At 63.0% G+C, this 112,715-nt stretch carries 108 protein-coding genes, 1 other RNA gene and 1 pseudogene (2 of these 110 cut by a window edge); 33 read left to right on the top strand and 77 right to left on the bottom strand.

The window, feature by feature from the left end; translation table 11 throughout:
• On the bottom strand, positions 1–2,291 hold the 5' portion of the coding sequence (locus AC1DX4_RS20155; protein ID WP_477221955.1) for a GcvT family protein. It extends 121 nt beyond the left edge of the window; 2,291 of the gene's 2,412 nt are visible here — the first part of the coding sequence; the start codon lies at positions 2,289–2,291; the stop codon falls past the left edge of the window.
• 297 nt (positions 2,292–2,588) lie between these two features.
• Here AC1DX4_RS20155 and AC1DX4_RS20150 point away from each other — a divergent pair, with 297 nt between their 5' ends.
• Positions 2,589–4,052, top strand: coding sequence for an esterase-like activity of phytase family protein (locus AC1DX4_RS20150; RefSeq protein ID WP_477221954.1), 1,464 nt, complete (start codon positions 2,589–2,591; stop codon positions 4,050–4,052).
• Between the two features lie 55 nt (positions 4,053–4,107).
• Here the strand turns inward: AC1DX4_RS20150 and AC1DX4_RS20145 are convergent, their stop codons facing one another.
• Entirely contained in the window at positions 4,108–4,899 is a 792-nt protein-coding gene (locus tag AC1DX4_RS20145; RefSeq protein WP_477221953.1) for a L,D-transpeptidase, read from the bottom strand.
• Positions 4,900–5,091: 192 nt separating this feature from the next.
• Here AC1DX4_RS20145 and AC1DX4_RS20140 point away from each other — a divergent pair, with 192 nt between their 5' ends.
• The gene (locus AC1DX4_RS20140) at positions 5,092–6,564 is read left to right on the top strand and encodes an MATE family efflux transporter (RefSeq protein ID WP_477221952.1); all 1,473 of its coding nucleotides are present in this window, start codon (positions 5,092–5,094) and stop codon (positions 6,562–6,564) included.
• Between the two features lie 126 nt (positions 6,565–6,690).
• Complete coding sequence (locus AC1DX4_RS20135; RefSeq protein ID WP_477221951.1) at positions 6,691–7,266, top strand: TMEM175 family protein; 576 nt, start codon at positions 6,691–6,693, stop codon at positions 7,264–7,266.
• A 12-nt stretch (positions 7,267–7,278) separates the two neighbouring features.
• Here the strand turns inward: AC1DX4_RS20135 and AC1DX4_RS20130 are convergent, their stop codons facing one another.
• Positions 7,279–7,560, bottom strand: coding sequence for a hypothetical protein (locus AC1DX4_RS20130; protein WP_477221950.1), 282 nt, complete (start codon positions 7,558–7,560; stop codon positions 7,279–7,281).
• Positions 7,561–7,696: 136 nt separating this feature from the next.
• Between AC1DX4_RS20130 and AC1DX4_RS20125 the strand changes: the two genes are divergently transcribed.
• On the top strand, positions 7,697–8,563 hold the full coding sequence (locus tag AC1DX4_RS20125) for an SDR family NAD(P)-dependent oxidoreductase (RefSeq protein WP_477221949.1): 867 nt from the start codon (positions 7,697–7,699) through the stop codon (positions 8,561–8,563).
• Between the two features lie 11 nt (positions 8,564–8,574).
• Here the strand turns inward: AC1DX4_RS20125 and AC1DX4_RS20120 are convergent, their stop codons facing one another.
• The 3 genes from AC1DX4_RS20120 to AC1DX4_RS20110 all read right to left on the bottom strand — a co-directional run bounded on the left by AC1DX4_RS20120 (position 8,575) and on the right by AC1DX4_RS20110 (position 10,566).
• Positions 8,575–9,000, bottom strand: a complete 426-nt coding sequence (locus AC1DX4_RS20120) for a low affinity iron permease family protein (protein WP_477221948.1) — start codon at positions 8,998–9,000, stop codon at positions 8,575–8,577.
• Positions 9,001–9,317: 317 nt separating this feature from the next.
• A complete protein-coding gene (locus AC1DX4_RS20115; protein ID WP_477221947.1) occupies positions 9,318–9,959 on the bottom strand; it encodes a transferase hexapeptide repeat family protein in 642 nt (213 codons plus the stop codon).
• 88 nt (positions 9,960–10,047) lie between these two features.
• The gene (locus AC1DX4_RS20110; protein WP_477221946.1) at positions 10,048–10,566 is read right to left on the bottom strand and encodes a CreA family protein; all 519 of its coding nucleotides are present in this window, start codon (positions 10,564–10,566) and stop codon (positions 10,048–10,050) included.
• A gap of 188 nt (positions 10,567–10,754) precedes the next feature.
• Between AC1DX4_RS20110 and AC1DX4_RS20105 the strand changes: the two genes are divergently transcribed.
• Positions 10,755–11,333 carry an SCO family protein gene (locus AC1DX4_RS20105; protein WP_477221945.1) on the top strand — a complete coding sequence of 193 codons (579 nt, stop codon included), beginning with the start codon at positions 10,755–10,757 and terminating at the stop codon, positions 11,331–11,333.
• 10 nt (positions 11,334–11,343) lie between these two features.
• Entirely contained in the window at positions 11,344–12,216 is an 873-nt protein-coding gene (locus AC1DX4_RS20100) for a 50S ribosomal protein L11 methyltransferase (protein ID WP_477221944.1), read from the top strand.
• Between the two features lie 36 nt (positions 12,217–12,252).
• Here AC1DX4_RS20100 and AC1DX4_RS20095 read toward each other — a convergent pair whose 3' ends face one another.
• The gene (locus AC1DX4_RS20095) at positions 12,253–15,288 is read right to left on the bottom strand and encodes an autotransporter outer membrane beta-barrel domain-containing protein (RefSeq protein ID WP_477221943.1); all 3,036 of its coding nucleotides are present in this window, start codon (positions 15,286–15,288) and stop codon (positions 12,253–12,255) included.
• A gap of 646 nt (positions 15,289–15,934) precedes the next feature.
• On the opposite strand from AC1DX4_RS20095, the gene AC1DX4_RS20090 reads away from it, so the two are divergent.
• The gene (locus tag AC1DX4_RS20090) at positions 15,935–17,779 is read left to right on the top strand and encodes an aminopeptidase P family protein (RefSeq protein ID WP_477221942.1); all 1,845 of its coding nucleotides are present in this window, start codon (positions 15,935–15,937) and stop codon (positions 17,777–17,779) included.
• Positions 17,780–17,949: 170 nt separating this feature from the next.
• On the opposite strand, the gene AC1DX4_RS20085 is transcribed toward AC1DX4_RS20090, so the two are convergent.
• The 24 genes and pseudogenes from AC1DX4_RS20085 to mraZ all read right to left on the bottom strand — a co-directional run bounded on the left by AC1DX4_RS20085 (position 17,950) and on the right by mraZ (position 46,870).
• Positions 17,950–18,246 (bottom strand): AzlD family protein, encoded by a 297-nt coding sequence (locus tag AC1DX4_RS20085; RefSeq protein ID WP_477221941.1) that lies wholly within the window; start codon positions 18,244–18,246, stop codon positions 17,950–17,952.
• Positions 18,243–18,971: an AzlC family ABC transporter permease gene (locus AC1DX4_RS20080; RefSeq protein ID WP_477221940.1), complete on the bottom strand. Its 729-nt coding sequence runs from the start codon at positions 18,969–18,971 to the stop codon at positions 18,243–18,245. The genes AC1DX4_RS20085 and AC1DX4_RS20080 overlap by 4 nt, the downstream gene beginning before the upstream one ends.
• Positions 18,972–19,138: 167 nt before the next feature.
• Positions 19,139–19,828 (bottom strand): DUF2461 domain-containing protein, encoded by a 690-nt coding sequence (locus tag AC1DX4_RS20075; protein ID WP_477221939.1) that lies wholly within the window; start codon positions 19,826–19,828, stop codon positions 19,139–19,141.
• Positions 19,825–22,029, bottom strand: coding sequence for an NAD-dependent DNA ligase LigA (gene ligA / locus AC1DX4_RS20070; RefSeq protein ID WP_477221938.1), 2,205 nt, complete (start codon positions 22,027–22,029; stop codon positions 19,825–19,827). Before ligA ends, AC1DX4_RS20075 begins: the two co-directional genes overlap by 4 nt.
• 254 nt (positions 22,030–22,283) lie before the next feature.
• Positions 22,284–23,573, bottom strand: a complete 1,290-nt coding sequence (locus tag AC1DX4_RS20065; protein ID WP_477221937.1) for a serine hydrolase domain-containing protein — start codon at positions 23,571–23,573, stop codon at positions 22,284–22,286.
• Between the two features lie 119 nt (positions 23,574–23,692).
• On the bottom strand, positions 23,693–25,366 hold the full coding sequence (recN, locus tag AC1DX4_RS20060) for a DNA repair protein RecN (protein ID WP_477221936.1): 1,674 nt from the start codon (positions 25,364–25,366) through the stop codon (positions 23,693–23,695).
• A gap of 275 nt (positions 25,367–25,641) precedes the next feature.
• The gene (locus AC1DX4_RS20055; protein ID WP_477221935.1) at positions 25,642–26,514 is read right to left on the bottom strand and encodes an outer membrane protein assembly factor BamD; all 873 of its coding nucleotides are present in this window, start codon (positions 26,512–26,514) and stop codon (positions 25,642–25,644) included.
• A gap of 263 nt (positions 26,515–26,777) precedes the next feature.
• Positions 26,778–27,717 (bottom strand): annotated as a pseudogene (gene lpxC / locus AC1DX4_RS20050) (UDP-3-O-acyl-N-acetylglucosamine deacetylase).
• Between the two features lie 280 nt (positions 27,718–27,997).
• The gene (gene ftsZ, locus AC1DX4_RS20045; RefSeq protein WP_477221934.1) at positions 27,998–29,686 is read right to left on the bottom strand and encodes a cell division protein FtsZ; all 1,689 of its coding nucleotides are present in this window, start codon (positions 29,684–29,686) and stop codon (positions 27,998–28,000) included.
• 66 nt (positions 29,687–29,752) lie between these two features.
• Entirely contained in the window at positions 29,753–31,060 is a 1,308-nt protein-coding gene (gene ftsA / locus AC1DX4_RS20040; protein ID WP_477221933.1) for a cell division protein FtsA, read from the bottom strand.
• Entirely contained in the window at positions 31,057–31,998 is a 942-nt protein-coding gene (locus tag AC1DX4_RS20035) for a cell division protein FtsQ/DivIB (protein WP_477221932.1), read from the bottom strand. Before AC1DX4_RS20035 ends, ftsA begins: the two co-directional genes overlap by 4 nt.
• Positions 31,986–32,912 (bottom strand): D-alanine--D-alanine ligase, encoded by a 927-nt coding sequence (locus tag AC1DX4_RS20030; protein WP_477221931.1) that lies wholly within the window; start codon positions 32,910–32,912, stop codon positions 31,986–31,988. The genes AC1DX4_RS20035 and AC1DX4_RS20030 overlap by 13 nt, the downstream gene beginning before the upstream one ends.
• Positions 32,913–33,202: 290 nt before the next feature.
• A complete protein-coding gene (gene murB, locus AC1DX4_RS20025; RefSeq protein ID WP_477221930.1) occupies positions 33,203–34,168 on the bottom strand; it encodes a UDP-N-acetylmuramate dehydrogenase in 966 nt (321 codons plus the stop codon).
• On the bottom strand, positions 34,165–35,565 hold the full coding sequence (murC, locus tag AC1DX4_RS20020) for a UDP-N-acetylmuramate--L-alanine ligase (protein WP_477221929.1): 1,401 nt from the start codon (positions 35,563–35,565) through the stop codon (positions 34,165–34,167). The genes murB and murC overlap by 4 nt, the downstream gene beginning before the upstream one ends.
• A complete protein-coding gene (gene murG / locus AC1DX4_RS20015; RefSeq protein ID WP_477221928.1) occupies positions 35,562–36,689 on the bottom strand; it encodes an undecaprenyldiphospho-muramoylpentapeptide beta-N-acetylglucosaminyltransferase in 1,128 nt (375 codons plus the stop codon). The genes murC and murG overlap by 4 nt, the downstream gene beginning before the upstream one ends.
• 1 nt (position 36,690) lies before the next feature.
• On the bottom strand, positions 36,691–37,842 hold the full coding sequence (gene ftsW, locus AC1DX4_RS20010) for a putative lipid II flippase FtsW (protein ID WP_477221927.1): 1,152 nt from the start codon (positions 37,840–37,842) through the stop codon (positions 36,691–36,693).
• Positions 37,842–39,242 (bottom strand): UDP-N-acetylmuramoyl-L-alanine--D-glutamate ligase, encoded by a 1,401-nt coding sequence (gene murD, locus AC1DX4_RS20005; RefSeq protein ID WP_477221926.1) that lies wholly within the window; start codon positions 39,240–39,242, stop codon positions 37,842–37,844. The genes ftsW and murD overlap by 1 nt, the downstream gene beginning before the upstream one ends.
• A gap of 9 nt (positions 39,243–39,251) precedes the next feature.
• Entirely contained in the window at positions 39,252–40,334 is a 1,083-nt protein-coding gene (mraY, locus tag AC1DX4_RS20000) for a phospho-N-acetylmuramoyl-pentapeptide-transferase (RefSeq protein WP_027029717.1), read from the bottom strand.
• 19 nt (positions 40,335–40,353) lie between these two features.
• Positions 40,354–41,787 carry a UDP-N-acetylmuramoylalanyl-D-glutamyl-2,6-diaminopimelate--D-alanyl-D-alanine ligase gene (locus tag AC1DX4_RS19995; protein ID WP_477221925.1) on the bottom strand — a complete coding sequence of 478 codons (1,434 nt, stop codon included), beginning with the start codon at positions 41,785–41,787 and terminating at the stop codon, positions 40,354–40,356.
• On the bottom strand, positions 41,784–43,238 hold the full coding sequence (locus AC1DX4_RS19990; RefSeq protein WP_477221924.1) for a UDP-N-acetylmuramoyl-L-alanyl-D-glutamate--2,6-diaminopimelate ligase: 1,455 nt from the start codon (positions 43,236–43,238) through the stop codon (positions 41,784–41,786). Before AC1DX4_RS19990 ends, AC1DX4_RS19995 begins: the two co-directional genes overlap by 4 nt.
• A 54-nt stretch (positions 43,239–43,292) precedes the next feature.
• Positions 43,293–45,002 carry a peptidoglycan D,D-transpeptidase FtsI family protein gene (locus AC1DX4_RS19985; RefSeq protein WP_477221923.1) on the bottom strand — a complete coding sequence of 570 codons (1,710 nt, stop codon included), beginning with the start codon at positions 45,000–45,002 and terminating at the stop codon, positions 43,293–43,295.
• The gene (ftsL, locus tag AC1DX4_RS19980; RefSeq protein WP_095202153.1) at positions 44,999–45,394 is read right to left on the bottom strand and encodes a cell division protein FtsL; all 396 of its coding nucleotides are present in this window, start codon (positions 45,392–45,394) and stop codon (positions 44,999–45,001) included. Before ftsL ends, AC1DX4_RS19985 begins: the two co-directional genes overlap by 4 nt.
• 4 nt (positions 45,395–45,398) lie before the next feature.
• Entirely contained in the window at positions 45,399–46,415 is a 1,017-nt protein-coding gene (gene rsmH / locus AC1DX4_RS19975) for a 16S rRNA (cytosine(1402)-N(4))-methyltransferase RsmH (RefSeq protein ID WP_477221922.1), read from the bottom strand.
• Positions 46,412–46,870: a division/cell wall cluster transcriptional repressor MraZ gene (gene mraZ, locus AC1DX4_RS19970; RefSeq protein WP_027044751.1), complete on the bottom strand. Its 459-nt coding sequence runs from the start codon at positions 46,868–46,870 to the stop codon at positions 46,412–46,414. Before mraZ ends, rsmH begins: the two co-directional genes overlap by 4 nt.
• Before the next feature lie 406 nt (positions 46,871–47,276).
• On the opposite strand from mraZ, the gene AC1DX4_RS19965 reads away from it, so the two are divergent.
• Positions 47,277–48,392 (top strand): cystathionine gamma-lyase, encoded by a 1,116-nt coding sequence (locus AC1DX4_RS19965; RefSeq protein WP_477221921.1) that lies wholly within the window; start codon positions 47,277–47,279, stop codon positions 48,390–48,392.
• A 9-nt stretch (positions 48,393–48,401) separates the two neighbouring features.
• On the opposite strand, the gene AC1DX4_RS19960 is transcribed toward AC1DX4_RS19965, so the two are convergent.
• The 7 genes from AC1DX4_RS19960 to AC1DX4_RS19930 form a co-directional block, all read right to left on the bottom strand.
• Positions 48,402–48,695 carry a type II toxin-antitoxin system RelE/ParE family toxin gene (locus AC1DX4_RS19960; RefSeq protein ID WP_477221920.1) on the bottom strand — a complete coding sequence of 98 codons (294 nt, stop codon included), beginning with the start codon at positions 48,693–48,695 and terminating at the stop codon, positions 48,402–48,404.
• Positions 48,692–48,976 (bottom strand): type II toxin-antitoxin system ParD family antitoxin, encoded by a 285-nt coding sequence (locus AC1DX4_RS19955; protein ID WP_477221919.1) that lies wholly within the window; start codon positions 48,974–48,976, stop codon positions 48,692–48,694. Before AC1DX4_RS19955 ends, AC1DX4_RS19960 begins: the two co-directional genes overlap by 4 nt.
• A gap of 165 nt (positions 48,977–49,141) precedes the next feature.
• An RNA gene (gene rnpB / locus AC1DX4_RS19950) (RNase P RNA component class A) lies at positions 49,142–49,541 on the bottom strand.
• 77 nt (positions 49,542–49,618) lie between these two features.
• The gene (locus AC1DX4_RS19945; RefSeq protein WP_477221918.1) at positions 49,619–50,317 is read right to left on the bottom strand and encodes a lytic transglycosylase domain-containing protein; all 699 of its coding nucleotides are present in this window, start codon (positions 50,315–50,317) and stop codon (positions 49,619–49,621) included.
• A gap of 211 nt (positions 50,318–50,528) precedes the next feature.
• Entirely contained in the window at positions 50,529–51,284 is a 756-nt protein-coding gene (locus AC1DX4_RS19940) for a peptidoglycan recognition protein family protein (protein WP_477221917.1), read from the bottom strand.
• Positions 51,281–52,000, bottom strand: a complete 720-nt coding sequence (locus AC1DX4_RS19935) for a TerB family tellurite resistance protein (protein ID WP_475450090.1) — start codon at positions 51,998–52,000, stop codon at positions 51,281–51,283. The genes AC1DX4_RS19940 and AC1DX4_RS19935 overlap by 4 nt, the downstream gene beginning before the upstream one ends.
• Before the next feature lie 183 nt (positions 52,001–52,183).
• Complete coding sequence (locus tag AC1DX4_RS19930) at positions 52,184–52,390, bottom strand: hypothetical protein (protein ID WP_027044745.1); 207 nt, start codon at positions 52,388–52,390, stop codon at positions 52,184–52,186.
• 180 nt (positions 52,391–52,570) lie between these two features.
• Here AC1DX4_RS19930 and AC1DX4_RS19925 point away from each other — a divergent pair, with 180 nt between their 5' ends.
• A complete protein-coding gene (locus AC1DX4_RS19925; protein WP_477222109.1) occupies positions 52,571–56,221 on the top strand; it encodes a hydantoinase B/oxoprolinase family protein in 3,651 nt (1,216 codons plus the stop codon).
• Between the two features lie 44 nt (positions 56,222–56,265).
• Here the strand turns inward: AC1DX4_RS19925 and AC1DX4_RS19920 are convergent, their stop codons facing one another.
• Complete coding sequence (locus AC1DX4_RS19920; RefSeq protein ID WP_477221916.1) at positions 56,266–57,417, bottom strand: phosphorylase family protein; 1,152 nt, start codon at positions 57,415–57,417, stop codon at positions 56,266–56,268.
• 230 nt (positions 57,418–57,647) lie between these two features.
• Here AC1DX4_RS19920 and AC1DX4_RS19915 point away from each other — a divergent pair, with 230 nt between their 5' ends.
• From AC1DX4_RS19915 to AC1DX4_RS19905, 3 genes are all read left to right on the top strand, one after another.
• Complete coding sequence (locus AC1DX4_RS19915) at positions 57,648–58,481, top strand: C1 family peptidase (protein WP_477221915.1); 834 nt, start codon at positions 57,648–57,650, stop codon at positions 58,479–58,481.
• 142 nt (positions 58,482–58,623) lie between these two features.
• A complete protein-coding gene (locus AC1DX4_RS19910; protein WP_477221914.1) occupies positions 58,624–59,922 on the top strand; it encodes a BtaA family protein in 1,299 nt (432 codons plus the stop codon).
• Positions 59,919–60,593 (top strand): class I SAM-dependent methyltransferase, encoded by a 675-nt coding sequence (locus AC1DX4_RS19905; protein ID WP_477221913.1) that lies wholly within the window; start codon positions 59,919–59,921, stop codon positions 60,591–60,593. The genes AC1DX4_RS19910 and AC1DX4_RS19905 overlap by 4 nt, the downstream gene beginning before the upstream one ends.
• Here AC1DX4_RS19905 and AC1DX4_RS19900 read toward each other — a convergent pair.
• Positions 60,580–60,900 carry a hypothetical protein gene (locus AC1DX4_RS19900; RefSeq protein WP_477221912.1) on the bottom strand — a complete coding sequence of 107 codons (321 nt, stop codon included), beginning with the start codon at positions 60,898–60,900 and terminating at the stop codon, positions 60,580–60,582. The two genes, AC1DX4_RS19905 and AC1DX4_RS19900, sit on opposite strands and share 14 nt — an antisense overlap.
• A 21-nt stretch (positions 60,901–60,921) precedes the next feature.
• Complete coding sequence (locus tag AC1DX4_RS19895; RefSeq protein WP_477221911.1) at positions 60,922–62,301, bottom strand: serine hydrolase domain-containing protein; 1,380 nt, start codon at positions 62,299–62,301, stop codon at positions 60,922–60,924.
• Positions 62,302–62,580: 279 nt separating this feature from the next.
• Between AC1DX4_RS19895 and AC1DX4_RS19890 the strand changes: the two genes are divergently transcribed.
• Entirely contained in the window at positions 62,581–63,381 is an 801-nt protein-coding gene (locus tag AC1DX4_RS19890; protein ID WP_477221910.1) for a glycoside hydrolase family 25 protein, read from the top strand.
• 121 nt (positions 63,382–63,502) lie between these two features.
• Positions 63,503–64,681, top strand: a complete 1,179-nt coding sequence (locus tag AC1DX4_RS19885; RefSeq protein WP_477221909.1) for a lytic murein transglycosylase — start codon at positions 63,503–63,505, stop codon at positions 64,679–64,681.
• A 72-nt stretch (positions 64,682–64,753) separates the two neighbouring features.
• Here AC1DX4_RS19885 and AC1DX4_RS19880 read toward each other — a convergent pair whose 3' ends face one another.
• Positions 64,754–65,974, bottom strand: coding sequence for an alanine racemase (locus AC1DX4_RS19880; RefSeq protein WP_477221908.1), 1,221 nt, complete (start codon positions 65,972–65,974; stop codon positions 64,754–64,756).
• A 224-nt stretch (positions 65,975–66,198) separates the two neighbouring features.
• Here AC1DX4_RS19880 and AC1DX4_RS19875 point away from each other — a divergent pair, with 224 nt between their 5' ends.
• Positions 66,199–67,116: a DMT family transporter gene (locus AC1DX4_RS19875; protein ID WP_477221907.1), complete on the top strand. Its 918-nt coding sequence runs from the start codon at positions 66,199–66,201 to the stop codon at positions 67,114–67,116.
• Between the two features lie 444 nt (positions 67,117–67,560).
• On the opposite strand, the gene metF is transcribed toward AC1DX4_RS19875, so the two are convergent.
• The gene (gene metF / locus AC1DX4_RS19870) at positions 67,561–68,478 is read right to left on the bottom strand and encodes a methylenetetrahydrofolate reductase [NAD(P)H] (RefSeq protein WP_477221906.1); all 918 of its coding nucleotides are present in this window, start codon (positions 68,476–68,478) and stop codon (positions 67,561–67,563) included.
• On the bottom strand, positions 68,478–69,494 hold the full coding sequence (locus tag AC1DX4_RS19865) for an ArsR/SmtB family transcription factor (RefSeq protein WP_172227319.1): 1,017 nt from the start codon (positions 69,492–69,494) through the stop codon (positions 68,478–68,480). The genes metF and AC1DX4_RS19865 overlap by 1 nt, the downstream gene beginning before the upstream one ends.
• 194 nt (positions 69,495–69,688) lie before the next feature.
• Between AC1DX4_RS19865 and tsaA the strand changes: the two genes are divergently transcribed.
• Positions 69,689–70,213, top strand: a complete 525-nt coding sequence (gene tsaA, locus AC1DX4_RS19860) for a tRNA (N6-threonylcarbamoyladenosine(37)-N6)-methyltransferase TrmO (RefSeq protein WP_477221905.1) — start codon at positions 69,689–69,691, stop codon at positions 70,211–70,213.
• A complete protein-coding gene (locus AC1DX4_RS19855) occupies positions 70,210–70,524 on the top strand; it encodes a DUF2293 domain-containing protein (RefSeq protein ID WP_477221904.1) in 315 nt (104 codons plus the stop codon). Before tsaA ends, AC1DX4_RS19855 begins: the two co-directional genes overlap by 4 nt.
• A 5-nt stretch (positions 70,525–70,529) precedes the next feature.
• Here the strand turns inward: AC1DX4_RS19855 and AC1DX4_RS19850 are convergent, their stop codons facing one another.
• Positions 70,530–71,039, bottom strand: a complete 510-nt coding sequence (locus AC1DX4_RS19850) for a hypothetical protein (RefSeq protein ID WP_477221903.1) — start codon at positions 71,037–71,039, stop codon at positions 70,530–70,532.
• 158 nt (positions 71,040–71,197) lie between these two features.
• Here AC1DX4_RS19850 and AC1DX4_RS19845 point away from each other — a divergent pair, with 158 nt between their 5' ends.
• On the top strand, positions 71,198–72,160 hold the full coding sequence (locus AC1DX4_RS19845) for a D-amino acid aminotransferase (protein ID WP_477221902.1): 963 nt from the start codon (positions 71,198–71,200) through the stop codon (positions 72,158–72,160).
• A 132-nt stretch (positions 72,161–72,292) separates the two neighbouring features.
• The gene (locus tag AC1DX4_RS19840; RefSeq protein ID WP_477221901.1) at positions 72,293–73,132 is read left to right on the top strand and encodes an SDR family oxidoreductase; all 840 of its coding nucleotides are present in this window, start codon (positions 72,293–72,295) and stop codon (positions 73,130–73,132) included.
• A gap of 75 nt (positions 73,133–73,207) precedes the next feature.
• Here AC1DX4_RS19840 and AC1DX4_RS19835 read toward each other — a convergent pair whose 3' ends face one another.
• Complete coding sequence (locus AC1DX4_RS19835; RefSeq protein WP_477221900.1) at positions 73,208–73,825, bottom strand: MOSC domain-containing protein; 618 nt, start codon at positions 73,823–73,825, stop codon at positions 73,208–73,210.
• A gap of 17 nt (positions 73,826–73,842) precedes the next feature.
• Entirely contained in the window at positions 73,843–74,400 is a 558-nt protein-coding gene (locus AC1DX4_RS19830; RefSeq protein ID WP_477221899.1) for a TetR/AcrR family transcriptional regulator, read from the bottom strand.
• Positions 74,401–74,597: 197 nt separating this feature from the next.
• Between AC1DX4_RS19830 and AC1DX4_RS19825 the strand changes: the two genes are divergently transcribed.
• From AC1DX4_RS19825 to AC1DX4_RS19815, 3 genes are all read left to right on the top strand, one after another.
• Complete coding sequence (locus AC1DX4_RS19825; protein WP_477221898.1) at positions 74,598–75,014, top strand: tautomerase family protein; 417 nt, start codon at positions 74,598–74,600, stop codon at positions 75,012–75,014.
• A 19-nt stretch (positions 75,015–75,033) separates the two neighbouring features.
• Positions 75,034–75,432, top strand: a complete 399-nt coding sequence (locus AC1DX4_RS19820) for a VOC family protein (RefSeq protein ID WP_477221897.1) — start codon at positions 75,034–75,036, stop codon at positions 75,430–75,432.
• A gap of 110 nt (positions 75,433–75,542) precedes the next feature.
• On the top strand, positions 75,543–76,109 hold the full coding sequence (locus AC1DX4_RS19815; RefSeq protein WP_477221896.1) for a methyltransferase family protein: 567 nt from the start codon (positions 75,543–75,545) through the stop codon (positions 76,107–76,109).
• A gap of 25 nt (positions 76,110–76,134) precedes the next feature.
• Here the strand turns inward: AC1DX4_RS19815 and AC1DX4_RS19810 are convergent, their stop codons facing one another.
• The 5 genes from AC1DX4_RS19810 to ettA form a co-directional block, all read right to left on the bottom strand.
• A complete protein-coding gene (locus AC1DX4_RS19810) occupies positions 76,135–76,551 on the bottom strand; it encodes a GFA family protein (protein WP_477221895.1) in 417 nt (138 codons plus the stop codon).
• A 174-nt stretch (positions 76,552–76,725) separates the two neighbouring features.
• A complete protein-coding gene (locus tag AC1DX4_RS19805; RefSeq protein WP_477221894.1) occupies positions 76,726–77,847 on the bottom strand; it encodes a beta-ketoacyl-ACP synthase III in 1,122 nt (373 codons plus the stop codon).
• Positions 77,848–77,976: 129 nt separating this feature from the next.
• Positions 77,977–78,312, bottom strand: coding sequence for a hypothetical protein (locus tag AC1DX4_RS19800; protein WP_027045940.1), 336 nt, complete (start codon positions 78,310–78,312; stop codon positions 77,977–77,979).
• Between the two features lie 255 nt (positions 78,313–78,567).
• Positions 78,568–79,338: a trans-aconitate 2-methyltransferase gene (tam, locus tag AC1DX4_RS19795; protein ID WP_477221893.1), complete on the bottom strand. Its 771-nt coding sequence runs from the start codon at positions 79,336–79,338 to the stop codon at positions 78,568–78,570.
• Between the two features lie 48 nt (positions 79,339–79,386).
• Positions 79,387–81,036 carry an energy-dependent translational throttle protein EttA gene (gene ettA, locus AC1DX4_RS19790; protein WP_477221892.1) on the bottom strand — a complete coding sequence of 550 codons (1,650 nt, stop codon included), beginning with the start codon at positions 81,034–81,036 and terminating at the stop codon, positions 79,387–79,389.
• A gap of 255 nt (positions 81,037–81,291) precedes the next feature.
• On the opposite strand from ettA, the gene AC1DX4_RS19785 reads away from it, so the two are divergent.
• Positions 81,292–82,578: a GGDEF domain-containing protein gene (locus tag AC1DX4_RS19785; protein WP_477222108.1), complete on the top strand. Its 1,287-nt coding sequence runs from the start codon at positions 81,292–81,294 to the stop codon at positions 82,576–82,578.
• A gap of 62 nt (positions 82,579–82,640) precedes the next feature.
• Here AC1DX4_RS19785 and AC1DX4_RS19780 read toward each other — a convergent pair whose 3' ends face one another.
• Both AC1DX4_RS19780 and AC1DX4_RS19775 read right to left on the bottom strand, forming a co-directional pair.
• Positions 82,641–83,252 (bottom strand): hypothetical protein, encoded by a 612-nt coding sequence (locus tag AC1DX4_RS19780; protein WP_477221891.1) that lies wholly within the window; start codon positions 83,250–83,252, stop codon positions 82,641–82,643.
• A gap of 82 nt (positions 83,253–83,334) precedes the next feature.
• The gene (locus AC1DX4_RS19775; RefSeq protein WP_477221890.1) at positions 83,335–84,342 is read right to left on the bottom strand and encodes a ribonuclease T2 family protein; all 1,008 of its coding nucleotides are present in this window, start codon (positions 84,340–84,342) and stop codon (positions 83,335–83,337) included.
• A gap of 186 nt (positions 84,343–84,528) precedes the next feature.
• Here AC1DX4_RS19775 and AC1DX4_RS19770 point away from each other — a divergent pair, with 186 nt between their 5' ends.
• The 3 genes from AC1DX4_RS19770 (at position 84,529) to AC1DX4_RS19760 (ending at position 88,384) form a co-directional block, all read left to right on the top strand.
• Complete coding sequence (locus AC1DX4_RS19770) at positions 84,529–85,458, top strand: alpha/beta fold hydrolase (RefSeq protein WP_477221889.1); 930 nt, start codon at positions 84,529–84,531, stop codon at positions 85,456–85,458.
• 104 nt (positions 85,459–85,562) lie between these two features.
• Positions 85,563–86,738, top strand: coding sequence for a CaiB/BaiF CoA transferase family protein (locus tag AC1DX4_RS19765; RefSeq protein ID WP_477221888.1), 1,176 nt, complete (start codon positions 85,563–85,565; stop codon positions 86,736–86,738).
• Positions 86,735–88,384, top strand: a complete 1,650-nt coding sequence (locus tag AC1DX4_RS19760) for a thiamine pyrophosphate-binding protein (protein WP_477221887.1) — start codon at positions 86,735–86,737, stop codon at positions 88,382–88,384. Before AC1DX4_RS19765 ends, AC1DX4_RS19760 begins: the two co-directional genes overlap by 4 nt.
• A 49-nt stretch (positions 88,385–88,433) precedes the next feature.
• On the opposite strand, the gene AC1DX4_RS19755 is transcribed toward AC1DX4_RS19760, so the two are convergent.
• Both AC1DX4_RS19755 and AC1DX4_RS19750 read right to left on the bottom strand, forming a co-directional pair.
• Positions 88,434–88,877: a CHRD domain-containing protein gene (locus AC1DX4_RS19755; RefSeq protein WP_477221886.1), complete on the bottom strand. Its 444-nt coding sequence runs from the start codon at positions 88,875–88,877 to the stop codon at positions 88,434–88,436.
• 152 nt (positions 88,878–89,029) lie between these two features.
• Positions 89,030–90,313 carry a cystathionine gamma-synthase family protein gene (locus tag AC1DX4_RS19750; protein WP_477221885.1) on the bottom strand — a complete coding sequence of 428 codons (1,284 nt, stop codon included), beginning with the start codon at positions 90,311–90,313 and terminating at the stop codon, positions 89,030–89,032.
• Positions 90,314–90,434: 121 nt separating this feature from the next.
• On the opposite strand from AC1DX4_RS19750, the gene AC1DX4_RS19745 reads away from it, so the two are divergent.
• Positions 90,435–90,893, top strand: coding sequence for an Lrp/AsnC family transcriptional regulator (locus tag AC1DX4_RS19745; RefSeq protein ID WP_477221884.1), 459 nt, complete (start codon positions 90,435–90,437; stop codon positions 90,891–90,893).
• Between the two features lie 45 nt (positions 90,894–90,938).
• Here AC1DX4_RS19745 and AC1DX4_RS19740 read toward each other — a convergent pair whose 3' ends face one another.
• Genes AC1DX4_RS19740 through AC1DX4_RS19720 form a run of 5 tightly spaced genes read right to left on the bottom strand, consistent with a single transcriptional unit; the run spans position 90,939 to position 95,297 of the window.
• Positions 90,939–91,910 carry an ABC transporter substrate-binding protein gene (locus AC1DX4_RS19740; protein ID WP_477221883.1) on the bottom strand — a complete coding sequence of 324 codons (972 nt, stop codon included), beginning with the start codon at positions 91,908–91,910 and terminating at the stop codon, positions 90,939–90,941.
• Between the two features lie 40 nt (positions 91,911–91,950).
• The gene (locus tag AC1DX4_RS19735) at positions 91,951–93,105 is read right to left on the bottom strand and encodes an ABC transporter permease (RefSeq protein ID WP_477221882.1); all 1,155 of its coding nucleotides are present in this window, start codon (positions 93,103–93,105) and stop codon (positions 91,951–91,953) included.
• Positions 93,102–93,980 (bottom strand): ABC transporter permease, encoded by an 879-nt coding sequence (locus AC1DX4_RS19730; RefSeq protein ID WP_477221881.1) that lies wholly within the window; start codon positions 93,978–93,980, stop codon positions 93,102–93,104. The genes AC1DX4_RS19735 and AC1DX4_RS19730 overlap by 4 nt, the downstream gene beginning before the upstream one ends.
• Positions 93,980–94,516, bottom strand: a complete 537-nt coding sequence (locus AC1DX4_RS19725; protein ID WP_477221880.1) for an endonuclease domain-containing protein — start codon at positions 94,514–94,516, stop codon at positions 93,980–93,982. The genes AC1DX4_RS19730 and AC1DX4_RS19725 overlap by 1 nt, the downstream gene beginning before the upstream one ends.
• A complete protein-coding gene (locus tag AC1DX4_RS19720) occupies positions 94,506–95,297 on the bottom strand; it encodes an ABC transporter ATP-binding protein (protein WP_477221879.1) in 792 nt (263 codons plus the stop codon). The genes AC1DX4_RS19725 and AC1DX4_RS19720 overlap by 11 nt, the downstream gene beginning before the upstream one ends.
• Before the next feature lie 127 nt (positions 95,298–95,424).
• Between AC1DX4_RS19720 and AC1DX4_RS19715 the strand changes: the two genes are divergently transcribed.
• Positions 95,425–95,829: a cupin domain-containing protein gene (locus AC1DX4_RS19715; protein WP_015317160.1), complete on the top strand. Its 405-nt coding sequence runs from the start codon at positions 95,425–95,427 to the stop codon at positions 95,827–95,829.
• 17 nt (positions 95,830–95,846) lie between these two features.
• On the opposite strand, the gene AC1DX4_RS19710 is transcribed toward AC1DX4_RS19715, so the two are convergent.
• The 6 genes from AC1DX4_RS19710 to aptA all read right to left on the bottom strand — a co-directional run bounded on the left by AC1DX4_RS19710 (position 95,847) and on the right by aptA (position 101,178).
• Positions 95,847–96,224, bottom strand: a complete 378-nt coding sequence (locus AC1DX4_RS19710; protein WP_477221878.1) for a hypothetical protein — start codon at positions 96,222–96,224, stop codon at positions 95,847–95,849.
• Positions 96,225–96,247: 23 nt separating this feature from the next.
• Positions 96,248–96,619, bottom strand: a complete 372-nt coding sequence (locus AC1DX4_RS19705) for a hypothetical protein (protein ID WP_477221877.1) — start codon at positions 96,617–96,619, stop codon at positions 96,248–96,250.
• A 2-nt stretch (positions 96,620–96,621) separates the two neighbouring features.
• Positions 96,622–98,073 carry a dihydropyrimidinase gene (gene hydA, locus AC1DX4_RS19700; protein WP_477221876.1) on the bottom strand — a complete coding sequence of 484 codons (1,452 nt, stop codon included), beginning with the start codon at positions 98,071–98,073 and terminating at the stop codon, positions 96,622–96,624.
• Positions 98,074–98,131: 58 nt separating this feature from the next.
• Positions 98,132–98,524 (bottom strand): hypothetical protein, encoded by a 393-nt coding sequence (locus tag AC1DX4_RS19695; RefSeq protein WP_477221875.1) that lies wholly within the window; start codon positions 98,522–98,524, stop codon positions 98,132–98,134.
• Between the two features lie 3 nt (positions 98,525–98,527).
• The gene (locus tag AC1DX4_RS19690; RefSeq protein WP_477221874.1) at positions 98,528–99,778 is read right to left on the bottom strand and encodes a Zn-dependent hydrolase; all 1,251 of its coding nucleotides are present in this window, start codon (positions 99,776–99,778) and stop codon (positions 98,528–98,530) included.
• Between the two features lie 71 nt (positions 99,779–99,849).
• Positions 99,850–101,178, bottom strand: coding sequence for an omega-aminotransferase AptA (gene aptA, locus AC1DX4_RS19685; protein WP_477221873.1), 1,329 nt, complete (start codon positions 101,176–101,178; stop codon positions 99,850–99,852).
• A gap of 224 nt (positions 101,179–101,402) precedes the next feature.
• Here aptA and AC1DX4_RS19680 point away from each other — a divergent pair, with 224 nt between their 5' ends.
• On the top strand, positions 101,403–102,041 hold the full coding sequence (locus AC1DX4_RS19680; RefSeq protein WP_477221872.1) for a TetR family transcriptional regulator C-terminal domain-containing protein: 639 nt from the start codon (positions 101,403–101,405) through the stop codon (positions 102,039–102,041).
• Positions 102,042–102,056: 15 nt separating this feature from the next.
• Here AC1DX4_RS19680 and AC1DX4_RS19675 read toward each other — a convergent pair whose 3' ends face one another.
• Complete coding sequence (locus AC1DX4_RS19675; protein ID WP_477221871.1) at positions 102,057–102,929, bottom strand: helix-turn-helix transcriptional regulator; 873 nt, start codon at positions 102,927–102,929, stop codon at positions 102,057–102,059.
• 104 nt (positions 102,930–103,033) lie between these two features.
• On the opposite strand from AC1DX4_RS19675, the gene AC1DX4_RS19670 reads away from it, so the two are divergent.
• Entirely contained in the window at positions 103,034–103,873 is an 840-nt protein-coding gene (locus AC1DX4_RS19670; protein WP_477221870.1) for an SDR family oxidoreductase, read from the top strand.
• The gene (locus AC1DX4_RS19665) at positions 103,870–104,592 is read left to right on the top strand and encodes an SDR family oxidoreductase (protein WP_477221869.1); all 723 of its coding nucleotides are present in this window, start codon (positions 103,870–103,872) and stop codon (positions 104,590–104,592) included. The genes AC1DX4_RS19670 and AC1DX4_RS19665 overlap by 4 nt, the downstream gene beginning before the upstream one ends.
• A 9-nt stretch (positions 104,593–104,601) precedes the next feature.
• Here AC1DX4_RS19665 and AC1DX4_RS19660 read toward each other — a convergent pair whose 3' ends face one another.
• From AC1DX4_RS19660 to AC1DX4_RS19630, 7 genes are all read right to left on the bottom strand, one after another.
• Positions 104,602–104,979, bottom strand: a complete 378-nt coding sequence (locus tag AC1DX4_RS19660) for a DoxX family protein (protein ID WP_477221868.1) — start codon at positions 104,977–104,979, stop codon at positions 104,602–104,604.
• Positions 104,980–105,044: 65 nt separating this feature from the next.
• Positions 105,045–105,503 (bottom strand): carboxymuconolactone decarboxylase family protein, encoded by a 459-nt coding sequence (locus AC1DX4_RS19655; RefSeq protein WP_477221867.1) that lies wholly within the window; start codon positions 105,501–105,503, stop codon positions 105,045–105,047.
• 11 nt (positions 105,504–105,514) lie between these two features.
• Positions 105,515–106,045, bottom strand: coding sequence for an RrF2 family transcriptional regulator (locus AC1DX4_RS19650; protein ID WP_477221866.1), 531 nt, complete (start codon positions 106,043–106,045; stop codon positions 105,515–105,517).
• 338 nt (positions 106,046–106,383) lie between these two features.
• Positions 106,384–107,697 (bottom strand): NAD-dependent dihydropyrimidine dehydrogenase subunit PreA, encoded by a 1,314-nt coding sequence (preA, locus tag AC1DX4_RS19645; RefSeq protein WP_477221865.1) that lies wholly within the window; start codon positions 107,695–107,697, stop codon positions 106,384–106,386.
• 58 nt (positions 107,698–107,755) lie between these two features.
• The gene (locus tag AC1DX4_RS19640; RefSeq protein WP_477221864.1) at positions 107,756–108,109 is read right to left on the bottom strand and encodes a hypothetical protein; all 354 of its coding nucleotides are present in this window, start codon (positions 108,107–108,109) and stop codon (positions 107,756–107,758) included.
• Positions 108,106–109,455 carry an NAD(P)-dependent oxidoreductase gene (locus AC1DX4_RS19635; RefSeq protein WP_477221863.1) on the bottom strand — a complete coding sequence of 450 codons (1,350 nt, stop codon included), beginning with the start codon at positions 109,453–109,455 and terminating at the stop codon, positions 108,106–108,108. Before AC1DX4_RS19635 ends, AC1DX4_RS19640 begins: the two co-directional genes overlap by 4 nt.
• A gap of 121 nt (positions 109,456–109,576) precedes the next feature.
• The gene (locus tag AC1DX4_RS19630) at positions 109,577–110,314 is read right to left on the bottom strand and encodes a gamma-glutamylcyclotransferase (RefSeq protein WP_477221862.1); all 738 of its coding nucleotides are present in this window, start codon (positions 110,312–110,314) and stop codon (positions 109,577–109,579) included.
• Between the two features lie 166 nt (positions 110,315–110,480).
• Between AC1DX4_RS19630 and AC1DX4_RS19625 the strand changes: the two genes are divergently transcribed.
• Positions 110,481–111,257: a VOC family protein gene (locus tag AC1DX4_RS19625; protein WP_477221861.1), complete on the top strand. Its 777-nt coding sequence runs from the start codon at positions 110,481–110,483 to the stop codon at positions 111,255–111,257.
• Between the two features lie 71 nt (positions 111,258–111,328).
• On the opposite strand, the gene AC1DX4_RS19620 is transcribed toward AC1DX4_RS19625, so the two are convergent.
• Positions 111,329–111,817 (bottom strand): hypothetical protein, encoded by a 489-nt coding sequence (locus tag AC1DX4_RS19620; protein WP_477221860.1) that lies wholly within the window; start codon positions 111,815–111,817, stop codon positions 111,329–111,331.
• A 201-nt stretch (positions 111,818–112,018) separates the two neighbouring features.
• Here AC1DX4_RS19620 and AC1DX4_RS19615 point away from each other — a divergent pair, with 201 nt between their 5' ends.
• The gene (locus AC1DX4_RS19615; RefSeq protein WP_477221859.1) at positions 112,019–112,408 is read left to right on the top strand and encodes a DoxX family protein; all 390 of its coding nucleotides are present in this window, start codon (positions 112,019–112,021) and stop codon (positions 112,406–112,408) included.
• A 22-nt stretch (positions 112,409–112,430) separates the two neighbouring features.
• Here the strand turns inward: AC1DX4_RS19615 and AC1DX4_RS19610 are convergent, their stop codons facing one another.
• Positions 112,431–112,715: the 3' end of a GcvT family protein gene (locus tag AC1DX4_RS19610; protein ID WP_477221858.1), read on the bottom strand. Its footprint extends 2,142 nt past the window's final position; only the last 285 of its 2,427 coding nucleotides appear in the window; the start codon falls outside the window, past its right edge; it ends in the stop codon at positions 112,431–112,433.

The following is a 112,715-nucleotide window of genomic DNA, read 5'->3' as shown; positions in this document are numbered from 1 at the left end:
ACCAACGCCAGCGCGACGCTCTTGCCGATCGTGTAGCCAAATCCGCCCGAAGTGACGAAGCCGACGCGCCGGCCGTCGTGCCAGACCGGCTCGAAGCCGCTGGCGTCGGCGTCATGCGCATCGATCTCCAGCGTCACCATCCGTTGCGACGTGCCGGCATTGCGCTCCTTCAGCGCCGCATCGCGGCCGATGAAATCGCCCTTGTCGAAGGCAATGAAGCGGTCGAGGCCGGTCTGGCGAGGCGTGTAGCCCTGCGTGAATTCGCGCGACCAGATGCCGAAGCTTTTCTCCAGCCTGAGCGCATTGAGCGCGTAGTAGCCAATCTCGGCCAGGCCGAGATCCTCGCCGGCGGCAAGCAATGTGTCGCGCAGTGTGGCATGCATGGTCGCGTGGCAGTTGATCTCAAAGCCGAGCTCGCCAGCGATAGACAGGCGGGCAACCCGCGCCTGAACCATGCCGATATCGAACGCGCCGCAGGCCATGAATGGCAGTGCCGGACCGGAGACGTCCTGATGCGTGGTCCGCTCGAGGATTTTCCGCGCGTTCGGCCCGGTCAGCAGGAAGCCGCTCATTGCATCGGAGAGATCGGCGACAGCAACACCTTCCGCCGCGTGGCTCTCGAACCAGCGCATGTGGAATTCCCTGAGATAGTAGGAGCCCATCAGCCAATAGTCACTGCTGCCCCAGTTGATCACGGTGAGGTCGCCCTTCAGCCGCCCGTCCGGCCCGAGCATCGGTGCCAGCCCCGCCTTTCCGGCCTTCGGCAGCTTGCAGGCAAGCAGTCGGTCTAGCCACGCCTCGGCGCCCGGTCCCGACACCGCATAGCGCGCATAGGCCGAGATATCGACGAGACCGGCGGCACGCCGGACCTGCAACGCCTCGTCGCCGACGATATCGAAGGCGTTGGAACGCTTGAGCGTGGTGTTCTCGCGAAAACCCATCGGCGCGAAATAGGCCGGGATTTCCAGCCCCCACGATGCCGTCCATTCGCAGCCCGCAGCACTCATGCCGTCATAGGCGCCAGGGCGTTTCAAAGGCCGGCCCGCAGGCAGCCGCTCATTGGGAAAGGTCATGACGAAGCGGCGCGAATAGAACTGGCGCGTTGTCTGCTTGAGGTATTCGCGGTTGGCGGCGAAGGCGCCGTAGCGGGCAATGTCCATGCCAAAGATGTCGGCCTGCGGCTCGCCGTAGATCATCCATTCAGCCAATGATTTTCCAACGCCCCCGCCCTGGCTGAAGCCGGCCATGACGCCACAGGCGACCCAGTAGTTTTTCAGGCCGCGCACCGGTCCGACGATCGGGTTGCCGTCGGGGGTAAAGGTGAAGGCTCCGTTGACCCATTTGCGGATGCCGGCCGTCGCCAGGCACGGAAAGCGCTCATGCGCCTTGGCGAGTTCCGGACTGATGCGGTCGATGTCTTCCGGGATCAGCTCGATGCCGTAGTCCCACGGCGCGCCATCCATGTTCCAGTGCTTCGGGTTCTGCTCGTAGACGCCGAGCAGCACGCCCTTGCGCTCTTGCCGCAGGTAGGAAAAACCGTCGAGGTCGACGGCGATGCCTATTTCCCGGTCGAGTGCCGCGATTTCCGGAATGTCCTCGGTGATGAAATAATGGTGCTCCATCGGCGTCACCGGCAGGTCGACACCGGCCATGCGGCCGAGCTGCTTTGCCCACAAGCCGCCGGCATTGACGACATGCTCGGCAACGATGGTGCCCTGCTCGGTGACGACGTCCCAATGGCCGTCCGCGCGCGCCTTCAGCTCGACCACCCGATTGCGCAGGATGATGTCGGCCCCGCGTTTCTTCGCGGCGCCCGCATAGGCATGTGTCGTGCCGTAGGGGTCGAGATGGCCTTCGTTGGAATCGTGCAGGCCGCCCAGCACACCGGCGACGTCGACGATCGGGCAGATCTGTTTGATCTCTTCCGGAGTCACCAGCCTGGCGGTCTCGATGCCGACCGACTGGAACACCGCCCACGCCGATTTCAGCCACTCCCAGCGCTGGGGATCGCTGGCGATGTTGACGCCGCCGGTCATGTGCAGGCCGATGTCTTGGCCGGATTCGGCCTCGATCTCGCGGTAGAGATTGATGGTGTAATCCTGCAGCGCCGCGACGTTGGGATCGGCGTTGAGCGCATGGAAACCCGCTGCCGCATGCCAGGTCGAACCGGCTGTCAGTTCGGCGCGCTCGATCAGCGCCACGTCAGACCAGCCGAACCGCGTCAGGTGGTAGAGCACCGAGGCGCCGACCACCCCACCCCCGATAACCACTGCGCGATAATGCGGCTTCAAGGCTTCCCTCCCGGTCTGTCCTAGGCGGGCACCATATACGCACTGGACATAAGTGTCTAGTGCTGTGCTTGGACACCCGAACGCATGTGCGAGGTACCATCAATTCCTTCGCTCGAGCGTGTGTTGTTATCGGCCGGTGAACAAGCCGGCAGGCGGGCATCCCGCACTGTCACGCAAGCATCATGTTCGCGCCTTAGACCGCTTTTTGGAGGGCGGCGCGCGGCATCATCGATGTGCCGCCTCTTTCAGATTTTCGATCTTCGGCCGCTCCGGCACATCCGTCTCAAGAGGATATCCATGAAACATCCGTACCGAACCGCCTCGCTCGGCGTCGCGCTGGCCTTGTTCACCGCCTTCACTCCCGCGCTTGCCGACAGCACCGCGACCGTCCTCGTCAACAAGGGTCTAGTCGGCGTCGGCCGCATCCCGGCCGCCCAGCGCGACAAGTTCGGCGAGACCTTCGGCTCGGGTTCCGGCATGGCGATCGACACATCAAGCTGGACGCATGATGCGGGCACCTACAAAGGGTCGCTCTGGCTGCTGCCGGATCGCGGCTACAATGTCGCCGGCACCACCGATTACCGGCCACGCCTCAACACCATCGGCATCGAGTTCACCCCGGCGGCACCAGGCACCGCCGGCCAGGAACAGACTGCAGTCAAGGCGACGCTTGCCGACACCATGCTTTTGACCGACGACAAGGGCGCTGATGCCACCGGCCTCGATCCGCTGTCGGATGTGCGTGGCGCCGCCGGCGACATGCCGATGCTGCCCGCCGCCACCAATGGCAAGCTCGCCCTCGACAACGAGGCGATCGTGCGGCTGCCCGACGGCTCGATGTTCATCTCCGACGAATATGGCCCCAACATCTACCGATTCTCCGCAGAGGGCCGCCTGCTGTCGGCGACCCAGCCGCCGGCAGCCCTGGTGCCGACGCGCAAGGGCGCGCCAAACTTCTCCTCGGACAATCCCGGTCCAGGTGCTGCCGAACCCGATCCGAAGGATCCCGAGACCGGCCGCCAGAACAACCAGGGTCTCGAAGGCATGGCGATGACGCCGGACGGCAAGTTCCTGATCGCCGTGTTGCAGTCGGCGACCAGGCAGGATGGCGGCGATTCCGCTTCGACCCGGCAGAACACGCGGGCGCTGGTCTATGACACCTCCGACCTCGCCCATCTCAAGCTGGCGCATGAATATGTCGTGCCGCTGCCGGTGTTCAAGGACGCCAAGGGCAAGACCAAGATCGCCGCGCAAAGCGAGATCGTGGCGCTGTCGGACACATCCTTCCTGATGCTGGCGCGCGACAGCGGCAACGGCCAGGGCCTGAAGGGCGACACCTCGCTGCTGCGCCAGATCTTCGTCGTCGACTTTTCAGCCGCGACCGACATTGCCGGCGGCGCCTTCGATGCCGCCGACAAGCCGGTCGCTCCCAAGGGCGTGCTCGATCCGTCGGTGACGCCGGCCAAGCTGACGCCGTTCATCGACATCAACGACAATGCGCAGCTTAATCGCTTCGGCCTGCACAATGGCGCGCCGAACGACCACAACAACCTGTCCGAGAAATGGGAAGCAATGTCGCTGGCCAGCGTGCTCGATCCGAAGCTGCCCGACGACTACTTCCTGTTCGTCGCCAATGACAACGACTTCCTGGCCCAGGACGGCTTCCAGGTCGGCGCGCCCTACAAGGCCGATGACGGCGCCAATGTCGACACCATGTTCCTGGTCTATCAGGTCACGCTGCCGGGTCTGGCCAAGAAGTAACCACCCCTATCCAGGCGGGCGCGCTTGACGCGTCCGCCTTCACGGCTCGTGCAGACTACTTCAAGAGCTCCGCGTCCTTCGGTACGCCCGCATCGATCGGTTCGGCCGTCCTGCTCGACACGGCCATGATCTTGCCGGCAGCCGACAAATTGGGACGCACGAAGACCTGGGCGGGGCCGTTGACGCGGCTGTAGAGGTCGATGATGTCCTGGTTCATGAAACGCACACAGCCCGACGATGCGTTCTTGCCGATGGAATCCCACTCCGGCGTGCCGTGCAGCCGGTACATCGTGTCCTTGCCGTCGCGGAAGAGATAGAGCGCGCGGGCGCCGAGCGGGCTCTGCGGACCGGGCGGCATGCCATCCCTGTATTTCGCCAGTTCCGGCCGGCGCTTGATCATTTCCGGCGGCGGCGTCCACACCGGCCATTTCTTCCTCGCCTGGATCACGGCGCTGCCGGTCCAGCCGAAACCGGCCTTCCCTAAGCTGACGCCGTAACGGATGGCCTTGCCGCCGTCGCGCACCAGATAGAGGAAATGCTCGGAGACATCGACGACGATCGTGCCTGGTTTTTCTCCGGTCGGGTCGGCCACGATCTGGCGTACGAACTTCGGATCGAGCTTGGCCACCGGGATGGCCGGCAGTTGAAAGCCCTCATCGGTGCGCGCGGTATACATTGTTGCGGTATCGCCGAGCGCAGGCTCGGGCGCCGCCGCTGCGACTGGCGGCGGCGTCACCACCTCCGTCGTGGTGCATCCTGAAACAGCCACGGCGGCCGCGCCCAAGGCGGACGCACCAAGAAACGCACGCCGGCTCAGGCGCTCGGAAAACAGCGGACTATCGGACATGAACCCCCCGGCTATTCATAAGATCTGGTAAGCAATGCGGGCCCCACGCCCCCGGGGGATCAATAGCCCATTCCGGGAGCTTTGAGAACATGATTAGATCGAGACACGCCTGCGGAATTTTCCGACGCCGCATCGACCTGTCTCGTTGAATCGGCAATCATCACGGACCGGACTCGAGACAGGCCTTCAGCCATGACCGAAAAAATGCCCACGCGCCGGCGCACCGGCGACCTGACCAGCGGCCCGATCCCGCGCACGCTGCTGCTGTTTGCCTTGCCGGTGCTGGGCTCCAACGTGCTGCAGTCGCTCAACGGGTCGATCAATGCCGTCTGGGTCGGCCGCTTTCTCGGCGAATCGGCGCTGACCGCGACCTCCAACGCCAACCTCGTGCTGTTCCTGATCCTGGGCACGGTGTTCGGCATCGGCATGGCGGCGACCATCCTGGTGGCGCAGTCGGTCGGCGCCCGCGACCTGCCCGAGGCGCGCCGCATCGTCGGCACCAGCGCCACCTTCTTCTTCCTCGTCTCCATTGTCTTCGCCGTCTGCGGCTGGATCTGGGTCGACGCCATCCTCAACACGCTCGGCACACCGGCGGACGCCTTGCCGCTGGCGCGTTCCTATCTGCGCATCATCTTCGTCGCCGTGCCGATGATGAACCTTCTGTCCTTCGTCATGACCGTGCTGCGCGGTGCCGGCGATTCGCGCACGCCCTTCTTCTTCATGGCGTTGGCTGTCGTCCTTGATATCGTGCTCAACCCACTGCTGATCCGCGGCATCGGGCCCTTCCCGGAACTCGGTATTGCCGGCTCCGCCACGTCGACGCTGATCGGCCAGACGGTGAGCGTCATCGCCATTCTTGTCGTGCTCTATGCACGCAAGCATCCGCTGCGGCTGGCGGGCGCCAATCTCGCTCTGCTGCGCCCCGATCCGGCTTTGCTGCGCATAATCGTCTTCAAGGGCGTGCCGATGGGCCTGCAGATGATCGTCATCTCGGCGGCGGCATTGACGGTGATGGGCATCGTCAATTCCTACGGTTCGCAGGTCGCCGCCGCCTACGGCATCGCCGCACAGCTATGGACCTACATCCAGATGCCGGCCCTGGCCATCGGAGCCGCGGTCTCCTCGATGGCGGCGCAGAATGTCGGTGCCGGCCGCTGGGACCGGATCGGCCGCATCGCCGCCTCCGGCGTCGGCTTCAACCTCGTCCTGACGGGTGCCCTGGTCGCCTTGCTGTGGCTCTTCGACCGCTCGATCCTCAGCCTGTTCCTGAGCAGCGACAGCGCCGCGATCGATATCGCCGCCCACATCAACTCTGCGGCGTCCTGGTCGTTCATCCTGTTCGGCATTACCATCGTGCTGTTCGCCACCGTGCGCGCCACCGGTGCGGTGATGCCGCCGCTGATCATCCTGGTGATTTCGGTGCTCTTCGTGCGCACCGGCTTTGCCTATTTCATGCGTGGCGTGATCGGCGAGGAAGCGCTGTGGTGGAGTTTCCCGGCCGGCTCGATCACTTCGCTGGTGCTGGCCGCGGCCTATTACCGCTTCGGCGGCTGGCGCACTTTGCACATGATCGAAAACAGGCCGGCCGCCGGCGAACCGCCGGATACCGGGCTTGGCGTGCCGCGTGGGCGCGCCAACATGGCGCCCGAGACGCCGAACGGCTGAACGATTTGGCACACCTCCGCGAGTCCCCTGGACAAGGTGCGGGCCATCCGCCGTTCGGCCAGCCACATGGCGGGTAGCCGCACGTCCAACCATCGCGTAGATTTTACCAGACAATCGGGGGATTCTATGGGCAAAGGCAGGGTCGAGGCATTCACCGATGGCGTGGTCGCCATCATCATCACCATCATGGTGCTTGAGCTGAAAGTCCCCCATGGCGAGGATTTCTCGGCCCTGGTGCCGCAATTGCCGATCTTCTTCTGTTACGTGCTTTCGTTCATCAATGTCGGCATCTACTGGAACAATCTGCACAACATGTTCCATGCCGTGCAGCGCGTCGACGGCCGCGTGCTGTGGGCAAACCTGCATCTGTTGTTCTGGCTGTCCTTGATACCGGTGACGACCGCCTTCATGGGCGAGAACCATTTCGCCACGGTTCCGGTTGCGGTCTACGGTTTCGATCTGGTGCTGTGCGCCATCGCCTATACGCTTCTGGCCGCCGCGCTGCATCGCCTGCATGGACAAGACACTGCCTTCGCCAAGGCAATCGGCAGCGACCGCAAGGGACGGATTTCGCTCACTGTCTACATACTGGCCATTGCGTTGACCTTCCTCAACCGGTGGATCGGTGTGGGGCTCTATGTTGCCGTGGCCCTGGTGTGGCTTGTGCCGGATACGCGTTTTTCGCGCGTTCTCGAAAAATAGTTGTAAAAACAGCTATTTACGCATCGCCTTCAGCATTTCCGCCACCGACGCGGCAAGGTCGGCGTAGAGCTCTTCCAACCGTTCGGCTGCCTTGATGATCGAGAAATCATGGCCGAATTTCTCCAGCGCCATGCGCAGTTTCTCGACGAACTCGGCCTGTTTTTCCAGCGCGGCGAACAGTGTCTTGACCTGGGCTTCGCTGATATCGGGGTTGGCCAGCATCTGCGGCACCTCGCGCCCCATCTGGTCGCCGGTGGCGGTCTGCTCCTTCAGAATTGCAACCCAGTCCGTCAATCGAAGATCTCCATTCTGCGGGGCAACATGCGCAGCCTCGACCGGACTGGTCAACCCGAACAGGTGCTGACGGAGGCTTGCACAACCCCGTTCCGGCGCTAAGTTCGGCGCCATCGAGAAAAGGATCCCGTTGCTCATGATCACAGACGCCGAAATCCAGACCGCCCTGCCCGCGCTTGGCAAAGGTAACACCGCCGTCATCACCGGCGCCGCCAGCGGCATCGGTCTGGCAGCCGCCAAGCGGTTTGCGCTCATGGGCATGAAGATCGTGCTCGCCGACATTGGCGGCACCCGCCTTGACGATGCCTCCCGCGCCATCTCGGCCATTGCCGGCGACGACGCCGTGCTTGCCGTTGTATCGGATGTGTCGAAGGCCGACGAGGTCGACCGTCTCGCCGACCGGGCATTCGGCGCCTTCGGCGAGGTCTCGCTGCTGATGAACAATGCCGGTGTCGGCGACAATCCGGGAAAACCCTGGGAAAACCGCGATGCCTGGAAACGGCTGCTCGATATTAATTTCTGGGGTGTCGTGCATGGCGTCGAGGCCTTCGCGCCGCGCATGCTGGCGTCGGCCAGGCCGGGCCTGATCATCAACACCGGTTCCAAGCAAGGCATCACCACGCCGCCCGGCAACCTCGCCTACAATGTCTCCAAGGCCGGCGTGAAGACATTCACCGAGGGCCTGGCGCATGCACTGCGCAACGAGCCCGGCGCCCGCCTGTCGGCGCATCTGCTGATCCCCGGCTTCACCTATACCGGCCTCACCGAAGGTGCGACGGAAAGGCCCGCCGGCGCCTGGACCGGCGAGCAGGTCGTTGATTTCATGCTGGAATCCCTGGTCGGGGGCGACTTCTACATCCTGTGCCCGGACAATGATGTGACACGGCCGCTGGACGAGAAGCGCATGGCCTGGGCGATCGGCGACGTCATCGAAAACCGCCCTGCTTTGTCGCGCTGGCATCCGGACCACAAGGATGCTTTCGCGGCCTTCATCAAGGGCTGATCTGCAAGCCCTCAAGCCGCGCGCTTTTTCGGAGCCCGTTTTTGCGTCACTGCCTTCTTTGCGGCCATGGTGGCGATCTTCTCGTCATGCCGCTTCGCTGCCCGCTCGCACTTGTTACGGATCTCCTCGACCTCGGATTCCGTCAGGTGCTCGATGCCGATGAAATGGTTGTGGCCCTCGCTGACCCGGATCAACTCATCGAGCTTGGCCTGGATTGCCGCGCCGTCGCGGTTCTGGGTGTTCTGGATCAGGAACACCATCAGGAATGTGATGATGGTCGTGCCGGTGTTGATCACCAATTGCCAGGTGTCGGAGAAACCGAAAAACGGCCCGCTCACCGCCCAGACGACGACGATCAAGCAGCAGGCGGCAAAAGTCAGCGGCAGGCCGGTTATGTGGGCGACCCAGTTGGCGATCCTGGTGAAAAGCTTTTCCATCTGTCGAAATCCCTGAATGGCTGGCGATGAGAAACATCCGGCAACCGTTCCAGGTTCCCGCCGGCAACAAATACACCAGGCGCAATTGAATACACGCAAAGCGAGCATGCAGGGGAAAACACACCTTATCGGTTCAATGTCATAGTAACCATGCAGGCAAGAGAGCCTGTTCCATCCGCTTCACGGCGGTTTACCTCCAGCCCCTTCCGCTGCGCCACCCCCGCATGGCGGAAGGGGTTTCAGTCCGGAGTGCGCGAAGCAGGGTTCCCCGAAAGCGCCGATCGGTCCAAGACGGTACACTTTTTCCTGGAATTGCCCTAAACGGCGTCGTTTTCCCAACGATCGAGGAAGGCCTCGATCGGCATGGACTGGATGTCGGGAACCGCCCTGGCGAGTTTCTCGACCGGCCAGTCCCACCAGGCGAGCGCTTCGATCCGCGCCGCTATGTTAGGGACAAAGCGCGGCCTGAGCGGCTTCGCCGGCACGCCGGCGACGATCGAGTAGGACGGCACGTCCTGCGTCACCACAGCGTTGGCGCCGATGACGGCGCCATTGCCGATGGTGATGCCAGGCATGATCACCGCGCCGTGGCCGACCCAGACGTCATGACCAATGGTCACGGCTTTCGCCTGCCGCCGCTCGCGGAACGCGGCATCGACACCCAGCCAGCGGAAATACTCGTTCGGCCGATAGCTGACCTTGTGCTGGGTCAACCTTTCGATCGGATGTTCCAGCGCATTGATGCGGCTGTTGGCGGCGACCGAGCAGAATTTGCCGATGCTTGTGTAGATGGCTTCCGAATGGCGTTCGAAATAGGAGAAATCGCCGACGCTCACCTCGCGCAGCACCACCCGCTCGCCGATCGAAGCGTAGCGGCCGAGCTTACACGCCTTCAACTCCGCGGTCGGATGGATGCGCGGCTCGGGATCTTTCAGGACAAGGTTTTCGGAACGGTCCATGCGGCGGCTTTACTTCAGGGCAATTGCTCCTGCAAGGCAGGGAGCAATTGTCCGTGGGGCCAATCAGCACAAAAGACGCCATACCCGCTTATTTCGGCTTGCCATTGCTCCACACCACGTTCTGGCCGTAGAGCGGCACCGTGGTGACCGACATCTTGGCCGAGCCGTTCTGCACCTGGCGCGAATGCGAGAGATAGATCAACGTCTCGTTGGCCTTGTCGTAGATGCGGTTCACCACCTGCTTCTTCCAGATCAGGCTGATGCCTTGCTTGAAAACCTCTTCGCCGCCCTCGCTCATGTCGATGTCGCCGATGGTAATCGGCCCAGTCTGACGGCACGAGATCGAGGAATCGGAGGGATCCTCGAACCAGTTGCCCTTGTGCAGGCGGTCGATGATGCCGCGATCGAAATAGGAAACGTGGCAGGTCACGCCCTCCACCTTCGGGTCCTTGATCGACTCGACGATGATGTCATTGCCGAGCCAGTCGACGCCGACCTTGCCGACTTCCTCGGCGACGGCACCACCGGCGGCCAGCACAACGCAAGCGGCCACGGCGCCGCCGATCAGTTTGCGCCTAATCCGTTGGCGTACAATCAATTCGAGCAAAGGACCCTCCTGCGGTTCGAGTTGCCGGTCTCAGGTGGGACGCGTTGTGCGGCTTTGCAAGCACAAGCGTCAACACCACCGCGGTTGCGGCAACGCGGCACTTTGCCTGCGCAGGGTCGAACCGCTAAGACTGTCGCACCGGCGCGGCATTGAGCCGGCGCGATGATTTCTGCAGACGGACTTTTCTGATGATGCGTTCTATCCTGGTCGGCATTCTCGTCCTGATGGCGGCCGGCATCGGCTGGCTAACCTTCGACTGGTATCGCGGCCATTATGGCGGCGAGCCGTTCGGCGCCCCCTTCACTTTGGTCGACCAGAAAGGCGCACCGATCACCGAAGCCGCCTTCCGTGGACAGCCCAGCGTCGTCTTCTTCGGCTTTACCCATTGCCCGGAAGTCTGCCCGACCACGCTGTTCGAACTCTCCGGCTGGCTGAAGACGCTCGGCGACGAAGGCAAGCCCCTGCATCCCTATTTCGTCTCGGTCGACCCGGAGCGTGACACGCCGGCGGTGATGAACGCCTATGTCAGCAACTTCTCCGACCGCATCACCGGCATTACGGGCGACCCGGACAAGGTCCATGCCATGGCCAAATCGTTCGGCATCTACTGGAAGAAGGTCGACACCGGCGACGGCGACTACACGATGGATCACACGGCCTCGGTGCTGCTGCTCAACGCCAAGGGCGACTTTGCCGGCACGATCGCCTACGGCGAAAGCGCCAGCACCGCGGTCGAAAAGCTGAAGCGCCTCGCGGCCAAGGGTTGATACAGACTCCATGACCCAGACGCGGCTTTTTTTCACCACCGGCAAGATTGAGGCTGAACGCGTCTTCGCGGCGCTCGAAATGGCCTTCGAGGATGAAGGCCTGCCGATCGCCGTGATCGAGGTCGACGAGGACCAGGATATCCACGAAGTCTCGCTTTATACCGACGGCAACGTCGATGCGGTCGAGGCGCGGATGAAGGACGTTCTCGCCGGCCTCGCTCTATCGAAGCCGATCGGGCGCGAGGCACTGCCCGACATCGACTGGGTCGTGCATTCGCTGGAAGGCCTGAAGCCGGTGCGCGCCGGCCGTTTCTTCGTCCATGGCGGGCATGATCGCACGAAGCGCCACAGCGGCGAACTCGCCATCGAGATCGAAGCGGGCCTCGCCTTCGGCACCGGCCATCACGGCACCACCGCCGGCTGCCTGGAAATGCTGGAGAAAGTTGTGCGGCGCGAGCACCCGCGCAATGCGCTCGACCTCGGCACCGGCAGCGCCGTGCTGGCGATTGCCGTCGCCAAGCTCGCGCATATTCCGGTGCTGGCCACCGACATCGACCCGGTGGCGGTGAAGGTCGCAGCCGCCAATGCACGGCTCAACCACGTCAAGGGGTTGATCGAAACAGTGACCGCGCCGGGCTTCCACCACCCGATCTTCGGCAAGCGCGGCCCCTTCGATCTCATCGTCGCCAATATCTTGGCGCGGCCGCTGATGCGGTTGGCGCCGCAAATGGCCGCGCATATCGCGCTTGGCGGCTCGATCGTGCTGTCAGGCATCCTCGAGCGTCAGCGCGACGCCGTCATCTCGGCCTATGTCGGCCAGAATTTCCGCCATGTGCGCACGCTGCATCGCGAGGGCTGGGTGACGATCCACCTCAAGCATTAGGCCGGCGGCAGTTGCCGGCCCTTAACGGTCCCAGCCTCAGAACTTGATGCCCAGATTGGCCTTGAACCCATTGTCGAAGGCATCCGCCCCGAACTGTCCGGCATAGGACAGGCCAAGCGTGGCGTTGTGCGCCAATTGCACGTCGAAGCCGGCTTCGACCAGCATCGCATCCCTGGTGATCGGCACACCGGCAATGGTGAAGCTGTCACCACCCGCGAAGGCGACGGTCGATAGTGGCGTCACACCGCCGAAGGCATGGCGCCAGCCGAGCATGCCGCGCGCGGTCGCCGCAACGCCGCCGATGGTGACATCGGTCGACGCCCTGACGCCGAGCGTGGTGAAGGTCGCATCGGTGGTTGAACTGCTGCTGCTCAGCGCCGCGGCGCCACCACTCTCCGCAAAACCATCGGTGTGCAGATTGACATAAGCGAGATTGGCGAAGGGCTCGAAGGCAAACGGCCCGGCGTCGGTCTTGTAGGCCAGTTCGCCGAAGGCCTGCGCGGTCGCGGCGTCATAGTCGGCCGACAGGCTGTCGGTGAAGCCCTGGAATGCGACGGAGCGCGACGTCGAGATCCGGTGCCAAGTGTAGGCTGCACCGGTGCGGAAGGCGATGGCGCCCCAGTTGGTGCCGCCATAGAGGCCGAGATGGTAATTGTTGCTGTCGCCGGAAGAGTTCCTGTCGTCGGCATCGAAGCTGGTGCGGCTGTAGCCGCCGACCGCGCCGATGCGCCAGTCGCCGGCCAGGCCGTCAGCGCCGACGAGCAGGCCGCCTGTCGAACGATCGAATCGGGCCGCATTGCCGTCGCTGTCGGTACTGCCCCAGGAGCCAAAACCCTGCGACCAGATGGCGAAGCGGTCGGTGTCGGCGGCAACGGGCTGAACGCCGTCTTCGCCATAGGCCATGACCGGCAGCGAGGCTGTCTTGCCGCTGTCGCCGAAGGCGGCGCGCAGGCGCGCCGTCACCGCGTCTTGCAGGAAGTGGCTGTCCTGCACCAGCATGCCCTTGGCCGAGGCATGGATTTCCCCGGAAAGCTGGTCGAAGGCGGCCTGTGCCGCCGCGTCGCTCGGCAAGGCAAGCACCGCGCTGACCAAGGCGCTGCTGGCCGCGCTGTCCAGCCCGTCACCCGTAGCGATCTGGTTCGGCGTCACGCCGGCCGAGCCGAAAGTCTGCGTTTGGGTGACGTCGACATAGGCCTGCGTCGCGATGGTGTGGGTGCTCAGACGGACGAAAGCGGAGACCTGCGGATCGCCCACGAGGGTAAAGGTTCCACTGATGCTGGCGGCTTGAAGCACTATGTAGTGGGAGCCCGCCACCAGGCCGTCCAGCCCGATATTGGTCACGCTCAAACCGGCGCCTGGGGCTATGGTTGCCGTGCCTACGGCAATAATCCGATCGGTAGCGCCGGCGGCATTCAGTTCCACCGCATAGGTCGAGCCGGATGCGAAACTGGCGTCGCCATAGACCGCCAGCGTGCCGATGCCATTCTTGCCGGGCGCAACCGTGCCGGAAACAGCGATCGAGCCAACCGAACCGCCGCCGGCGAGCGTGGCGCCGCTGTCGACTGTAACGGCCGAACCGATCAGAGAACCGGAGACCAGCAAGGTTCCGGCCTTCACCTCGGACCCGCCCGACAACGCGTTCGTGCCCGACAACTCGAAAGTTCCCGTCCCGTCCTTGATCAGCCCGTTGGTGCCTGTGATGATGCCCGAAAATACCGTTGAGCCGTTGTTGCCTCCGGTCGTCAGCTTGCCTGTCCCGGCATTGACCGCTCCGGCGCCGGCCAGCGAACCGATCGCCTGGTCGGAATTGTTGAGATCGAGCGTTGCACCGCTTTCGATCGTATAGGCGCTGTTGGCGCTGAAAATGTTGGCGGCGAACAGGCCCGCCTTGAGCGTGCCCTGGGCGACATCGGTGGCCGTGGCATAGTTGTTGTTGCCAGCGAAACCGTCCACCGTCAGCGTTCCGGCCCCCGTCTTGGTAAACGTCCCGCTCGGCGTGCTGTCGTCTCCCATGCTGGCGGTCGTGGTGACGTCGAAGCCATTTGTGTCGATGGTGCCGCCGGCGGCACCGAACAGGATCGAAACATTGGGGAGGGTGAGGTTTGCACCCGCCTGCAGCGTGCCACCGTCGAGCGTGATCGGACCCACACCCAACGCATGATCGGCCGTGACCCGGATCGTTCCCGCCTCGATCCGAGCGCCGGAGCTGAAACTGTTGTTGTTGGTGAGCACGAGCGTGCCGGCGCCGGTCTTGACGATCGCGGATGGATCGCTGAGGTCCGAAATCTGACCGGCATAGGTTCCGGTCGCCCCCGATCCGACGTTGATCGTCTGGCTGAGATCGATGGTCAGGTCGTTGTTGATCGTGACGCCATCCTGGATATCGATCACCGTTCCACTGAAGGCGGAAAGCAGGCCGGTTCCCAGCGCGTTGTTGTTGCCGAGGCTGAGCGTGCCGCCATAGAGGTTGGTGCCGCCGGTGTAGGTGTTTGCGCCATTCAAGGTCAGCAAGCCGTCACCGCTCTTGGTGAGGCTTGCGCCCGAGATCACTCCATCCGCCGTAAAATGAGCACCGGCATCGACCGTGACGACAGTGTCGGAGACCAAATTGAAACTGGCACTGGCGTCCAGATCGGGAATGAAATTGTTCGTCTGCACGTTGATCGCGGCCTGCCCGGAGGCCTGGAAATTCAAAACGCCGCTTGAAAACCGGTAACCGCCGGAGGTGCTCGTGGCATTCAAGTTCAGCGTGCCGACCGTATAGGGTCCGCCAGTCAGGAAAACGGTATAGCCGAGCCCCTGGTCCGGCGCATCATGGTTGAAGTTCGCGACCGCATCGACGCCGTTGGGAACTGTTGCGGGAGTCCAGTTCGCAGCCGTACCCCAATCGCCACTGTTGTGAGCGAAATCCTCGGCCGAGGCGACACCGGAGATGATCGGCGTTACAGCGGTCGCAATCAGCCCGGCAATCAGCAGAGCCGGGAGCGACGTGGACGACAGAAGCAAGCGCGCAGGCCGCTCGTTCACCTCGCCCTCGCCTTTGACACGCACTGTAGAAACGGAATGTCTCATGAAAATCCCCCGACCAGCCATCCCTTGGCTGAATCGACCCTTGAAGCCCATGGCGACGCTACGAAAACCGCCGCCGAGAGACAAGCGAATGTAGGCCGTAAAAATTACCGGAACCAAGCAACACAGAGCCTAGACAAGAAATCAGAGCAAATCCGTTGCGAATTTGCATCAATCAATAGTTGGCCGCACCAGATGTCTGACTGCGAACAAGCACCGTTTTTGCCCACTGACTGGCTCAGCGTATAGTCCTCTTTGTCCAACACCGATCCTGCAAGCGGCGCACTGCCAGCATCATGGCTTCAACAGCGTGCCGGAATTGGTTCCCCCGCACCAACCCTGACCGGAAGGCCCCACCCCTTGCGGTCAAACAAGAAAACCCGAACCAGATAACTTGCCGTGCGAAGTGACGCACGCTCAAAAAGCAGCCTTTGCTGACTTTTTCTGGTTGCAATTCCCGGGTGCTGGCGGCAGCGCGGCAATGCCGCGTCGTGTCGGGGATGAACAACGACAACCCAGCCTTCGTGCTGCTGGACCAGCCCCATTTGGTTGTCAGCCAGGCGGCGCTATAGCAGTTTGCGCCGGCCGGAAATCGATTCCGATTTCCGGGCCTATAGGCTACGGTCAGGCCAGCATCAGGAGGCCCATCATGTTCCAGACCTTCGATTCCGCGGGCGACCCTTCCGTCGGCAAGCCGCGCGTGGCGCTGCTGCGTCAGTGGCTGGCCGCAAATGGCCTCGACGGTTTCATCGTTCCGCGTGCGGACGAGCATCAAGGCGAATATGTCGCCGATCGTTCGGCACGGCTGAAATGGCTGACCGGCTTCAGCGGCTCGGCCGGTGTCGCCATCGTTTTGCGCGACCGCGCCTTCGTCTTTGTCGACGGACGCTACACACTGCAGGTGCGCAACGAGGTCGATCTCGACATCTTTTCGATCGAAAGCCTGGTCGACAACCCGCCCGCCGTCTGGCTCAAGGACAATATCGGCAAGGGCGCGCGGCTGGGCTTCGATCCATGGCTGCACACAATCGGCGAGGTCAAGGCGTTGCAGGCCTCGGCCGACAAGACCGGCGCCGTTCTGGTGCCCCTCGACAGGAACCCGATCGACATCATCTGGAAGGATCAGCCCGCCGCGCCGGTGGCCCCGGTCGAACTGCACCCGATCGGCTTTGCCGGCGAGCTCGCCAAGGACAAGCTGGCGCGGCTGGCGACGGCGATCGGCAAGGACGGCGCCACCCATGCGGTGCTGACCGACCCCTCCTCCATCGCCTGGGCCTTCAACATCCGTGGCGGTGACGTGCCGCACACGCCGCTGGCGCTCGGCTTCGCCATCCTCGCCGCCGACGGATCGCACCAGCTGTTCATGGACAAGCGCAAATTCCCGCGCCAGGTCGCGGCCTATCTCACCCAGCTCGCCGATCTGCATGAGCCCGGCGAATTCGAAGCGGCGATCGCAGCGTTTGCCAAGGGCGGCGCGAAGATCGCGCTCGACCCGGTGCTGGCGGCCGACCGGCTGCGCATGCTGGTCGAGGACAATGGCGGCACCGTGGTTGCCGGCCCCGACCCGGCTCGCATCCCGCGCGCCACCAAGAACCAGGCCGAGATCAACGGCTCGCGCGCCGCGCATCGCCGCGACGGTGCGGCGGTGGCGAAGCTTCTGTGCTGGCTGGAGCGGCAAAAGCCCGGCTCGCTCGACGAGATCGCGGTCGTCACCAGGCTAGAGGAGAGCCGCCGGCAGACCGGCGAGGAAACGCAGATGCCGCTGCGCGACGTCTCCTTCGACACCATTTCCGGCGCCGGTCCGAACGGCGCCATCATGCATTACCGCGTGTCGCGCGCCACCAGCCGCAAATTGCAGGCCGGCGAGCTGTTCCTGCTCGATTCCGGCGCGCAGTATCAGGATGGCACCACCGACATCACCCGCACCGTGCCGATCGGCCAGCCGACCGAAGAAATGCGCGAACGCTTCACGCTGGTGCTGAAAGGCATGATCGGCATTTCCAGGCTGCGCTTTCCTGCCGGCACGCGCGGCTCCGAGATCGACGCCGTCGCCCGCATGGCGCTGTGGAAGCATGGCTGCGACTTCGCCCATGGCACCGGCCATGGCGTCGGCTCGTATCTCGCCGTGCATGAGGGCCCGCAGCGCATTGCCCGCACCGGCACCGAAAAGCTGCTCGAAGGCATGATGCTGTCCAACGAGCCCGGCTACTACAAGGAAGGTTCTTACGGCATCCGCATCGAGAACCTGATCCTGGTGACGCCGGCCGAACAGATCGAGGGCGGCGACATCGCCATGCACGGTTTCGAGACGCTGACGCTGGCGCCGATCGACGTCAGGCTGGTGCGGTCAGACCTGCTGACGCGCGAGGAGCTGCATTGGCTCGACGGCTACCATGCCTGGGTGCTGGCCGAGATCGGACCGATGCTCGACGGCGAAACGCTGGCCTGGCTGGAGAAGGCGACAGCGCCTTTGCCGCACGACGCCAAGATTTGAGGTGAGCTTCTTTCTCCCCGTTTACGGGGGTGAGGCGTGGTCCGCGCAACGGACGAAAAGCCAACTGTTTGGCTTTTCGAACAACGAACGCCCGGAGCGACAGCGGAGGGCATGCCCGGCAGGGCAATGAGGGGCAGCGCCAACGTTCGAAAACGGTCGCGCCCGCAGGATTATCCGACGAACTGCCGCGCCAGGATCAGCATCGCCGCCCCCGCCAGAAACATCGACATCAGCCCGCCGCGCAGTGAAACCACGGCCGTGACGGCCAGTGCTGCCCATTCCGCCGGTCCGGCATTCAACAGCTCCGGCGCCACCAGCGTCGTCAGCACCGCCGCCGGCACGGCGTTGAGGCCGGCCTCGACGCGCGGATGGATGTTTTCGAAGCGGGAGATGACCAGATGTCCGCCGATGCGCGTCAGATAGGTGGCGACAGCGCCGGCGATGATGATCCAGAAAGTCGTGCTCATGGCCGTTCTCCCACGCCGCTATGATGCGGCGGCAGGATGACGGCGAGCAGCACTCCGGCAATGGCGCCGATCGAGACGTGCCAGGGCGAGCCGACCGTCTTGTAGGCGACGATCGAGGCACAGGCACTGGCGATGACCACCGGCAGCCACAGCGGCCGCTTGCGGAAGCCCATCACCAGGCCAAGAAAGTAGATCGGCAACAGGAAATCGATGCCCAGCGCGTGGGTGTCGGGGATGAGCTTGCCGAACACCGCGCCGAGCGCGCTTTCGATCACCCAGAACACATAGACCGGCAGGCCGAGCCCCAGATACCAGGCGAAGCCGACGGTCTGGCCGGATTGCGCCCTCGCCTCAGCCACCGCGAACTGCGGATCGGTGAGGATGAAGTAGCCGAGTGCCTGTTGGATGACCGGCCAGTGCGCGATGCGCCGGCCGATGCCGGCGGAGTAGAGCACATGACGGAAGTTGACCGCGAAGATCGACAGCACGATCAGCCACGGCGCGACATGCTGTCCAAACAACTGGATGCCGACCATCTGGCTGGCGCCGCCGAACACCAGCGCGCTCATCAGGAAAGCCTCGAACACCGAGAAGCCCTGATCGACGGCAAGCGCCCCGAACAGCACAGCGAACGGCGCCGACGCCACCACGACAGGCATGGAGAGCCGCACGCCTTGCCAGAAGTCGCTTCTGCCGCTGCTCTCTGAGATCACGTCCGTCGCCATCGGCCACTCCTGCTGCATGTCGCCCAAAAGTGCGTGGGATTTGGGATAACGACATGCACAACAACAAGGGAGTGGCGGTATGTAGGTGGCATACCTTGCCTTGTCACACGAATTCGCTTGAGCCAAACGATCAGCGGAAATGATCGTCGCCGCGCTTGAGTTGGGGCTTAGTCCTTCGCGATTTTGCCCTCGATGGCCCTGCCCCAGTCGAGCAGCGGCTTGGCGCGCAAGGCGAAATCGACGAGCTCCTCGACCAGTTCCGGCCCATGAATATCCGCCGGATCGATCGCATGCCGAACGGCAAAATGCCGGTTGCGGATAGCGGCGACAAGGTCCTCGTCGGTGACATGCTCGAAGCCGCGCGGCGTACGCTTCATGCGATCCTCGGCGTCGAGCTCGAGGCCGTTCTTCTTCAACGCCTTCACCATGGCGCGAAACCTGTCGGGCCACACCTCGATGGCCCGCCGCATCGCCAGCAGCAACGCTGCCTCCGGCTGCCACCAGGCGACGCCGGCAAAGCAGCCCTCGAGTCCGATATGGATGTAGAACACGCCCTGCACGGCCTTGCTGCCATCCGGCGACAGGATCGCCGAGACGTGCCGGTTGTACGGCCGTTTGTCCTTGGCGAATCGCACATCACGATTGATGCGGAACAGCGACTTCTTGCGGTCACCGCGCAGACCGAGCCCCGCCTCTGCAAAGCGCTGCGTCAGCGTGTCGACGAGATCGCCAAGGGGATCGCGCAATTCCTGTTCGAACAGGTCGCGGTTCTCCAAAAACCATTCCCGGCTCTGGTGGAAGTCCAGCGCCTTCAGGAATGGAATGGCTTTTGGGCCGAAGCCTTTGAATGCCATCACGCCTTGCCGACCCGCTGCAGCCAGGTGTCCTCGTCGATGACTTCGACGCCGAGTTCACTGGCAAGCTTGAGCTTGGAGCCGGCACCAGGTCCGGCCACCAGCAGGTCGGTCTTGGCCGAAACCGAACCGGCAACCTTGGCGCCGAGACGCTCGGCCATCGCCTTGGCTTCGGAGCGTGTCATCTTCTCCAGCGAGCCGGTGAAGACGATGGTTTTGCCGGCAACCTCGCTGTCAGCAGAGACGGTGACGATATAAGGCTTCGGCTTGACCTCTCCGAGTAGCTTGTCGAGCACGTCGTCATTGCGCTCATTGCCGAAGAAATCACGCAGCGCATCGATCACCGTGTCGCCAATGCCGTTGACCGATGGGAAGACGGTGTGCGGATCCTCGGCCGCCGCTGTCTCCTTGCCGACACGGATCAGCTCCTCGATGGTGGAAAAGGTTTTGGCAAGCACGGCGGCCGTCGTCTCGCCGATATGGCGGATGCCGAGTGCGAAGATGAAGCGATCGAGTTCCGGCTCGCGGCGCGAATCGATGGCGGCAAACAGCTTGTCGAGGCCCTCATAGTTGCGGTCCTCGACACTGCGCACATTCTTGCGCGTCTTGCCGGATGCCGCCTCGCGCTGTCTGGCCTGCTCCTCGCGCCGCTCGGCCAGCGCCTTGGTGACGGCGGGACGACGATCCCTGAGCGTGAAAATATCGGCGGCCGTCTTGATCAGCCCGGCATTGAAGAAGGTGTCGATGTTTTCGGCGCCCAGACCCTCGATATCGAGCGCCCCGCGCGAAACGAAATGGCGCAACCGTTCCACGGCCTGAGCGGCGCAGATCAGCTCGCCGGTGCAGCGCCGGCGGGAGTCTTCCTTGCCGGTCTTCTCATTGATTTCGCGCGTGGCCGGTGAACCGCAAACCGGACAGGTATGCGGGAATTCGTAAGGCACGGCATCGGCCGGACGCTTGTCGACGACGACGCTGACGATCTGCGGGATGACATCCCCTGCCCGCTGGATCACCACCGTATCGCCGATGCGCACGTCTATGCCGTCGCGGATCGGCAGGCCGTTGCTGTCGAAGCCCTTGATGTAGTCCTCATTGTGCAGCGTCACGTTCTCGACCACCACACCGCCGACGGTGACGGGCGCAAGCCGCGCGACCGGGGCCAGCGTGCCGGTGCGGCCGACCTGGATGTCGATCTTCTGCACGGTTGTCATTGCCTGTTCGGCCGGGAATTTGTGCGCAACCGCCCAGCGCGGCTCGCCGGTGACGAAACCCCAGCGGCGCTGCAGCTCCAGCTGGTCCACCTTGTAGACGACGCCGTCTATGTCATAGCCAAGCGAAGAGCGCTGCTCCTCGATCAGATGGTAGTGGGCGACCAGTTCCTCGGCCGACTTCGCCCGCACCATCAAAGGGCTGATCTTGAAGCCCCAATCGGCGAATTTTTGCACCGCACCGTACTGCGTCGGGGCAGGATCTGCTGTCGTGAAGCCCCAGGCATAGGCGAAGAATTTGAGGTTGCGGCTGGCGGTGACGGAGGCGTCCTTCTGGCGCAGCGATCCGGCAGCCGTGTTGCGCGGATTGACGTAATCCTGACCGCCGGCGGCGGCCGAGCGTGCTTTCAGCGCCTCGAATTCCGCGTAGGTCATGTAGACCTCGCCACGTATCTCGATGGTGTCGGGCCAGCCCGAGCCTTTCAGCTTCGCGGGGATGTCGGCGATGGTTCTCAGATTGGCGGTGATGTCCTCGCCGACAGCACCGTCGCCGCGCGTTGCGCCCTGCACGAACACACCGTTCTCATAGCGCAGCGATGCCGACAGCCCGTCTATCTTCGGCTCGGCGGTGAAGGCAATGTCGAGATCCTTGTCGCGGTCGAAGAAGCGCCGGCCGCGGTCGATGAAATCGGTGACGTCCTCGTCGGTATAGGCCTTGGCGAGGCTGAGCATCGGCACCGCGTGACGTACCTTGGTGAAGCCTTCCGCCGGTGCGGCACCCACCCTGAGCGAGGGCGAATCCTCGCGCACCAGGCCGGGAAAGCGCTCTTCGATGGCAAGGTTGCGCCGCCGCAGCGCATCGTACTCTGCGTCCGTGATCGTCGGCGCGTCCTCGGTATGGTAGCGCCGGTCGTGCCCGGCGATCTCCTCGGCCAGAAGCTGGAGTTCGACTTCAGCCTCGCTTTCGCTGAGCGAATCAACTGGTTTTTCGGACATGCGCTATTTCCTCAACGATGGTGCGCCACAATAGATCATGATTTCGAGAAAATCATTCCTGAACAGCGGGATGCAGCCATATGCTGACTCGTTGTCGGATGGCTGCGACCGCAGTGCGAAGCGCGATCGGACGTCTAGGGATTGGATGCAGGGACCGTGCATCTTTGGGGCGGGTCGCGCCGTAGCGTCCGAAGGCAAACCCAAAGATGCCATTGAGGACGCGGCGGCGCCATACACGCCGTAAGTCCGCACGCTTATTCCGTTTCAAGAGATCCCTGCAGGAACATCGTATCATAGTCACCATACAGGCTGACTGTTGTCCCGTTGAGTGCCACGGGCCAGCAATCGAACCGTGGATGAAATTTGTCCCAGCCACGGTAGAGTTTGGCGTTGTCGACCCACCATCTGCCAGAATAGGCCTGTTTGCGGTCGCTACCCTTTTGCAGGGATGCTGTACCGTCGGAATCAAAATGCATGAAGTATGGCCCGTCAGGGGCCGCATCGGCGTAGCGCAGCGTCTTTCCAGACAGCGTGGCTTTCAGGATTTCGCCCGAGGCCAGGCTACTCGCGGCAGCAGAGGTGTCGGGGCCTATGCCGTCGACCCCCGCTGCTGACAGTATGAGCCACAGCAAGCGCCCGATCTGAGCGTCGCTCACCCAGGGCCAACGCTCACGTTCCATGTCAACCGTATGCGCGATCACAATATCCTGGGCTGGAATAACGAAAAGGTACTGCGAGCCGAAACCCAGAGCATAGAACGTTCCTGTCGGTAAAGTGACCGTAGGAGCCCAGTCGCTAGCAAAGCCCGACCACCACGTATAACCATATCCGCGACCCGCAAAAATCTGATTGTGCGGCTTCGCCCACGGCTTGACGCTCTCCTGAACCCAACTCCTGGACACGATCTGCTGGTCGTTCCAACGGCCATGGCGCAGATAGAGCAGGCCCACACGCGCCAGGTCGCGCGCACTGAGACGAAAGCCGTAATGCCGATGATTTGAAACCTTGGTCTCGCCGTAGTAGCAGTCTTCCAGGCTGAAATCCTGCATGCCAATGCGATCGGCAATGCGTTGCTTGAACGCCATGAAGATGTCCGTTCCGGTCACCTTCTCGTAGATGGAGCCGGCGGCGTTGAAGCCCCAATTGTTATAGTACCAGAACTCGCCAGGTACGTGGCTGCCACGCAGTGGTCGTTGCGCAGCCACGGCCGGTGGCTCCAAGTCGATCGGGTGGTAAATTCCCGAGCGTGATGTCAGGAGATCGGCAAGCGTGGCCTGCATTTCGCGGGGCGTTAAGCCGGGCGCCTTGTCATCGATGCCAAGGTCGGCAAGCGTGTCGGAAAGCTTGACTTGTGCCTCTGCGATGGCAATCCCAAACAAAGCACTGAGCAAGCTCTTGCGTATCGATGCGACATCCAGCCTGCGGCGTGTGTCACCCCACTCAGCAACCACGTGTCCATGATGGACGATGATGACCGCGCTGGAACCGCTGCTCGCGGAGTAGTTCCGCGCCTTGTCGAGAAGATCAGTGGACCATCCTGCCACCTTTGGGTCGTGAAATTCCCACTGATCCGAGGGGTGCATGTGCTGGGTGACCTCAACTCCTGACCTGTCACGACGCCACAGCGCTGAACTAGGATGTCATCTATCCGGCGAGCCTCGTCCTATGCCGCGTTTGTATTTTCACGCAGCAGCCGCTCGGCGGCGGCGCGCGCCTCGTCAGTGATCGTCGCACCGGCCAGCATGCGGGCGATCTCTTCCTGCCGCGCCGTCCTGTCCATCTCGGCAATGCCGGTCGCCACGCGGTCGGTGCTGCCCGATTTGGAGATTAGGAAATGCGTCGCCGCGCGCGCCGCCACCTGCGGCGCATGGGTGACCGACAGCACCTGCACCCGCTTCGACAGCCGCGCCAGCCTCTGGCCGATGGCGTCCGCCACGGCGCCACCCACGCCAGTGTCGATTTCGTCGAAAACCAGTGTCGGCGCCGAGCCACGGTCGGCCAGCGCCACCTTCAGCGCCAGCAGGAAGCGTGACAGCTCGCCGCCGGACGCCACCTTCATCATCGGCCCAGGCCGCGTGCCGGGATTGGTGCGCACCCAGAACTCGATCTGGTCGATGCCCTCTTCCATGCGGGTCTCGGCCTCGCTCTTCATCTCGACGATGAAGGCGGCGCGTTCGAGCTTCAGCGCCGGCAATTCGGCCATCACGGCCTTGGTCAGGCCGACGGCCGCCGCGTGGCGAAGCGAGGAAAGCTGTGCGGCACCGGTATCATAGGCCTCGCGCGCAGCTGTGGCCTGCTTTTCCAATCCGTGCAGGCGCCCCTCGCCGGCGTCGAGATCGGCGAGATCGGCAACCATCGTGTCGCGCAATTGCGCCAGATCGTCGACGGCGACGCTGTGCTTGCGTGAGGCGGCGCGCAGCGAAAACAGCCGCTCTTCCGCTTTCTCCAGCCGCTGTGGATCATACTCTGTGGCGCGCAGTGCCGCCTCGACACCGGATTGCGCCGCGTCGAGCGACAACATCGCCTCGTCCAGCGACTTGACCACATCCTCGAGCAGGCCGGGCGCCTCAGTCGCCTTGCGCTGCAGCCGTCGCAGCAGACTGGCCAGTTGCGGCAAGGGCGACGACGGGCCGGACAGCACATCCTGCGCATCATGGATTTCGGAAGCGATCTTTTCGGCGCGCATCATATGGGCGCGCAGTTCGGCAAGTTCCGTTTCCTCGCCGGGCTGCGGATCGAGCTTGGTCAGTTCCGCCACCGCAGCCCGCAGATAGTCGGCCTCGCGCGCAGCGGCCGCCACTTTGGCGCGGTGGCGCGTAAGCTCCTGCTCGCAGCCGCGCCAGTGCCGCCAGGCCTCGCCGGTCGAGCGAACGGCGCCAAGATGGCCGCCAAAGGCGTCGAGCACGTCGCGGTGAGCGCCGGGATCGACCAAAGCGCGCTCGTCGTGCTGGCCGTGGATCTCGACCAGCGCACGGCCGACATCGCGCATCAGGGTGACGCTGGATGGCTGGTCGTTGACGAAGACACGGGTGCGGCCGTCCGCCGTCTGCACGCGGCGCAGGATGATGTCGCCATCATCCTCGATGGCATTTTCGACAAGCAGCGCTCGCACCGGATGGTTGCGTGGCACGTCGAACACGGCAATGACCTGGCCCTGTGCCGCGCCATGGCGCACCAAAGAGGCGTCGCCGCGCGCGCCGAGCGCCAGCGACAAGGCATCGAGCAGGATGGATTTGCCAGCGCCGGTCTCGCCGGTCAGCACGGAAAGGCCGGGCTGGAAGTCGATATCCAGCTTCTCGATCAGGACGATATCGCGGATCGACAGTCTGGAAAGCATCAGAACCCGGACCTCAGGCAATTCCAGGAAAAGTGCTTAGCGGTTTTCCACCGGAATTGCGTAGAACAAAAAGCCAGAGCAATTCCAGGAAAAGTGTGAACGGTTTTCCCACAGGAATTGCGTCAACAAGAGATAGAACGGTTCAGCGCTTCAATCAAACCACTGAACCGCTATGGAGCGGCACGCGACCAATCGGAGTCGCAGCGCCGCACTATCTTTTTGTTTCAGCGTCGGATCAATCCGAAAAAGCGCGTCGCTGCGACGCGCCTTAGGGGTCACGCACCGGTGATCAGCTTGCCAGCCTTGGATATCCACGATCCGGCATTTTCGCGCGGCGCCAGCCCGTTGCTCTGCAGGAGCTTGTAGGAATCCTTGTACCATGGGCTGTCGGGATAGTTGGTGCCGAGCACCGCGGCGGCCGTCTGGGCCTCAGAGGTCAGCCCCAGCGCGTAATAGCTTTCGGTGAGGCGGGCCAGAGCTTCCTCGACATGGCGCGTGTTGGAATAGTTCTCTACCACGTTGCGGAAACGCTTGACGGCGGCGATGTACTCGCGGCGCTCCAGATAATAGCGGCCGATCTGCATTTCCTTGCCGGCGAGCTGGTCGTTGGCGAAGCGGATCTTCTGCTTGGCGTCGTCGACATATTCCGACGTCGGCCAGCGCGTCACCAGATCCTGCATCGTCTGCAAGGTCTGGCGTGCTTCCTTCTGATCCTGCGTCACATCCTTGATCTGGCGATAGTAGCTCAGACCGATGATGTACTGCGCATAGGCGGCGTCATCCGTGGACGGGTAAAGCGCTAGATAGCGCTTGGCAGACGAGATCGCATCGTCGTAGCTGCCCTTTCGATAGTCGGCGAACGCGCCCATCACCATCGATTTACGGGCCCATTCCGAATAGGGATGCTGGCGGTCGACGGCGTCGAACTTTTTGCTCGCCTCGTCCAGGCGGCCAGCATTCAGATTGGCGAGGCCCTCATTGTAGAGAACGTCGGCCGGCTCGGTCTGGTCGACATATTTCGACAGGTCGATGTCTTTCTCCGGCGACGACATGCAAGCCGACAGAAAGAGCGATGGAACAACCAGCGAAAGCGCCAGGATAACAGACCGCTGGGGCGCCTTCGATTGACCGGCTCGCGTGAAGAACATGATTGGATTGCGCCCTTTCGGCGTTATTTTAATGCCTCTTGCATGCTGTTGTCCCAAAACTGGTCCCCACTTTTGAGCGACATGCACTAATCGACGGCAGCAGCCATAAACCATAACCGCCTTGCCCGGCAACGCTATGTCTAGCCAATCGCACATTTTTGTGGCGGTCGGACAGAGCCGGAGAATCCATGCAATTTCACTGGATGGTGGTGCATTGATGCCACACCTGCCATCCCGCATGGAATCCGAAAAACGTTAAGGAATCAGATCATCCAGGGCGCGTAGAGCGGCGCATTGACGGCGCTCATCTCTGCTGTCGCGGCGTGTCGTTTCGACGATCTCGAACGCCGTGCGGTCCGACAGCAGGCGCCGCAGCGCCGCGGCGTTCATCCTGTGGCCACCGCGATAGGAGCGGAAGCAGCCGATGAAACGGGCTCCGGCCAGCGCCAGGTCGCCCATGGCGTCCAGCGTCTTGTGGCGCACGAATTCGTTGGGATAGCGCAGGCCGCCCATGTTGATGACGCGATTGTCGTCCCCGATCACCAGCGAATTTTCCAGCGAGGATCCCAGCGCATAGCCGGCGGCCCACAGCCGCTCGACATCCTTCATGAAGCCGAAGGTGCGCGCCCGCGCGATGTCACGGCGGAAAATATCGGCATTGAGGTCGGACGCAAACAGCTGGCGGCCGATTGCCGGGCTTTCGAAATCGATCTCGATCTCGAAACGGGTACCGTCATAAGGCCTGAACTCCGCCCACGAGGCGCCGTTTTCGATACGGACCGGCTTGATGACCCTGATGTAGCGGCGCTTGACCGACAGCGTCTCGATGCCCGCCTGATCGATGGCTTCCACGAACGCCATGGCGCTGCCATCGAAGATCGGAACTTCGGAACCGTCGATCTCGATAAGGACATTGTCGATGCCGAGCCCGAACAGCGCGGCCATGATGTGTTCGACCGTGGCGATGTGCTCGCCTGCGGGATCGCCAAGCATGGTGCACAGATCGGTGGCGCCGACCTCGGCAACCAGGGCGCGGAACTCACGGCCTTGCCCTGCTCCGTTGACAAGCTGGAACACGATGCCGGTATCGGCATCCGCCGGCAGGAAACTGATGGAAACTTCTTTGCCGCTGTGAACGCCGGTGCCTGTAAGCGACGCGCGCGTCTTCACTGTCGTCTGATAGTCGTGCAAGACAATCCCCATAAGCCCGAAATGCCTAGGTCCGCTTCTCCAGCCCGAGGGCGCGGCTCTTGTTAAATCGGCAGGCAGGGTCACTTCCCCCGAAATCCCGGCACACCGACTATGGTAGGCAGCGAAGATAGTGTCCCGGCAGGGAGACTCCAAATCACGGTTTCTTACTCTCTGTAACCGCAAGCCGAAGCGAGCTCGATACTATAACCTTTTGATTTTGCTGCATTTAAAACATTAACAGGCAAGCAATTCCTTGCTTGCCTGTTAACAATTGTTACAGTCCGTTAACCGCTCAGTTGGCCTGGCGGCGCAGGAACGCCGGAATCTCCAGCTGATCGTCGTCCTGAGTCGCCCGGGTCTGCGGCGTCAGGCGACCCTGGTCATCCAGCTGGCCGCGGCGCGGCGCGTAGAGCTGGGCGTCCTGGCTGGCGAGACGGCGCACTTCAGGAGCGGCCTGGCGCAGTTTGGGCTCGCGCGGCTGCGCCGGCTGCAGCCGTGCAGGCTCCTCCTCGCGGCGGGTCAGGCCGTTGGTCAAGCGCTTCAACAGGCCCATCGGTCCGCTGTTGTTCTCATGGTCGACCGGACGGCTCTTGGCATCCACCTCGGCCTTAACGACCGGCGGAAAGTCCTCGACGCGCGGCATGCGCTGCGGCGCCATCGCCACCGGCTGCTGGATCTCACGCAGCATTTCGCGCGGCTGCGGGGCCGGCTGCATCATCTGCTGGACGACCGGCTGCGGCATGGGCTGCGGCTGTGCCGGGGGCGCCTGGAAGATCTTGCTCTGCGGGCGGAAGTCGTCCGCATGGGCGATCGGAGCCGGACGAGCCTGGGCCATGGCTGCCGCGTTTGCCTCCGCCAACTGGATGGCTTCGGCAACCGGATCTGCGGCGCGCGGCTCATACACAGGCTGCTGGACCGGTGCCGGGCGGCTTTCCACGGTGGCCACGGCCGGACGGCCGGCCGGCTTCGGCGGAGCGGTACGGATCGAGATCGGTGCGGCGGCGATTTCAGCCGCCGACTTGTCGATGCCGGTCGCAACCACCGAGACGCGGATGACGCCTTCGAGCTCCTCGTCGAAGGTGGCGCCGAGGATGATGTTGGCGTCCTGGTCGACTTCCTCGCGGATGCGGGTCGCCGCTTCGTCGACTTCGAACAGGGTCAGGTCGCGGCCGCCGGTGATCGAGATCAGCAGGCCCTTGGCGCCCTTCATCGAGGTCTCGTCGAGCAGCGGGTTGGCGATCGCTGCCTCGGCGGCAGCCATCGCGCGGCCCTCGCCCGAAGCTTCGCCGGTGCCCATCATCGCCTTGCCCATCTCGCGCATCACCGAACGCACGTCGGCGAAGTCGAGGTTGATCAGGCCTTCCTTGACCATCAGGTCGGTGATGCAGGCAACGCCGGAATAGAGCACCTGGTCGGCCATGGCGAAGGCATCGGCGAAGGTGGTCTTGTCATTGGCCAGCCGGAACAGGTTCTGGTTGGGGATCACAATCAGGGTATCGACGCATTTCTGCAGTTCCTCGATGCCAAAATCGGCCGTCTTCATGCGGCGCTGGCCTTCGAAGTGGAACGGCTTGGTGACGACGCCGACGGTGAGGATGCCCTTTTCGCGGGCAGCGCGGGCAACGACCGGAGCAGCACCCGTGCCGGTGCCGCCGCCCATGCCGGCGGTGACGAAGCACATATGGGTGTTGGTGAGATGATCGAGGATCTCGTCGATGCACTCTTCCGCCGCCGCACGGCCGACTTCCGGCTGCGATCCCGCACCGAGCCCCTCGGTGACATGCGCGCCAAGCTGGATCAGCCGGGAGGCCTTCGACATGGTCAGCGCCTGCGCGTCGGTGTTGGCCACCACGAACTCGACACCGCGCAGACCGGCGGTGATCATGTTGTTCACGGCATTGCCGCCGCCGCCGCCGACACCGAACACGGTGATGCGCGGCTTAAGCTCGGTGATGTCCGGCTTCTGCAGATTGATGGTCATTGTCTCCGTCCTTTGCCTTTCACGCCGCTTCGCCGCCGCGGCCGCCTATGGGGCTGTCCCCGTCAATTAGAAACTGTCTCTCAACCACTGACTCATGCGATGCAGTTTTCCACCCGTTCCGGTCATCTTGAGACCGGAAATGCCTTTCGCCGGATGGCTCTCGAAACTCGCCATCTGCGGATAGATCAGAAGCCCGACGGCGGCCGAGAAAGCCGGTCCCTTCGCCGCTTCGGGAAGGCCGGCCACGCCGAGCGGGCGGCCGATGCGCACATTGCGTCCCAGGATGCGGCGTGCCGCTTCCGGCAGGCCGGCCAGTTGGCTGGCGCCGCCGGTGAGCACGACACGCTTGCCGACCGCATTGCCGTAGCCGGACTTGTTCAGCCGGTCGCGCAGGAGTTCGAGTGTTTCGTCGATGCGGGCGCGCACGATGCGCGTCATCACCGAACGCGGAATCTGCAGCGGCACGTCACCGTCGTCGCCGATCGGCTGGATCGAGACCAGGTCGCGGTCATCGGCACTGCCCGGCAGTGCCGAGCCATGCATCACCTTGAGCCGCTCGGCGGCGTCGAGCGAAGTCGAGAGCCCCTTGGCCATATCCAACGTGACGTGATTGCCGCCAATGGCAATCGCGTCGCCATGAACGAACTTGCCTTCCGAAAACACCGAGATCGTCGTCGTGCCGCCGCCCATGTCGATGCAGGCTGCACCGAGCTCCAGCTCGTCGTCGACAAGCGCCGCCAGCCCGCTGGCATAGGGCGTCGCCACCATGCGCTCGACCGACAGATGCGAGCGGTTGATGGAAAGCTCCAGGTTGCGCATGGGTGCTGCGTCACCGGTCAGCACATGCATGTCGACGCCAAGTGCGTCGCCAACCATGCCGCGCGGATCGCGCACGCCGCGTTCGGCATCGAGCGAGAAACCGACAGGCAGCGAATGGATCACCTCGCGCTCGGCCTTCAGCGCCTGCTTGGCGCCGGCGCCGAGCACGCGCTTGATGTCGGCCTCGTCGGCCTCATGGCCGCCAAGATTGATGGTCGCCGAGAAGCTTTCGCTCTTCAGCCGGCCGGCGGTCATGTTGACGATGAGCGAATCGACCGTCAGCCCTGCCATGCGCTCGGCGGCATCGACGGATAGCCGGATGGCATGCTCGGCGCGGTCGAGATCGACGATCACGCCCGACTTCACGCCTTGCGACTTCTGATGGCCGATGCCGATCACCTGGATCCGGTGCGAGCGGCCGCGCAAGAGCTTGCCGTCATCGTTCGGCTTGAGCTTGGCCACCATGCAGCAGACCTTGTTCGAGCCGACATCCAGCACCGTCAGAGTGCCGGACCGGCGCGACGAGGCATCGCCTGAACCGCCAAGCCAGCTCATATCTTCGTCTCCGACTTGCGCTTGAGGGTCTTCGGCTTCTCGTTGAGCGCGGCCTCGCGTTGCGTCGCCGCTTCGGGCGTCAACTCCACCACCAGCCGGTCTGTCAGGCGCATGTCGACAGCAGCGATGTCGCGCGACAAAAGCCCTTTGTCCTTGTCCATCTTGACCAGTTCGGCGAGCGCCTGATCCTCATCGTCCTCAGGCAGCTTGACGGTGATGCCGTTGTCCAGCTTCAGGTCCCAGCGCCGATCGCCAATACGGATGTAGCCTTTGACCCGGCTCGCGAGATCGGGGTATTTTTCGATCTTGGCCAGGAAGTCCGGCGCCTTGGCCGGCGCGCCGTCGCCGATCAGCAGCGGCAACAGCACCTGCTTGCCACCCGAGAACGGGGCGATGATGGCGCCATCCTTTTCGATGACCGAGAGATCATTGCCCTGCTGCCAGAGCGCGAAGGCATCGCGCTCCTCGACACGCACTTCCAGCATATGCGGATAGACCTTGCGCACCGCCGCCATCTCGATCCACGGCAGGCCGGAGATGCGCTCGCGCGCAGCTTCCGCGTCGAAGCCGATCAGCGAGGTCCAGCCGTCGAGCTCGAGCCTGTCGAGAATGTCGATCTCGGAGGTCTGGCGGTTGCCGACCACCTTGACCTGATCGACAGCAAAGCCGGTGCGGGCGGTGATGCTCTGGATGATGCCGTCGGCATGGCCGCCGAGATAGGCGCCATAGGCGCCGCTCGAAGCGAGCAGCACGGCCGACATGATTGCAACGGAGAAGCGCGGCGCCTCGAAGTCGCCATCGCCCAGGCGCGCCAGGATGCGCACCGGGCGGCGAAGCACGCGCGGCAGCACGAAATGGTCAAACGACAATGACAGGCCGAACAGCGACGGCACGGCCGCGCCCTTCCCCTTACCCTGTCCCCATTTCAACGCAGACACGAAGCGTCCTCCACCATCCAACTCAACAATTCACCAAACGAATGCCCGGCCTGGGCAGCGATTTCAGGCACCAAAGACGTCGGCGTCATACCCGGCTGAGTGTTGACCTCGAGCCATACAACCTCGCCATTTTCGGAGTGACGATCGTCATAACGGAAGTCCGACCGGGAAACGCCCCGACAGCCGACAGCTTGGTGAGCCTTGAGCGCCAGTGTCTGTATTTTTTGGTAAATATTCGGTGAAACTTTTGCGGGGCATTCGTGTTTTGATCCCCCCGCGACATATTTTGAATCGTAATCGTAGAAGGAATGGCCCGTCGGGATAATCTCGCAGACGCCGAGCGCCACATCGCCCATGACGGCGCAGGTCAGCTCGCGCCCATGGATGTAACGCTCGACCATGACGGTATCGCCATATTTCCACTCGGACGAGCCGACGACCTGGGGCGGATGCGACTGCCCCTCCGACACGATGACGACGCCAAAGCTCGACCCCTCATTGACCGGCTTGATCACGTAGGGCGGCTTCATCGGGTGCTTGTTCTGGACGGCGAAGCGATTGGCGACCTTCGATTCGGCGACGGGAACGCCGACCGATTTGACGATCTTCTTCGCCTGCTCCTTGTTCATGGCGAGCGCCGAGGCGAGCACGCCGGAATGGGTGTAGGGAATGCCGAGATATTCGAGGATGCCCTGGATGGTGCCGTCTTCGCCAAACGGGCCGTGCAACGCGTTGAAGGCAACATCGGGCTTGAGCTCGGCAAGCACGGAGCCGACATCGCGCCCGACATCGACGCGAGTGACCTGGTAGCCTTCCTGCTCGAGCGCATCGGCGCAAGCCCTTCCAGAAGACAGGGACACGGGCCGCTCGGACGAAAAACCTCCCAGCAGGACGGCCACATGCTTGCTTTTCATTCCCCGTCATCCCCTCTCACGGCGGACCAAAAACCAAGATTTCCGCAACATCGAGTCCGAGTCTCCCGGCAGGTTGCCCCCCCAGACGGAAAACGCGGGTAACGCGTCGAACGACTCAAATCAGGAAACGCTTTGGAGCAGAGAATCAGAGAGTTGATTCACTGGCAAGTGCTTATGATTCCGAGAGATTCACTTTGTGAGAAAATGGCTGCGAAAACCGCCTCGCTGAGTCTTTACGGCAACGGTTTCGCGCGTTTTGGCAGCGCGTTGAAGTTCATGCATCACATGAACTAGAGCAACTGCCCCAGAAACTCCTGGACGGCATGTCCGGGGCGGAAATTGCCGATGCGCTTGATCTCCCAGTGCAGCCGGATGCCCGAATGCTCGAGCACGCGCGCGCGCACCGTCTCGCCGAGATATTCGAGGTCGTAGCCGGTGGCGGTGCCGGTGTTGATCATGAAGTTGCAATGCATCGGCGACATCTGCGCGCCACCGATCATCAGGCCACGGCAGCCCGCCTTGTCGATCTCCTTCCAGGCCGACGTGCCTTCCGGATTCTTGAAGGTCGAACCGCCGGTCTTCTCACGGATCGGCTGCACGGTCTCGCGGTGGTTCTGCACTGCGTCCATCGCCGCCTTGATCGTGGCTTTGTCTTCGGCAAAGCCTTCGAACACGGCCGAGGTGAAGATCAGCCCGGACGGTGCCGCCGAATGGCGATAGGCGTAGCCCATCTCGGCATTGCTCAGCGTCTGGACATAGCCCTTGCGGTCGAGCGCCCGCACCTCGACAACGCGCTCGCGCGTCTCGACACCGTTCGCGCCGGCATTCATCCTCAATGCCCCGCCAATGGCGCCCGGAATACCGTGATAGAAATGGAAGCCGCCAATGCCCGCTTCCAGTGCCAGGGCCGCCACGCGCTTGTCGGGCGTCGCAGCGCCGGCCTTGATCCTGATCGGCGAAACAAGCTCGGCCTCGCCAAAGCCTTTGGCCGAAAGCCTGATGACGAAGCCTGGAATGCCGCCATCGCGAACCAGCAGATTCGAGCCGACGCCAACGATCGTCAGCGGTATCTCTTCGGGAACCGCGCGCAGGAAGGCAGCAAGGTCCTCCTCGTCCGCCGGCTGGAACAGCGCTTCAGCTAGACCACCGGCGCGGAACCAGGTGATCTTGTCCATCTCGGCGTTCGGCGTGAGCCGGCCGCGCAGGCCGGCAAGCTTGTCGCCGATTTTGTCGATCAGGGCCTGGCCGTGCATCATGAGGCGGCAAGCTCCTTGGGCAGAGCGTAGGCCCATTGGGTGATGTTGCCGGCGCCGAGGAAGACGACGAAGTCGCCGGGCTTGGCCAGGTCGCGAATAACAGGCGCAATCGCCGCCGGGCTCTCGATGTAGCGCGCGTCGCGGTGGCCGCCGGCGCGGATGCGCGACACCAGTTCGTCGGACGTGACGCCGTCGATCGGATCTTCGCCGGCAGCGTAGACCGGCGCGACCATCACCGTGTCGGCGTCGTTGAAGCAGGCCGAGAACTCGTTGAACAAATCGTGCAGCCGGGTGAAACGGTGCGGCTGGGCAATGGCGATGACGCGGCCCTTGGTGGCGCTGCGCGCCGCCTTCAGCACCGCCGAGATCTCGACCGGATGGTGGCCATAATCGTCGAACACATCGACGCCGTTCCACGAACCGGTAAGAGTGAAGCGGCGCTTGACGCCCGCGAAGGACGACAGGCCCTTCTTGATCGCCTCGGCGGACAGGCCGAGCTCATGCGCGACGGCGATCGCGGCGGTTGCGTTAGAGACATTGTGACGGCCGGGCATCGGCAGGCGCAGATCCGATATTGTCTTCTGGCTGCCGGTCTTGCGGTCGCGGATCACCACATCGAACTCGGACGTGGCGCCCGCCATGCGGTGGTTGGTGAAGCGCACATCGGCCTGCGCGTTCTCGCCATAAGTGATGACGCGGCGGTCCTCGATGCGGCCGACCAGCGCCTGTACCTCGGGGTGGTCGGTGCACATCACGCCAAAGCCGTAGAACGGCACGTTCTCGACGAACTGGCGGAACGCCTCGCGCACCTTGTCGAAACTACCATAGTGGTCGAGATGCTCGGGATCGATGTTGGTGACCACGGCGATCTCTGCCGGCAGCTTGAGGAAGGTGCCGTCGCTCTCGTCGGCCTCGACCACCATCCACTCGCCGTCGCCCATGCGCGCATTCGTGCCATAGGCATTGATGATACCGCCATTGATGACGGTCGGGTCGAGCCCACCGGCTTCGAGCAGCGTCGCCACCATCGAGGTCGTCGTCGTCTTGCCATGCGTGCCGCCGATGGCGACCGCCTGGCGGAAACGCATCAGTTCGGCCAGCATCTCGGCACGGCGCACGATCGGCAGCAGCTTTTCGCGTGCCGCCTTCAGCTCAGGATTGGATTTCTTGATCGCCGTCGAGACGACCACCACCTCGGCATCGCCGAGATTCTCGGCCTTGTGGCCGACGAAGCATTCGATGCCCTTGTCGCGCAGCCGTTGCACATTGGCGCTGTCGGCCTGGTCGGACCCTTGCACCTTGTAGCCGAGATTGTGCAGCACTTCGGCGATGCCGCTCATGCCGATGCCGCCAATGCCGATGAAATGCACAAGGCCGATGGTCTGCGGCATCTTCATGGGTGCGTCCCCTTCCTGAAATCCGTAACGGTTTTTCTGGACGCAATAGCCTCTGTGAGATCGGCGAGCAACCGTGCCGCGTCCGGCCTGCCGGCCGATTTCGCGCCCGCGGCCATGGCCGCCAGCCGCTCGGGATTGTCCATCAGCCCGCCAACAAGAGTTGCAATGCGCTCGGGCGAAAGCGTCGCTTGCGGGTGTACTTCGCCGCCGCCGGCCGCGGCAAGGGCGGCAGCATTTGCCGCTTGGTCGTGGTCGAGCGCATAGGGATAGGGCACCAGCATCGCCGGCCGGCCGATGACGGCGATCTCCGAGACGGTCGAGGCGCCGGAGCGCGAGATCACCAGATGCGCCGCGGCGATGCGCGCCGCCATGTCGGTGAAGAAGGGCGAGACCTCGACGGCGACGCCAAGGGCGGCATAGGCCGCCTTAACCCGCGCCACGTCATCCGCGCGAGCTTGTTGTGTGATGACCAGCCGCTTGCGCTGTGCATCGGAAAGCAGCGCGATGGCTCCGGGCATGGCATCGGAGAAGAACTGGGCGCCCTGGCTGCCGCCGAACACCAGCAGGCGGAAAGGCTCCTCCCCGGTCGACGCCGCGTAAGGCGTCTTGGCCGCCTCCAGCACCGCGGGCCGGACCGGATTGCCTGTCGTCACCGTCTTTTCACCGATGGCACTCGTATCCTGCGGCAGGAAGCCGCCGGCGATGGCGTCCACGCGGCCGGCCAGTGCTCGGTTGGCGCGCCCCATCACCGCGTTCTGCTCATGGATCAGCGTCGGCACCTTGCGCCGCGTCGCCGCGTAGAGCGGCGGCAGGGTCGGATAGCCGCCGAAGCCGACCACCGCATCCGGCTTGATCCTGCCGATAATGGCGGAGGCCTGACGCACGCCGCGCCAGATTTTCCAGAATGCGCCAAGCACGGCGATGGGATTTTTCGAACCCATCGTCGCCGACTGGATCGGATGGATGGCGGCGGCCGGGAAGTGGCCGGCAAACCGCTCGGCGCGGTCGTCGGTGGCCAGATGAACCGACCAGCCGCGCTCGATCAGCTCATGCGCCAGCGCCTCGGCCGGAAACAGATGTCCGCCGGTTCCGCCCGCAGCGAGAAGGATGACACCCCTCGCCATGTCACTCCGCCGGCTGGGCGCGCTGTGGCAGCGTAAAGCCCATCTGCTTGCGCTTTTCCGGCCGCTTGCGCGTCAGCGCCAGCACCATGCCCATCGAAATGGCGATGGCGATCTGCGAGGAGCCGCCATAGGAGATGAAGGGCAGCGTCATGCCCTTCGCCGGCACCAGTTGCAGGTTGACGCACATGTTGATGACGGCCTGCAGGCCGAACACGGTGACGAGGCCGCCGACCGCATAGCGGGTGAAGTCGTCATGTTCCTTGAGCGCCGTGTTGAGGCCGCGCAGCACGATGAAGGCGAAGATCGACATGATGAAGAAGCACATGATCAGCCCGAATTCCTCGCCCGCGACCGAGAAGACGAAGTCGGCATGGCTGTCGGGGATGACCCGCTTGACGGTACCCTCGCCCGGTCCGACGCCGAACCAGCCGCCATTGATCAACGCGTCGCGGCCCATGTCGACCTGGAACGTATCGCCTTCGCCGGTGAGGAACTTGTCGATGCGCAAGGCAACGTGCGGAAACACCGTATAGGCGGCGAAGACGCCGCCGACGCCGGCGGCACCCAGCACGATGATCCACAGCCATGGCAGCCCGGCCATGAAGAACATGATGCCCCAGGTGCCGGTCGTCAGCATGGTCTGGCCGAGGTCCGGCTGCGCCACCAGCAGCGACACGACCAGCACCAGAAGCAGCATGGCGAACAGATTGCCGGGAATGTCGGGCTGGCGCTTGTGCTCGGCGAACAGCCAGGCGCACATGATGACGAAGGCCGGCTTCAGGAATTCCGACGGCTGGATCGACAGGCCGGCGAGCGACACCCAGCGCCGCGCGCCCTTCACCTCGACGCCGATGTAGAGCACCGCCACCATCAGCACCAGCATTAGGCACAGCATGATCAGCGCCATGCGCCGGATCTGCCTGGAATCGAGAAAGGAGACGGCCAGCATCACGCCGAGCGCCGGCACGGTGAAGATGATCTGCCTTGTGGCGAAGTGGAAACTGTCGAGGCCGATGCGCTCGGCCACCGCCGGGCTGGCGGCGAAGGACAAGACGATGCCGAGGCCCATCAGCGACAGGAACGCCGCCAGGAACCAGCGATCGATCGTCCACCACCAGGTTGCGACCGGACTTTTGTCGAGACGGCTCTGCATTATCGTGCCCCTCCGATGGGTTTGACGCCATCTATAGCGCTCGCAGCTTGCCTGAAGGCTTCGCCGCGAACTTCGAAATTCTTGAACTGGTCGAAACTGGCGCAGGCGGGCGACAGCAGCACCACCACTTCGCCGCTGTCGTCCTTGGCCGCATCATGCGCGGCATGCTCGACCGCCGCGGCCAGCGTGCCCGATATCTCGTAAGGCACCGCCTCGCCCAGCGTCGCCGAAAAGGCAGGCGCCGCCTCGCCGATCAGATAGGCCTTGGCGATGCGCGGGAAGAAGCCGCGCAACGGTTCGATGCCGCCTTCCTTGGGCAGGCCGCCGGCGATCCAATAGATGCGCGGAAAGCTCGACAAAGCGGGGGCTGCCGCATCGGCATTGGTCGCCTTGGAATCGTTGACGAACAGCACATGGTCCTTGCGGCCGACCTGCTCCATGCGGTGGGCGAGGCCCGGAAAACTTTCGAGCCCCGACTGGATTTCGCCGAGGTCGAGCCCGACCTTCAGGCAAGCGGCAACCGCGGCAAGCGCGTTCTGCGCATTGTGCTGGCCGCGCAGCGAGCCGATGCCTTCGAGGAAGGCGACCTTGCTGTAGCGGCCATGCACGGCCTCCATCAGATTGGTGCCGTCGGCGAAATAGCCGTCGGTCAGCGGCAGCCGCTTGGAAATGCGGATGACCTGGCGCCCTGCCCGCTCCAGCCGCTCGGCGATCTGCGCGCACCAGGAATCGTCGATGCCAATGATCGCCGTCTCGCTGCCCGCCACCAGCCGCTCCTTGATCGAAGCGTAGTGCTGCATGGTGCCGTGGCGGTCGAGATGATCCGGCGTCAGGTTGAGCAGGATGCCGGCCGTCGGGTTGATCGAGGGCGCAAGGTCGATCTGGTAGGACGAGCATTCGACGACATAGTGCCGATCGGGCTTCGGCGGATCGAGCGTCATCACCGCGCGGCCGATATTGCCGCCCATCTGGGTGTCGCGGCCTGCCGATTTGAGGATATGCGCGGTCAGCGCCGTGGTCGTCGATTTGCCGTTGGTGCCGGTGATGCCAATGAAAGGCGCGGCCGGCGCCTGCAAAATCCGCTCGCGGCAGAACAGTTCGATATCGCCGATCACCTCGACACCGGCGCCCTTCGCCAGTTCCACCGTCCAGTGCGGCTTGGGATGGGTCAGCGGCACGCCTGGCGACAGCACGAAGGCGGAGAATTTCGCCCAGTCGGCGCCGCGCAGATCGGCGGTTGCGATGCCGGTTGCGGCCGCCTTGGCGACGCTGTCGGGATTATCGTCCCAGGCCAACACATCCGCCCCACCCTCGATCAATGCCCGCGCGGTCGCGATCCCCGAGCCACCGAGCCCGAAGAGCGAAACGTGCTTGCCTGCGAAGGATGCGGCGGGGATCAAGGAGGTTTCCTATCTGAGCTTCAGGGTGGACAGGCCGACCAGCGCCAGGATGACGGCGATGATCCAGAAACGGATCACCACCTGGCTTTCGGTCCAGCCGAGCTTTTCGAAATGATGGTGGATCGGCGCCATCAGGAACACGCGCTTGCCGGTCATCTTGAAGTAGCCGACCTGGATGATGACAGAGAGGATCTCGACCACGAACAGGCCGCCGACGATGACCAGCACGATCTCGTGCTTGGTGGCGACCGCGACCGTGCCGATCAGGCCGCCCATGGCCAGCGAACCGGTGTCGCCCATGAAGATCGCCGCCGGCGGCGCATTGAACCAAAGGAAGCCGAGGCCGGCGCCGATGACGGAGCCGAGCACGACCGCCAGTTCACCGGTGCCGGGAACGAAATGGATCTGCAGATATTCGGCGAACACCGCGTTGCCGGAGAGATAGGCGATGACGCCGAAGGACGCGGCCGCGATCATGATCGGCACGATCGCCAGCCCGTCGAGGCCGTCGGTCAGGTTCACCGCATTGCCGGCGCCGACGATGACGAAGCAGGAGAACGGAATGAAGAACCAGCCGAGGTTGATGATGAATTCCTTGGCGAAGGGGAATGTCAGCGACGATGAGAACGGCGCCTGGCCGTTGTGCATGATCGCCCAGGCGGCGATGCCGGCGATGACGAATTCAAGCGCCAGCCGCGCCTTGCCGGAAAAACCGAGATGCGACTGCTTGGTCACTTTCAGATAGTCGTCATAGAAGCCGATCGAGCCAAAGCCCAGCGTCACCAGCAGCACCACCCAGACATAGATGCTCGACAGGTTCGCCCATAGAAGAGATGAGCCGATGATGCCCGACAGGATCATCAGCCCGCCCATGGTCGGCGTGCCGGCTTTCTTGAAATGCGTCTGCGGCCCGTCGGCGCGGATCGGCTGGCCCTTGCCTTGCCTGAGCCGCAGCGAATTGATGATGGTCGGCCCGAAGATGAAGACGATCAGCGCCGAGGTAATCAGCGCTCCGCCGGTGCGGAACGTGATGTAGCGGAAGACATTGAAGACCGAAATCTTGTCCGCGAAATCGACCAGCAGTGTAAACATGCGCTTTCGTCCCCCGACCTTACGACTGACTGTTGGCTGTTGATTGAGCCGGGAACTTGCCCAGCAGCGCATCGACCAGTTTTGCAAAACCGATGCCCTTCGACGATTTGATCATCACCACGTCGCCCGGCTTCAGCGCGGCAAGCAGCACCGGCTTCAGCTCCTCGACGCCGGCGCGGTACTCCGTCTTGATGTCGTCCGGCAGCGCTTCCGCCAGTGCCCGCATTTCGGGGCCACCGAGAAACACGGTATGCGTGCCGGTGCCGACGATGAGATCGGCAAGCGCTGCATGCAGCTTGGCCGAGTGATCGCCGAGTTCGAGCATGTCGCCGAGCACGGCAATGCGGCGGCCATCGCCCGTCACAGGCGTCGCGTTGAGCAGCGCCATCGCGGCACCCATCGAGGCCGGATTGGCGTTGTAGCTCTCGTCGATCAGCGTGATCAGTCCACCGGGGTGCCGCAGCACATGGCGCTTGCCACGGCCGCGCTCGGCCGAGAGATCCGCAAGCGCGATTGCCACCTTGTCGAGATCGGCGCCGACCAGCCGCGCCGCACCCAGCACCGCCAGCACGTTCTGCACCATATGCCGGCCGGGCGCACCGATGCGGGCGATCATGTCATGGCCGCCGATCCTGGCGGCGATGTCGGAATGGTCGGCATGCAATTCGCATTTGGTGAGTTTGAAGGTCGAGCGCGCATTCTCGCCGAAACCGTAGACATGCTCGACGCCGGCGGCATGCGCCATCTTGTCGAGAAGCTTGAAGCGCGCATCGTCGCGATTGAGGACGGCAGCACCTTCGGGCTCCAGCCCTTCGAAAATCTCGGCCTTGGCCTTGGCGATCTCGTCGAGATTGCGGAAGAAGCCGAGATGCGCGGCCGCGATCATGGTGACGATGGCGACATGCGGCCGCACCATCTTCACCAGCGGCCGGATCTCGTCGGGATGGTTCATGCCGATCTCGAACACGGCGTAGTCGCAATCATCCGGCATGCGCGCTAGCGTCAGCGGCACGCCCCAATGGTTGTTGAAGGACTGCGCCGAGGCATGCACCTTGCCGACGGCCGACAGCACGTGGCGCAGCGCTTCCTTGGTGGTGGTCTTGCCGGCCGAACCGGTGACCGCGATGATCTTGGCCTGCGAACGCGCGCGCGAGGCGACACCGAGCTTTTCCAGTGCGGCCAGCACGTCCTCTACGACGATGATAGGCGCCGTCAGGCGGCCAAGCGACGGCAGCCTGCCTTCCGCCACCACCAGCACGCCTGCGCCGGCCTTGATGGCCGCGGTGGCGAAGTCATGACCGTCCATCGCCTCGCCCTTGATGGCGAAGAAGGCGTCACCGGGCTGCAAGCTGCGGCTGTCGATCGAAATGCCCGATATGCCCTCGGGCATAGGGCCGAGCGGTCGCCCATCCATGGCGGCAACCAGCGCCTCGGAGGTCCACAGAAGGCTCATGCGGCACGCTCCCGTAGCGCGGCGCGGACTTCCTCGTGGTCGGAAAAATGCAAAGTCTCGGAGCCGATCGTCTGGCCTTCCTCGTGGCCCTTGCCGGCCACGATCAGCGTGTCGCCGGCATGCAGCATGCCGACAGCCTCATGGATCGCCTTGCGCCGGTCGCCGATCTCGATGGCGCCAGGGGCAGCAGCCATGATGGCGGCACGGATGGTCTCGGGCACTTCGGAGCGCGGATTGTCGTCGGTGACGATGACGACATCGGCAAGCCGGGTCGCGATCTCGCCCATGATCGGTCTTTTTCCCCGGTCACGGTCGCCGCCACAACCGAACACGACCATGACGCGGCCAGTGGTGAATGGGCGCACCGACGCCAGCACGTTTTCCAGCGCATCGGGCTTGTGGGCGTAGTCGACATAGACCGGCGCACCCCTGGCAGTGGTGCCGACGAGATCGAGCCGGCCCGGCGCGCCCTTCAATTTTTCCAATGCGGCCAAGGCCTTGGCGACAGGTGTTCCCGTGGAAATGGCAAGGCCGGCCGAAACCAGCGCATTCGAAATCTGGAAATCGCCGGCCAGCGGCAGGTCGATTTCGTAAAGCACGCCCTCGGCCTCGACTTCGGCACGCTGGCGATGGCGCTCGTGCTCGACCCGCTTCAGCGTCAGGAAATCGCCATGGCGGCCAACTGTCAGCACCTCGAGCCCGGCGGCCTTCGCCGCCTGGATCGTCGGCGCTGACCACGGATCGTCTGCAAAAATGACCGCCGGCGCGCCTTTCGGCAGCAACGTGTCGAACAGGCGCAGTTTGGCGCGGTGATAATCCTCGACCGTCGGATGATAATCCATATGGTCGCGGCCAAGATTGGTGAAGCCGCCCGCCGCCAGCTTCACGCCATCGAGGCGGCGCTGGTCGAGCCCATGGCTGGAAGCTTCCATCGAAGCATGGGTGACGCCGGCGTCGGCCAATTCCCGCAACAATTGGTGCAGGGCGACCGGATCGGGCGTGGTCAGCGAGCCATACTCGTTGCGGCCGGGCGCCACCACACCGGTGGTGCCGATCGAAGCCGCTTCATAGCCCGCCTGCTCCCAGATCTGCCTGGTGAAGGCGGCGACCGAGGTCTTGCCGCTGGTGCCGGTCACCGCGACCATGGTCTGCGGCTGCTTGCCGAAATAGCGGGACGCGCTCAGCGCCAGCGCCAGGCGCGGGTCATCGACCGCCAGCACGGGAACCGGCAGTCCTGCGACGGAGTTGCCCTTGCCTGTCACGATCGCCAGCGCGCCACGCGCGGCCGCATCGGCGGCATAGGCCGCGCCGTCGGCCTTGGTTCCGGCAAGCGCGAAGAAGAGAACGCCGGGTTTTACCTGGCGGGAATCGGACGAAATCCCGGTAACCTCCAGATCGGCGGAAGCTGTTCCTTCGACTGGCAGGATACCGGTTAGATCTTTGAGCTTCATCGAGTCCCGTTCACCGCAACAAAATAGCGCGCAGTTGCCGGCGCGCCCTAAGAATCACTGATAGGAAACCAGCGTTGCACCATTTTCATGGCTGAAATCTGGCTTCACGCCAAGCATGGCGGCTGAACGCCGGATGATATTGCCGGCCATGACACCCGCATTGTTGGCGGCGACGTCTGTCATCCCGGGCTTTTCCGGATGCGGAGCGTCGGCAATCGTGAACACCAGATATTGCGGGTCATCCATCGGGAAGGCGGCAACGAAGGTGTTGAAATTCAACTCCTTCGAGTAGCGGCCGTTGATGACCTTCTCGGCCGTTCCGGTCTTGCCGCCGACGCGGTAGCCGGGAACTCTGGCGTTTCTGGCCGAGCCCTTTTCGGCGTTGAGCGAATAAAGGTAGCGCATGCCCTCGACCGTCTTTTCGCTCACCACTTTCTTGGCGGCGGCCATCGCTTCCTCCTGCGTGCGCACCAGGAAGGTCGGGTTCATCAGGAAGCCGCCATTCATCAGCGCCGCGCAGCCGACAGCTGCCTGCAGCGGCGTCGTCGACACGCCGTGGCCGAAGGCGATGGTGAATGAATTGACCTGTTTCCAGACCTTCGGTTCGGTCGGGCGCGCGACCTCCGGCAGTTCGGTCTGCATTCTTTCCAGAATGCCAAGGCGATGCAGGAATTCCCGGTGCCCCTCGATGCCGACCAGTTCGGCCTCCCTGGCCGACCCGATGTTGGACGAATAGAGGAACACTTCCGGCAGCGACAGCACACGGTTCTTGCCGTGGAAATCGTGAATGGCCTGATGGCCGACGCGGATTGGATGAGAAGCGTCGAAACGGCTATTCATGTTCGCCTTGCCGGAATCGAGCGCCATGGCCGAGGTGAAGCTCTTGAAGGTCGAGCCCATCTCATAGAGGCCCGCCGACATCCGGTTCAGCCGGTCCTTTTCCTGTGCATTGTAAGGATTGTTCGGATCAAAATCCGGCACCGAGGCCATGGCCACGACTTCGCCGGTCTTTACGTTGAGCACGACGGCGCCGGCGCCGATGGCGCGGTAGCGCTCCAGGCCGGCCGCGATCTCGTCGCGCACCACATGCTGGACGCGCAGATCGATCGAAAGCTTCACCGGCTTGAGATCCTTGGCCACCGCCAGGCCCGACGCCTGCAGGTCGCTCAGCCCCTGCTCATCGATATATTTCTCCATGCCGGAGATGCCCTGATTGTCGATGTTGGTCAGACCGACAATATAGGACGAGGTTTCGCCGCTCGGATAGAAACGGCGCTTCTCCGTGCGGAAGCCGAAACCGGGAATGCCGAGCTGCATGATGTCGGCCTGCTGCTTGGGCGTCAGCTGCCGCTGCAGCCAGACGAAGCCGGCGCCGCTCTTGAGCTTGTGGTAGGTCTGCTCGTAATCGATCTCGGGCAGCACGGTGGACAGCTTCTCGATCGCCTCGTCGGCATCGACGATGCGGCGCGGCTCGGCGAACAGCGACGCTGTCTTGATGTCCGTCGCCAGCACCTCGCCATTGCGATCGACAATGTCGGGCCGCGAGGCGGTGATCCGGCTCTGCGGGCCGCCCGACAGGTCAGGCGTCTGGAAGCCGAGATAGACCAGCCGCCCCGAAATGGTCGAGAAGATGCCGAAGAACACCGCCATCGTCATGACGATGCGCGCTTTGCCTTTGCCGCCGGTCGCCTTGCGGGCGCCCTCAACGACGATCGATCCGTCCTCACCCGTCCTGGCACGACGCTTCAGCAATTTGCCGATCATTGGGCGATGTCTCCGGTCACGACGGGATCCTTGTCGCCAGACGGCGCCTTGTCGGAATTGTCGGCCATGCTGTCCTGGCGCCCTTTCAGGATGTCCTGAATATCGAGGGCTTTGGCCGGCAGGTCGCTCAAGCCGACGATCTGGCGCGCACTGACCGGCTCGAGGGCGAGCTGCGACTTGTAGAGTTCGGCGAGTTTCTGCAGGCGTGACGGTTGGGTGAGCAGACTCCAGTCGGCCTTGAGCAGGTCGATCGTCTCCTCCTCATAGCGTATCTGGTTATGGATCTTCTGCACCGCCGCCAGCTGATCCTCTGCCTCGCGCTTGGTCTTGTAGGTCAGGGCCGCCGCCGAAACCATGACGGCGATCAGGACAATGTCGCTGGTACGGAACACGTGCTTACCTCTCTCCCGGCAAATTGATGCCGGGAAGCTTTGGAAGGCCGAAAATCGAAAAATCGCCGCCGCGCGCAGGCGCATCGGTGCGGATCGCGGCGCGCAGTCTGGCCGAGCGGGCGCGCGGATTGGCCGCGACCTCGGCATCATCAGCCGTCACGCCGCCACCGGCCTTACGGAAGGTCGCGGTGCGCGCATGCGCCTCGGGCAGATGACGTGATCCCGTGGCGACGTCGGCCCGGTCGGCGATGAAGCGCTTGACGATGCGGTCTTCCAGCGAATGGAACGTCACCACGGCGAGCCGTCCGCCCGGCTTCAGCGCGCGCTCTGCCGCAAACAGCGCCTTGGCCAGTTCGCCGAGCTCGTCATTGACGAAAATGCGCAGCGCCTGGAAGACGCGGGTGGCCGGGTGGATCTTGTCCTTCGGGGCGCGGCCGACATGCGTCTCGATGGCGTCCGCCAGTTCCAGCGTGCGCTCGAACGGCCGCTTTTCGCGGCGCGCCTCGATCATGCGGGCGATGCGCCCGGCGTGGCGCTCCTCGCCGAGGAAGCCGAAGATGCGGGCAAGGTCGCCAGGCTTGAAGCTGTTGACGACATCGGCAGCGCTCAGGCCCGCCTGCGCCATGCGCATGTCGAGCGGGCCGTCATTGCGGAACGAGAATCCGCGCTCGGCCTGGTCGAGCTGCATGGAGGAGACGCCAATGTCGAGCACGACCCCATCGACCCGTTCTGCATGTTCGTCGAGCGTCGAGAACGGCGCCTGCACCAGCTTCAGCCGGCCGCCCGATTGCGCCTCGAGATCGCGTCCGGCCACGATGGCGTCGGGATCGCGGTCGATCGCAACAACAGAAGCCCCGGTCGCCAGAATGGCTTTGGTGTAGCCCCCTGCGCCGAACGTGCCGTCGATGATGATGTCGCCCTCCGCCGGCGCCAATGCCTCGAGCACTTCGCCAAGGAGGACCGGAATGTGGCGGACCGATCCGCCAACGGCGTTGGTATCATCGCCGTGGCCCGCCATCATTCCGGTCGCTCCCCAGGCTTCGTCCCCTGCCGAAGCTGCAAAAGCCTGGCCCGCGCCTGCGCCCCATAGGCGGCAAGCCGTCCCGGCTCCCATATTTGAAAGAAATTGCCGCGCCCGACAAAGGCCACCTCCGCCGAGATACCGGTGTGTTCGCGGATGAAATCGCTCATCGTGATGCGGCCGTCCTGGTCGAGTTTCAGAAACGTTCCATCGCCATGGCAGAAGAACGACATGTCGTCCGCCGTCTGCAGGAAGGGATCTTCCTGCGCGATGCGCTGCTCGTAGCGGTCGAGCAGATCGAGCCCGCCGACATCCATCGCCGGCAGGTCCAGACAGCGCAGTGCGTAGAGTTCCGAGTAGCCGCGTTTCTGCACGACAGCGCGGAAATGCGCCGGAACGGACACCCGCCCCTTCGCATCGATCCTGCTCACCGTGTTCGACAGAAACCGGTCCATTAAACGCTACAGCCGCTTGCGCCGCCGCACCCCTCTTCATCGTCTCGTACGCGCCGCCGCAGCGCGTTCCCTGCCCCACAGCCAGCTCGTCCACACGGGCAAAAAACGGCAAACGCGCAGCCGCCGCGGCTGCCCGATTGGCGTACGCTTTACCCTGACGCGGAACGAAGGCTTTGATGTCAAAATGGGATATCATGGGGTACTATGGGCGTCAACGGGAATAGGCTTCACAAACGCGCGCATAGCGACTAATCCGAGCAGCCGTTACGGCACGTCTCGTCTTTATGATCCATTAAGCCTAACGAAGCGTTTAGAGCGCTTTGGCCCAAAAGACGCGACTTGCCGCGGATCACCCGCCCGCATAGCGTCGAGCGACGTCTTCCGCCCAAAAACAAGGATCGAGCTCATGTCCGAGACGGCAAAGTCACGCGCCGCCGAACTATCCCATTTGCGCAGCCGCGATTTCGCCAGCGGCGATCCCATCCCCTTGCCGCTGACCATGGCGTCGATCTTTCACACGCCGGGCGTCGAGACCGGGGTCGATCAATATGGCCGCTACGACAATCCAACCTGGCGCGCCGTGGAACATGTGCTCGGCCATCTGGAAGATGCGCAATGCGTGAGTTTTCCTTCTGGAATGGGCGCGATTTCGTCGGTGTTTTTCGCGCTACTGAAATCGGGCGATCGCGTGCTCCTGCCCGCGGACGGTTATCACGCCACGCGCGCGATGGCCGAACGCTTCCTGAAGCCGCTTGGCATCACCTGCGACATCAGGCCGACGCCGACCTTCGTTGACGGCGGCTTCGAAGGCTATTCGCTGGTCTTCTTGGAAACCCCATCCAATCCGCGGCTGGACATCTGCGACATCTCGGCCATCGCCAAGGCTGTTCACGAACAGGGCGGGATCCTTGTCGTCGACAACACGACAATGACGCCATTCGGCCAGCGTCCGCTCGACTTCGGCGCCGATGTCGTCGTCTCTGCCGACACCAAGGCGGTTAACGGCCATTCGGACGTACTGTTCGGCCATGTCGCCAGCCGCAACGCCGACATCATCACCAAAGTGACGGACTGGCGCGCAATGGCCGGCGGCATTCCCGGACCGTTCGAGGCCTGGCTGGTGCATCGCGGCCTCGAAACACTGGAGGTGCGCTTCGACCGCATGTGCTCATCGGCCGAAACCATCGCGCAACGGCTGAAGGAACATCGAGCCGTCCATGGCCTACGTTTCCCCGGCCTGAATGGCGATACCTCGCACAACCTTGCCCGCGTCCAGATGGAGCGTTTCGGCTTCCTCATCTCGTTCGAGCTTGCCTCGGAGGACAAGGCCGAGGATTTCATCAACAATTGCCAACTGATCGAGGCTGCGACCTCCTTTGGCGGCGTCCACACTTCGGCCGAGCGGCGCTCGAAACGAGGCGATGCGGTGCCGCCAGGCTTCATCCGCCTCTCGGTTGGCTGCGAACCGGTGGAAGAACTCTGGAAGGCGATCGAGATTTCGCTGGAGAGGATCAGCGGCTGACCGGGCCGATCACGGACCGAGGTCGTCGGCTTCGATGTTGCGATGGCCGTGCAGCACGCGAACAATTTCGATCGCGTCGCTGCCGACCCGATACAGAGTGAGATAGTCGCCGACGACCAGATGACGGATGCCGGGCGCGATATCGTCGCGTGGCGCGCCTGAGAAGGGATGGAGGGTGAGTAAGTCCCAACGTCGTTCCAGCGCATCCACGAGCCGGACAGCAGCCCGTGGATCGTGATCGGCGATGTAGTCACCGATGCTTTCGAGGTCGACCACTGCTTGAGGAAGCAGACGGTATTTCACTCCTGAAAGCCTTTGGCCTCAGCCATCTTCAGGTATTTGGCGCGCAGTCGTTCCATGATTGGCTGGCCGTCCTGTGCCGACCCGCTGTCGATCCCTTCCTGCACCAGCTTGCGCAGTTCCTCGACCGTGTAGCCGAAGAGATCGCGGCGGTCCTTCCACTGCCGCAGCGCATCGCGGATCACTTCGCTCGCCGAGGCATATTCGCCGGCGGCGACCACATCGTCCACCGCTTGCGCCAGTTCCGGCGACAGCGTGATGCTGCGCTTGTCGACCTGTCCCATGATAGGCTCCCGATACCATTCGCAGAACAAATGGTACGATTTAATCGCACCGGATTCAAGCGTTGGCCAGTTACCGGATTGCCGGCGAATACCTGAGAAATTTGAATCGACAGGCGCGCCCGAGGGCGCAACCTGCTGATTTCAAAGGATATCTCTTCGGGAGAAACTGCCAGCTGGCCTATAAGCCGGGTTTTGTATGGCCCCCGCCCCTTGCGGGACGAGAACGTGGCGGCCATTCATCTTGGGCGCATGTTGCCATGCGCCTCACGCAACCTACCCGGACGGTGAGCCGGAAACAGCCCTCGAGGGTTTCCCCTCGCACCGCCCCTATTCGGTTTTGCTCCCGGTGGGGTTTACCGTGCCGCTCCTGTTGCCAGTCGCGCGGTGGGCTCTTACCCCACCCTTTCACCCTTACCACGACAAAGTCGTGGCGGTTTGCTTTCTGTGGCACTTTCCCTGGGGTCGCCCCCGCCGGCCATTAACCGGCACCGTGTCTCCATGGAGCCCGGACTTTCCTCACTCGCGGCCTTTCGGCGTTTGCGAGTGCGGCCGCCCAGCCAGCTGGCAAGGCGTATAAAGGGGTTCAGCCGGGAAAACGCAAATGAAAAAGCCGGCTTGTCCGCCGGCTCTCGCAACTTGCGATCAAAGCGCCGCCATCTGCACCTTGACCTTGCTGCAATAGGCGGCCGAGATCGGGTTCATCCGCGTCGCGGCATGGCCGGCATTGTATTTCAGGATCGTGCCACAGGTGGTGCCACCGCCAAGGTTCTGCGCCAAAGCGAGATACTTCATGCCGTATTTGATGTTGGTGTCGGGATCGAAGAGACCCTTGGCCGAGCCGTTATAGCCCATCATCCGCGCCGTCGCCGGCTTGATCTGCATCAGGCCGATCTCGCCGGCGCCGCCGACCATGTTCGGCCGGTAGTTGCTCTCGATCGTGATGACGGCATTGGCCAGCGACACCGGAACGCCATAGCTCGCCGCATAGCGGGCGACGATCGCGGAGTACTGGCCGCTGCTGGCCACCGCTGCCGTCGACGCAGCGACGTTCCTGAGGCCGATCGATGCCGTTGTCGTCATGTCGATGGTTTTGCGACCGCGCTTGGTCTGCCTTTTGGCGACGGATTTCTTCGTCTTGGCCTTTTCCACCTTCGCGGAAGCCTGCTTCGCCGTTGCCTTCGTGCTCCTGCCGCTTTTGGCCGAAATGGCCTTGCCCTTGGCGGTCGCCGCGACGAGCCCCTGATCGGCACGTGGGCTTACCGGCGCGGCGTCAGCCGCGTTGAAGGCAAAAGTCATTACGCCGGCAGCAAGAGCTGCCGTTACAACGGTCAATTTCTGCATGTGATCCTGTTCTGTCTGGACCACGCGAAGATCTTCGCGTGGCACGGCTTGATTAATATCGAAACATCCGGGGGGATAGACGTCCGACAAACTGTACGAAGTGCCCTTTGAAGCCCGAATTGGCGCCAATGAAGGCAGGGCAAGTCACTTTGAGTGACAGTTTGTAACCTGACAGGGGAAAAAGATTACTTGGGCAGCGCGCTGACCCTGGTCAGCGGCCCCTAGAAGCAAGCATTTTTTGCAGCGTGCGCATCGTCGAGCCGTCGGCCAGCCCATCGACCAGACGGGACCGGAAATGCCGTTGGAAGGCCTCGACGACGATCCGTGTCTGATGGTCGAAAATGCCTGAGATCTCGACACCATAGCCGTAGAGCGCCAGCATCGACTGCAGCGCCTCGACATCGGCACCGCTGTCACCGGGGTTCAGCACGGCGCCGCGCCTGATGGGGGCGGCCGGCACGAGATGGCCGACGCCGGCCTCGAATAGCGCTGCCCACGGGAACTTCTCACCCGGATCGATCTTGCGTCCCGGCGCCACGTCGGAATGCGCCAGCACCCGCCTGGCAGGGATCGCATGCCGCGCGGCAATCCCCTTGCACAGGCCTATCACCGCAGCGATCTGGCGCCGGGGGAAGCCGGGATAGCCCAGCGAATGGCCCGGATTGACGATCTCGATGCCGATCGAGCAGGAATTGATGTCGGTGCGCCCGAACCAGGAACTCTTGCCGGCGTGCCAGGCGCGGTCGCTTTCCCGCACCATCTGCACGATGTGGCCGTTCTCATGGACGAGATAGTGCGACGAAACCTCGCTTGCCGGATCGCACAGCCACGCCTCCGCTCCGGCGCCCGTCGCCATGCCGGTATAGTGCAGCACGATCATGTCGGGCTTCAGCGTGTCGCGCCTTGGTCCGAAATTCGGCGATACCCTGACCTCGGCGCTCGGCTCGTCGGGCAGGAAACCGCTCATACGTGCCGCAGGCCCCGCTCGATCATTTCATAGGCGGCGTTGATCGCCGCGACCCTGGTCGTCGCGATCTTGATGAATTCCTGCGGCAGGCCACGCGCGATCAGTCGGTCGGGATGATTGTCGGACACCAGCTTGCGATACCGCTTCTTGACCTCGTCGAACGGCTTGCCGCGCTCGATGCCGAGCACGACATAGGGGTCGCCGGCGCCAAGGTTGACGTGGCGCGCCATGATGGCTTCGTAATGCGCCTCGTCGATGCGAAAAATCTCGGCGATACGGTGCAGGAAGATTCCTTCGCCCTCATGCACCACCCCGTCGGCCTTGGCGATGTGGAACAGGCCGTCGAGTATGTCTTCCAGCATCACGCAATTGGAATGCCCGGAGCCGCACATCTGCGCCATGCGCTCGGCATAGGTCTCGAACCCGGCCACGTCGCGCTGGGCGAGATCGAACAGCCGCGCCACGTTGCGCGTCTCCTTCGGCGGCACTTCGAATATTTCCTGGAAAGCACGCACCTCGTCCTGGGTGACGATGCCGTCGGCCTTGGCCATCTTGGCCGAAAGCGCGATCATCGCCACCGAGAAAGCGACGCGGCGGCGCAGATCGGCATCGCCGGAGAAAACCGTGCGCACAGCCTCGACGACGTCGGCAACACCCGACGTTGCTGAAGATGATACCCGAGTAATAAACTCGCCGAGGCGGTCCCAAATCGACATGGCCCGCTTCATAGAGCCAACCGGTCCCCGCTATCAAGCCAATAACGGCCCGGTCTATGAACGATGGCCCGGGTCTATGAACGAGAGGCGATCCCGGATGGTCGCGCCCGGATGGTCGCCTTGCAAGAAAAGGCCGGCGAGACGCCGGCCCTTCCTCCCAAGACACTCTTACTGCTTTACAAACTACTGCGCGGGCGCAGGAGCAGGCGTTGCCGGAGCCGGCTCGGCAGGCTTGGTCGAATTGTCGGCCGGGGCCGCAGGCTTCATCGGCTGTTCGGCAGCCGGCGGATTGGTGCTCTGCGTGGTGGTCTTGTCGGTGCCGCTGTCGCTGCAGGCTGCGACGCCCAGCAGGGCAAGGGCGGACACGGAAGCTAGAATGAGCTTTTTCATAATATCTCTCCTTCAACACACGCTCACGTTGCAGTGAACGGTTAAAGAGGAAATGCGCGACGCGGCCATGAGTTTCGTAACGTTGCGTTTCCGCATGTAACATCAACGGGATGCGTTGCTGCCGGCGCGTTGGCGCATTAACAACGAAAGCTGGAAACGAAAATGCCGGAGACTACAGCCATGGCCGCGAAATGGGATTTCTGGATCGATCGCGGCGGCACCTTCACCGACGTCATCGGCCGAGACCCTCAGGGTGGGCTGCATCCGCGCAAGCTGCTTTCGGAGAATCCCGAGGCCTATGCCGATGCCGCCATCCAAGGCATCCGCGATCTGCTCGGCCTCGAATCGGGCGCCACGGTCCCGTCCGGCCTGATCGGCGACATCAAGATGGGCACCACGGTCGCCACCAACGCGCTTCTGGAGCGCAAGGGCGACCGCGTGCTCCTGCTCATCACCAAGGGCTTTCGCGATGCGCTCAGGATCGCCTACCAGGCGCGGCCCGACATTTTCGCCAAGGAGATCATCCTTCCCGAGCAGCTCTACGAGCGCGTCATCGAAATCAACGAGCGCGTGCTGGCCGATGGCTGCGTCGAGCGGCTGCTCGACATCGCTGCTTGCCGGCCGGCGATCGAGCAGGCCAAGGCCGATGGCATCGATGCCGTCGCCATCGTCTTCATGCATGCCTGGAAATACCCCGATCACGAGAAGGCGGTGGCCACGGTCTGCCGCAAGATCGGTTTCGCCCAGGTTTCGGTCAGCCATGAGGTCTCGCCGCTGATCAAGCTGGTCGGTCGCGGCGATACCACCGTGGTCGATAGCTATCTCTCGCCCATCCTGTCGCGCTATGTGCAAAAAGTGGCGGGCGAGTTGGGCGCGGCGCCAATCTACCCATCCGAAGAAGAGAGCGACCAGTCGCCTCGCCTTATGTTCATGATGTCCTCTGGCGGCCTCACCGCCGCCGACATGTTCCAGGGCAAGGACGCGCTGCTGTCAGGTCCGGCCGGTGGGGTCGTCGGCATGGTCGAGACGGCGAAGCTTGCCGGTTTCGAAAAAGTCATCGGCTTCGACATGGGCGGCACCTCCACCGACGTCGCCCACTATGATGGTGAGTATGAGCGCGCCTTCGACACCGAAGTCGCCGGCGTGCGGGTCCGCGCGCCGATGATGCGCATCCACACTGTAGCCGCCGGCGGCGGTTCGGTCCTGCATTACGAGGCAGGCCGTTTTCGCGCCGGACCGGACTCCGCCGGTGCCAATCCCGGCCCCGCCGCCTACCGGCGCGGCGGGCCGCTGGCCGTCACCGACGCCAACGTCATGCTCGGCAAGCTGCAGCCGGATTTCTTCCCGGCCATTTTTGGCCCCGGCCAGAACGAACCGCTTGATGTCGGCACCGTGCGCAAGAAATTCAGCGCGCTGGCCGCCGAAATCGGCGACGGTCGCTCACCGGAAGCGGTCGCCGAGGGCTTTGTCACCATCGCCGTCGAGAATATGGCTAACGCCATCAAGAAGATTTCCGTGCAGCGCGGCTATGACGTCACCGAATACCTGCTCAACTGCTTCGGCGGCGCCGGCGGCCAGCACGCATGCCTGGTCGCCGACGCGCTCGGCATGGAGGCGGTGCTGATCCACCCCTTCTCCGGCCTGCTTTCGGCCTATGGCATCGGCCTGGCTTCGGTGTTTGCCTCACGCCAACAGGCGCTGCTTAAGCCGCTTGCCGAAGAGTCGAGAACCGAGATCGACGCCCTCATTGCCGTCTTGAGAAAGGCCGTCATCGCCGAACTCGCCGCGCAAGGCATCGCCGAGGACGCGGTTGCCACCAAGCCGGTGCTGCACATCCGCTATGACGGCACCGACACGACGCTGCCGGTGAATTTCGAGAGTGACTCGATTTTCCAGGCGAAGCGCGATTTCGAAATCGCCCACAAGGCGCAATTCGGCTTCGTCTATGACGACAAGCCGATGATCGTCGAGACGGTCGGCCTCGAAGGTTCCGAAATCGGCGAAAGCAGCGCTGAAGCCTATGCGCCCGCCGGACCTGCAAGGGTTGAAGCTGGCGCTTCCGGAACGCGGCGCATCTACACCGAAGGCCGGTGGCATGAAGCCGGCATCCATCGTCGCGAAAACCTGCGCCCGTCCAATCTGGTCGCCGGCCCTGCCCTCATCATCGAGCCGAACCAGACCATTGTCGTCGAACCGGGCTGGCAGGCCGAAATCACCAACCTCAACCACGTCGTGATCCGCCGCACGGCAAGGAAGGTGCGCGCCGCTGCGCTTGGCACATCAGCCGATCCGGTCATGCTGGAAGTCTTCAACAACCTCTTCATGTCGATCGCCGAGCAGATGGGCGTGACGCTGCAGAACACCGCCTATTCCGTCAACATCAAGGAAAGGCTGGATTTTTCCTGCGCCGTCTTCGACCACACCGGAGCGTTGGTCGCCAACGCGCCGCACATGCCGGTGCACCTCGGCTCCATGGACCGCTCGGTCGAAACCATCATCCGGCTGAACTCCGGCGACATCCACCCAGGCGACGTCTTTGCCTTGAACGCCCCCTACAATGGCGGCACGCATCTGCCTGATATCACGGTGGTGACGCCGGTCTTCGACGATGCTCAAGAGAACATCCTGTTCTGGGCGGCCTCGCGCGGCCATCACGCTGATATTGGCGGCACCGCCCCTGGCTCGATGACGCCGCTTGCCACCACGGTCGACGAGGAAGGCGTGTTGTTCGACAATTTCCGTATCGTCGACCGCGGAAAATTCCGCGAAAAAGAGCTGCATACGCTGCTCACCGACCACCGATATCCGGCCCGCAACCCGCACCAGAACATTGCCGACCTCAAGGCGCAGATCGCCGCCAACGAGAAAGGCGTCGCCGAACTGCGCAAGATGGTCGCGCATTTCGGCCTCGATGTGGTCGAAGCCTATATGGGCCACGTCCAGGACAATGCCGCCGAAAGCGTGCGCCGGGTGCTGGAGCGGCTGCCGGACACATCGGCCTATGAATATCCCACCGATACCGGCCAGGTCATCAAGGTGAAGATTACGGTCGACCGGCAAAAGCGCGAAGCGACGGTCGACTTCACCGGCACGTCGCCTGTCATGAAGAACAATTTCAATGCGCCGGAGCCCGTCGCCCGCGCCGCCGTGCTTTATGCCTTCCGCGTCATGGTCGAGGACATGATCCCGATGAATGCCGGGTGCCTCAGGCCCATCAACATCATCATTCCCGATGGCTGCATGCTGAAGCCCGCCTACCCTGCCGCCGTCGTTGCCGGCAATGTCGAGACCTCGCAGCATGTCACCAATGCGCTGTTCGGCGCCATGGGCGCTATGGCCAATGCGCAGGGAACGATGAACAACCTGACCTTCGGCAACAAGCAGTACCAGTACTACGAGACGATCTGCTCCGGCTCGCCTGCCGGTCAGATGAACTCCGGCCGCGGCTTTGCCGGCACCTCGGGCGTCCACACCCATATGACCAATTCGCGCCTCACCGATCCGGAAGTGCTGGAACTGCGCTTTCCCGTGGTGCTGGAGGATTTCCAAATCCGCGAAGGCTCCGGCGGCAAGGGCAAATGGAGCGCCGGCGACGGCACCAAACGCACCATCCGCTTCCTCGAGAAGATGGAATGCGCGATCCTGTCCTCGCACCGCAACCGCCCGCCGCAGGGGCTGGACGGAGGTGGCGACGGCGAGGTCGGCTCGACCAAGATACGTCGCAAGGATGGGGCGGTCGAGGTGCTGAAGGCCTGTGACCAGACCGTGCTCGATGCCGGCGAGGCTGTCATCCTGACAACACCGACGCCGGGTGGGTTTGGCAAGGCCTGAGCCCGTTCATCGGGCTCACACCTCCCCACCGCTTTCATCACCGTCTATTCGGCGACGATGCTGGCCCAGCAGGTGACCGCGCTGCAGATCGAACTCCACCGTCCGAAACCCTTGTAGATTTGCGCAGCCATTGTGGCTTGTTGCTTGAGCGTCATGCCGTCCGCCTTGATCTGAGGATCGGAAACATTCCGGATCGCAAGCCAGCGTGGCGCCGCTGCGCCCATCTCCGAAGCGACCAATCCAAGGATGGCGTCGCCCATTTCCGATACGGCTCCAAGGCCCTGGAGGTGGTAGTGATTATCGGAGGTGTCAAAGCCAAAGAAATCGGTCGTTACCACGCACGATTTCAGCGCGCTTGGCGCGGCAACAAAGATTTTTGGCACCCGGGTGTTGTCTTGCGGTAGCTGCGATGCGTTGGTTTTGAACAGCTGCCGCGCCTTGGCGAAGTGGCTGGTCTTGGCGACGGCGCTTGCATAGTGAAGGTTGGCAAACGGCTCCTTCTTGAATTTGGCAAGACAATCGAAGCGAACCAGCGGGCTCACCACGACATCCCCAACTTCGAACTGCTTGCCGATACCGCCCGCAGTTCCAGTTGTGATCACCAGCTTGGGTGCGACTTCTTCGATGATTTGCCGCCAGACTTCGATATTCGGCACCTTCGGACCATCTTGCGACATATGAGAATCGGACTTGAAAACCACGACGGATTTCCCGCCGATGGTTGTCGTCCAATAGGCTCCGAGACGCTTGGCTTGAAGGGCTGGGCACCCAGGCCGCATGTTCTTGGCAATTTCCGCAAACCGGTGGGTATAGGAAAGGTAGTCGTCGCGGCTGTCCTTGCCCGGGGTAAGTACCCGGCTCAAGGCGTGGCCTTCATCGACGGTCCAGGTCACGACCAGTACATCCGCTTTGGGCAATGGACCGCCGCTGCTACCACCTGCGTTGCCGGCTGTCTGCGGAGCCAGCCCTTGCGGCCATGGAATGTCCTTGTACCGGGACAGGCCCGTGGCTTTCGAAAATGCAAGAAATTGTAGCCCCGGCGAAGATTCAGAGTCGAACTCTATGATCTCGCGCTGGAAATCCTCTGTACCCTTCGCCTTCGCAACAGATGGAAGCGCGAAAGTTGTCTCTGGCGGTGGATCACGGAGCGGATCGAACCCAAGATTTCTCTGAACCCAAGAACGGTCAGCGATCATGACATTTATCCCCTCTTGGAATAAGGGGACATCTACGAAGAAAAATGACAAATCACAAGCAAGTGATCACCTCTCAAGGATCATTAAGAGGCATCAATATTTTCTTGTAAATGATGATTATTCCCATCCTACGCCTACAAGAACAGATCACTGCAGGCATCTGGCTACTATAGAAGTAAATAGCGTTTCGCTGTAGCGTATTATTCTGAATGGCAGGAGGGGAGGTTTCCATGGCCAAGAACGTCACACCAACTACGGCTCCGACAGGAAGAAAGAGCAGTGGCCTCGGGTGGGTAAGGGATCTTCCGGATCCAAGAGACCAACTATACAGCGCCCCGCTCAGCCAATTGAAGGCGATTCCAGAAACAGTAGACCTCAAGCCTGAGTTTCCGGTCTATGACCAAGGCCGCATTGGATCCTGTACTGCCAACGCGCTGGCCGGTGCAGTGCAGTTCGACAGGCTGAAGAACAACCAAGCGCCCGATTTCGTGCCGTCGCGCCTCTTTATCTACTACAATGAACGCAAGATCGAAGGTCATGTGGCGAGTGACTCAGGGGCGCAGATCAGAGATGGAATAAAAAGCCTGCAAAAACAGGGAGTCTGTCCGGAAATTGAATGGCCCTATGACGACACGCCAGCCACCTACGACGGCGGGCCGTTTCCCAAGAATTCCAAGCCGGCGACGCAGCCCAAGAAGATTTGTTACGATGACGCCGGCAAATATGTCATCACCAGCTATCAACGGCTGACCCCGACTCTCAATCAGCTCAGAGGTTGCCTCGCGGCAGGATTTCCGTTTGTCTTCGGATTCACGGTATTTGACAGCTGGTATTCTCAAAATCCCAGACCGGCCACCATTTCCCTGCCCAGTGCAAATGACAGCGTCGTCGGTGGCCATGCCGTGATGTGTGTCGGATATGACAACGCAACCAGCCTTTTCAAAATCCGGAATTCCTGGGGATCCAGTGTCGGCAAGAAGGGTTACTTCTTCATGCCATACGCTTATCTGACCGATGGAAGCATGGCTTCGGATTTCTGGGTAATCAACGCTGTGAAGGCCTAGTTATCCGTCACATCGACGCTACCCATTTACCTCAGCGAGATAACGGGGCCGACGCCGTGTCGGCCTCGGCACCCCTTATCGGTACCCCTGGGCGGGTTCGCCAAGCCCCGACCCAGCGTCAACAGGCTGTCACCGGCCTGTCATGACCCTGCGCTACCCGCTTGCGACAAAGCAAATGGGGAATCACTTTGTCATGACGGACGTTTCCGCAGATCTGGTTTTTCGCCGCGGCAAGGAAGTTGGAAAAGCCGTCTACCAGAACCGCGCGCTTTCGAAAGCCGGCATTTCCGAGCGGCTGTTCGCCTTCCTGTTTTCCGGCCTCGTCTATCCGCAGATATGGGAAGACCCCGATGTCGACATGGAGGCGATGCAGCTTGGCCAGGGCCATCGCGTCGTCACCATCGCGTCGGGCGGCTGCAACATCCTGGCCTACCTCACCCGCTCGCCGGCACGGATCGACGCCGTCGACCTCAACGCCGCGCACATCGCGCTGAACCGCATGAAGCTGGAGGCGGTGCGCCGCCTGCCCTCGCAGGGCGACCTGTTCCGCTTCTTCGGCGCCGCCGACACCAGCCATAATTCGCAAGCCTACGACCGTTTCATAGCGCCGCATCTCGATCCCGTCAGCCGCCATTATTGGGAGCACCGCAACTGGCGCGGTCGCCGGCGCATCGGTGTTTTCGACCGCAATTTCTACCAGACCGGCCTGCTTGGCCTGTTCATCGCCATGGGCCATCGCACGGCCAAATTCTTCGGCGTCAATCCGGCGCGCATGATGGAAGCCAAAAACATCAGCGAGCAGCGCCGCTTCTTCAACGAGGAGCTGGCGCCGGTCTTCGACAAGCCGCTGCTGAAATGGGCGACGTCGCGCAAGGCTTCGCTGTTCGGCCTCGGCATCCCGCCGGCGCAGTATGATTCGCTGATCACCTCCGGCGACGGCACCATGGCCAGCGTGCTGAAGGCCCGGCTGGAAAAGCTCGCCTGCGATTTTCCCCTGGAAAACAATTACTTCGCCTGGCAGGCCTTTGCCCGCCGCTATCCAAATCCCGGCGAGGCCGCCCTGCCCGCCTATCTGGAAAAGCAGAATTACGACACCATCCGCGGCAATATCGACCGCGTTGCCATCCACCATGCCAATCTGATCGAATTCCTCGCCGGCAAGGATGCCGGCACCGTCGACCGCTTCATCCTGCTCGATGCCCAGGACTGGATGACCGACGACCAGCTCAATGCGCTGTGGTCGGAAATCAGCCGCACCGCTTCGGTCGGTGCCCGCGTTATCTTCCGCACCGCCGCTGAGCCCAGCCTGCTGCCGGGCCGCGTCTCGACCTCGCTGCTCGACCAGTGGGATTATCAGGACGAGGCCTCGCGCGAATTCTCGGCCCGCGACCGTTCCGCCATCTATGGCGGTTTCCACCTCTATGTGAAGCGCCCCGCATGAGCACGACGGAGTTGCCGGCCAGCCACGCCGAACTGATGGACGGCGTCTACCGCTGGCAGCGCCATATCTACGACCTGACCCGCAAATACTATCTTCTCGGCCGCGACCGGCTCATCGATGGGCTGGGGGTGCCGGCCGGCGGCACCGTTCTGGAACTCGGCTGCGGCACCGGCCGCAACATCATCCTCGCCGCCCACCGCTATCCCGATGCCCGCTTCTTCGGCCTCGATATCTCGGCCGAAATGCTGGAGACGGCCGGCAAGGCGATCGACCGCGAAGGCCTGTCCAGCCGCGTCACGCTGGCAAGGGGCGACGCCACCGATTTCGACGCCAAGGCTCTCTACGGCATCGAACGGTTCGACCGCGTCTTCGTCTCCTATTCGCTGTCGATGATCCCCGGTTGGGAAAAGACGGTGTCGGCAGCATTGGCGGCACTTTCCCCCAACGGCTCGCTGCATGTCGTCGATTTCGGCCAGCAGGAAGGTTTGCCGGGCTGGTTCCGGACCTTGCTGCGCGGCTGGCTTAGAAAATTCCACGTCTCGCCGCGTGAATTCTTGCGCGAGGTCCTTGAATCGGAATCCCGACGAACCGGCGCAACCTTCCGTTTCCGTACGCTTTATCGCGGCTATGCATGGTTAGCGGTGATCGGCGGGCCTCTCAATGCGTCGTGAGTTGTTTCAGGCGTGCATCCACGAGACGTAGAAGTTCCTGCATTAGCTCTTCGCAGTCGTTAAATCCTTCCCGCTTCCATTGAGTGTTTCGCGCATAGCTTGCCGCGGCGTCCCGAAATTCGCTTAACTCATGTTGGGTCAATGCGCCCAGATCGGCATGATTATAGCGATTGTCGAAGCTCTCCTTGAGTTTGGTTAGGTAAGCTCTCTCGCCGGTCGTGCTGATCGCGTACTCGATAATCGAATAGATTATTCGTCGGCCGCCTCCCCATACAGGCAGATCATCGCCGACACTTAGAACACCCAACCTTGATCTCCCCTCGGTAAGTTATTTGAGCGCCTTCACCAGCGCGCCCACCATCGTCTGCGGCCGGTAGCCGAGCTTGGCCGGGGTCAGCCCGAGCCGCACCACCACCAATTGCTCCGACGGAATGATGGTGACCGTCTGCCCGTCATGCCCTTCCATCCAGTAGGTATCCTTGGGCAGGCCGGCGGCGACACCGGCGCCCGGGTTGTCCTCATCGCCCGGCGCCTCGATCCACAACTGGCCCTTGCCATAGACTTTCGAGGCGGGCGCCGGCTCGCGCATCCAGTCGACGAAGCCGGCCGGCAGGACCTGGTTGCCGTTCCAGACCCCGCCTTGCAGCAGGAACTGGCCGAAGCGGGCCCAGTCATGCGCTGTGGCGTAGAGATAGGATGAGCCGACGAAGGTGCCTTGCTCGTCGGTTTCGAGCACCGCGCTATGCATGCCGAGCGGCTCGAACAGCGCATTGCGCGGCCATGTCAGCGCCTTGGCCTTGTCACCGATCGCATCCTGCCACAGCCGCGACAGCATCACCGCCGTGCCGCTCGAATAGGAAAACACCTTGCCGACTTCGCCGGTCAGCGGCTTTGATTCGGCAAAGCCCGCCATGTCCGGTTCTAGATAGAGCATGCGCGTGACATCGGCGACGTCGCCATAATCCTCGTTGAACTCCAGCCCGCTCGACATCGCCATCATGTCGGCAAGGCTGATGGCGGCGCGGCCGTCGGCCTTCCACGGCGCGAACAGGCCCTTGTTGTCGACGGCCATCTTGCCGTCCTTAACCAGCGTGCCGATGATGGCGGCGTTCACTGTCTTGGTCATTGACCAACCGAGCAGCGGCGTCTTGGCGGAAAAGCCGTCGCCGTAGCGTTCGGCGACGACACGGCCGTTCTTGACCACCACCACGGCACGCATGCCGGTGCCGGTCAGCGCCGCGTCATCGAGCAGTTTGGCAATCACCGGATCCTGTGACGCGTCGACCCGCTCACCTTCCGGCCACAGCGTATCCTGGCTGGTCGCCGACGGCTCGGCATGGACCGCCGTGCGCCGTGCCTTGCCGACATCGCCGTCGGGAACCGAGGCGCAACCCAGCCCGTCGCGGGAAACCGCCTCGCTCTTGCCGAGGAAGCCAAGCAGGCCGGCGGAGACGGTGCCTCGGTTCTTGTCGACCGAGACCCGCATCAGCCGCAGCAGCGGGTGTCCGGGCGCCTGCACATCCACTGCAAGAACCTCATTGGGGTCGCGCCCGGCAATGAAGACGTTCGAGCAGACGATCTTGGCCGAATAGCCGGAACCGACGCGGATCAATTCCGGTGGCGCGATGTAAAGCCAGGCAAACAGCGCGGCGACCGCCAGCACGATCAGGCCAAGCAGCCATTTGACGATCTTGACGATGATCCGCATCTGCTTCTTCCCAGGCTTTCGCCCGACCCTTATGTCATCGAATTGCCGCCATTGCTTCCGCAAATCAGGGCTCCTGTCGAGCGCCATCAACGGATTATCAACCATGATCGGCCATCACAGGATGCATGTCGCCCAAAAGTGTTCAGCGGTTTTGGGACAACGACATGCACAAAAATAGCTATGCTGAGCGATGCGTGGGGCGATCGTTCGGAGGGGGCCAGACCGGCCATCAGTTCACAGACCCATCAGCGACCGGCTGATTCCGGCTTGGAAGTTGTGATGCGCCGTCTTGCGGCTCTTTTCATGCTGACGCTGCTTGGCGCCTGCTCGACCGTCGACGATCTGTCGCCGCTGTCACCATCCGCCTCCAGCAGCCCGACGGTGGCCGTGCGCGCGCCGCGCTTCGCCGATTCCAAACCGCATGAATGGGACAGCGGCGCGCCCTGGAACTATGCGGTTCACGGCACCGACGTCTCCAAGTACCAGACCTCGGTCGACTGGCCGACGGCCAAGGCAAGCGGCATTTCCTTCGCCTTCATCAAGGCCACCGAAGGTGGTGACCGCTTCGACGAGTATTTCAGCGAGCACTGGGCGCGCACGAAAGCCGCCGGCGTTCCGCGCGCGGCCTATCATTTCTTCTATTTCTGCACTCCTGCCGCCCAGCAGGCGCGCTGGTTCATCCAGAATGTCCCCGTCGACCGCTCGGCGATGCCGCCGGTCCTCGACATGGAATGGAACCCGCAATCGCCGACCTGCAGGCTGCGTCCCGACGCCGCCACGGTGCGCGCGGAGATGAGCACCTTCCTCGAGATCGTCGAGCGGCATTACGGCAAGAAGCCGATCATCTACACCTCGGTCGACTTCTTCGACGACAATGAGCTGTCGAGTTTCCGCGGCTATCCTTACTGGCTGCGCTCCGTCGCCGGCCATCCGCGCGAGAAGTATGGCAGCCACCCCTTCACCTTCTGGCAGTACACCGGAACCGGCATCGTTCCCGGCATGACGGGCAAGTCCGACATCAATGTCTTCAACGGCAGCGAAGCTGCCTGGAATAAGTGGCTGCGGCAGAACACCCGTTGACACCGGGCCTGCCGCCTGCTTTTCGACACAGCCAGCGGTAAAAAGTGCAACCGCCGGCAATTCAGGTCGTTGGGCTGCCAGCCAAGCACGACAATGCCCTCTTCGTTTCGAAAGGAAGCTGATGCGACTGCGTTCCCAAGCCCTCGCGGCGCTATTCCTGTGCGCCACGGCCTTGCCGGCGATGGCGCAGCAATGCGGCGGCGACTTCGAAACCTGGAAGCAGGGTGTGGCGGCGGAAGCCAAGGCGGCCGGTGTCGGTCCTGTCGGCCTCGCAGCGCTGGAGGCGGCCAACTTTGATGAGAGGGCGCTGGCCCGCGACCGCGCTCAGGGCGTCTTCACCCAGACCTTCGTCGAATTTTCCAACCGCATGATCTCGGCCTACCGGCTGAAGCAAGGTGCGGCGAACATGAAGAAATACGCCGATATCTTCGCCCGCGCCGACCAGCAGTTCGGCGTCCAGGCGCCTGTCATCACCGCCTTCTGGGCGCTGGAGACGGATTTCGGCGCCGTGCAGGGCGATTTCCACACGCTGAGCGCGCTGGTGACGCTTTCGCATGATTGCCGCCGCCCACAGCTGTTCCGCCAGCAGTTGGTGCCGCTTCTCGAACTGATCGACCACGGCGTGCTGCCGGCCGACGTCGAGGGCGCCTGGGCCGGCGAGATCGGCCAGACGCAGATCCTGCCTTCCGATTATCTGACGCACGGCGTCGATGGCGATGGCGACGGCAAGGTCGACCTGCGCAAAAGCGTGCCGGACGTGATCATGACCACGGCCAGCAAGGTGCTGTCGCGCGGCTGGAAGCGCGACGAGCCCTGGATCCAGGAAGTGCGTGTGCCCGACGAGATGCCATGGGACCAGACCGGGCGCACCAACAAATTGCCGCTGACCCAGTGGGCACAGTGGGGCGTCACCAATCCCGACGGCTCACCGCTGGTCGACAAGGGTCTCAAGGCCGGCCTGGCGCTGCCCATGGGCCGCAAGGGTCCGGCCTTCCTCACCTACGACAATTTCGACGTCTATCTCGAATGGAACCAGTCCTTCACCTACGCGCTGACCGCGGCTAACCTCGCCGCACGCCTCGCCGGCGCGCCGCCGCTTGATCCGCGCACCCCGGAACAAGGTCTCAACAACGAGCAGATGAAGGCGCTGCAGACCAAGCTCGAAGCCCGAGGCTACGACGTCGGCACGGTCGACGGCATTCTGGGCACCAACACCCGCGAAGCGATCCGCAAGGAGCAGATGCGGCTGGGCCTGCCGGTGGACGGCTGGCCGACGCCGGAGCTGTTGGGGAAATTGTAGCGAGTAGCGAGTAGCGAGTAGCGAGTAGCGAAGAAGATAATTCCCTATTCGCTACTGGCTATTCCCTATTCGCTAATCCGCCATCGTCTCCAAGCTGGCAAATCCCTGCGGCGCGTCGCCCTCATCGAAGGGCGTCGTCACTTCAACGAACGTATCGGGATAGAACCCATTGAAGCGGGTCCGGAGCGACAGCGAATAGGCGCCGATATGGCCGATCTCGATCCAGTCGCCAGTGTCGACGGTTTCCGGCAGCCAGAATGGCCTGGACAGGATGTCGACGGAATCGCAGGTCGCGCCGCAGACTTTGAACGGCACGATTTTGCTCTCATCGCCATTGCGGGTTCTGATCGCCGGATCGGGAATAAAACGCGCCGGCAGCGTGATCTTGCCGGTCCATGAATCCGACAGCGACGCCCAGATGCCGTCATTGATGTAGAGCCGCTTGCCCTTGCGCAGCAGCACGCGCACGATCAGTGACAGGCAGCGCGCCACGATCACCCTGCCCGGCTCGGCCACCAAGGGTATCTGGTCGAACTGGTATTCCTTCAGGTCGCCGGAAAGCCGCGACATGATCTGGCCAAGCGACGGCATCTCGATCTGCTTGCGGTTGGGATCGTGGCCGTATTCGGCCGGGAAACCGCCGCCGACATCGAGCCCGGCAATATCGAAGGTCAACCGGTTGCGCACCCAGTCGGCCGAGGCCAGCGCCCGCTCATAGGTGTCGGGGTCCTCGATCTGGCTGCCGACATGAAAGCAGAGCCCGACCTTGTATCCGGTGCGGTTCAGCCGCTCGGCGAGTTCGACCGCATAGGCCGGCCCGGCGCCGAACTTCTTCGACAGCTCGTAGGCGGCGTGGCCCTTGGTCTGCACCCGCACGAACACACTGATCGTGCCCGGGTCGATGTCGAGCGCCCGCACCACCCTGGTCACTTTGGTGATCTCATCCTCATGGTCGAGCGAGATGACGCGAATGCCGTATTTCTCCAGCGCCAGCTTGATATCGGACTGCGCCTTGACCGGATGCATGTAGAGCATCTCGGCATCGGGCGAGACGGCGCGCACGGCGGCGAACTCGCCGGGCGAAGCGACATCGAAGGCGGTGACGCCGGCCTCGACCAGCGCCTTCAGCACGATCTGCTCGCCATTGGTCTTGACCGCATAGGCGGTCTTGCCGGGGAACATGCCCATGAACTGCCTGGCATCCGCCATCAGCACCTGCGGGCGGAAGCAATAGACCGGATCGTCCGGGCGAAGCGCCAGTGCCGCCTCGCGGGCATTTTCGAATCGCTGCATGGACGAATCCTTGACCTGAGCTGCGCACAATTAATCCAAGCTAGCGGCTAATGAAAACAATTCTGTGTCTCGTGTGCCTGACGCAACGGCGCTAGCTCTTTGGCAGCAGTGTTTGCCATCGATCAGGTTTCGGGTGGCCCTTGTCGCGGGACCGGATATGCCCTGTACCCAATCGGCTGACATTCGGGCCGGCATGTCGGCCCATCGGGGGGAGGACGCTTCACATGGCAATTGCCGCGACATCAACACAACGCGGACCGATGACGCTCACCGATTGGGGACAGCTGCTGCTGCTCGGCGCCATCTGGGGCGGTTCGTTCTTCTTCGCCCGCATCGCGGTGGCCGAGCTTCACCCGCTGGTGCTGGTGCTGTTTCGCGTTACCATCGCCGCGATCGCGCTGCAGCTCTATCTGGCCATTCGCGGCCCATCCTTCCGCCTCGCCTTTCCGCACGCCGGCCTGTTCTTCCTGCTGGCCTTCACCAACAATGTCGTGCCCTTCTCGCTGATCTTCGCCGGCCAGACTGAGCTTGGCGCCGGTGTCGCCTCGGTGCTCAACGCGACGACACCGTTCTGGACGCTGACCCTCGCCAATGCGCTGACATCGGATGAGAAGCTGTCCTGGAACAAGTTGGCCGGCATAGCGCTCGGCGTCGCCGGCACGGCTGTCATGATCGGTCCCGGCCTGCTCGCCGGGCTCGGCGGCCCGGCCTGGGCCAAGTTCGCGCTGATCGGCGCGTCGCTGTCCTATGGCATCGCGCTGATGGTCGCCCGCCGCTTCAAGGGCGTGCCCTCGCCGGTCCTCGCCACGGGGCAGCTGACCGCTTCGACCATCATCATGATTCCGGTCGTGCTGCTGGCGCACGGCCCCGCCGGCCTGTTCTCGGCCTCGCCGCCGGTCTGGGCCGCGGTGCTGGCACTGGCGCTGTTGTCCACCGCCTTTGCCTATATCCTCTATTTCAACCTCGTCGCCTCGGCCGGCGCCACCAACGCCTCGCTGGTCACGCTGATCGTGCCGGCCAGCGCCATGCTGCTCGGTTTCCTGTTCCTCGGCGAGCGGCTGGAACTGTTCGAGATCGGTGGCGTGGTGCTGATCGCGCTGGGCTTGGTCACCATCGACGGACGGCTGTTTGGCCGACGGTAGGGCGCCTTAACTGAATCCCCGCAGTGGCGCGAAAGTCGAAGTCGACTTTCGCGGTGGTAGCGCTGCCATGACACAGGAACGACACGCCCTCGCCACAATTTATTCACAGGCCTGAAGCGAGTTTTTGCCGAAGAGTTTCAACGGCTAACGGCAAAAGCCGGGTCGCAATTTTCACATTCACGTCGCAATGCAGCACATTTTCCGCTTGCCTGTGGCACAAATGAACCTAGACTCCTAGGCATAGCTCTTTAAGAGGAGGCTATGTCATGGGACTTACGAGGCCGATCAACGCATTGATGATTTGTGCTGCGTTTGCTTTCATCGGCGCCCTCATTATGGGCGTCCTTCCCTGAACCCGCCAAGACGGGGAAGACCAGCACCAAATAGTCTAACCAATTCGAAAGGCCGGGTTTTTACCCGGCCTTTTGCTTGTCTGGCTGAACCTTATGCCGCAGCTGAACCCGCTACTTCGGCCTCGTGTGAGCGGATGCCGATCATGTGGCAGATCGCAAAGACGAGGTCGGCGCGGTTCATCGTGTAGAAGTGGAAATCGCCCACTCCGCGCTCGACCAGGTCGAGCACCTGTTCGGCGGCGACGGCCGATGCCACCAGCGCATGCGTCTGCGGGTCGTTCTGCAGGCCGTCGAAGCGCTCGGCCAGCCATGCTGGCACCAGCGCGCCGCAGCGTGCCGAGAAATTGGCGACCTGGGTGAAATTGTGCACCGGCAGGATGCCGGGAACGATCGGGATGTAGATGCCGGCGCGGCGCGCGCGCTCGACATAGCGCTCGTAGAGATCATTGTCGAAGAAGAACTGGGTGATCGCCCGCGTCGCGCCATTGTCGACCTTGCGCTTCAGCATGTCGATGTCGGTGGCAAAGTCAGGGCTTTCGGGATGCTTTTCCGGATAGGCCGAAACCGAAATGTCGAAATCGCCGGCATCCCTGAGCGCGCCAACCAGCTCGGCGCCATTGGCATAGCCGTCCGGATGCGGCCGGTAGGCGGTGCCGACGCCCGCGGCCGGATCGCCGCGCAGGGCGACGAACCGCTTCACGCCCATATCGACGAATTCCTGGATCACCGCATCGACCTGATGGCGGGCAGCATCGACGCAGGTCATGTGCGCGGCCGGCGTCAGGCTGGTCTCCTTCAGGATGCGGCTGATGGTACGCGCCGTGCGCTCACGCGTCGAACCGCCGGCGCCATAGGTGACCGAGACGAATTTCGGCTTCAGCGGCTCCAGCCGCGTGACCGTGTCCCAGAGCCGCGCCTCCATCTCGTCGGTCTTGGGCGGGAAGAATTCGAAGGAAACCTTGACCTTGTCGCCAATGTCGGGGCGGCGGGAAAAGCGGAACTGGTTCATCAGGCGATTTCCCCTATCGAGTTCACTTTGGTCTGCTCATTGGCTGGATCGGCGATCAGCAGGCGCCGGTCGCGGCCAAGCCAGAGTTTTACCGTCAGCCTTGCCTCGTTGCCGCCACGCGGCTCGAATTCCTGGGCATCCTCGAGATCGAGGCCGGCCTCGGCAAACCATTCGCCGATCTGCCGGTCGGAAAAGCCGAGGCGCATATGGGCATGCTCGTCGCGCAGGAATTCCAGCGTGTGTGGCGCAAAGTCGACGATGACCAGCCGGCCCGCCGGGCGCAAAAGCCGCGCCGCCTCGTGGATGGCGCGGGCCGGATCATCGAGATAGTGCAGCACCTGGTGGATGGTGACGAGATCGAAGGCATCGCGCTCGACCGGCGGCGAAAAGATGTCGCCCTGCCGGACCTGCGCATTGGAAACGCCGGCCTTGTCGAGATTGGCGCGCGCCACGGTCAGCATTTCGCGCGACATGTCGATGCCAACGCCGCGCCGGTAGAGCGGCGAGAAGATTTCCAACAGCCGGCCCGTCCCGGTGCCGAGATCGAGCATTGACTGGAACGGTCGCTTGCCGACCAGCTTCAGCATCGCGGCCTCGACGGCACGGTCCGGCACGTGCAGCGAGCGGATATGGTCCCAGCTTGCCGCATTCACGGAAAAGTACTCCGTCGCCCGGTCCTGACGCTTGCGCTTGACCGAGGCGAGCCGCTCGAGATCGCGCTCGACCTGTGGATCGGCGCCGCGAATGCTGGAAACCAGCCCCATGACGAAGTCACGCGCGGAATCGGTATCCGACAGCCGGAAAAACGCCCATGACCCTTCCTGGTAACGGCCGATCAGCCCGGCCTCGAGCAGCAGCTTCAGGTGGCGCGAGACGCGCGGCTGCGACTGGCCGAGAATTTCGGTAAGATCGGAAACGGTGAGGTCGCCGCGCGACAACAGTGCCAATATGCGCAAGCGGCTGGATTCGGCCGCCGCCTTTAACGTATCCACCATGGTGTCGAGCGAGACATGCATCTACGTATTCTCTTTTCAGCGTATTCACTTTGAAAAAGATATAAACATATGTTTATGTCGATTTTAAAAACCTTGCAAGCGCTATGTCGCTTCCGGACAAGAAAATGCCGCATGCGTGATTTTCCGGTGCGTGCCACCCAAAAATGTGGTGCGGTTCCGGGACAATGACAGGCGCCAGCACAGAGATGGGCAGAATGAGCGGGCCACGCGAAATGTTCGAGGCACGCGAAGGCGAGCAGAGGCTGCAACAGGATCCGGCAACGATGACGGCGGATGCTGGCGTCGTCTTCATCGGCCGCATCGCCTCGCCATGGGTGACGCGGGAGAGCTGCCCAAAGAATATGCGCACGGCCCGCGAGACCGGGCAGCTGGCGGTGCTGACCATCGACGCGCCCTATCGGGATGGCCTGCGCGGACTGGAGTGCGCCAGCCATGTCATCATCTTGTCCTGGCTGCATCACGCGCCGCGGAATCTGATTGTGCAAAAACCCCGCCATGCGGCTGACGCGAAAGGTGTATTCGGCTTGCGATCCCCTGCCCGGCCGAACCCGGTCGGCCTGCATGTGGCAAGGCTCGTCGGACTGGACATCGCCACCGGACGTATCGATCTCGACGCCATCGACGTGCTCGACGGCACGCCGGTCATCGACATCAAGCCTTACTTTGCCTCGACCGATGCCATTGCCGAGGCGACCATTGAAGGACGTGACGAGCGATGACAGCGCCGACCGGCCGCCGCCGCGCCATCGCCAAGGCGCTGACAGCCCTTCTGCCGCTGGCGCCCTATGCCGACATGGAAAAGATCCGCACCGACGCCGGCGCGGTGCATATGAAGACATTGCCGCCTGGCATCGCGGTGTGGCTGGCGACGATCGCCCATATCCGCCACATGCATACCGACTACGAAAAGCTGCTGGCCGAAGGCTACGACCGCGACTCGGCGCGTTTCTTCGTCATCGAGCAGACCAACATGGTGCTCACCCGCTGGCGCGCGACACGCCTGCTCGACGCCGACGACGAGGAGGAATGAGGCAGCTATTGCCGGGTCAGTACAGCGATCGCGTTATAGGGCTGACCGTCGGCCTGGCCGACCCAGGTCCAGGACAGGTTTCCCTTGAAAAACCGGACGGTGATGTCGCCGCCATCGATGCACTTGTCCTGGCCGTAGGTGATGCGCTCATGGAATTCCGCCGACGTCTCATCCCTCGACGTCTGCGACAGCGACCCGCCGCAGCCGAGTGACGGATAGTCGATCGACGCGGCGTCATCCCTGATCGTCATGGCGATCGACCAGTCGGCGCCGGCGTCACCCGCCGGGCTCTGGTGGCCACTGCCGACCCAGGTGCCGGTAAACGTCTGCGCCGGCACGTTCACCGCGCAAGGCAGGTTCTGGAAGATCAGCGTCAATTCGCTGCCGGTCTTCTCGCAGCGATAGGTCTGGCCATTTTGGCAGAGTTCGTCGCCTTCTTTCGTGCATTGCGCGCTGGCTTCGCCCGTGGCGGCGAAAATCATCGTGGCCGCCATGACGGCCCAAAACCTGCCCATATCCCCCTCCCATTCTGCCCCATCGGATTATAAGGCAACTCCAATCCAATGTATCAGCTACATCGTCATGGAGGACGAACATCGCCGGACGGCTGGCTCTATGACTTCTGTCCGGCGCCGATAGGCTGATGACCCGCCCTGCGCGCGAGGAGGCCCCGATGGACCAGACGACGGCAACACAGGCTTCAAAGCCGCTGCCAGCGGTGAGCGACCGCCATATCGACCCGCATTCCTATCCCGACGGCATCGCCTTCCTCGACGGCCAGTACCTGCCGATGTCGCAAGCCAAGGTGTCGGTGCTCGATTGGGGATTCCTGCATTCCGACGCCACCTACGACACGGTGCATGTCTGGAACGGCCGCTTCTTCCGCCTCGATCTGCATCTCGATCGCTTCTTCGGCGGGCTGGAAAAGCTGCGCATGACAATCCCGTTCGACAGAGATGGCGTGACCGAAATCCTGCACAATTGCGCAGCACTTTCGGGTCATCGCGCCGCCTATGTCGAAATGCTGTGCACGCGCGGCGCCTCGCCGACCTTCAGCCGCGATCCACGCCAGGCAATCAACCGCTTCATGGCCTTCGCCGTGCCGTTCGGCTCGGTCGCAAATGCCGAGCAGCTGCAGCGCGGCCTGCGTGTCGCCATCAGCGACAGAGTGCGCATCCCGCCGGCCTCGATCGACCCGGCGATCAAGAACTACCATTGGCTCGATCTGGTGCGCGGCCTCTACGACGCCTATGACCGCGGCGCCGAGACCGCGCTCATCCTCGATTTCAACGGCAATGTCGCCGAAGGCCCGGGCTTCAACGTCTTCTGCGTCAAGGAAGGCAAATTGTCGACGCCGGCCATCGGCGTGCTGCCCGGCATCACAAGGCGCACCGTTTTCGATCTCTGTAGCGAGGAAGGTCTTGTCGCCGCCGCACTCGATGTCAGCGTCACCGCGCTCAAGGCAGCTGACGAGGTCTTCATCACCTCGACCGCCGGCGGCATCATGCCGGTGACGCAGATCGATGGCGTGGCGATCGCCGACGGCAAGGTCGGGCCGATCACCAGCCGGCTGATGGCGCTGTACTGGCAAAAGCATGATCACCCGGCGTGGTCGTCTCCGGTGAATTATCCCTGATCAAGGGGCGTCTTGTTCAAAAAGATTTCCCCTCGCCTCTGGAAAATCAGGGGATAGACCGTATATGCCCGAAAGCGGAGAAGCCTCCGCTTTCACTACAAATTGCGCCCGCAGGGGCAAGGATTCCACATCATGACATCAAAGGTTTGGTTCATCACCGGATCGTCGAAGGGCTTTGGCCGCGTCTGGGCCGAGGCCGCATTGGCGCGTGGCGACCGCGTTGCCGCGACCGCCCGTGACGCCGGCACGCTCGCCGATCTCGTCGCGAAATATGGCGACAACATCGCCGCGATAAAGCTCGACGTCACCGACAAGAAAGACGTCGATGCAGCTGTCGCCGAGGCGCACAAGCGCTTTGGCCGGCTCGACGTCGTCATCAACAATGCCGGCTACGGCCATTTCGGCGCCATCGAGGAAGTCAGCGAGCAGGAAGCTCGCGACCAGATCGAAACCAATGTGTTCGGAGCTCTGTGGGTGACCCAGGCAGCCCTACCGATCATGCGGGCGCAACGGTCCGGCCACATCATCCAGATCTCGTCGATCGGCGGCGTCAATGCCTTTGCCTCGCTCGGCCTCTACCATGCCTCGAAATGGGCACTGGAGGCCTTCAGCCAGTCGCTCAGCATCGAGGTCGCTGAGTTCGGCATCCATGTTACGCTGGTCGAGCCGGGTGGTTTCTCCACCGACTGGTCCGGCGCCTCCGCCAAGGTCTCCAAGCCGATCGAGGCCTATGCGCCTGCCCGCGCCAAGATGGCCGAGCGCCGCGCCAACTCGGTCGCCGGCGATCCCGAAGCGACCGGCCCGGCGATGCTGGCCATCGTCGATGCCGCCGAGCCGCCGCTGCGCGTGTTCTTCGGCGATGGCGGCCTGCCGATGATCCGCCAGGAATACGCCAACCGCCTCGCCACCTGGGACAAGTGGGACCACGTTTCGGTCATGGCGCAAGGCGCGAAGAAAAACCGCAAGGACTGACGATTTGCGGTGTCCGCTACGCCGCTCAGTGGGCGGCGTAGCCCCTACCCTTAGGGCACGACGAGAAACGCTCGGCTACGCCTGATAAATCCACTGCTCCGGCACCCGCGCTGAAATCTCTTCGCCGACGCTGATCGTTCCGGGTTTCTCTACCCAGGCGACGAGACCACGCAGCCGTTTGGCCACTTTGGGAAAGAGCAGCGCGCCGGCTTCAATGTCTGCCATCCCTGCATTTTCAGCGATCGATCGCCCGGCGAGGCGGCATGGTCCGTTCTGTGCGTCGACCTTGATGGTCACCCCGCCTTTGAAGAACAGCAGCGTGCCGGAAGGCAGCATGGAGAGGTTTGGAACGCCTTCGATCACCAGATTGGCGCCGATCCACTCCGGCTTGATCTCGGCCAGGCCCATCCGCTCGGCGACAATGGCCAGTTCATCCGCGGCGACGATCGACAGCTGCCGCTCGTTGCGCATTTCGGTGCCGCGCGGATACCAGGGTTCGCGCCCGCCCGAGCGTCGCGTCGGTCCGGCATGGAAATCGCCCGATATGCCGTCGAAGCCGAGCCGCAATTCTTCCACCGGACGCGTCTGGAAATGATCCGCCGGCGCGACATAGAGCGCTGCCGCGCGGGCGGAAAGCTTCTTGGCCGGGATGATGTCGACCGGCTTGGCGGCCTCGGGAAAGAGATCCAGCATGGCGTTCCGTCCTTGAATCATGCCCTCCGTTTTTGCTCTTCGACCGGCAAGGCCGCAAGAGCGGTTTGGGCCAAAAGGCGCAACTCTTCGACCGATGCGCCGTCGCGCGCCTGGATCGACATGCCGTTCATGACGCCGGCCAGGTATTTGGCGAAGCCTTCGACGGAGAGGCCTTCCGGCAGATCGCCCGACGCCCTCCCCTTGGCCAACCGCTCGGCGATCGCCGCCTCGCTTGCCTTGCGATAGGCCTTGAGTTCATCGGCAATGGCTTGCGCCTGCGGCGAGGCTGCCAGCGCACCGCTGACGAAAAGGCATCCACCCGGCTTGCCGGGCCTGGAATAGGCCTCCGCCGCCCCCAGCAGCAGCCGCCGGATCGCCTCCCGCGTCGACACCTGTGCGCTCAGTGCGTCCAGCGCAAAGCCGATCTCCGTCTCGTGGTAGCGTGTCAGCGCCTTGCGAAACAAAGTCTCCTTGTCGGTGAAGGCGTTGTAGATCTGCGGCGGCGTCAACCCCATCGCCTCGCGCAGCATGGCCAGCGACGTCGCCTCATAGCCATGCTCCCAGAACAGATGCATCGCCGCATCCAGTGCCCGGCCGGGGTCGAACGCGCGGGGACGACCACCCCTGGGTTTTTCCAAATTATCCATAATGATCGATACGAAACCTGTTGACTTGCTCTCTTCACATAACGTAACAATTGATACGAAACATGGCAAGCCGGAAGACAATCCTTCCTGCAAGGCCGTGCAGCCCGAGGACAAGGAGAGCCCAAATGCCAATCACCGTGACCGCGCCGGAAGGCGTACTGACAGAGGCCGGAGAACGCGAGATCCTGCCACGCCTCAGCGCCGCCCTGATCGAGGCCTCCGGCGCTACCGGCAATTCTTTCTTTACCGCAATTGTCGGCGGCACCGTCCACGTCCTGCCGCCGCGCCACATCTATGCCGGCGGCGCCAATCGGCCCGTGGTCATGGTCGAGTTGAAATTGCCGAACATCGGCCTTGGCTCGGTGGAAGCCCGCAAGACCTTCATCGGCGCCGCTTACGGGATTGTCGCCGAACTCTGCGTGCCCGGGCACAGGCCAGAAAACACCTGGATCAACATCGTCAACGCGCCCGACGGTGGCTGGGGCATCGGTGACAGGCAATATACCGGAGATGCGCTCGTCGCTGCCGCCACCGCGCACTGACCAGACAGGGAAAGACAGGATGCGCCTCTCCCCTTCGCTGTTCTTCACCACCAATTGCGAGCCGGCATTGGCCTTTTACGAACAGTGCGGCCTTGGCTTGAAAACAATCCTGCTGCGCTGGGGCGACAACGGCATGCCGGTGCGAACCGAAGCCATGCGTGGAAAGATCCTGCATGCACGCTTCGAAGGTCCGGGCGTTCTGTTCCATGCCTCCGACAATGACGATGCGGAGCCGATGAAGGGCTCCGCCCTTTGCCTAGAGTTCGACGAGCTGACCGTCATGCAGGAGCTTTTCGGCCGCATGAGCGCACGCGGCCGCATCACCGTGCCTCTGGCACGGCAAGTTTGGGGAACCAGCTTCGGCATGCTGGTCGATGCGTTCGGCGTGCAGTGGATGTTCAGTTGCTCGAGTGATTGAGCAGGGATCACGATCTTCTTACCGGAACAGCAGTCGGTTCCGGATACCGCCGCATTGCTGCCGCGCTGCACCCGCTTCATGGTGAACAGGACAAGTCGGCGGAGGTTCTCATGCGACCGGTGACGGCAATCACGCTGCTTTGGTTGATCTGGGCGGTGAGCTGGGCCGCCGCCGCTTTGTGGGCCGACCCTGTGCAGAAGCGCGCCGGTTTCAAAGCGGAGGTTCGCTATCGGGCCCTGTGGCTGGTCGGCGCGGGGCTGCTGTTCATTCCCGCGCACGGCTATGAGGGTCGGCTCAGGTTTTGGATGCCTGATCTTGCCGAAGCCTGGATTTGCGTTGCCCTGATAGCCGTCGGCATCGCCTTCGCCTGGTGGGCGCGCCTGCATCTCGGCAGGCTCTGGTCGGGCACGGTCACCGCCAAGGCCGATCACCATGTCGTCGACACCGGCCCTTACGGCCTTGTCCGCCACCCGATCTACACCGGACTGCTGCTCGCCATCCTCGCCACCATGGCGGCCAAGGGCACGGTCTGGGGCATTGCGGGCACCGTGCTGCTCATCATCGGCATCGTGGTCAAGGCAAGGCTCGAGGAGAGCTTCCTGCGTGGCGAACTCGGCGCTGCCTATGACGATTACGCCCGACGGGTGCCGATGCTGGTCCCCTTCACACCGGCATGACCGGCAAGATGCGGCGAACGCCAGCTCAGCTCGATTTCCCCGCGGCGCTGCTTTGCCGAAAATGGTCGACAGCACCGTCGATCTGAACCCAATCATGTTTCGACTGCTCGAAAATCGACCTGATGGGAGGCGGGCATTTCGGGTCCGCCAGCGCACCGACGGCGACGCCGATCATCGAGGGCAGCCTGTCGGCCTTCCAATAGACCGTCGAGCCGCAGTCTGGACAAAAGTAGCTGTGCACCTTCCCGCCGCTTGCCGCATCGCGGGTGAACTCTTTCGAGGTTCCGGAAATGGCGACAGCGTCGGCCGGATAAAACGCGCCAACGCCGAAGGGCGCGCCGGTTCTGCGCTGGCAGTCGAGGCAATGGCAGGCGACAACCAGTCTTGACGGTCCGGGAAGCGTCAGCGTGAGAGCGCCGCAACTGCATCTGGCATCAACCATTGGAAACTCTCTTTTCTGAAACGAGATCGCATTGGTTCAAGCCCCCAAACACAGGCTGTGTTGAGGGTCTGTTCAGGCTGAACGGGAGTGGAAGACGGGCGCGAAACGGCCGGACTGGGCGGATTTCGAAAGTCCGAATGCCCCTGTCAGGCCAGCATCTCGATACCGAGATGCCTAGAGCATTCGGATGAGCGCGCCACCGATCGAATACCCCGCGCCAAAGGCGCAGATCAATCCGAAATCGCCGGGCTTCATGTCGGCATGGTTCTCCGACAGCGCGACGATAGCGCCGGCGCCCGCCGTGTTGCCGAGCCGCTCCAGCACCATCGGCGCGCGGTCGTGATCGACATCGTGGCCGAACGACAGTTTCAGGATCATCGCATTCATGCGCGCATTGGCCTGATGCAGCCAGAACCGCCGGACGGCCTGCGGCGTCAGCCCGTGCTCGGCCAGGAATTCGACGATGAATTTTTGGCCGGCGACGGTGACTTCCTTGAACACCTTGTTGCCGACCTGCTTGATCAGATTGCCTTCGAGGTTGATCATGTAGGGATCGTCCTGGGCGGTGCGGGTGTGGTAGCCGAGATTGGTGCGGATGTTGTTCGACATCTGCGTCCAGAGGCGCGTGTCCAGCACCTCGAAACGCCCTGGCCGTTTGTCGCCCTGGGCAAGCCCCTCCACCACCAGCGAAACCGAGGCGTCGCCGAAGATAAAATGCGTCTGCCGGTCGCGGAAATTGAGGTGGCCGGTGATGATCTCCGGCGTGGTCACCAGAATGCGCTTGTGCGCGCCCGAGCGCACCAGATTGACCGCCAGATGCAGCGCCGCCGCCGCGGAAGAACAGCCAAGCCCCATATCGAAGCCGGCTCCGGTGGTGCCCAACGCCTCCTGCATTTCGATGGCGATCGCCGGATAGGGACGCTGGTGGTGCGAAGCCGAGCAGATGACCAGGTCGATGTCGGATGGTTTCAGCCCGGCATGGTCGAGCGCCTTCCTGGCCGAGGCGATGCCGAACTCCGCTTCCAGCGACAATGCATCGTCGGGTCGCGCTGGAATGCGCGGCGTCATGCGGGTCGGATCGAGAATGCCTTCGCGCTCGATGACATGACGGGATTTCACACCCGAAGCATGGACGATGAAGTCGCTGTCGGACTTCTGCAGCAAGGGCTCGCCGGTGCCCTGGCGCCGCGCGTTCTCGGTGTCGACCCAGCTGTTGAAGCTCTCGACCAGCTCTTCATTCGTGATGACAGCTTCAGGAATTTCAGCGCCGATGCCGCTGATGATGACGCGATGCATGTTTCAGTCTGTCCCATCCGCGGGCGTTGCGACTTCATGTGGGCGCCGAAACGCTTCGGCGCAATACTTTTCTCATCAGGCCGTTTACGCCGGCTTAAACCAAAGCTTCAGGCCGGCTTGAATCCGATCTTACCAGGCGCACAGTTTGGTGTTGGTCTGCGGGTTGTTCCAGCAGGCGCCGTCGTCGCGGCTGCGCACAAACTGTCCCGGCAACGGCACATTGCGGCGGCCGAGATTGACATAGCCATAGGCAAAGCCCGGTCCGTCGATCTCCAGCACATAGGTCGGATAGCCCGGCGCCGAGATGCGGAAGCTGCCGGCATCGTCGATCGCGCGGTAGCTGCATGCGAAATAGCCGTCATCGCTGGTGAAGCAGCGCGCCCGCTTGGCCTCGGCCGAAACCGAGAATGCCAAAAGGGCTGCCGCGCACACGCCGCCCCCATAAAGCAATCTTTTCAAAGTCATCATCCGCCCCCTGCCACTCGGCCATCATGGCCCCACGCGATGAGTTGGCCATGGCGGCGAAACCGGGTCAAGCAGTTGCAAAGGGCCGCGTGCGAAGTGGGTAATTCTTTCCTAGGGTGTGTCGAGATTCAGGTCAGGCCGCGCCGAAAATGGTGGCTTCCGAGAACCGGAGCGGAGCGTACTTTTCGTACGTGAGCACCGGAAGCGCAGGGAGCCGCCATTTGCAGGCCGGCATCACCTGAATATCAACATATCCTAGCCGGCCCGCTTAGCGACAATGAATATGCGCGGGAAACGCAGCAGCACTTTGCCATTCGCAGTCTTCGGATAGGCCTGTTTGATCTTGGCGGTGTAGCTGCCGAGGAACAGCTTGCGCTCGTCGGCGTCCAGCGGATCGAGGAAGGGCTTCAGTCCCGTCGACTTCACCCACTCGACGATCGCCTCGGCGTCGGCAAGCGGATGATTGTAGGCCGTGTGCCAGATATCCAGCCGGTCGGAGAGCGGCGACAGCAGATCATAATAGAACGACACCGGCGGCAACGGCCCACGCGCCGCGCCTGCCATCTTTGCAGCGAAGGGCATTTCTGCCGCCGTGTCGCGCATCACCTGATGCGATGGCTCAAGCAGATTGTCGGGCATCTGGACGGCCAGCGCGCCACCAGGCGTCAGAAAGCCCATCAGCCGCTGAAACACTGCCGGATGGGTGGGCAGCCACTGGAACACCGCATTGGCGAAGATCACATTGACCGGCTCGGCCGGCTGCCATGTCGAGGCATCGGCGAGGTCGAAGGTGACGTTGGGCAGGCGCGCCCTCGCCTTCTCGATCATGTCGGGAGAGGTGTCGAAGCCGCTCACCGCGGCATCCGGCCAGCGCTCGACGAGAAGCTCGGTCGAATTGCCAGGCCCGCAGCCGATGTCGACGACCCGGCGCGGAAAATCGACCGGCACCTGTGCCACCAGATCATGCGCGGGCCGCGTGCGCTCGTCCTCGAATTTCAGATATTGGGCGGCGGACCAATCAGCCATTTGAGCTCCTCATATCGTCTTGAGAATTCGCCGCCCCGGTTTGTCCCCTTACCGCGTCAACCTCTTGTAGGTCATGCGGTGCGGATTGACGGCTTCGGGCCCGAGCCGGCGGATCTTGTCCTGCTCGTAATCCTCGAAATTGCCCTCGAACCATTCGACATGGCTGTCACCTTCGAAGGCGAGGATGTGCGTCGCCAGGCGATCGAGGAACATGCGATCGTGCGAGATGATGACTGCGCAGCCGCCGAAATTTTCCAGCGCGTCTTCAAGTGCGGCCAGTGTTTCCGTGTCGAGATCGTTGGTCGGTTCGTCGAGCAGCAGCACGTTGCCGCCGGTCTTCAGCATCTTGGCCAGGTGCACGCGGTTGCGCTGACCGCCGGAGAGATTACCGACCTTCTGCTGCTGGTCGCCGCCACGGAAGTTGAACGACGCGCAATAGGCGCGCGTGTTGGCTTCGAACTTGCCGAGCTTGACCACTTCGGCCCCGCCCGAAATTTCTTCCCAGACGGTCTTCGACGGATCGAGCGCGTCGCGGCTCTGGTCGACATAGCCGAGCTTGACCGTCTCGCCGACGCGGACGGTGCCGGCATCGGGCTTTTCCTGGCCGGTGATCATCCGGAACAGCGTCGTCTTGCCGGCGCCGTTCGGGCCGATGACGCCGACAATGCCGCCCGGCGGCAGCTTGAATTCCAGTCCGTCGATCAGCAGCGTGTCGCCAAAGCCCTTCGACAGGCCGTCGACTTCGATCACCACATTGCCGAGCCGCTCACCGTGCGGAATGACGATCTGCGTGTCACTCGGGCGCCGCTTGTCGGCTGCATCGAGCAGGTCCTGGAAGGCCTGGATACGCGCCTTGGACTTGGTCTGGCGGGCCTTCGGGCTTGACTGGATCCATTCGCGCTCGCGGCCGATGGCGCGCTGGCGGGCGTCGTCCTCGCGGCCTTCCTGCTTGAGGCGCTTGGCCTTGGCTTCCAGGTACTTGGTGTAGTTGCCCTCATAGGGAATGCCGCGGCCGCGATCGAGTTCGAGGATCCAGCCGGTGACATTGTCGAGGAAGTAGCGGTCGTGGGTGATGATCATCACGGCGCCGGGATAGGCGCGCAGATGCTTTTCCAGCCACGCCGTGGTTTCGGCATCGAGATGGTTGGTCGGTTCGTCGAGCAGCAGAAGGTCTGGCTGGCGCAGCAGAAGCTGGCAGAGCGCAACGCGGCGGCGTTCGCCGCCCGAAAGCTTGGTGACTTCCGATTCCTTGGGCGGGCAGCCCAGGGCTTCCATCGCCATTTCGACCTGCTGTTCGAGGTCCCAGAGGTTCAGCCGGTCCATCTCGTCCTGGAGCTTGGCCGACTCGTCGGCCGTCTCGTCGGAATAGTTCATCATCAATTCGTTGTAGCGCTCGATGATGGCGGTCTTGGCGGCGACGCCTTCCATGATGTTCTCGAACACCGTCTTGCTCGCGTCGAGCGCGGGCTCCTGCGCCAGATAGCCGACGGTGGCGCCTTCGGCGAGCCACGCCTCGCCGCTCCACTCCTTGTCGATGCCGGCCATGATCTTGAGGATCGTCGACTTGCCGGCGCCGTTGGGGCCGAGAATGCCGATCTTGGCATCGGGGTAGAAGGACAGATGAACGTTCTCGAGCACCTTCTTGGTGCCATAGGCCTTGTTGAGGCCGGCCATGTGATAGATGAACTGGCGTGCCACGCGCGCTTTTCCCTGAAAAATGACTGGATTTGTCGGATTGAATGGAGGTTGGCCGCTATGTAGGCGATGCTGGGCCGAACGGCAATCGCTTTTGCCAGATCAAGCCTTCCACACGGACAAGTGTGTGCCGGCCGCCAAGTTTTCCACCAGTCGCTGACGTGCGGAAATCTCCGGTTAACCCTTCCGCGTCAAAACAGGATCGGGGTGGAATCGCTGGATTATCGCGATTCCTGGAAAGAGATCGGATCGACGGCAGTGCTGAACAGTTTCCTGCTCCTTGCCGAAGCGGTCGTCTATTTCAGCGTGATGGTGACGCTTTTCCGCTTCCGCAAGCGCATTGGCCTCGGCGTCTTCGTCTGCGCGCTCGGCGTCATGCATTTCCTGGAAACCTATCTCGCCAGCGTCTTTTACGTCGCGCTGCCGTTCGGCATGGTCTCGCCGGGCTCGGCGGTGCTGTTTTCGGGCAAGCTGGTGATGCTGCTCCTGCTCTACATCAAGGAGGACGCCGCAACCGTGCGCCAGCCGATCTACGGCCTGCTGCTCGGCAATGCGCTGATGATCGGCCTGGTGCTGCTCTTGCGCCTGCACGCCATCGCAGCGCTGCCCGACGGCAGGCTGCCCGATATCGGTTTCATCGACCAGATGGGCTGGCTGATGGTGTGGGGCACGACGCTGCTGTTCGTCGACGCCATCCTGATCATCCTGCTCTATGAAAGACTTGGGCGCGTCCTGCGCAAAGCGCAGTTCGCGCGCATCCTGATTTGCGTCGCCTGCGTGCTGACCTTCGACCAGGCGGGCTTCTTCACCGCGCTGCATTTCGTCACCGGCGCGCCGATCGCCGTCTTCTTCGGCGGCTGGTTCGCCAAGATGGCGGCGGCGCTGACCTTCAGCGCCATGCTGGTGGTCTACCTCAGATGGTTCGAGGCCCGCGACATTCCGCTACCGCGCGGCCTGACCGACATCTTCGAAACCCTGACCTATCGCGAGCGCTATGAGGCGCTGGTCGAACATGTCGGCCGCGACGGCCTGACCGGCCTGCTGCATCGCGGGCGCTTCGACGCCGACGGTGAGGCCGCCGTCGAGGTCAGCCTGCGCACCGCCAGGCCGCTCAGCCTGTTGATCATCGATGTCGATCATTTCAAGTCGATCAACGACCGTTTCGGCCATGCCGAGGGCGACAAGGTGCTGAAAGCGGTCGCAAGCCTGCTTCGCGAAGTGGCGAGCGCCGAAGACCAGGTGTTCCGAATCGGCGGCGAGGAGTTCGCCATCCTGAGTTCGCGTCCGCATCCGGTCGCCAGGCTGTTTGGCGAAAGCATCCGCTACGCGGTCAAGGCATCGACCGTGACCAGCCGCTTCGAGCTGACCGTCAGCGCCGGTGTTTCAACCGTCGGCGAAACGACGCGCTGCCTTGCCGACCTGTTCGCGCTCGCCGACCAGCGCCTCTACAAGGCGAAGTCAACCGGACGCGACCGCGTCGTCGGCGAGCCAGGCGGCCACGAGCCCGACACCGCCGTCGCCTGGACCAAGTCGGCGCAGATCTAGAGCAATTCCAGGAAAAGTGTGAAGCGGTTTTCCGTCCGGAATTGCGCCAAACAAAGAGACTGCTACGACTTTCTCTGCCGCGCAATGCCTGTAAACGTTGACACCGCCATCAGCGCGATCGCCAGCCATTTCAGCGCCGTGATGATCGGCCCGGCCTGGATGTCATAGGCGATGAACAAAAGAATGCCCGGCACCAGCAGCCCACACATGATCAGCATGATGCGGTTGATCTGCCAGGACACTTTTGACGCCAGCGCCTCATCGCCGCCAGCGGGCACCAGCGCCGCGCGCAAAGTCTTGCCGCCCACCAGCATGGCCGAGAGGCGCATCGAGACCGGCAGGCCAAGTCCGATAATGAGGAACGCGCAGGCGGCGAGCAGCATCGAGAACTTCAGCGCGCTGGTTTCGGCCGGTATCGGAAACAGCAACGTCGCCAGCGGCAGGAAGACGCCGAAAATGCCGAGCGCGGCGATGGCTATGAAGATGGCCGCGTTGACCATCGTGAACAGCTGATAAGTGCCGGCGCCGATCGGCTCGGACAGCGTGCGCATACGCGCCCACTCGGCATCGCTATAGGAAAAACCCGGCCATTCCATCCGGGCATTGTTGATCGAAACCATGCCCTTAGCCCAGAAAGCCAGCCGCGCCAGCGCACTGCCTGTCACATCCCCCATCGCCATCCCCCGTCGAATGATGTCGCCCCACCATAACACCGCGCCGTGGCGCAACGACAGCCCGTTACCGGACCCACTACACTTACTGGAACCCGATCGCGTCAACGGTGCCTGTCGGGCAGCCGGCCTTGTTGGTCGGCACCGAGGCCAGCAGCAGGTCCTTGAGCGAAGAGTTCGGGCCGATCGGGCCGGCAAGGCCGAGCGTCAGTTCGCCGATCAGCCGCCGGCCACTGGAAGGATCGATGACGCAGGAGACGCGCACGCGGTCCCCTGCCCCAGCGCCGAAAGCCTGGTCGAAGGCGCCACGGATCTGGTCCGCCGTCAGCTTGCCGCCAATGGTCTTGGCGAAGAGATCGCGCACCGGCGAGGCGTTGACCTGTCGCATCAGGCCGAGCGCATCGGAAAAATACTCCTGCTGGTTCTTGCCGTAGCAGGTGCCATGCTTGATCCATTCATGCCGTTCCAGCTGGGAGGCCGTGCCCGGCATCACCTGGTCGAGCTCCTTGCGGGTGCCGGCATCGAGATTGACGGACGGAAGATCCTTCCAGTGAGCCGGATTGTCATTGGCCTTGTCGTTGGCCGCCACCTGGCAATAGAAATTGCCGTTCGGCTGCGGCCACAGCCCGTGCAAGGTGAAATTGGTGGCGTCGAATTCGCTCGGGCTCTGCGCCTTGCATTCTGCCTTGTTCGACTTGGTCTCGCAGAAGGCCGGCTGCCAGCTCAGCGCGAAGACATATTCGGGTTTTCCCGAGGCGGCGGGCTTGCCTTGTCCGCCAGGTGCCGCCGGCACCGTCGCGGCACTGCTGCCCGACAGATGGCCGCAAGTGACCTTCACCCAGCGCCGCTCCGGATCGGCGCCCGGCACCATGATCAGATAATGCGTCGGCGCATCCTTGTTGCCGGCAAGCAGCTGGTAGCTCTGTCCGGCATCGGTCGAGACATTGCCGGGGTTCTTGCCGTTCTTGATGGCCTGTGTTGCCGGACAGGCCGCGTCCGCAACGAAGGTGCCGCTCATCTTGACTTCGGCTTGCGCAGCATTGGCCAGCGACATCGCCAGCATGGCCAATCCGAAAACGACACCAATGCGCATGAGCGAATCCTCGGCTGAAGAAAGTGGGCGACAGACTGTCTCTGTCTCCATGTCAGAATTGCGATATTTTGCTGGTCAAACGCAAGAAACATCGTCGCGCAAATGCAGTTGCTGTGGATTGACGCCAAACCAGCGCCGGCGCAAACAAAGCCAACAACGATAAAATGAGGGAGAGAGCAGGCGACCATGCCTTTTAATCAACAACGCATGGTCCGCTCGCCGACCGGTGCCGACCTCAATCTCTTCGTCAGGCAGGCTGACGGCAAGCCACGCGCTGTCGTCCAGATCAACCACGGCTTGGCCGAGCACGCCGCACGCTATGCCCGCTTTGCCGATTTTCTCGGACCTCGCGGCTTCCATGTCTATGTCCACGACCATCGCGGTCATGGCGCGACCAAGGCATCAGATGCGCCGCTAGGCAGATTCGCCGACAGGGATGGCCCGGCCAAGGTGATCGCCGATGTCGACGCCATCCATGATCTCATCGCCCGCGAATGCCCTGATCTGCCGGTCATCCTCTTCGGTCATTCGATGGGCGCGTCGGTGGCGCTGAACTACCTCCTAGGCCACTCGCCACGCGTCCATGCCGCCGCGATCTGGAACGGCAATTTCTCGCAAGGCCTGCTCGGGCAGGTGGCGCTCGGCGTCCTCGCCTGGGAACGGATGCGGTTGGGCTCCGACGTTCCATCACGCCTGCTGCCGAAACTCACCTTCCAGGCCTGGGGCAAGGCAGTGCCCAACCACCGCACGCTGTTCGACTGGCTGTCGCGCGACGAGGCCGAGGTGGCGAAATACATCGCCGACCCGCTGTGCGGCTGGGATGCTTCTATCTCGATGTGGCGCGACGTGGTCTCGATGGCGCTGAACGGCGGCAAGGATGCCGGTTTTGCCGGCATCCGGCGCGACATTCCCGTCGCCATCGTCGGCGGTGAAAAGGACCCTGCCTCGGACTATGGCAAAGGCATCACCCATCTCGCCAGTCGCATGCGCAAGATGGGCTTTTCGAATCTGGTTTCAAAGGTTTACGCCGACACCCGCCACGAAAGCCTGAACGAGGTGAACCGCGACGTCATCATGGACGATTTCGCCGCCTGGGCCGACGGCGTGCTGAAATAACGACCCGTATCCATCGCAAACCGGCCCTTTGGCCCATCGCAAGGGCCGTGACAGCGGCACAAGGTGTTGATAGAGGCTGCGGTTCCGACCAATTCTGGTGATTTATGGCCGAACCTCCCCTGAAAGGCGTCCGCGTCGTCGAACTCGCCCGCATCCTTGCCGGGCCGTGGGCCGGGCAATTGCTTGCCGATCTCGGCGCCGATGTCATCAAGGTCGAAAGCCCCGATGGCGGTGACGACACCCGCAAATGGGGCCCGCCCTTCGTCATGAGCCATGACGGCGAGAACCTGTCGGCCGCCTACTACCATTCCTGCAACCGCGGCAAGCGCTCCATCGCCATCGATTTCTCGACGTCGGAGGGTGCGGAAACCATCCGCCGGCTGGTCGCGACGTCGGACGTGCTGATCGAGAACTTCAAGCTCGGCGGCTTGAAGAAATACGGGCTCGACTATGACAGCCTGCGCAAGATCAACCCGCGCCTCGTCTATTGCTCGATCACCGGCTTCGGCCAGGACGGGCCTTACGCGCCGCGCGCCGGCTACGACTTCATCATCCAGGCCATGGCCGGCATGATGTCGATCACCGGTGAGGTCGGGCGCGAACCGCAGAAGGCCGGCGTCGCCATCTCCGACATCTTCACCGGGCTCTATTCGGTCATCGCCATCCAGGCCGCCTTGCGCCATGCCGACCAGAGCGGCGAGGGCCAGCATATCGACATGGCGCTGTTCGACACCCAGATCTCGGCGCTCGGTAACCAGAACCTCAACTATCTCGTCTCCGGCAAGTCGCCTGTGCAGATGGGCAATGCGCATATGAACATCGCGCCTTACGAGGTGGTGCCGGTCCGTGATGGCCACATCATCCTGGCGGTCGGCAATGACGGCCAGTTCGTCAAATTTTGCGCTGCCGTCGGCTTGGACGAGCTGTCGACCAATCCCGATTTCGCCACCAATCCCGCCCGGGTCGCCAACCGGGTCAAGCTGCGCGAGCACATGATCGAAGCGCTGAAGACGTGGGATCGCGACCCGCTGCTGGCAAAGCTGGAAGCAGCAAGCGTACCGGCGAGCCCGATCAACACGATCGGCCAGATGTTCGCCGACCCGCAGACGATCGCGCGCGGCATGCGGCTCGACCTCGACGACGGTCACGGCAATCTTTTGCCGTCGGTGCGCGCGCCGATGGTGATGTCTGAAACACCGCTGGTCTATGAGCGCCCCTCGCCGCGCCTGGGCGAGCACACTGATGAAATCCTTGCCGAACTGGAGAGATCAGCGAAATGAAGACCGGTGGACAACTGATCGTCGACGCGCTGGAAGCGAACGGCACCGACCGCATCTTTTGCGTGCCCGGCGAATCCTACCTCGCGGTGCTCGACGCGCTGCACGATTCCAAAATCCGCACCATCGTCTGCCGCCAGGAAGGCGGTGCGGCGATGATGGCGGACTGCCAGGGCCGGCTGACCGGCAAGCCCGGCATCTGCTTCGTCACCCGCGGCCCCGGCGCCACCAACGCCTCGGCCGGTATCCACATCGCCATGCAGGACTCGATACCCGTCATCCTGTTCATCGGCCAGGTCGCCAGCCACGCTAAGGAGCGCGAGGCCTTCCAGGAAGTGGACTACAAGAGGTTCTTCGGCGACATCGCCAAATGGGTGGTCGAGATCGACGATGCCTCGCGTATCCCGGAATTGGTCACCCGCGCCTTCGCGGTGGCGACATCGGGCCGCCCCGGCCCGGTTGTCATCTCGCTGCCGGAAGACATGCTGACCAGCGTCGTCGAAGCGCCCGCCGCCTTGCCGCACACACCTGTCGAAACCCGGCCGGGCGAAGCCGAACTCGATGCGCTGGAGAAACTGCTGGCCAAGTCCGTCAGGCCCTTCGTCATTCTCGGCGGCACGCGCTGGGATGCCGAGGCCGTTGCACGGATGCGCGCGATCGCCGAGGCGTGGTCGCTCCCCGTCGGCTGCTCCTTCCGCCGCCAGATGCTGTTTGATCATCTGCACCCGAACTATGCCGGCGATGTCGGCATCGGCATCAACCCGAAGCTGGCCACCACCATCAAGCAGGCCGACCTCGTTCTGCTCATCGGCGGCCGCATGGGCGAGATGCCTTCCTCGGACTACACGCTGCTGAAAAGCCCCTATCCCGACCAAACGCTGGTGCACGTCCATGCCGACGCCGGCGAACTCGGCCGCGTCTATCGGCCGGCGCTGGCGATCAACGCCTCGCCGTCGGCCTTCGTCGAAGCCTTTGCCAAGCGCAAGCCGGCTACCGCACCGAATTGGGCGGACGAGACGGCCAAACTGCACGCCGCCTACCTCGACTGGTCGACACCGCCGGAAAGCGGCCCCGGCCCGGTCCATATGGGGCCGATCATGAACTATCTGGAAAAGGTACTGCCCGACGACGCCATCCTCACCAACGGGGCCGGCAATTACGCAACCTGGGTGCATCGCTTCCACCGCTCCCGCCGCTTTGCCACGCAGGCAGCGCCGACCTCCGGTTCGATGGGCTACGGCACGCCGGCGGCGGTCGCCGCCAAGGCGCTTTATCCGGATCGCACCGTGATCGCCTTTGCCGGCGACGGCTGCTTCCTGATGAACGGCCAGGAATTCGCCACCGCCGTGCAGTATGACCTGCCGATCATCGTCATCGTCGTCAACAACGGCATTTACGGCACCATCCGCATGCACCAGGAACGCGAATATCCCGGCCGCGTCGTCGCCACAGATCTCAAAAACCCCGACTTCGCGTCGCTGGCCCGCGCCTATGGCGGCCATGGCGAGACGGTCGAAAAGACGGCCGACTTCGCGCCCGCCTTCGAGCGAGCCCGCGCCAGCGGCAAGCCGGCCATCGTCGAGATCAGGCTCGACCCGGAGGCGATCACGCCGACACGGACGATGACCCAGATCCGCGACAAGGCGTGATCCAACAAAAAAGGGGCGGTCACCCGCCCCTTTTTGTCGGCGCGGTTTGCTACTTCGCTGCCTCGATCTGGCCGCGGATTTCGCCGTCCTTGTTGGCGGCGGTGTGCACGTTGACGTAGTCCTTGCCAGCAATCAGATCGGCAGCCTGGGCATCTGTCAGGACAGCCGAGCCCTTGATCGGGCTCTTGAGCTTGCCTTTGAACGGGATCGCAACCCCGGCGTTCTCACCAATCGCGGCCGGGCCATGAATGTGTCCGGCCATCGCCGGTCCGCTCAACCCGGAATATTTCACTGTCCAGCTGAGTTTCTTGGTGGCCGTGTCGAAGGTGAAAGCGGCCGTGCCCTTGCCTTTCGTGGTGACCGGCGGGTTCTGCTGGGCACCGTCGAGCGTTGCCTTCAGCTTCACCGTCTCGGCCAAGGCCGGCGATGCGATGAGGAAGGACGCCGAGATGGCCAACGCCGAAAGCATTGGTGCCAAGGATTGGATACGCATGAGAATCTCCGTTTGCTGGATAACACCCTCCACGGCTCCCCGGCGCGCGGATGTATCGACACAACGCTTATGAGCGCGGATGGCTCCGCGCGAGTAACGTTTACGTGCAGACTGTCGGACCGCTCGGTGCCCGGATGCTCGGAGAGAAGCCGTCAGCCCACCGCCAGCGCCTGCGTCAGGTCGGCGATCAGATCATCCGGATGCTCGACACCGATCGACAGCCTGACCGTCGTCTCCAGAACACCGATGCGCTGACGCACGTCGAAGGGAATGCCGGAGTGGGTCATGGCCGCCGGATGGCTGGCGAGCGACTCCGTGCCGCCGAGGCTTACCGCCAGCTTGAAGATCTGCAGATTGTTCAGAAAGGCGAATGCCGCCTTCTCACCGCCCCTGATGTCGAAGGAGAAGGTCGAGCCGGCGCCGCTGCATTGCCTGGCATAAGCGCGTCCCGCCGGCGTGTCCTCGCCCAGGAAGGGCAGATAATGCACCTTCTCGACCTTGGCATGGTCGCGCAGGAATTCGGCGACCAGGCGCGCATTGTCGTTGGCCCGCTCCATGCGGATCGACAGCGTCTCCAGCGAACGGCCGAGCATCCAGCAGGAATGCGGGTCGAGCTGCGTGCCGATGGCGCCGCGCAGCGCCTTGATCGGCTTGGTGACCGCCTTGCTGCCCATGGCGGCGCCCGCGATCAGGTCGGAATGGCCGCCGACATATTTGGTCAGCGAATAGACGGAGACGTCGGCGCCATGCTCGATCGGCCGCTGGAACACCGGCCCGAGCAGCGTGTTGTCGCAGACGATGATCGGCGTCGAACCTTGGCTGGCGCCGATCTCGTCGGCGATCGTCCGCATCAGCGCGATGTCGACCAGGCTGTTGGTCGGGTTCGATGGCGTCTCGATCAGGATGACCGAAACACGCCCCTTCGCAACCGCAGCATCGGCTGCCGCCCGCACCGCCTTCTCGTCGACGCCATCGGCAAAGCCGACCGCGCCGATGCCGAAGCCGGACAGCGTGCGCGTCAGCAGCGTCTCGGTGCCGCCGTAAAGCGGCTGCGAATGCAGGATGACGTCGCCCGGGCGGGCATAGGCAAGCAGTGTCGTCGCGATCGCCGACATGCCCGATGAAAACAGGATGCAGGCGTCCGTGCCCTCATAGATCGCCAACCGATCCTCGACGATCTCGCTGTTGGGATGGTTGAAGCGCGAATAGACCAGACCGGACGCCGTGCCACTCGGCGGCTCCTTGCGGCCGGACGTGTAGTCGAAGAAGTCGCGCCCCTCTTCCGCCGATTTGAACACGAAGGTCGAGGTCAGGAACACCGGCGGCTTGACGGCGCCCTCCGAAAGCTGCGGATCGAAGCCATAGCTCAGCATCAGCGTCTCCGGATGGAGCTTGTGGTTGCCGATATGGGTTTTCGACGGGCGTGGCGCGGTCATGGCTTTTCCTGCGTTCGAGGGATATCGCGCCGCAATTTATGCGATCCCGATCAGCCAGTCCTTGCTATTCTTGGGCTCGCGTGGCTGCATGCCGGCAACAAATTGCCAAGCTGGACCAACAATGCAGCAGAAGATAGCCGATGACTTCGACCTCCGGATTCTCAGGGAATTGCGGGCGGATGCCCGCATCACCAACAACGAGCTCGCCGAGCGCATCGGCCTGTCGCCGTCGCCCTGTCTGAGGCGGGTGCGGCGGCTGGAGGAGACAGGCGTCATCAGAGGCTACACCGCGCTGGTCGATCCCGCCGCCTTCGGCTGGAGCATGGTCGCCATCGCCACCATCCGCCTCAGCCGCCAGAACGAGGACGAGATCGTGATGTTCGAGGAGGCGATCCGCGGCTGGGAAGAGGTGCTGGAGTGCCACCTCGTCACCGGTTCGCGCGACTATGTGCTGAAGGTGGTGACAGGCAGCCTCGAACAGTATGAGCGCTTCATCAAGGAGAAGATCGCGCGGCTGAAATGCGTCGCCTCGATCGAGACCAGCTTCGTCATGAACACCATAAAGGAAAGGCGCCTCTGACATCTGTCAAAGGCGCCGCTTTCGAAATCAGGATGACTGGTAGGCTTACTTGACCGCCTTGTCGGTGATGGCGGTGGTGTAGGCGCCGGTCGGCTCCTTGGTGATGATCTTCTGGTCGAGCAGCGCCTTGGCGGTGCGCTCGTAGGTCGCCGGATCGAGCTTGCCGTCGGCATTGTCGATCAGCTTGGCGACTTCGCTCATCATCCGCTTCTGGTGGTTCTCGTCCTGGCCGCCGCCATCCATGACGATACCAGCAGCTTCGTCATTGTTGTCGATGGCGTATTTCCAGCCCTTCATCGAGGCGCGCACGAAACGCACCATCTTGTCCTCGAAGGCTGGGTCCTTGAGCTTGTCTTCCGAGGCATAGAGGCCGTCCTCGAGCAGGTCGTTGCCCATCGCCGAGTAGTTGAACACGGTCAGCTGCTCCGGCTTGTAGCCGGCGTCGATCAGCTGCCAGTACTCGTTGTAGGTCATGACCGAGATGCAGTCCGCCTGCTTCTGGATCAGCGGCTGCACGTCAAAGCTCTGCTTCAAGACGGTGACGCCATCCGCACCGCCTTCGGTCTTCAGGCCAAGCTTGTTCATCCAGGCATAGAACGGATATTCGTTGCCGAAGAACCAGACGCCGAGCGTATGGCCCTTGAAGTCGGCTTCGCTCTTGATCGGGCCGTCCTTCGGGCAGACCAGTTCCATGCCGGCCTTCTTGAACGGCTGGGCAATATTGACCAGCGGCACACCCTTTTCGCGCGCGGCCAGCGCACCGCCCATCCAGTCGACGATGACGTCGGCGCCACCGCCGGCGATGACCTGCTCGGGCGCAATGTCGGGGCCGCCCGGCTTGATGTCGACGTCGAGGCCTTCGGCCTCATAGAACCCCTTGGCCTTGGCGACATAGTAGCCGGCAAACTGTGCCTGCGTGACCCATTTCAGCTGCAACGTCACCTTGTCGGCGGCCATTGCCTGGAAGGCAGCCAGCGACATCGCGCCGGCCAGAACGGGAATAACAAGTCTTTTCATTTTTCTACCCTCTGAAGTTAGTGCCCTAAACCCACCGCCCCTATCCACCACGGACAGAGGGATGCCAAAACGTGACGGCTCTTTCGACAAGAGCGACCACGCCATAAAAGACCGAACCCGCAAGTGCTGCAACTGCGATTTCGGCCCAGACCATGTCGATGTTCATCCGCCCGACCTCGGTCGAGATGCGGAAGCCCATGCCGACGACGGGCGTGCCGAAGAATTCGGCGACGATGGCGCCGATCAGCGCCAGCGTCGAATTGATCTTCAGCGCGTTGAAGATGAAAGGCGCCGCGGCCGGCAGCCTGAGTTTGATGAGCGTCGGCCAATAGCCCGACGCATAGGTGCGCATCAGGTCGCGCTCCATATGGCCTGACGCGGCCAGCCCGGCGACCGTGTTCACCAGCATCGGGAAGAAGGTCATGATGATGACGACCGCCGCCTTGGACTGCCAGTCGAAGCCGAACCACATCACCATGATCGGCGCCACGCCGATGATCGGCAGCGCCGACACCATGTTGCCAATCGGCAAAAGCCCGCGCCGCAGGAACGGCACGCGATCAGCCAGCACCGCAGTGATGAAGCCGGCACCGCTGCCGACGACATAGCCAAAGATCACTGCCTTGAAGATGGTCTGCCGCACATCGGCGCCGAGTATGGGCAGCGAACTGACCAGGCGCGCGCCGATGGCGCTGGGCGGCGGCAAGAGGATGAAGGGAATGCCGGCGCCGCGCGTCACCGCTTCCCAGATGATCAGGATCCAGGCGCCGAAGATGGCGGGGATAATCAGGCGAAGGGCGGTGCGGGCCCAGCTCTCCATAGGGCGAAGTCCCGACAGCACCGCAACGCAGCGCCAACCTAGCAACCAAGCCGCCGCCAGCAGCAGGAAATACGGCGCCCGTGCCTGACCTTCGAAGCCAGCGATACCACTGATCAGCAGCCAGGCGACGAGATGCGCGCCGATGAAAAGCACGACTGCTTCGACGATGGACGGCATTCTGGCCATCGAGATCAGAGCAGCGAGAAGCAGCACGCCGAAGATCAGCCAGCTTGTCGCGGCATAGGGATAGATCAACGTCCCTGCTGGCTGCGCCAGCGGATCCACTTTTGGCGCGGCGATAGCGCCGAGCGCGACCGCGATCAGGCAAAGCACGATCGCCAGCACCGCTTGCCAGGAAGGTTTCAGCCAGTTCATGCCGGCCTCCCGCCCATGGCGCGGTCGACGAGGCGCCCGGCAATGCCGACCACCATGACCAGAAGTGCCGCCACGATCGAGCCGGCGACGAGCGCCGACCAGATGTCGATGGACTGGCTGTAATAGGCGCCGGCGAGCAGTTTGGCGCCGATGCCGGCGACCGCACCGGTCGGCAGTTCGCCGACAATGGCGCCGACCAGGCTTGCCGCGACCGCCACCTTCATCGAGGTGAACAGGAACGGCACCGAGGCCGGCACGCGCAGCTTCCAGAAGGTCTGCGCGCCACTGGCATTGTAGGTGTGCATCAGGTCGAGATGCATGATCTCGGGCGAGCGCAGCCCCTTCACCATGCCGACCGTCACCGGGAAGAACGACAGATAGGTCGAGATCATCGCCTTCGGGATCAGGCCGGTAATGCCGACCGCCGCCAAAACCACAATGATCATCGGCGCCACCGCCAGGATCGGGATGGTCTGCGAGGCGATGATCCACGGCATCAGGCTGCGGTCGAGCGTCGCCACATGCACGATCCCCACCGCAATGATGATGCCGAGCGCGGTACCGAAGGCAAAGCCGAGCAGTGTCGACGACAGCGTCACCCAGGCATTGTAGACGAGGCTGCGGTTCGAATTGATGGGCCGCAGAAACGTGTTCTCGAAGAAGTTCACCGCCACCTGATGCGGCGCCGGCAGTGTCGGCTTCGGCTGCGACAGCGTCTTGCCGATGAGTTCGCTGAACGTGGAGGTCTCATTGGCGCGGCGGTCGAGGTCGCGCTGGAACGGCGTGTTGAGGATGACGGCGAAGACGTACCAGAGGATGACCACGCCCACCAGGATCGAGGTTACGGGGACGAGTTTGTCTCGGAAGGTGTCCATCAGCAGGCCTCGCTGGACGAGCGCCCTCCTCTCCCCAACGGGGAGAGGGTGGCCGGAGCGAAGCGGAGGTCGGGTGAGGGGGTAGAAATCTTTCCGTCGAGGCAAGCCAAGATCGTATCCAGGACCGCTCGGCGCTCGGCCAAAACCTCGTGATTCCAGAAACGGAGAACCGAATAACCATGGCCATTCAGCCAAGCTGTTCTGGCCAGATCGGTTGGTGAATCCGCGTGTTGGCTGCCGTCAAGTTCGACGATCAGGCCTACCTCGCGACAAACAAAATCCGCGATGAAAGGTCCGAGCGGCACTTGCCTGACAAATTTGTAGCCGTTGAGATGACGGCCTCTCAGTTCGCCCCAAAGCCTGTATTCAGCCTCGGTCTCGTCAACCCGCAGCTTTCGGGCGCGCTCGGTTGCCCCGACCTTTCTTTTCGTCGGATCCGTCGGCGCCGCCCCCTCACCCGACCTCCGCTTCGCTCCGGCCACCCTCTCCCCGTTGGGGAGAGGAGCAACCTCATCCTGCCCCCGCTCAATCATCATAGCTGTGCCCTGCCCTCAAGCCATCGCGCACGCGCGCGGCGATCGCCAAGAACTCCGGCGTCTCGCGGATGTCGAGCGGCCTTTCCTTCGGCAGCGTCGATTCGATGATGTCGCTGACCCGGCCGGGACGCGGCGACATGACGACGATGCGCGTCGAGAGATACACGGCTTCCGGAATGGAATGGGTGACAAAGCAGATGGTCTTGTTGGTCCGCCCCCACAATTCCAGCAATTGCTCGTTGAGGTGGTCGCGCACGATCTCGTCCAGCGCGCCGAACGGCTCGTCCATCAAAAGCAGGTCGGCGTCGAAGGCCAGAGCGCGGGCGATCGAGGCGCGCTGCTGCATGCCGCCGGACAGCTGCCAGGGGTATTTCTTCTCGAAGCCCGAGAGGTTGACGAGGTCGAGCGTGCGCTTGATGCGCTCCGCCTGCTCCGCCCTGGATAGGCCCATGATCTCCAGCGGCAGGCCGACATTGCGCTCGATGGTGCGCCACGGAAACAAGGCGGCGGCCTGGAAGACATAGCCATAGGCGCGTTTCTCGCGCGCCTGTTCCGGCGTCATGCCGTTGACCGAAATCGTGCCCGAGGTCGGCTTCTCCAGATCGGCGATGACGCGCAGCAGCGTGGTCTTGCCGCAGCCCGATGGCCCGATGAAGGAGACGAACTCCCCCTTGCCGATGGTCAGGTCGACATTGGACAGCGCCTGCACCGGCCCATCATTGGTCTGGAAGGTGAGGCCCAGTTTGCTTGCCGCGACGACGGCTGGCGAAGTCCCGGTCATCGGCTACAGCCTGCCTGTTCCCGCCCCTGCGCCGGCCGGATTCCGATTGCTTTTATCTCGATGTTGTTTTCCACTCGCCCAGTCCCATTGGTCTTTGTTCCACTCAATCGACGCCCGGAGTTTCCCGATGTCGCCCAAACCGACTTGTCATCTTATCCGCCCTGAAAGCACTTATGAAGGCAAGCAGGGTTTGACCTATTTTGCCGGCATCGCCACGGAGTCGGTCGGCTCCTCCGGCATCTGCATGCATGTTCTCACCATGCCGCCCGGCGCCCGCGCCAAGGCGCATCTGCACGAGAACCATGAAACGGCGATCTACGTGCTCTCCGGCGAGGTCCATACCTGGTATGGCGACCGGCTCGAGCACCACATCGTCGTCAAGGCCGGCGACCTCTTCTACATTCCGGCCGGCGTGCCGCATCTGCCGGCCAATCTGAGCAACGCCCCGTCCTCGGCCGTCATTGCCCGCACCGACCCCAACGAACAGGAAAGCGTCGTCCTGCTGCCGGAACTGGATGCGCTGGTCGCCTGAGGCCGACGGGATCGCCGTCATTTGCACCGCGAGACTTCCCCCATGACGTTGCCGTCTGCGTCGGCGATCGTCAGCTTCTTGGCGTTCTTGGCGCTGTGCTTGATGGTGAATTTGGTCGGCTCCTGCCCCTCTTCGCCTTCCGCCTCACATGTCGCTGTCACCACGAGCGATCCGTCAGCCTGCGCTTGCGTCTTCGTGAACGTGCAGGCGCTGGCGGCGGTGATCAATTCCTTGTCGGTCAAAAGCAGCATCTGATCGGCGGCGACTTCCTGGCCGTTGCGGTTGATGCAGCCATATTTGTCGCCATAGGGTTTCGACAGATCGATGCCTGCCGCGGAAGCCTGACCGGCAGTCAAAACGACAACCACCGCAACAGACAGACTAAAACCACGCATGCTCATTCCCCCATTGCCCAACGTCAAGAACATGATTGCAGCGGCCCCAGTTTCTCAAGGCCGGGAATGGTGACCAAGAAACCATCCTCTCCCTTGTTGGTGACCACGATGGTTTCGCTCGTCGTCCCCGCCTCGCCCTCGGCGGAACAGGTTGCATCAAGCGATTGCGTACCCAGAGCCGTCGTCAATTGCTGCTCGAACCGGCAACCACTGCCATAGGTCTCGATGCCTTCCGCGGTCAGCAGGATATAGGCATCGCTGTCCTGATACCCGGCCTTGACGCCGGCACAGCCGACATCATTGCCCCAGGAGCCGGCCAGCACCCCGGCCGCACTTGCCGGACCACCGGCAACTGCCGCCAGGACCACCGAGATGAGCGCGGCCGAACGCGCCAAGCTCAGACCCCGGTCGCCGGAATGCCTGACCGTTCGACCTTGCGCGGCGCGGTGATGTCTTTCCACGTCGACAGCGCCCGGTTGACCGCCGCGTTCGGCTCGCGGCCGACGAACTGGCCATGGCCGGGCTTGGCCTTCACCTCGGCATCCTCGATAGACAGTTCGCCGCGCGAGAAGACGAAGCGCGGCAGGCCGGTCACTTCGAAGCCTTCGAACACGTTGTAGTCGATCACCGACTGCTGCTTCTTCGACGAGATCGTCTTCTTCCGCTTCGGGTCCCAGACGACGATGTCGGCATCAGCGCCTTCGACGATGGCGCCCTTCTTCGGATACATGTTGAGGATCTTGGCGATGTTGGTCGAGGTCACAGCGACGAACTCGTTCATCGTCAGCCGGCCGGTGTTGACGCCAGTGGTCCACAGCACCGGCAAACGGTCTTCCAGACCGCCGGTGCCGTTGGGGATCTTGGTGAAATCGCCGACGCCGTTGCGCTTCTGCTTGGTGGTGAAGGCGCAATGGTCGGTCGCCACCACTTGCAGCGATCCGGCCTGCAGGCCGGCCCACAGCGAATCCTGGTGCAATTTGTTGCGGAAAGGCGGGCTCATCACGCGGCGCGCCGCATGGTCCCAGTCCTTGTTGAAATATTCGCTTTCATCGAGGGTCAAATGCTGGACCAGCGGCTCGCCGAACACGCGCATGCCCTTCTGTCGCGCCCGGCGGATGGCCTCGTGTGCTTGTTCGCAGGAGACATGCACGACATAGAGCGGCACACCGGCCATGTCGGCGATCATGATGGCGCGGTTGGTTGCCTCGCCTTCCACTTCCGGCGGGCGTGAATAGGCGTGGCCCTCAGGGCCATTGTTGCCTGCGGCGAGCAGCTTCTGCGAGAGCGCTGCGACCACGTCGCCATTTTCGGCGTGCACCAAAGGCAGCGCGCCAAGGTCGGCGCAGCGCTGGAACGACGCATACATCTCGTCGTCGTCGACCATCAGCGCGCCCTTGTAGGCCATGAAGTGCTTGAACGAAGTGATGCCCTTGTCGACGACAGTGGCCATTTCGTCGAACACCTGCTTGCCCCACCAGGTGATCGCCATGTGGAAGGAATAGTCGCAGGCAGCCTTGGACGTCTTGTTGTCCCACATCTGCAGGGCCTCCAACAGCGATTGCTGCGGCGCCGGCAGGCAGAAATCGACCACCATCGTCGTGCCGCCGGCAAGGGCTGCCCGCGTGCCGGATTCGAAATCGTCGGCCGAATAGGTGCCCATGAACGGCATTTCGAGATGGGTGTGCGGATCGATGCCACCCGGCATGACATAGCAGCCGGTGGCGTCGTACTCATGATCGCCATGCAGGTCCGAGCCGATGGCGACGATCTTGCCGTGCTGCATCAGCACGTCGGCCTTCCATGTGCGGTCGGCGGTGACGATGGTGCCGTTCTTGATGACTTTGGTCATTTTCATGTTCCCTTGTTCCAAACGGCGCGACTTCTTCTGATCGCTGCCGTATCAACCTCTATATCGCCAGATAACAACCGACCGCGTCACCTCGGATGCCAATTGACACACAGCGATCTTCCGTTCGATAAACCAGAAGAAATTCTTGCTTGTGAGGTTCGTAGGCCAAAAGGTAACCGTCGCGATCGTCTGTAACCACCGAACATCTCTCGACAACCGGTGTCTCGCTTTCCATATCCGCGAGGGTGTCACGGCGATCAACGTCGATCCAGTAGGGCTTCACCAATGCTGCGCGGAATCGCGCGAGGTCAGCTATGACGACGTCTTCGGCTAACGGCACACCCACCAAATCAGTCCGATCTTTCGTCAGCGCTGGGTAGTCGTATTCGTCGATTTCTTTGCGAATGAATGCGACTAGAGCATCAAAATCCAGATCGTTTTTATCCTCCATAACTCACTCCACGATGACAGCCGTCTCCACCACCGCATGGAACAGCACGTCGGCACCGGCCGAAGCCCATTCCTTGGAGATTTCCTCAGCCTCGTTGTGTGACAACCCGTCAACGCAGGGACACATCACCATGGCGGTCGGGGCAACGCGGTTGATCCAGCAGGCGTCGTGGCCGGCGCCCGAGACCAGATTGCGGTGCGAATAACCGAGCCGTTCGGCGGCATCGCGGATCGCCTTGACGCAGCCGGCGTCGAAAGTAACGGGATCGAACGCGCCGACCTGCTCTATCTTGTACTGGATATCGAGCGCCTCGCAGATCGTGTCGATGCCTTCGCGGATGCGGCCATCCATGGCGTCCAGCACTTCCTTCTCCGGCGAGCGGATGTCGATGGTGAAGACGGTGCGGCCGGCGATGATGTTGCGCGAATTCGGAAACACTTCCATGTGGCCGACCGCGCCGACGGCGTCGGGCTGGTAGTCCATGGCGATCTCGTGCACCAGTTCGATCACGCGAGCCATGCCGAGACCGGCATTGCGGCGCTTGGGCATCGGCGTCGAGCCGGTATGGGCTTCCTTGCCGGTCAGCGTCACCTGCAGCCATTTCAGCCCCTGGCCGTGGGTGACGACACCGATGTCGATGTCTTCGTCCTCGAGGATCGGGCCCTGCTCGATATGCAGTTCGAAGAAGGCGTGGATCTTGCGATCTCCGACCTTCTCGGTGCCCTTCCAGCCGATGCGCTCCAGTTCCTCGCCGAATTTCTTGCCCTGCTTGTCGGTGTGCTCGTAGACATCGGCCTGATCGAGCACGCCGGCGAACACGCCGGATGCCATCATCGCCGGGGCAAAGCGTGAGCCTTCCTCGTTGGTCCAGTTGGTGACGACAATCGGGTGTTTGGTCTTGATGCCGAGATCGTTGAGCGAGCGCACCACTTCCAGCCCGCCGAGAACGCCGAGGACGCCGTCATACTTGCCACCGGTCGGCTGCGTGTCGAGATGGCTGCCGACATAGACCGGCGGCAGGCTGGGGTCGGTGCCTTCGCGGCGGGCAAACATGGTGCCCATCTCGTCGAGGCCCATTTCGAGCCCGGCGGCCTCGCACCAGCGCTGGAAAAGATGCCGGCCCTCGCCGTCCTCATCGGTCACGGTCTGGCGATTGTTGCCGCCGGCAATGCCGGGGCCGATCTTCGCCATCTCCATCAGCGAATCCCACAAACGGTCCGAATTGATTCGCAGATTCTCGCCGGGTGCGGCCATTCAAAGTCCTTCCATTTCATGGTCTGGGCGGGTGGCGGTTCCCTTCGCCACCCGCCCAGACAAAAGCAGGTTTAGTCTATCGACCTCAGCACTTCACGCACATGGTCGATCAATTCGTTGATCTGGCCCTTGGTGATGATCAGCGGCGGCGACAGCGCGATGATGTCGCCGGTGGTGCGGATCAGCGCGCCGCGATCGAACGCCTTGACGAAGGCCGAGAAAGCACGCTTGGTCGGCTGGCCGGCGATCGGCGCCAGTTCGATCGCGCCGATCAGGCCGATGTTCCTGATGTCGATGACATGCGGCTCATCCTTCAGCGAATGCAGCGCATCTTCCCAGTATGGCGCCAGTTCCTCGCCACGCGTCAGCAGACCCTCTTCCTTGTAGGTGTCGAGCGTGCCGAGTGCCGCCGCGCACGCAATCGGATTGCCCGAATAGGTGTAGCCGTGGAAGAACTCGATCATGTGTTCCGGCCCGGTCATGAATGCGTCGTGGATTTCCTTCTTCACGAACACCGCACCCATCGGGATGACGCCGTTGGAGACGCCCTTCGCGGTGGTCATGATGTCGGGCGTGACGCCGAAATAGTCGGCGGCGAACGGCGCGCCGAGGCGGCCGAAACCGGTGATGACCTCGTCGAAGATCAGCAGGATGCCGTGCTTGGTGCAGATTTCGCGCAGCTTCTGCAAATAGCCCTTGGGCGGCAGGATGACGCCGGTGGAACCGGCGACCGGCTCGACGATGACGGCGGCGATGGTCGAGGCATCGTGCAGGGCGACGATGCGCTCCAACTCGTTGGCAAGCTCCGCGCCATATTCCGGCACGCCTTTGGAGAAGGCGTTCTTCTCCGGCAGATGCGTGTGCGGCATGTGGTCGACGCCGCCGAGCAGCGTGCCGAACATCTTACGGTTGGTGACGATGCCGCCGACCGAGATGCCACCGAAATTGACGCCGTGATAGCCGCGCTCACGACCGATGAGGCGGGTGCGCGAGCCCTCGCCCTTCACGCGGTGATAGGCGATCGCCATCTTCAGCGCGGTCTCGACCGATTCCGAACCGGAATTGGTGAAGAAGACATGGTCCATGCCCTTGGGCGCGAGGTCGACCAGGCGGTTGGCCAGTTCGAACACGATCGGATGACCCATCTGGAAGGCAGGCGCGTAGTCGAGCTCGGCGGCCTGGTGCTGGATCGCCTCGGTAATCTTCGGCCGGCAGTGGCCGGCATTGACGCACCAGAGACCGGCGGTGCCGTCCAGCACCTTGCGGCCATCGCTGGTGGTGTAGTGCATGTCCTTGGCGGACACGAACATGCGCGGCGCCTGCTTGAACTGCCGGTTTGCCGTGAACGGCATCCAGAATGCGCTGAGATCGTTCGGCGTGACTTTCAGCCGGTTGGACATGAGCAGGACTTCCCCTTGTAAACTGTTTCGGTGCGTCCAACGCTTGGTCTTTGCCGCGCTTTCATGCTACGCAAATTTTTGACCGATTGGACAAACGTTAGCACCGCCCTGTCGGCGGTCAAGGGATTACTAGCGGAAATGCGGCTCCTGAAGTGCGTTCCACAGGCTAGGGAAAAACTGGTCCAGAGAATTGGTCCAGATGACCCTCAATGCGAGGGCTTGCAATGGTGAACGCCGGCACGGACGCCCCTCGCCGCACCCGCATCCAGCAGGAAAAGCGTGAGCTGATCCTGGAGGCCGCACTCGAAGTGTTCTCCACCAACGGCTTCCGCGGCTCGACCATCGACCAGATCGCCGAAGCGGCCGGCATGTCGAAGCCCAACCTGCTCTACTATTTCCGCCGCAAGGAAGACATTCACGAGACGCTGATGCAGCGCCTGCTCGACACCTGGCTGGCGCCGCTCAGGGAACTCGATGACATCGGCGATCCGATGACCGAGTTGAGAAGCTACATCAGGCGCAAGCTCGAAATGGCGCGCGATTTCCCGCGCGAGAGCCGGCTGTTCGCCAACGAGATCCTGCAAGGCGCGCCACGCATCATGCCGCTGCTGGCCGGCGAGCTGAAGACGCTGGTCGACGAGAAGGCCGCCGTCATCAAGGGCTGGATGCGCGCCGGCAAGATCGCCAGGACCGACCCCTGGCACCTGATCTTCTCGATCTGGGCAACGACGCAGCATTACGCCGATTTCGACGTCCAGGTCCGCGCGGTGCTCGGGCCGAACCGCGGCGGCGACGGCCGCTTCGAGGACGCCGCGAGGTTCCTGGAGCAATTGTTTCTTGAGGGGCTGAAGCCGAAGGGCTGACCCTGCCGCGATGGCTCAGGCGCTGCGCCGCTCGGCCGGCAGCGCGTCCAGCAAAGTCTGCAGCTTGGCGATAGAGTTCTGCTCGGCGAGCGGCGTGTAGACGACAAGCCTCATGTCGGAACCATCGTCGATCGACAAGCTCATATGCTCGAAGGCCATCGGGCCGGCGGTGGGATGCCGGACATGCTTCATGCCGGTAAGCCTTCGCGCCACGTCTCGCCGGGGCCACCAGTCGCGGAACTCGGGGCTTGAGCGCATCATCAGCGCGATCAGCCGGTCGAAATCGGGATCACCGACATACTTGGCGCTCTCGGCGCGAAACGACGCGAGAACCACGCGGGCGAGTTCTTCCCAGTCGACCAGCAGGCGGCGGTGGTGCGGGTTGGTGAACACCATATGGACGATGTTACAGGCATCCCCCTCAAGCAGGCCGTAGTCGCCAAACACCGCGACAGCGGCCGGGTTCCAGGCAAGCACGTCCCAGCGCCGGCCGACGACATAGGCCGGCTGCAGGACGAGGCTTTGCAGCATGTGCAGCAAGGGGCCGTCGACCTTTTCCGGCGCAACCACACGGCGCTCAGGCTGCTGGCGCCCGGCAAGGATGAACAGATGCCGCTTCTCGACGGCGTCGAGGCGCAATGCCTCTGCAAGCGCCGTCAGCACTTCCACGGAGGGCCTGACCTCCCGCCCCTGCTCCAGCCAGGTGTACCAGGTGGTGCCGACGCCGGCGATCATCGCCACCTCTTCACGACGCAGGCCCGGCGTGCGCCGCCTGAGACCGGTCGTGATGCCGGTTGCCGAGGGCGTCAGCCTTTCGCGGCGCGAACGCAGGAAAGCGCCGAGTTCGCGCCGGCGGCTGTCTTCAGCGGAATGTGAGGGAGCATCCATGGTGCCTATTATAGCAGTACTGATACCAGGATAAAGTTTGAACTGTTTGARATCCGTCAGGCGTCCCATCTTGCGTCCAGAGCAGCAGACAGGAGGCTCCAGGAATGGACTTGAAAGACAAGACAATCCTCATCACCGGCTCGACCGACGGCGTCGGCCGCGTCGTCGCGCAAAGGCTGGGCGCCGACGGCGCCCGCGTGCTGGTGCACGGTCGCGATGCCGCGCGCGGCAAGGCGGCAATGGCCGAGATCGAAGCCGCCGGCGGCAAGGCCGAGTTCTTGGCCGCCGACCTCGCCTCGCTGGCCGAAATTCGCCGCCTCGCTGAGGCCGTCCGCGCCCGAACGGACCGGCTCGACATCCTCATCAACAATGCCGGCGTCGGTACGGCAGGCACCAAACGAAAGGTCAGTGCCGACGGTTATGAACTGCGCTTCGCGGTCAACTATCTCGCCGGTTTCCTGCTGACCTCGGAACTTCTGCCACTGCTGAAGGCCAGCGCTCCGGCGCGCATCGTCAATGTCGCCTCGGCAGGCCAGCAGGCGATCGACTTCGGCGATGTCATGCTGACCCATGGCTATAGCGGCGTGCGCGCCTACTGCCAGAGCAAGCTGGCGCAGATCCTGTTCACCGTCGATCTGGCGGAACAGTTGAAGGGCACCGGTGTCACCGTCAACGCGCTGCATCCAGCAAGCTACATGGACACCACCATGGTCCGGCAGGCAGGCGTGACGCCTTGGAGTTCGGTCGAAACCGGCGCCGACGCCATCGTCAACCTCGCCACCTCACCCGCGCTCGAAGGACGCGCCGGCCTCTATTTCGATGGCCTGCGTGAATCCCGCGCCGACGCCCAGGCCTACGACGCCAAGGCAAGACAACAATTGCGAAGCCTGAGCCTCGACCTTGTCGGCTTGGCTTCCCCAGAACAGAAGGAACAGCATTCATGACCGACAGAACCGAACACACAGTCATCATCGGCGGCTCCTCCGGCATCGGCCTGGCGACCGCGCGCAAGCTGATTGGGCCCGGCATGAAGGTGACGATCACCGGCCGCAACCAGGACAAGCTCAACAACGCCTGGAAAAGCCTCGGCGGCGCCGCCGACAAGGCCGCCTTCGATGCGTCGAAGCCGGATGAGGTCCGTCAATTCTTCGAACGTCTCGGCCCGTTCGACCACCTCGTTCTGGCGGCGAGCGGCGGCAAGGGCCTTGGTCCCTTCGCGACCCTCGACCTTGCCGACATCGGCAGCGGCGTCGAGGAGAAGGTGCGGCCGCAACTGTCCTGCCTGCAGGCCGCCTTGCCGACGCTGAACAGATCGGGGTCGGTGACCTTCATATCGGCGGTATCGGCTCAGGCCACCATGCCCGGCGTCGCCGGCATCGGTGCCGTCAACGGCATGCTGCTGACCGTGACGCCGATCCTGGCTGTCGAGCTGAAGCCCTTGCGCGTCAACGTCGTGGCGCCCGGCGTCATCGACACGCCGTGGTGGGACTTTTTACCGGACGAACAGCGGCAGGCGGTCTTTGCCGAATATGCCGGCAAGACGCCTGTGGGCAGGATCGGCCGCGCCGAGGACGTCGCCTCGGCGATAGCCTTCCTCGTCTCCAACGGCTTCATGACCGGCCAGGTGCTGACCTGCGATGGCGGGTTGCGATTTGCGGCGTGATTTCGGCCTTCAAAGCGACTGCGCGATCAGCGTCAGGAAACCGCCGCTCAGCGCGACATTGCCGACGAAGCCGTTGATGCGCGCCGCGCGGTCCGGGCCCTGATGGTCCCAGAAATTGTGGAACATCGGCGTGGCGACGATCAGGAACAACACCAGCACCGCACAAGCGATCGCGGTCCACAAGCCTGCCATCACCAGCACGCCGGCGATGACCTGCAGGACGATGCCGGCCCAAAGCGCCAGTCGGGCCTGTGGCACGCCGCGCGCGGCCATCAATCCGGTAAGGAAAGCCGCGTTCTGGATGTTGCGCAGGCCAGCGAAGATAAACGCGCCGCCGAGCAACAGGCGGCCGAGAAACAACAAGGTCGAAGGCAAATCGGTAGGCATCAATCTCTCCCTTTGAAAGCAGTTGGAGCGCCGCCTCCCGACGGCGCTCCCATGGCGATATAAAATCAGGCAGCCTTGGCAGCCGGCATCGGATGAATGGCGTGGAACGGGATGCAAAGCCGGTTCCAGGTGTTGATCATGCCGAGCGCGACTGAGAGCTTGACCAGTTCCTCTTCCGAGAAATGCTCGAGCGTGCGGGCATAGAGCTCGTCCGACACGCCATTGTTGGCGATTAGGGTCACGGCTTCGGTCCAGGCCAAGGCGGCGCGCTCGCGCGGGGAAAACAGCGGCGATTCCTTCCAGGCCGCGACGAGATAGAGCCGCTGCTCGGTCTCGCCATCGCGCCGCGCCTCGCGGCTATGCATCTCGACGCAATAGGAACAGCCATTGATCTGCGAGGCCCTGAGCTTGATCAGGTGCAGCAGGCTGACCTCGAGCCCGCATTCGTCGACCGCCTTGTTGAGCGCCGACACTGCCTTCATGATCTCGGGCGCCTTGGCGTAAAATTGCAGTCTCGGCTTCATCATCTTTCCTTTCACATCTGCTTTGGGTTTTGCGGGGTTGAACTGGGTTTCTGCGGCCGCTGGTGGCGCGCCACGAAGGCGCAGCTCGCGGCAAAGGATCTCGGATCGCCCTCCGCCGCGTAATCCGCCACAATGTCGGACAGCTTTGTTTCGGCGAGCGCCGCCCGATAGGCGCGCTCAGCTTTCAGCATCGCAGCATTGATGCCGCAGGGTTTGACATAGGCCGAGGCATCGATCTTGACCGGACCGTTGCGGCGGATTTCGCCGCAGCGAAACGCCGGTTCGCGCCCTTCGACGGCCAGCACGATGTCGAGCAGGGTGATGCGTTCGGCCGGCCGCGCCAGCCTGTAGCCGCCCGCCGGACCCGATACCGATTCCAGGATGCGCGCCGCCGTCAGCATATTGAGATGCTTCAGCAGATAGCTCGGCGACAGGCCGAAGGCCTCTGCCAGGGCAGCGCCGGGCATGGTGCTGTTGCCCTCGACGCTCGCCAGCGTGGCCGCGCAATGGATGGCCGCTTCAACGCCCTCGCCCAGCTTCATGGTGCCGATCTCCAGTTCATGGATATCTTTTATCCTGGATAATTTTTATCTGCAATAGAAAACTAGAACTATCCCAATATTCGCGATGGCTCACAGAACTTGGGTACCTCGCACCCCGCGAAGCGGGGGAGAGGTGGCCCGGCGAAGCCGGGACGGAGAGGGGGACGACCTCCACAAAGTCAGAACCGGCGAAGAATGAGGCGCGAACAAGATAGACAGGCGATCAGGAGCCTGGGGTAAGTTCCCAGTCGTCCCGAAGTCCCCTCTCCGTCCCGGCTTCGCCGGGCCACCTCTCCCCACTTCGTGGGGCGAGGAACCCAAATTCTGCGAAGGCAGCCCTACTCCGCAGCCACCTTGGCCATCGGGTTGTTCGGGTGCGTCGTCCAGTTGGCGTAGATCGGCGACACCGGCTTGCCGGTACGCTGGTCCATCACGCCGACCGCCAGCGGCTCCATGGTGATGCAGTTCTCGACCGGGCAGACATTGACGCACAGATTGCAGCCGACGCATTCGGCCTCGATCACCTCGAAATGCCTGACGCCGTCGACCATGCTGGTGATCGCCTGGTGGGAAGTGTCCTCGCAAGCGATATGGCAGCGGCCGCATTTGATGCAGGCGTCCTGGTCGATACGCGCCTTGGCGATGTAATTGAGGTTGAGATACTGCCAGTCGGTGACGTTGGGCGTGGCGCGGCCGACGATGTCGTCGAGCGAGGCATGGCCCTTCTCGTCCATCCAGTTTTCAAGGCCGGCGATCATCTCCTGCACGATCTTGAAGCCGTATGTCATCGCCGCTGTGCACACCTGCACATTGCCGGCGCCAAGCGCCATGAATTCGGCCGCGTCGCGCCAGGTGGTGATGCCGCCAATGCCGGAGATCGGCAGGCCGTGGGTTTCAGGATCGCGCGCGATCTCGGCGACCATGTTCATGGCGATCGGCTTCACCGCCGGGCCGCAATAGCCGCCATGCGAGCCCTTGCCATCGATTGTCGGCTGCGGCGCGAAACTGTCGAGGTCGACACCGGTGATCGAGTTGATGGTGTTGATCAGCGACACCGCGTCGGTGCCGCCGGCGTGTGCCGCGCGCGCCGGCTTGCGCACATCGGTGATGTTTGGCGTCAGCTTGGTGATCACAGGCATGCGGGTGTTGGCCTTGCACCAGCGCACCACCATTTCGATATATTCCGGCACTTGGCCGACGGCGGCGCCCATGCCGCGTTCCGACATGCCGTGCGGGCAGCCGAAATTGAGCTCGATGCCGTCGGCTTCCGTCTCCTCGACCACCGGCAGGATCGCTTTCCAGCTCTCCTCGACGCAGGGCACCATCAGCGAGACGACGATGGCTCGGTCGGGCCAGTCCTTCTTGACCTGCTTGATCTCGCGCAGATTGACCTGCAGGTCGCGGTCGGTGATCAGCTCGATATTGTTGAGGCCAAGCAGGCGGCGGTCCGCGCCCCAGATCGCGCCATAGCGCGGGCCGTTGACATTGACCACCGGCGGCCCTTCCTCGCCCAGCGTCTTCCACACCACGCCGCCCCACCCTGCCTTGAAGGCGCGGATGACGTTGTAGGCCTTGTCGGTCGGCGGCGCCGAGGCCAGCCAGAACGGGTTGGGCGATTTGATGCCGACGAAATTGTTGCGGATGTCTGCCATGGGTCTTTCTCCTCTGGCCGTGGCGGGCTTGCCGCCACCTTTGCCTATCGTAGCCGGATCATTCCTCGCATCGAAGAAAAACCGACGGCGGTTCGCCTTCGACCGTTACCGTGATCTTGTCCGGATCGCCCTTGCGCGCCTCCAGCCTGACCATTCTTTCGTCCATGCGCACGGTCTCGTCTCCGTTGAGATAGACGTTCGCGCATGAAACCGTCGTTTGTACCAGGTCGCCAGTCGGCGGCCCGGACGTCCATTGGCAGATCGTGTGCTCGTTGAAGCCGACCCCGGACGCTTCGACGAACATCCGCTCTTCACCCTGCCGGTCGCACCATTGCGTGTAGAGCCAATAGTCCGGCGAAGCCGCCGGCATTGCCGCGGTGCCGATGACGGCAGTGAGGATCGGCGCCATCATCGCAGTGCCCGGTTGATGCTCTCCGCCGCATCGCGGCCTTGCGCCACGGCCGAGACGGTCAGGTCGTCGCCACCGAAGATGCAGTCGCCGCCGGCCCAGACCTTGACCAGCGATGTCTGCCCTTCCGCATCGACCTTGATGCGGCCGGCTTCGAGCTCGATCGAGGCACCGCTGCCGTTGAGGGCGGCAGGGACAAAATTCTGGCCGATCGCAGCGAATACCTGGTCGGCAACGAGCGTCAGCGTCTCGCCGGTGCCGGCGAGCTTGTCGCCATTGAGCGCGGTGTATTCGAGTTCGATGCCCGACACCTTCCCACCTTCCGCGATCACCCGCTTCGGCTGCAGCCAGTGGCGGATGGTGACGCCGTTGGCGGCGGCCAGATCCTGTTCGAAGCCGGAAGCGTTCATGTGCTCCTGGCCGCGCCGGTAGCAGATCGTCACCTCCTCGGCGCCAAGCAGCTTCGACTGCACCGCGGCGTCGATCGCCGTCATGCCGCCGCCGATGACGACAACGCGGCGGCCGACCGGCAGGCCGGAGAGATCGCTGGCCTGGCGCAGTTCGGCAATGAACTCAACCGCATTGGTGACGCCGGCTGCATCCTCGCCATCGGCGCGCAGCGCGTTGACGCCGCCAAGCCCCATGCCGAGGAACACCGCATCGTAATTGCGGATCAGGTCTGAGAGCTGGTAGTCGCGGCCGAGCGCCTTGCCGTTCTGGATGTCGATGCCGCCGATCGCCGTGACATAGTCGACCTCGGCCTGGGCGAAATTGTCGACGCTTTTGTAGGCGGCGATGCCGTATTCGTTGAGGCCGCCGGCCTTCGGCCGCGCCTCGAGGATGGTGACGTCATGACCATGGCGGGCGAGCCGGTGCGCGGCGGCAAGGCCGGCCGGGCCGGCGCCGACCACGGCAACCGACTTGCCGGTCGCTTCCGGGCGCGGATAAAACTGCTTGTTCTCGGCCATCGCGACATCCGTGGCGTAGCGCTGCAGGCGGCCGATCTGCACCGGCTTGCCCTCGGCGATCTCGCGCACGCAGACTTCTTCGCACAGCGTCTCCGTCGGGCAGACGCGAGCGCACATGCCGCCCAGTATGTTCTGGTCGAAGATGGTCTTGGCCGACCCGATCGGATTGCCAGTCGAGATCTGGCGGATGAACAGCGGAATGTCGATCGAAGTTGGGCACGCGTTCATGCAGGGCGCGTCGTAGCAGAAATAGCAGCGGTCGGATTCGACCAGCGCCTCGTGATGATCGAGCGGCGGATGCAGGTCGGAGAAATTGTCCGCATACTGGTCGGCAGCAAGCCGGCCGCCGACGATACCTTCCTTGAACTGGCCTTCTGGCATTGTCAGTTCCCCATGTTTTCGTTTTGGGGAAGGCTAGCACGTTTTATTTTTTTATCAATTGGTCAATTTTCGGCGCAAGTCGCTGAAAAGACTGAATAAAAACATGATTTTTTTACTCATGTTATGACGCAGGCGATGGTTCTGGCAGCACCGACGAATGGCCTGGATCGACGGGCCGGCGATGGATGGCCCGGACCTCGTCCGCCACCAGTTCCTGCAACCGCCACAGATTGCGGTCATGGATGCCGAATGCTTCGAGGTGACTGACCGTGTTGTAGAGATATTCCGCGCCGGAGCCGATATGGCCGCAGGCCCTGGCCAATATGCTTGCCACCTTGTCCAGCGGCTGGCTCAGCGACGTTCCCCGGCCCTTGACGCCAACCCAGAAACCGAGCACCCGCAGCGCGCCTTGCGCCGTATGCACCGGCAGCCACCGGACCGAGCTGATGCTTTCATGGTCGCTGATCTCGCGCCGCAGCAGCCTTTCGATCTGGGCCGGTTTTTCGCCCTCCGGCAAGCGGTAGATCACTCCGTTGCAGCGTCCGCCGCGTTCGAGCGCCATCATCAGCCCCGGCTGCGTGGCACTGCCGCGCCAGCGCACCATGTCGAGGCAGAAGGAGCGGTGCCAGCCGAAGGCCGTGGCGAGCCGCTGCTCAACCGAATCGAATTCCGGCTTCCAGATCAGCGACCCGTAGGCGAACACCCAGAGCGGCCCCTCGTCTGCCTCTCCCGATAGCCGCATGGCAAGCGTCCGGAAGTCCTCGTCGTTCAGCTCCGTCCAGCTTGGGTCCGGGCCTGGATCGGCCTCTTCCCTGTGGCACAGTGCAACAAGCTCAGGCGTGAGCGACATCTTGCGCATGAACAACCCCCTTGCCGTACAGAAATCGAAAACCGCAGGGCATGCAACCGGGGAACGCATGTCATGGGCAGACATTATTGGTTGGGCGGTTGTCGGATTTCCGTCGCCAGGATCGTCCTGCGATGGATCGAACAACGATCGATGCTGAACGGTGAGGAGACCGACCATGCCGAAATCCCCGATGCCCTTCTTCTGGTACGAGCTGATGACATCAGACCTCGACACCGCCGAAGCCTTCTACACCAAGGTGGTCGGCTGGACGGCGCAGCCCTTCGACAAGGCGCCGGGCATGCCGCGCTACATCGTTGTAAATTCCGCCGAACGCGGCGTCGGCGGGCTGATGACGATGCCCGAGGACGCCGCCAAGATGGGTACGCCGCCGGCCTGGGTCGGCTATATCCACACGAAGGATGTCGATGCCGCCACGGCATCACTAACCAAGGCCGGCGGCGCCGTTCATCGCCAGCCCGACGACATTCCAGGCGTTGGCCGGTTTGCCGTCGTTGCCGATCCACAAGGCGCGACCTTCATGTTCCTGCAGCCCAACGGCCCCGACCAGCCTGTGGTGCCGGCCAGCACGCCTGGGCATATTGGCTGGCATGAGCTCTACACCAGCGATTGGAAGGCCGCGTTCGACTTCTATTCCGGCCAGTTCGGCTGGGCCAATGCCGGCGATTTCGACATGGGCCCGATGGGCATATACCAGACTTTTACGGCCGGCCCCGAATCCGGCGGCGGCATCATGAACAAGCCTGCGCAAATTCCCGTCCCGGTCTGGCAGTTCTATTTCAACGTCACAGGCATCGACGCGGCCGCCAAACGCGTCACCGACAATGGCGGCAAGATCCTGATGGGGCCGATGGAGGTTCCCGGCGGCAGCTGGATCGTGCAATGCCAGGACCCGCAAGGCGCGCATTTCGCGCTGATGGCGCCGGTGCGCTGACGAGAAGCAAAACGAGCCGGCCTTTCATCGCACCACCGATGAAAGGCCGTTTCCCCGCTTTCGCGCGCCAACTACTCCGGCGTCAGCACCGCGACCTTCAGCTCAGCCTTTTTCGCGCCGCTGATCTGGACGGTGGCCGGGCCGGCCGCGAGCTTGAAGCGCACGCTCTTGCGGATGCCGGGGCAGGTTTTCACCCCACTATAACCCGCCGACTTGATGGCCTTGCCGTCCTGAATGACATCGATCCAGGCCTCGCCGGATAGGCTTATCTGAATAGCCCCCTCGGTCGGCACCTCCACACTGGCGACGGCGCCGAACGTGCCCTCCGCCGGCGCGCGCTCGGGCGGCAGCGTAAAACCGGCTTTCTCCGCCGGGACCAGGGCCAGATCCGCGGCAGCACCCACCGCCAGCGCCGCTCCAGCCGGTGTTGCGGGCGCCGCGGCAAACAGCGCCTGTTCCCGCGTTACCGGCCATTTGAAGGCCTCGCAGCCGGCGTCCTCGGCCATGGCCAAGCTGGTGCCTGCAAGGAGTGCGAAGAGGCTGACAACGACTTTCTTCATGGCAAGGGAACCCCACATTTCAGGTGTTTTTACAAATACAACCATAGCGATACAAATGCAACCCAGACGAGAACAATATCAAAGGGCATACCAGGGAACGTTTCCAATCACCGATTGTTGATGACATGCCATGGGAAGTGAATGGTCCATGGCCGGGCGATAATCTATGGCCGGGCCGGGAGGGTGAAAATGGAGTTTCAGATGAAGCTTTTTGAAAGCCTCTCCAGATACCAGCCGCAAGCACTCGGCATCCTGCGCATCATGACCGCGCTGCAGTTCCTGGAACATGGCAGCCAGAAACTGTTCAATTTTCCGATAAGCGCCCAACCTCATGCTCTGAACAGCCTGTCGCTCACCACCGGCATCCTCGAATTCGCCGGTGGCATCCTACTGGCGCTGGGCCTGTTCACCCGTCCGGTGGCGTTCCTTCTGGCCGGCGAAATGGCGATCGCCTATTTCACGGCGCACATGCCGCGCGACTTCTTCCCGGCCAACAATGGCGGCGACGCAGCGATCTCCTTCTGCTTCATCTTCCTCTATCTGGTGTTTGCCGGCGCCGGCGCCTTTGCGCTGGACAACCGCAAGGCCTGATGTCCCATGCGGGGGTGAGCCCTCACCCCCGCATCCGTTCGAAATTCGCGTCGAACAGCGGCGCCGCCTGTATGCGCGCCGCGTGACGCTTGCCCAGCAACTCGATTTCGAAGCCGTCGCTCTCGTCGGCGATCTCCTTCGGCACATAACCGACGGCGATCGACTTTTTCGAATGATGCGCGTAGCCCCCCGACGTCACCCAGCCACGCACCGCGCCGCCGAACCAGATCGGCTCGTCGCCGATGACGTCGGCGTCGTCGGCCTCGACGATGAAGCTGCGCAGTCGTAACTTGCCGCCTTGCTTACG

Source organism: Mesorhizobium sp. P3_A8 (assembly GCF_056402995.1).
Note: the sequence above shows the minus strand (reverse complement) of the source record. Positions and strands in the feature narration are given on the sequence as shown.

Bases quoted from the DNA above. Each gene is read 5' to 3' on its own strand.
- AC1DX4_RS19740 (WP_477221883.1), bottom strand. From the start codon at position 91,910: ATGAAAAGACTTGTTATTCCCGTTCTGGCCGGCGCGATGTCGCTGGCT.
- AC1DX4_RS19940 (WP_477221917.1), bottom strand. From the start codon at position 51,284: ATGAGCGGTTTCCTGCCCGACGAGCCGAGCGCCGAGGTCAGGGTATCG.
- AC1DX4_RS20125 (WP_477221949.1), top strand. From the start codon at position 7,697: ATGATCACAGACGCCGAAATCCAGACCGCCCTGCCCGCGCTTGGCAAA.
- AC1DX4_RS19760 (WP_477221887.1), top strand. From the start codon at position 86,735: ATGAAGACCGGTGGACAACTGATCGTCGACGCGCTGGAAGCGAACGGC.
- AC1DX4_RS19805 (WP_477221894.1), bottom strand. From the start codon at position 77,847: ATGCATCGCGTCATCATCAGCGGCATCGGCGCTGAAATTCCTGAAGCT.
- AC1DX4_RS19720 (WP_477221879.1), bottom strand. From the start codon at position 95,297: ATGACCGGGACTTCGCCAGCCGTCGTCGCGGCAAGCAAACTGGGCCTC.
- AC1DX4_RS20085 (WP_477221941.1), bottom strand. From the start codon at position 18,246: ATGAGCACGACTTTCTGGATCATCATCGCCGGCGCTGTCGCCACCTAT.
- AC1DX4_RS19995 (WP_477221925.1), bottom strand. From the start codon at position 41,787: ATGAGCCTTCTGTGGACCTCCGAGGCGCTGGTTGCCGCCATGGATGGG.
- AC1DX4_RS19990 (WP_477221924.1), bottom strand. From the start codon at position 43,238: ATGAAGCTCAAAGATCTAACCGGTATCCTGCCAGTCGAAGGAACAGCT.
- preA (WP_477221865.1), bottom strand. From the start codon at position 107,697: ATGGCAGACATCCGCAACAATTTCGTCGGCATCAAATCGCCCAACCCG.
- ftsA (WP_477221933.1), bottom strand. From the start codon at position 31,060: ATGAGCTGGCTTGGCGGTTCAGGCGATGCCTCGTCGCGCCGGTCCGGC.
- AC1DX4_RS19885 (WP_477221909.1), top strand. From the start codon at position 63,503: ATGCGACTGCGTTCCCAAGCCCTCGCGGCGCTATTCCTGTGCGCCACG.
- AC1DX4_RS19955 (WP_477221919.1), bottom strand. From the start codon at position 48,976: ATGGGACAGGTCGACAAGCGCAGCATCACGCTGTCGCCGGAACTGGCG.
- AC1DX4_RS19625 (WP_477221861.1), top strand. From the start codon at position 110,481: ATGCCGAAATCCCCGATGCCCTTCTTCTGGTACGAGCTGATGACATCA.
- ftsZ (WP_477221934.1), bottom strand. From the start codon at position 29,686: ATGACCATCAATCTGCAGAAGCCGGACATCACCGAGCTTAAGCCGCGC.
- AC1DX4_RS19650 (WP_477221866.1), bottom strand. From the start codon at position 106,045: ATGAAGCTGGGCGAGGGCGTTGAAGCGGCCATCCATTGCGCGGCCACG.
- AC1DX4_RS19825 (WP_477221898.1), top strand. From the start codon at position 74,598: ATGCCAATCACCGTGACCGCGCCGGAAGGCGTACTGACAGAGGCCGGA.
- AC1DX4_RS19750 (WP_477221885.1), bottom strand. From the start codon at position 90,313: ATGACCGCGCCACGCCCGTCGAAAACCCATATCGGCAACCACAAGCTC.
- recN (WP_477221936.1), bottom strand. From the start codon at position 25,366: ATGCTTTCCAGACTGTCGATCCGCGATATCGTCCTGATCGAGAAGCTG.
- AC1DX4_RS19770 (WP_477221889.1), top strand. From the start codon at position 84,529: ATGCCTTTTAATCAACAACGCATGGTCCGCTCGCCGACCGGTGCCGAC.
- AC1DX4_RS19630 (WP_477221862.1), bottom strand. From the start codon at position 110,314: ATGCGCAAGATGTCGCTCACGCCTGAGCTTGTTGCACTGTGCCACAGG.
- AC1DX4_RS19905 (WP_477221913.1), top strand. From the start codon at position 59,919: ATGAGCACGACGGAGTTGCCGGCCAGCCACGCCGAACTGATGGACGGC.
- AC1DX4_RS19875 (WP_477221907.1), top strand. From the start codon at position 66,199: ATGGCAATTGCCGCGACATCAACACAACGCGGACCGATGACGCTCACC.
- AC1DX4_RS20145 (WP_477221953.1), bottom strand. From the start codon at position 4,899: ATGTCCGATAGTCCGCTGTTTTCCGAGCGCCTGAGCCGGCGTGCGTTT.
- AC1DX4_RS20030 (WP_477221931.1), bottom strand. From the start codon at position 32,912: ATGAAAAGCAAGCATGTGGCCGTCCTGCTGGGAGGTTTTTCGTCCGAG.
- AC1DX4_RS19775 (WP_477221890.1), bottom strand. From the start codon at position 84,342: ATGCGCATTGGTGTCGTTTTCGGATTGGCCATGCTGGCGATGTCGCTG.
- AC1DX4_RS19910 (WP_477221914.1), top strand. From the start codon at position 58,624: ATGACCCTGCGCTACCCGCTTGCGACAAAGCAAATGGGGAATCACTTT.
- mraZ (WP_027044751.1), bottom strand. From the start codon at position 46,870: ATGGACCGGTTTCTGTCGAACACGGTGAGCAGGATCGATGCGAAGGGG.
- AC1DX4_RS19915 (WP_477221915.1), top strand. From the start codon at position 57,648: ATGGCCAAGAACGTCACACCAACTACGGCTCCGACAGGAAGAAAGAGC.
- AC1DX4_RS20080 (WP_477221940.1), bottom strand. From the start codon at position 18,971: ATGGCGACGGACGTGATCTCAGAGAGCAGCGGCAGAAGCGACTTCTGG.
- AC1DX4_RS19695 (WP_477221875.1), bottom strand. From the start codon at position 98,524: ATGGAGGATAAAAACGATCTGGATTTTGATGCTCTAGTCGCATTCATT.
- AC1DX4_RS19725 (WP_477221880.1), bottom strand. From the start codon at position 94,516: ATGATGATTGAGCGGGGGCAGGATGAGGTTGCTCCTCTCCCCAACGGG.
- AC1DX4_RS20150 (WP_477221954.1), top strand. From the start codon at position 2,589: ATGAAACATCCGTACCGAACCGCCTCGCTCGGCGTCGCGCTGGCCTTG.
- murC (WP_477221929.1), bottom strand. From the start codon at position 35,565: ATGAAGATGCCGCAGACCATCGGCCTTGTGCATTTCATCGGCATTGGC.
- AC1DX4_RS20135 (WP_477221951.1), top strand. From the start codon at position 6,691: ATGGGCAAAGGCAGGGTCGAGGCATTCACCGATGGCGTGGTCGCCATC.
- tsaA (WP_477221905.1), top strand. From the start codon at position 69,689: ATGAGCGGGCCACGCGAAATGTTCGAGGCACGCGAAGGCGAGCAGAGG.
- AC1DX4_RS19835 (WP_477221900.1), bottom strand. From the start codon at position 73,825: ATGCTGGATCTCTTTCCCGAGGCCGCCAAGCCGGTCGACATCATCCCG.
- AC1DX4_RS19780 (WP_477221891.1), bottom strand. From the start codon at position 83,252: ATGGGGGATGTGACAGGCAGTGCGCTGGCGCGGCTGGCTTTCTGGGCT.
- murB (WP_477221930.1), bottom strand. From the start codon at position 34,168: ATGATGCACGGCCAGGCCCTGATCGACAAAATCGGCGACAAGCTTGCC.
- AC1DX4_RS19745 (WP_477221884.1), top strand. From the start codon at position 90,435: ATGCAGCAGAAGATAGCCGATGACTTCGACCTCCGGATTCTCAGGGAA.
- AC1DX4_RS19945 (WP_477221918.1), bottom strand. From the start codon at position 50,317: ATGCAGAAATTGACCGTTGTAACGGCAGCTCTTGCTGCCGGCGTAATG.
- AC1DX4_RS19820 (WP_477221897.1), top strand. From the start codon at position 75,034: ATGCGCCTCTCCCCTTCGCTGTTCTTCACCACCAATTGCGAGCCGGCA.
- AC1DX4_RS20140 (WP_477221952.1), top strand. From the start codon at position 5,092: ATGACCGAAAAAATGCCCACGCGCCGGCGCACCGGCGACCTGACCAGC.
- rsmH (WP_477221922.1), bottom strand. From the start codon at position 46,415: ATGATGGCGGGCCACGGCGATGATACCAACGCCGTTGGCGGATCGGTC.
- AC1DX4_RS19755 (WP_477221886.1), bottom strand. From the start codon at position 88,877: ATGCGTATCCAATCCTTGGCACCAATGCTTTCGGCGTTGGCCATCTCG.
- AC1DX4_RS19845 (WP_477221902.1), top strand. From the start codon at position 71,198: ATGGACCAGACGACGGCAACACAGGCTTCAAAGCCGCTGCCAGCGGTG.
- AC1DX4_RS19710 (WP_477221878.1), bottom strand. From the start codon at position 96,224: ATGCGTGGTTTTAGTCTGTCTGTTGCGGTGGTTGTCGTTTTGACTGCC.
- aptA (WP_477221873.1), bottom strand. From the start codon at position 101,178: ATGTCCAACCGGCTGAAAGTCACGCCGAACGATCTCAGCGCATTCTGG.
- AC1DX4_RS19635 (WP_477221863.1), bottom strand. From the start codon at position 109,455: ATGCCAGAAGGCCAGTTCAAGGAAGGTATCGTCGGCGGCCGGCTTGCT.
- hydA (WP_477221876.1), bottom strand. From the start codon at position 98,073: ATGACCAAAGTCATCAAGAACGGCACCATCGTCACCGCCGACCGCACA.
- AC1DX4_RS19735 (WP_477221882.1), bottom strand. From the start codon at position 93,105: ATGAACTGGCTGAAACCTTCCTGGCAAGCGGTGCTGGCGATCGTGCTT.
- murG (WP_477221928.1), bottom strand. From the start codon at position 36,689: ATGGCGAGGGGTGTCATCCTTCTCGCTGCGGGCGGAACCGGCGGACAT.
- AC1DX4_RS20115 (WP_477221947.1), bottom strand. From the start codon at position 9,959: ATGGACCGTTCCGAAAACCTTGTCCTGAAAGATCCCGAGCCGCGCATC.
- AC1DX4_RS19715 (WP_015317160.1), top strand. From the start codon at position 95,425: ATGTCGCCCAAACCGACTTGTCATCTTATCCGCCCTGAAAGCACTTAT.
- AC1DX4_RS19840 (WP_477221901.1), top strand. From the start codon at position 72,293: ATGACATCAAAGGTTTGGTTCATCACCGGATCGTCGAAGGGCTTTGGC.
- AC1DX4_RS19670 (WP_477221870.1), top strand. From the start codon at position 103,034: ATGGACTTGAAAGACAAGACAATCCTCATCACCGGCTCGACCGACGGC.
- AC1DX4_RS19895 (WP_477221911.1), bottom strand. From the start codon at position 62,301: ATGCGGATCATCGTCAAGATCGTCAAATGGCTGCTTGGCCTGATCGTG.
- AC1DX4_RS20090 (WP_477221942.1), top strand. From the start codon at position 15,935: ATGTTCCAGACCTTCGATTCCGCGGGCGACCCTTCCGTCGGCAAGCCG.
- AC1DX4_RS19665 (WP_477221869.1), top strand. From the start codon at position 103,870: ATGACCGACAGAACCGAACACACAGTCATCATCGGCGGCTCCTCCGGC.
- AC1DX4_RS19640 (WP_477221864.1), bottom strand. From the start codon at position 108,109: ATGATGGCGCCGATCCTCACTGCCGTCATCGGCACCGCGGCAATGCCG.
- metF (WP_477221906.1), bottom strand. From the start codon at position 68,478: ATGAACCAGTTCCGCTTTTCCCGCCGCCCCGACATTGGCGACAAGGTC.
- AC1DX4_RS19855 (WP_477221904.1), top strand. From the start codon at position 70,210: ATGACAGCGCCGACCGGCCGCCGCCGCGCCATCGCCAAGGCGCTGACA.
- AC1DX4_RS19765 (WP_477221888.1), top strand. From the start codon at position 85,563: ATGGCCGAACCTCCCCTGAAAGGCGTCCGCGTCGTCGAACTCGCCCGC.
- AC1DX4_RS19925 (WP_477222109.1), top strand. From the start codon at position 52,571: ATGGCCGCGAAATGGGATTTCTGGATCGATCGCGGCGGCACCTTCACC.
- AC1DX4_RS19655 (WP_477221867.1), bottom strand. From the start codon at position 105,503: ATGAAGCCGAGACTGCAATTTTACGCCAAGGCGCCCGAGATCATGAAG.
- AC1DX4_RS20095 (WP_477221943.1), bottom strand. From the start codon at position 15,288: ATGAGACATTCCGTTTCTACAGTGCGTGTCAAAGGCGAGGGCGAGGTG.
- AC1DX4_RS19810 (WP_477221895.1), bottom strand. From the start codon at position 76,551: ATGGTTGATGCCAGATGCAGTTGCGGCGCTCTCACGCTGACGCTTCCC.
- AC1DX4_RS19920 (WP_477221916.1), bottom strand. From the start codon at position 57,417: ATGATCGCTGACCGTTCTTGGGTTCAGAGAAATCTTGGGTTCGATCCG.
- AC1DX4_RS19660 (WP_477221868.1), bottom strand. From the start codon at position 104,979: ATGCCTACCGATTTGCCTTCGACCTTGTTGTTTCTCGGCCGCCTGTTG.
- AC1DX4_RS19965 (WP_477221921.1), top strand. From the start codon at position 47,277: ATGTCCGAGACGGCAAAGTCACGCGCCGCCGAACTATCCCATTTGCGC.
- AC1DX4_RS19730 (WP_477221881.1), bottom strand. From the start codon at position 93,980: ATGGACACCTTCCGAGACAAACTCGTCCCCGTAACCTCGATCCTGGTG.
- ligA (WP_477221938.1), bottom strand. From the start codon at position 22,029: ATGTCCGAAAAACCAGTTGATTCGCTCAGCGAAAGCGAGGCTGAAGTC.
- AC1DX4_RS19865 (WP_172227319.1), bottom strand. From the start codon at position 69,494: ATGCATGTCTCGCTCGACACCATGGTGGATACGTTAAAGGCGGCGGCC.
- mraY (WP_027029717.1), bottom strand. From the start codon at position 40,334: ATGTTTACACTGCTGGTCGATTTCGCGGACAAGATTTCGGTCTTCAAT.
- tam (WP_477221893.1), bottom strand. From the start codon at position 79,338: ATGGCTGATTGGTCCGCCGCCCAATATCTGAAATTCGAGGACGAGCGC.
- AC1DX4_RS19850 (WP_477221903.1), bottom strand. From the start codon at position 71,039: ATGGGCAGGTTTTGGGCCGTCATGGCGGCCACGATGATTTTCGCCGCC.
- ftsW (WP_477221927.1), bottom strand. From the start codon at position 37,842: ATGCAGAGCCGTCTCGACAAAAGTCCGGTCGCAACCTGGTGGTGGACG.
- AC1DX4_RS20120 (WP_477221948.1), bottom strand. From the start codon at position 9,000: ATGGAAAAGCTTTTCACCAGGATCGCCAACTGGGTCGCCCACATAACC.
- AC1DX4_RS20055 (WP_477221935.1), bottom strand. From the start codon at position 26,514: ATGTTCTTCACGCGAGCCGGTCAATCGAAGGCGCCCCAGCGGTCTGTT.
- AC1DX4_RS19930 (WP_027044745.1), bottom strand. From the start codon at position 52,390: ATGAAAAAGCTCATTCTAGCTTCCGTGTCCGCCCTTGCCCTGCTGGGC.
- AC1DX4_RS19830 (WP_477221899.1), bottom strand. From the start codon at position 74,400: ATGCATCTGTTCTGGGAGCATGGCTATGAGGCGACGTCGCTGGCCATG.
- AC1DX4_RS19620 (WP_477221860.1), bottom strand. From the start codon at position 111,817: ATGAAGAAAGTCGTTGTCAGCCTCTTCGCACTCCTTGCAGGCACCAGC.
- AC1DX4_RS20100 (WP_477221944.1), top strand. From the start codon at position 11,344: ATGACCCAGACGCGGCTTTTTTTCACCACCGGCAAGATTGAGGCTGAA.
- AC1DX4_RS19890 (WP_477221910.1), top strand. From the start codon at position 62,581: ATGCGCCGTCTTGCGGCTCTTTTCATGCTGACGCTGCTTGGCGCCTGC.
- AC1DX4_RS19800 (WP_027045940.1), bottom strand. From the start codon at position 78,312: ATGACTTTGAAAAGATTGCTTTATGGGGGCGGCGTGTGCGCGGCAGCC.
- AC1DX4_RS19680 (WP_477221872.1), top strand. From the start codon at position 101,403: ATGGTGAACGCCGGCACGGACGCCCCTCGCCGCACCCGCATCCAGCAG.
- AC1DX4_RS19675 (WP_477221871.1), bottom strand. From the start codon at position 102,929: ATGGATGCTCCCTCACATTCCGCTGAAGACAGCCGCCGGCGCGAACTC.
- AC1DX4_RS19815 (WP_477221896.1), top strand. From the start codon at position 75,543: ATGCGACCGGTGACGGCAATCACGCTGCTTTGGTTGATCTGGGCGGTG.
- AC1DX4_RS19935 (WP_475450090.1), bottom strand. From the start codon at position 52,000: ATGTCGATTTGGGACCGCCTCGGCGAGTTTATTACTCGGGTATCATCT.
- AC1DX4_RS19615 (WP_477221859.1), top strand. From the start codon at position 112,019: ATGAAGCTTTTTGAAAGCCTCTCCAGATACCAGCCGCAAGCACTCGGC.
- AC1DX4_RS19880 (WP_477221908.1), bottom strand. From the start codon at position 65,974: ATGCAGCGATTCGAAAATGCCCGCGAGGCGGCACTGGCGCTTCGCCCG.
- AC1DX4_RS19690 (WP_477221874.1), bottom strand. From the start codon at position 99,778: ATGGCCGCACCCGGCGAGAATCTGCGAATCAATTCGGACCGTTTGTGG.
- AC1DX4_RS19985 (WP_477221923.1), bottom strand. From the start codon at position 45,002: ATGATCGGCAAATTGCTGAAGCGTCGTGCCAGGACGGGTGAGGACGGA.
- AC1DX4_RS20105 (WP_477221945.1), top strand. From the start codon at position 10,755: ATGATGCGTTCTATCCTGGTCGGCATTCTCGTCCTGATGGCGGCCGGC.